The 110,179-nt window shown below is 62.6% G+C and carries 114 protein-coding genes (2 of these 114 only partly in view); 46 read left to right on the forward strand and 68 right to left on the reverse strand.

From position 1 onward, the window contains the following. On the reverse strand, window positions 1-100 hold the beginning of the coding sequence (locus YH62_RS13415) for a MarR family transcriptional regulator (protein WP_046794711.1). 395 nt of this gene lie to the left of the window's left edge; only the first 100 of its 495 coding nucleotides appear in the window; its start codon is at window positions 98-100; its stop codon lies beyond the left edge, outside the window. A gap of 85 nt (window positions 101-185) precedes the next feature. Here YH62_RS13415 and YH62_RS13420 point away from each other — a divergent pair, with 85 nt between their 5' ends. Continuing rightward, window positions 186-977 carry a creatininase family protein gene (locus tag YH62_RS13420; RefSeq protein ID WP_046794712.1) on the forward strand — a complete coding sequence of 264 codons (792 nt, stop codon included), beginning with the start codon at window positions 186-188 and terminating at the stop codon, window positions 975-977. A gap of 23 nt (window positions 978-1,000) precedes the next feature. On the opposite strand, the gene YH62_RS13425 is transcribed toward YH62_RS13420, so the two are convergent. Next, window positions 1,001-1,264, reverse strand: a complete 264-nt coding sequence (locus YH62_RS13425) for a DUF2798 domain-containing protein (protein ID WP_046794713.1) — start codon at window positions 1,262-1,264, stop codon at window positions 1,001-1,003. Then, window positions 1,257-2,159, reverse strand: coding sequence for an NmrA family NAD(P)-binding protein (locus tag YH62_RS13430; RefSeq protein WP_046794714.1), 903 nt, complete (start codon window positions 2,157-2,159; stop codon window positions 1,257-1,259). The genes YH62_RS13425 and YH62_RS13430 overlap by 8 nt, the downstream gene beginning before the upstream one ends. 109 nt (window positions 2,160-2,268) lie before the next feature. On the opposite strand from YH62_RS13430, the gene YH62_RS13435 reads away from it, so the two are divergent. The 3 genes from YH62_RS13435 to YH62_RS13445 all read left to right on the forward strand — a co-directional run bounded on the left by YH62_RS13435 (window position 2,269) and on the right by YH62_RS13445 (window position 5,562). Then, window positions 2,269-3,162 carry a LysR family transcriptional regulator gene (locus YH62_RS13435; protein WP_046794715.1) on the forward strand — a complete coding sequence of 298 codons (894 nt, stop codon included), beginning with the start codon at window positions 2,269-2,271 and terminating at the stop codon, window positions 3,160-3,162. 134 nt (window positions 3,163-3,296) lie between these two features. Continuing rightward, complete coding sequence (locus tag YH62_RS13440; RefSeq protein ID WP_046794716.1) at window positions 3,297-4,397, forward strand: GTP-binding protein; 1,101 nt, start codon at window positions 3,297-3,299, stop codon at window positions 4,395-4,397. Between the two features lie 178 nt (window positions 4,398-4,575). Beyond that, window positions 4,576-5,562 carry a WD40 repeat domain-containing protein gene (locus tag YH62_RS13445; protein ID WP_046794717.1) on the forward strand — a complete coding sequence of 329 codons (987 nt, stop codon included), beginning with the start codon at window positions 4,576-4,578 and terminating at the stop codon, window positions 5,560-5,562. Window positions 5,563-5,946: 384 nt separating this feature from the next. Here YH62_RS13445 and YH62_RS13450 read toward each other — a convergent pair whose 3' ends face one another. Continuing rightward, window positions 5,947-6,963, reverse strand: a complete 1,017-nt coding sequence (locus YH62_RS13450) for a serine hydrolase (protein ID WP_046794718.1) — start codon at window positions 6,961-6,963, stop codon at window positions 5,947-5,949. 97 nt (window positions 6,964-7,060) lie between these two features. After that, window positions 7,061-7,864: a potassium channel family protein gene (locus YH62_RS13455; RefSeq protein WP_046795087.1), complete on the reverse strand. Its 804-nt coding sequence runs from the start codon at window positions 7,862-7,864 to the stop codon at window positions 7,061-7,063. A 145-nt stretch (window positions 7,865-8,009) separates the two neighbouring features. Here YH62_RS13455 and YH62_RS13460 point away from each other — a divergent pair, with 145 nt between their 5' ends. Then, entirely contained in the window at window positions 8,010-8,381 is a 372-nt protein-coding gene (locus YH62_RS13460) for an STAS/SEC14 domain-containing protein (RefSeq protein WP_046794719.1), read from the forward strand. Window positions 8,382-8,452: 71 nt separating this feature from the next. On the opposite strand, the gene YH62_RS13465 is transcribed toward YH62_RS13460, so the two are convergent. Both YH62_RS13465 and YH62_RS13470 read right to left on the reverse strand, forming a co-directional pair. Then, the gene (locus YH62_RS13465; protein WP_046794720.1) at window positions 8,453-9,697 is read right to left on the reverse strand and encodes an MFS transporter; all 1,245 of its coding nucleotides are present in this window, start codon (window positions 9,695-9,697) and stop codon (window positions 8,453-8,455) included. Between the two features lie 225 nt (window positions 9,698-9,922). Beyond that, window positions 9,923-10,816: a LysR family transcriptional regulator gene (locus YH62_RS13470; protein ID WP_046794721.1), complete on the reverse strand. Its 894-nt coding sequence runs from the start codon at window positions 10,814-10,816 to the stop codon at window positions 9,923-9,925. Between the two features lie 100 nt (window positions 10,817-10,916). Between YH62_RS13470 and YH62_RS13475 the strand changes: the two genes are divergently transcribed. From YH62_RS13475 to YH62_RS13505, 7 genes are all read left to right on the forward strand, one after another. Beyond that, entirely contained in the window at window positions 10,917-11,657 is a 741-nt protein-coding gene (locus YH62_RS13475) for an SDR family oxidoreductase (RefSeq protein ID WP_046794722.1), read from the forward strand. A 19-nt stretch (window positions 11,658-11,676) separates the two neighbouring features. Further along, the gene (locus YH62_RS13480; protein WP_046794723.1) at window positions 11,677-11,895 is read left to right on the forward strand and encodes a 4-oxalocrotonate tautomerase family protein; all 219 of its coding nucleotides are present in this window, start codon (window positions 11,677-11,679) and stop codon (window positions 11,893-11,895) included. Window positions 11,896-12,082: 187 nt separating this feature from the next. Continuing rightward, window positions 12,083-12,403: a helix-turn-helix domain-containing protein gene (locus tag YH62_RS13485; RefSeq protein WP_046794724.1), complete on the forward strand. Its 321-nt coding sequence runs from the start codon at window positions 12,083-12,085 to the stop codon at window positions 12,401-12,403. After that, window positions 12,400-12,864, forward strand: coding sequence for an SRPBCC family protein (locus YH62_RS13490; RefSeq protein WP_046794725.1), 465 nt, complete (start codon window positions 12,400-12,402; stop codon window positions 12,862-12,864). The genes YH62_RS13485 and YH62_RS13490 overlap by 4 nt, the downstream gene beginning before the upstream one ends. 27 nt (window positions 12,865-12,891) lie before the next feature. After that, window positions 12,892-13,308 carry a GFA family protein gene (locus YH62_RS13495; RefSeq protein ID WP_046794726.1) on the forward strand — a complete coding sequence of 139 codons (417 nt, stop codon included), beginning with the start codon at window positions 12,892-12,894 and terminating at the stop codon, window positions 13,306-13,308. Between the two features lie 204 nt (window positions 13,309-13,512). After that, window positions 13,513-13,962 carry a GNAT family N-acetyltransferase gene (locus tag YH62_RS29480; RefSeq protein WP_046794727.1) on the forward strand — a complete coding sequence of 150 codons (450 nt, stop codon included), beginning with the start codon at window positions 13,513-13,515 and terminating at the stop codon, window positions 13,960-13,962. Between the two features lie 185 nt (window positions 13,963-14,147). After that, complete coding sequence (locus YH62_RS13505) at window positions 14,148-14,969, forward strand: alpha/beta hydrolase (RefSeq protein ID WP_197082523.1); 822 nt, start codon at window positions 14,148-14,150, stop codon at window positions 14,967-14,969. Window positions 14,970-15,074: 105 nt separating this feature from the next. Here YH62_RS13505 and YH62_RS13510 read toward each other — a convergent pair whose 3' ends face one another. Both YH62_RS13510 and odc2 read right to left on the reverse strand, forming a co-directional pair. Continuing rightward, the gene (locus YH62_RS13510) at window positions 15,075-15,641 is read right to left on the reverse strand and encodes an N-acetyltransferase (protein WP_046794728.1); all 567 of its coding nucleotides are present in this window, start codon (window positions 15,639-15,641) and stop codon (window positions 15,075-15,077) included. 97 nt (window positions 15,642-15,738) lie between these two features. Beyond that, the gene (odc2, locus tag YH62_RS13515) at window positions 15,739-16,872 is read right to left on the reverse strand and encodes an ornithine/lysine decarboxylase (RefSeq protein ID WP_046794729.1); all 1,134 of its coding nucleotides are present in this window, start codon (window positions 16,870-16,872) and stop codon (window positions 15,739-15,741) included. 543 nt (window positions 16,873-17,415) lie between these two features. Here odc2 and YH62_RS13520 point away from each other — a divergent pair. The 3 genes from YH62_RS13520 (at window position 17,416) to YH62_RS13530 (ending at window position 20,188) form a co-directional block, all read left to right on the forward strand. Beyond that, window positions 17,416-18,312, forward strand: a complete 897-nt coding sequence (locus YH62_RS13520) for a LysR family transcriptional regulator (protein ID WP_046794730.1) — start codon at window positions 17,416-17,418, stop codon at window positions 18,310-18,312. Between the two features lie 206 nt (window positions 18,313-18,518). Then, a complete protein-coding gene (locus YH62_RS13525; protein ID WP_046794731.1) occupies window positions 18,519-19,163 on the forward strand; it encodes a DUF1007 family protein in 645 nt (214 codons plus the stop codon). Continuing rightward, window positions 19,157-20,188: a nickel/cobalt transporter gene (locus tag YH62_RS13530; RefSeq protein ID WP_046794732.1), complete on the forward strand. Its 1,032-nt coding sequence runs from the start codon at window positions 19,157-19,159 to the stop codon at window positions 20,186-20,188. The genes YH62_RS13525 and YH62_RS13530 overlap by 7 nt, the downstream gene beginning before the upstream one ends. Here the strand turns inward: YH62_RS13530 and YH62_RS13535 are convergent. Beyond that, window positions 20,185-21,174, reverse strand: coding sequence for a zinc-dependent alcohol dehydrogenase family protein (locus YH62_RS13535; protein WP_046794733.1), 990 nt, complete (start codon window positions 21,172-21,174; stop codon window positions 20,185-20,187). The genes YH62_RS13530 and YH62_RS13535 overlap by 4 nt on opposite strands. Window positions 21,175-21,276: 102 nt before the next feature. On the opposite strand from YH62_RS13535, the gene YH62_RS13540 reads away from it, so the two are divergent. Then, window positions 21,277-22,212, forward strand: a complete 936-nt coding sequence (locus tag YH62_RS13540) for a LysR family transcriptional regulator (protein ID WP_046794734.1) — start codon at window positions 21,277-21,279, stop codon at window positions 22,210-22,212. Here YH62_RS13540 and YH62_RS13545 read toward each other — a convergent pair. From YH62_RS13545 to YH62_RS13560, 4 genes are all read right to left on the reverse strand, one after another. Then, on the reverse strand, window positions 22,184-22,381 hold the full coding sequence (locus YH62_RS13545; RefSeq protein WP_046794735.1) for a hypothetical protein: 198 nt from the start codon (window positions 22,379-22,381) through the stop codon (window positions 22,184-22,186). The genes YH62_RS13540 and YH62_RS13545 overlap by 29 nt on opposite strands. After that, a complete protein-coding gene (locus YH62_RS13550; protein ID WP_046794736.1) occupies window positions 22,378-23,073 on the reverse strand; it encodes a GNAT family protein in 696 nt (231 codons plus the stop codon). Before YH62_RS13550 ends, YH62_RS13545 begins: the two co-directional genes overlap by 4 nt. Before the next feature lie 222 nt (window positions 23,074-23,295). Then, window positions 23,296-24,009, reverse strand: coding sequence for a tellurite resistance TerB family protein (locus YH62_RS13555; protein ID WP_046794737.1), 714 nt, complete (start codon window positions 24,007-24,009; stop codon window positions 23,296-23,298). 86 nt (window positions 24,010-24,095) lie between these two features. After that, window positions 24,096-24,734, reverse strand: a complete 639-nt coding sequence (locus YH62_RS13560; protein ID WP_046795089.1) for a 2-dehydro-3-deoxy-phosphogluconate aldolase — start codon at window positions 24,732-24,734, stop codon at window positions 24,096-24,098. A 178-nt stretch (window positions 24,735-24,912) separates the two neighbouring features. On the opposite strand from YH62_RS13560, the gene YH62_RS13565 reads away from it, so the two are divergent. The 3 genes from YH62_RS13565 to YH62_RS13575 are packed head-to-tail and all read left to right on the forward strand — an operon-like array spanning window position 24,913 to window position 27,333. Further along, window positions 24,913-25,410, forward strand: a complete 498-nt coding sequence (locus YH62_RS13565; RefSeq protein ID WP_046794738.1) for a CYTH domain-containing protein — start codon at window positions 24,913-24,915, stop codon at window positions 25,408-25,410. Beyond that, complete coding sequence (locus YH62_RS13570; RefSeq protein WP_046794739.1) at window positions 25,385-26,368, forward strand: CHAD domain-containing protein; 984 nt, start codon at window positions 25,385-25,387, stop codon at window positions 26,366-26,368. The genes YH62_RS13565 and YH62_RS13570 overlap by 26 nt, the downstream gene beginning before the upstream one ends. A gap of 20 nt (window positions 26,369-26,388) precedes the next feature. Next, window positions 26,389-27,333, forward strand: coding sequence for a rhodanese-related sulfurtransferase (locus YH62_RS13575; RefSeq protein ID WP_046795090.1), 945 nt, complete (start codon window positions 26,389-26,391; stop codon window positions 27,331-27,333). 60 nt (window positions 27,334-27,393) lie between these two features. Here the strand turns inward: YH62_RS13575 and YH62_RS13580 are convergent, their stop codons facing one another. From YH62_RS13580 to YH62_RS13595, 4 genes are all read right to left on the reverse strand, one after another. After that, window positions 27,394-29,586, reverse strand: a complete 2,193-nt coding sequence (locus tag YH62_RS13580; RefSeq protein WP_046794740.1) for an EAL domain-containing protein — start codon at window positions 29,584-29,586, stop codon at window positions 27,394-27,396. Window positions 29,587-29,708: 122 nt separating this feature from the next. Then, entirely contained in the window at window positions 29,709-30,485 is a 777-nt protein-coding gene (locus YH62_RS13585) for a MetQ/NlpA family ABC transporter substrate-binding protein (RefSeq protein ID WP_046794741.1), read from the reverse strand. A 36-nt stretch (window positions 30,486-30,521) separates the two neighbouring features. Beyond that, window positions 30,522-31,190 (reverse strand): methionine ABC transporter permease, encoded by a 669-nt coding sequence (locus tag YH62_RS13590; protein ID WP_046794742.1) that lies wholly within the window; start codon window positions 31,188-31,190, stop codon window positions 30,522-30,524. Beyond that, a complete protein-coding gene (locus YH62_RS13595) occupies window positions 31,180-32,220 on the reverse strand; it encodes an ATP-binding cassette domain-containing protein (protein ID WP_082118363.1) in 1,041 nt (346 codons plus the stop codon). Before YH62_RS13595 ends, YH62_RS13590 begins: the two co-directional genes overlap by 11 nt. A gap of 139 nt (window positions 32,221-32,359) precedes the next feature. On the opposite strand from YH62_RS13595, the gene YH62_RS30100 reads away from it, so the two are divergent. Next, window positions 32,360-32,581: a hypothetical protein gene (locus YH62_RS30100; protein WP_137326807.1), complete on the forward strand. Its 222-nt coding sequence runs from the start codon at window positions 32,360-32,362 to the stop codon at window positions 32,579-32,581. Here the strand turns inward: YH62_RS30100 and YH62_RS13600 are convergent. From YH62_RS13600 to YH62_RS13630, 7 genes are all read right to left on the reverse strand, one after another. After that, window positions 32,578-33,942 (reverse strand): GH1 family beta-glucosidase, encoded by a 1,365-nt coding sequence (locus tag YH62_RS13600; RefSeq protein ID WP_046794744.1) that lies wholly within the window; start codon window positions 33,940-33,942, stop codon window positions 32,578-32,580. The two genes, YH62_RS30100 and YH62_RS13600, sit on opposite strands and share 4 nt — an antisense overlap. Window positions 33,943-34,240: 298 nt before the next feature. Beyond that, window positions 34,241-35,413, reverse strand: coding sequence for a Gfo/Idh/MocA family oxidoreductase (locus tag YH62_RS13605; RefSeq protein ID WP_046794745.1), 1,173 nt, complete (start codon window positions 35,411-35,413; stop codon window positions 34,241-34,243). A gap of 176 nt (window positions 35,414-35,589) precedes the next feature. Next, entirely contained in the window at window positions 35,590-36,642 is a 1,053-nt protein-coding gene (locus YH62_RS13610; RefSeq protein WP_046794746.1) for a sugar phosphate isomerase/epimerase, read from the reverse strand. Between the two features lie 139 nt (window positions 36,643-36,781). Then, window positions 36,782-37,747, reverse strand: a complete 966-nt coding sequence (locus tag YH62_RS13615; RefSeq protein ID WP_046794747.1) for a substrate-binding domain-containing protein — start codon at window positions 37,745-37,747, stop codon at window positions 36,782-36,784. 74 nt (window positions 37,748-37,821) lie between these two features. Then, window positions 37,822-38,826, reverse strand: a complete 1,005-nt coding sequence (locus tag YH62_RS13620) for an ABC transporter permease (RefSeq protein ID WP_046794748.1) — start codon at window positions 38,824-38,826, stop codon at window positions 37,822-37,824. Further along, on the reverse strand, window positions 38,826-40,349 hold the full coding sequence (locus tag YH62_RS13625) for a sugar ABC transporter ATP-binding protein (RefSeq protein ID WP_046794749.1): 1,524 nt from the start codon (window positions 40,347-40,349) through the stop codon (window positions 38,826-38,828). The genes YH62_RS13620 and YH62_RS13625 overlap by 1 nt, the downstream gene beginning before the upstream one ends. 196 nt (window positions 40,350-40,545) lie before the next feature. Next, complete coding sequence (locus YH62_RS13630; protein WP_046794750.1) at window positions 40,546-41,448, reverse strand: LysR family transcriptional regulator; 903 nt, start codon at window positions 41,446-41,448, stop codon at window positions 40,546-40,548. Between the two features lie 93 nt (window positions 41,449-41,541). Between YH62_RS13630 and YH62_RS13635 the strand changes: the two genes are divergently transcribed. Further along, window positions 41,542-42,417 carry an aldo/keto reductase family oxidoreductase gene (locus YH62_RS13635; protein WP_046794751.1) on the forward strand — a complete coding sequence of 292 codons (876 nt, stop codon included), beginning with the start codon at window positions 41,542-41,544 and terminating at the stop codon, window positions 42,415-42,417. A gap of 162 nt (window positions 42,418-42,579) precedes the next feature. On the opposite strand, the gene xylA is transcribed toward YH62_RS13635, so the two are convergent. From xylA to YH62_RS13660, 5 genes are all read right to left on the reverse strand, one after another. Next, complete coding sequence (gene xylA, locus YH62_RS13640; protein ID WP_046794752.1) at window positions 42,580-43,890, reverse strand: xylose isomerase; 1,311 nt, start codon at window positions 43,888-43,890, stop codon at window positions 42,580-42,582. Between the two features lie 191 nt (window positions 43,891-44,081). Next, window positions 44,082-45,536 carry a xylulokinase gene (gene xylB / locus YH62_RS13645; RefSeq protein ID WP_046794753.1) on the reverse strand — a complete coding sequence of 485 codons (1,455 nt, stop codon included), beginning with the start codon at window positions 45,534-45,536 and terminating at the stop codon, window positions 44,082-44,084. A 28-nt stretch (window positions 45,537-45,564) separates the two neighbouring features. Next, the gene (locus YH62_RS13650; RefSeq protein WP_046794754.1) at window positions 45,565-46,584 is read right to left on the reverse strand and encodes a LacI family DNA-binding transcriptional regulator; all 1,020 of its coding nucleotides are present in this window, start codon (window positions 46,582-46,584) and stop codon (window positions 45,565-45,567) included. Between the two features lie 144 nt (window positions 46,585-46,728). Then, the gene (locus YH62_RS13655; protein ID WP_046794755.1) at window positions 46,729-48,321 is read right to left on the reverse strand and encodes a DHA2 family efflux MFS transporter permease subunit; all 1,593 of its coding nucleotides are present in this window, start codon (window positions 48,319-48,321) and stop codon (window positions 46,729-46,731) included. A 27-nt stretch (window positions 48,322-48,348) separates the two neighbouring features. Beyond that, a complete protein-coding gene (locus YH62_RS13660; protein ID WP_046794756.1) occupies window positions 48,349-49,575 on the reverse strand; it encodes an HlyD family secretion protein in 1,227 nt (408 codons plus the stop codon). Between the two features lie 154 nt (window positions 49,576-49,729). Between YH62_RS13660 and YH62_RS13665 the strand changes: the two genes are divergently transcribed. Both YH62_RS13665 and YH62_RS13670 read left to right on the forward strand, forming a co-directional pair. Next, window positions 49,730-50,425, forward strand: a complete 696-nt coding sequence (locus YH62_RS13665; RefSeq protein WP_046794757.1) for a TetR/AcrR family transcriptional regulator — start codon at window positions 49,730-49,732, stop codon at window positions 50,423-50,425. 97 nt (window positions 50,426-50,522) lie between these two features. After that, window positions 50,523-51,281, forward strand: a complete 759-nt coding sequence (locus tag YH62_RS13670) for a TerC family protein (RefSeq protein ID WP_046794758.1) — start codon at window positions 50,523-50,525, stop codon at window positions 51,279-51,281. Between the two features lie 180 nt (window positions 51,282-51,461). Here YH62_RS13670 and YH62_RS13675 read toward each other — a convergent pair whose 3' ends face one another. Next, complete coding sequence (locus YH62_RS13675; protein ID WP_046794759.1) at window positions 51,462-52,007, reverse strand: glutathione peroxidase; 546 nt, start codon at window positions 52,005-52,007, stop codon at window positions 51,462-51,464. Window positions 52,008-52,162: 155 nt separating this feature from the next. Here YH62_RS13675 and YH62_RS13680 point away from each other — a divergent pair, with 155 nt between their 5' ends. From YH62_RS13680 to YH62_RS13695, 4 genes are all read left to right on the forward strand, one after another. Then, window positions 52,163-53,935: an SLC13 family permease gene (locus YH62_RS13680; protein ID WP_046794760.1), complete on the forward strand. Its 1,773-nt coding sequence runs from the start codon at window positions 52,163-52,165 to the stop codon at window positions 53,933-53,935. A gap of 116 nt (window positions 53,936-54,051) precedes the next feature. Then, a complete protein-coding gene (gltX, locus tag YH62_RS13685) occupies window positions 54,052-55,509 on the forward strand; it encodes a glutamate--tRNA ligase (protein ID WP_046794761.1) in 1,458 nt (485 codons plus the stop codon). Between the two features lie 174 nt (window positions 55,510-55,683). Further along, complete coding sequence (lysS, locus tag YH62_RS13690) at window positions 55,684-57,180, forward strand: lysine--tRNA ligase (RefSeq protein WP_046794762.1); 1,497 nt, start codon at window positions 55,684-55,686, stop codon at window positions 57,178-57,180. Between the two features lie 135 nt (window positions 57,181-57,315). After that, entirely contained in the window at window positions 57,316-57,558 is a 243-nt protein-coding gene (locus tag YH62_RS13695; RefSeq protein WP_046794763.1) for a hypothetical protein, read from the forward strand. Between the two features lie 33 nt (window positions 57,559-57,591). On the opposite strand, the gene YH62_RS13700 is transcribed toward YH62_RS13695, so the two are convergent. Continuing rightward, window positions 57,592-58,233, reverse strand: a complete 642-nt coding sequence (locus YH62_RS13700) for a hypothetical protein (RefSeq protein WP_137326630.1) — start codon at window positions 58,231-58,233, stop codon at window positions 57,592-57,594. Window positions 58,234-58,448: 215 nt separating this feature from the next. Between YH62_RS13700 and YH62_RS13705 the strand changes: the two genes are divergently transcribed. The 7 genes from YH62_RS13705 (at window position 58,449) to YH62_RS13735 (ending at window position 64,636) form a co-directional block, all read left to right on the forward strand. Next, window positions 58,449-59,339 (forward strand): metal ABC transporter substrate-binding protein, encoded by an 891-nt coding sequence (locus tag YH62_RS13705; RefSeq protein WP_046794764.1) that lies wholly within the window; start codon window positions 58,449-58,451, stop codon window positions 59,337-59,339. Continuing rightward, window positions 59,336-60,229, forward strand: coding sequence for a manganese/iron ABC transporter ATP-binding protein (locus tag YH62_RS13710; RefSeq protein WP_046794765.1), 894 nt, complete (start codon window positions 59,336-59,338; stop codon window positions 60,227-60,229). Before YH62_RS13705 ends, YH62_RS13710 begins: the two co-directional genes overlap by 4 nt. Beyond that, on the forward strand, window positions 60,210-61,073 hold the full coding sequence (locus YH62_RS13715; protein WP_046794766.1) for a metal ABC transporter permease: 864 nt from the start codon (window positions 60,210-60,212) through the stop codon (window positions 61,071-61,073). Before YH62_RS13710 ends, YH62_RS13715 begins: the two co-directional genes overlap by 20 nt. Beyond that, the gene (locus YH62_RS13720; RefSeq protein ID WP_046794767.1) at window positions 61,070-61,918 is read left to right on the forward strand and encodes a metal ABC transporter permease; all 849 of its coding nucleotides are present in this window, start codon (window positions 61,070-61,072) and stop codon (window positions 61,916-61,918) included. Before YH62_RS13715 ends, YH62_RS13720 begins: the two co-directional genes overlap by 4 nt. A gap of 40 nt (window positions 61,919-61,958) precedes the next feature. Beyond that, on the forward strand, window positions 61,959-62,360 hold the full coding sequence (locus tag YH62_RS13725; protein WP_046794768.1) for a MarR family transcriptional regulator: 402 nt from the start codon (window positions 61,959-61,961) through the stop codon (window positions 62,358-62,360). A 76-nt stretch (window positions 62,361-62,436) separates the two neighbouring features. After that, a complete protein-coding gene (locus tag YH62_RS13730; protein WP_046794769.1) occupies window positions 62,437-63,732 on the forward strand; it encodes an MFS transporter in 1,296 nt (431 codons plus the stop codon). Between the two features lie 109 nt (window positions 63,733-63,841). Beyond that, window positions 63,842-64,636: a class I SAM-dependent methyltransferase gene (locus YH62_RS13735; protein ID WP_046794770.1), complete on the forward strand. Its 795-nt coding sequence runs from the start codon at window positions 63,842-63,844 to the stop codon at window positions 64,634-64,636. A 77-nt stretch (window positions 64,637-64,713) separates the two neighbouring features. On the opposite strand, the gene tal is transcribed toward YH62_RS13735, so the two are convergent. Beyond that, a complete protein-coding gene (gene tal / locus YH62_RS13740; RefSeq protein ID WP_046794771.1) occupies window positions 64,714-65,679 on the reverse strand; it encodes a transaldolase in 966 nt (321 codons plus the stop codon). A gap of 204 nt (window positions 65,680-65,883) precedes the next feature. On the opposite strand from tal, the gene YH62_RS13745 reads away from it, so the two are divergent. Further along, a complete protein-coding gene (locus tag YH62_RS13745; RefSeq protein ID WP_046794772.1) occupies window positions 65,884-66,882 on the forward strand; it encodes a sugar-binding transcriptional regulator in 999 nt (332 codons plus the stop codon). A gap of 140 nt (window positions 66,883-67,022) precedes the next feature. Here YH62_RS13745 and YH62_RS13750 read toward each other — a convergent pair whose 3' ends face one another. Next, window positions 67,023-67,904 carry a bifunctional helix-turn-helix domain-containing protein/methylated-DNA--[protein]-cysteine S-methyltransferase gene (locus tag YH62_RS13750; protein WP_046794773.1) on the reverse strand — a complete coding sequence of 294 codons (882 nt, stop codon included), beginning with the start codon at window positions 67,902-67,904 and terminating at the stop codon, window positions 67,023-67,025. 85 nt (window positions 67,905-67,989) lie between these two features. Beyond that, window positions 67,990-68,487, reverse strand: coding sequence for a DUF2244 domain-containing protein (locus YH62_RS13755; protein WP_046794774.1), 498 nt, complete (start codon window positions 68,485-68,487; stop codon window positions 67,990-67,992). 22 nt (window positions 68,488-68,509) lie between these two features. Between YH62_RS13755 and nth the strand changes: the two genes are divergently transcribed. Beyond that, complete coding sequence (nth, locus tag YH62_RS13760; RefSeq protein ID WP_046794775.1) at window positions 68,510-69,295, forward strand: endonuclease III; 786 nt, start codon at window positions 68,510-68,512, stop codon at window positions 69,293-69,295. Here nth and YH62_RS13765 read toward each other — a convergent pair. Then, complete coding sequence (locus YH62_RS13765) at window positions 69,254-69,820, reverse strand: TetR/AcrR family transcriptional regulator (protein WP_046794776.1); 567 nt, start codon at window positions 69,818-69,820, stop codon at window positions 69,254-69,256. The genes nth and YH62_RS13765 overlap by 42 nt on opposite strands. A 92-nt stretch (window positions 69,821-69,912) precedes the next feature. On the opposite strand from YH62_RS13765, the gene YH62_RS13770 reads away from it, so the two are divergent. Then, window positions 69,913-70,338: a VOC family protein gene (locus tag YH62_RS13770; RefSeq protein ID WP_046794777.1), complete on the forward strand. Its 426-nt coding sequence runs from the start codon at window positions 69,913-69,915 to the stop codon at window positions 70,336-70,338. Here YH62_RS13770 and YH62_RS13775 read toward each other — a convergent pair. From YH62_RS13775 to YH62_RS13840, 14 genes are all read right to left on the reverse strand, one after another. Further along, complete coding sequence (locus YH62_RS13775) at window positions 70,335-71,048, reverse strand: sulfate transporter family protein (RefSeq protein WP_046794778.1); 714 nt, start codon at window positions 71,046-71,048, stop codon at window positions 70,335-70,337. The genes YH62_RS13770 and YH62_RS13775 overlap by 4 nt on opposite strands. Before the next feature lie 98 nt (window positions 71,049-71,146). Then, the gene (locus YH62_RS13780; protein ID WP_046794779.1) at window positions 71,147-71,797 is read right to left on the reverse strand and encodes a glutathione S-transferase family protein; all 651 of its coding nucleotides are present in this window, start codon (window positions 71,795-71,797) and stop codon (window positions 71,147-71,149) included. A gap of 87 nt (window positions 71,798-71,884) precedes the next feature. Next, window positions 71,885-73,477 carry an FGGY-family carbohydrate kinase gene (locus tag YH62_RS13785; protein WP_046794780.1) on the reverse strand — a complete coding sequence of 531 codons (1,593 nt, stop codon included), beginning with the start codon at window positions 73,475-73,477 and terminating at the stop codon, window positions 71,885-71,887. 34 nt (window positions 73,478-73,511) lie between these two features. Then, window positions 73,512-74,222, reverse strand: coding sequence for an HAD family hydrolase (locus YH62_RS13790; protein WP_046794781.1), 711 nt, complete (start codon window positions 74,220-74,222; stop codon window positions 73,512-73,514). Between the two features lie 11 nt (window positions 74,223-74,233). Beyond that, complete coding sequence (locus tag YH62_RS13795) at window positions 74,234-75,715, reverse strand: mannitol dehydrogenase family protein (protein ID WP_046794782.1); 1,482 nt, start codon at window positions 75,713-75,715, stop codon at window positions 74,234-74,236. A gap of 226 nt (window positions 75,716-75,941) precedes the next feature. After that, a complete protein-coding gene (locus YH62_RS13800; protein ID WP_046794783.1) occupies window positions 75,942-76,946 on the reverse strand; it encodes an ABC transporter ATP-binding protein in 1,005 nt (334 codons plus the stop codon). A 30-nt stretch (window positions 76,947-76,976) separates the two neighbouring features. Next, window positions 76,977-77,801 (reverse strand): carbohydrate ABC transporter permease, encoded by an 825-nt coding sequence (locus YH62_RS13805; RefSeq protein WP_046794784.1) that lies wholly within the window; start codon window positions 77,799-77,801, stop codon window positions 76,977-76,979. Window positions 77,802-77,813: 12 nt separating this feature from the next. Then, entirely contained in the window at window positions 77,814-78,686 is an 873-nt protein-coding gene (locus YH62_RS13810) for a sugar ABC transporter permease (RefSeq protein WP_046794785.1), read from the reverse strand. Between the two features lie 136 nt (window positions 78,687-78,822). Further along, window positions 78,823-80,148, reverse strand: a complete 1,326-nt coding sequence (locus YH62_RS13815; RefSeq protein WP_046794786.1) for a sugar ABC transporter substrate-binding protein — start codon at window positions 80,146-80,148, stop codon at window positions 78,823-78,825. Between the two features lie 143 nt (window positions 80,149-80,291). Next, the gene (locus YH62_RS13820; RefSeq protein WP_046794787.1) at window positions 80,292-81,245 is read right to left on the reverse strand and encodes a sugar-binding transcriptional regulator; all 954 of its coding nucleotides are present in this window, start codon (window positions 81,243-81,245) and stop codon (window positions 80,292-80,294) included. Between the two features lie 48 nt (window positions 81,246-81,293). Continuing rightward, window positions 81,294-81,872, reverse strand: coding sequence for a Fic family protein (locus tag YH62_RS13825; RefSeq protein ID WP_046794788.1), 579 nt, complete (start codon window positions 81,870-81,872; stop codon window positions 81,294-81,296). After that, complete coding sequence (locus YH62_RS13830) at window positions 81,869-82,063, reverse strand: hypothetical protein (protein WP_046794789.1); 195 nt, start codon at window positions 82,061-82,063, stop codon at window positions 81,869-81,871. Before YH62_RS13830 ends, YH62_RS13825 begins: the two co-directional genes overlap by 4 nt. Before the next feature lie 87 nt (window positions 82,064-82,150). Next, the gene (locus tag YH62_RS13835) at window positions 82,151-83,998 is read right to left on the reverse strand and encodes an ABC transporter ATP-binding protein (RefSeq protein ID WP_046794790.1); all 1,848 of its coding nucleotides are present in this window, start codon (window positions 83,996-83,998) and stop codon (window positions 82,151-82,153) included. 31 nt (window positions 83,999-84,029) lie between these two features. Further along, entirely contained in the window at window positions 84,030-85,193 is a 1,164-nt protein-coding gene (locus YH62_RS13840; RefSeq protein WP_046794791.1) for a M20 aminoacylase family protein, read from the reverse strand. 325 nt (window positions 85,194-85,518) lie between these two features. Between YH62_RS13840 and YH62_RS13845 the strand changes: the two genes are divergently transcribed. The 4 genes from YH62_RS13845 to YH62_RS13860 all read left to right on the forward strand — a co-directional run bounded on the left by YH62_RS13845 (window position 85,519) and on the right by YH62_RS13860 (window position 89,550). Then, the gene (locus tag YH62_RS13845) at window positions 85,519-87,228 is read left to right on the forward strand and encodes a peptide ABC transporter substrate-binding protein (RefSeq protein WP_046794792.1); all 1,710 of its coding nucleotides are present in this window, start codon (window positions 85,519-85,521) and stop codon (window positions 87,226-87,228) included. Window positions 87,229-87,301: 73 nt separating this feature from the next. Beyond that, window positions 87,302-88,312, forward strand: a complete 1,011-nt coding sequence (locus YH62_RS13850; protein ID WP_046794793.1) for an ABC transporter permease — start codon at window positions 87,302-87,304, stop codon at window positions 88,310-88,312. Continuing rightward, window positions 88,305-89,225 (forward strand): ABC transporter permease, encoded by a 921-nt coding sequence (locus YH62_RS13855; RefSeq protein WP_046794794.1) that lies wholly within the window; start codon window positions 88,305-88,307, stop codon window positions 89,223-89,225. Before YH62_RS13850 ends, YH62_RS13855 begins: the two co-directional genes overlap by 8 nt. 127 nt (window positions 89,226-89,352) lie before the next feature. Continuing rightward, the gene (locus tag YH62_RS13860) at window positions 89,353-89,550 is read left to right on the forward strand and encodes a CsbD family protein (RefSeq protein WP_046794795.1); all 198 of its coding nucleotides are present in this window, start codon (window positions 89,353-89,355) and stop codon (window positions 89,548-89,550) included. Between the two features lie 225 nt (window positions 89,551-89,775). Here the strand turns inward: YH62_RS13860 and YH62_RS13865 are convergent, their stop codons facing one another. The 3 genes from YH62_RS13865 to YH62_RS13875 all read right to left on the reverse strand — a co-directional run bounded on the left by YH62_RS13865 (window position 89,776) and on the right by YH62_RS13875 (window position 91,906). After that, complete coding sequence (locus YH62_RS13865) at window positions 89,776-90,777, reverse strand: sensor histidine kinase (RefSeq protein ID WP_082118365.1); 1,002 nt, start codon at window positions 90,775-90,777, stop codon at window positions 89,776-89,778. A gap of 82 nt (window positions 90,778-90,859) precedes the next feature. After that, the gene (locus YH62_RS29485; RefSeq protein WP_046794797.1) at window positions 90,860-91,024 is read right to left on the reverse strand and encodes a DUF1328 domain-containing protein; all 165 of its coding nucleotides are present in this window, start codon (window positions 91,022-91,024) and stop codon (window positions 90,860-90,862) included. Between the two features lie 87 nt (window positions 91,025-91,111). Continuing rightward, a complete protein-coding gene (locus YH62_RS13875) occupies window positions 91,112-91,906 on the reverse strand; it encodes a response regulator (RefSeq protein WP_046794798.1) in 795 nt (264 codons plus the stop codon). 168 nt (window positions 91,907-92,074) lie between these two features. On the opposite strand from YH62_RS13875, the gene YH62_RS13880 reads away from it, so the two are divergent. Both YH62_RS13880 and YH62_RS13885 read left to right on the forward strand, forming a co-directional pair. Continuing rightward, entirely contained in the window at window positions 92,075-92,257 is a 183-nt protein-coding gene (locus YH62_RS13880) for a NepR family anti-sigma factor (protein ID WP_046794799.1), read from the forward strand. After that, complete coding sequence (locus YH62_RS13885; protein WP_046794800.1) at window positions 92,254-92,820, forward strand: RNA polymerase sigma factor; 567 nt, start codon at window positions 92,254-92,256, stop codon at window positions 92,818-92,820. Before YH62_RS13880 ends, YH62_RS13885 begins: the two co-directional genes overlap by 4 nt. A 15-nt stretch (window positions 92,821-92,835) precedes the next feature. Here YH62_RS13885 and YH62_RS13890 read toward each other — a convergent pair whose 3' ends face one another. After that, a complete protein-coding gene (locus YH62_RS13890) occupies window positions 92,836-93,180 on the reverse strand; it encodes a hypothetical protein (protein ID WP_137326634.1) in 345 nt (114 codons plus the stop codon). Between the two features lie 122 nt (window positions 93,181-93,302). On the opposite strand from YH62_RS13890, the gene YH62_RS13895 reads away from it, so the two are divergent. Beyond that, window positions 93,303-94,061: a Crp/Fnr family transcriptional regulator gene (locus YH62_RS13895; RefSeq protein ID WP_046794802.1), complete on the forward strand. Its 759-nt coding sequence runs from the start codon at window positions 93,303-93,305 to the stop codon at window positions 94,059-94,061. Between the two features lie 5 nt (window positions 94,062-94,066). Here the strand turns inward: YH62_RS13895 and YH62_RS13900 are convergent, their stop codons facing one another. The 14 genes from YH62_RS13900 to YH62_RS13965 form a co-directional block, all read right to left on the reverse strand. Then, on the reverse strand, window positions 94,067-94,543 hold the full coding sequence (locus YH62_RS13900; RefSeq protein WP_052760404.1) for a hypothetical protein: 477 nt from the start codon (window positions 94,541-94,543) through the stop codon (window positions 94,067-94,069). Beyond that, on the reverse strand, window positions 94,543-94,884 hold the full coding sequence (locus tag YH62_RS13905) for a DUF883 family protein (protein WP_046794803.1): 342 nt from the start codon (window positions 94,882-94,884) through the stop codon (window positions 94,543-94,545). Before YH62_RS13905 ends, YH62_RS13900 begins: the two co-directional genes overlap by 1 nt. A 181-nt stretch (window positions 94,885-95,065) precedes the next feature. Then, window positions 95,066-96,463 (reverse strand): amidase, encoded by a 1,398-nt coding sequence (locus tag YH62_RS13910; protein ID WP_046794804.1) that lies wholly within the window; start codon window positions 96,461-96,463, stop codon window positions 95,066-95,068. Between the two features lie 19 nt (window positions 96,464-96,482). Next, window positions 96,483-97,301: an ABC transporter permease gene (locus tag YH62_RS13915; RefSeq protein WP_046794805.1), complete on the reverse strand. Its 819-nt coding sequence runs from the start codon at window positions 97,299-97,301 to the stop codon at window positions 96,483-96,485. Next, window positions 97,298-98,248 (reverse strand): ABC transporter permease, encoded by a 951-nt coding sequence (locus YH62_RS13920; RefSeq protein ID WP_046794806.1) that lies wholly within the window; start codon window positions 98,246-98,248, stop codon window positions 97,298-97,300. The genes YH62_RS13915 and YH62_RS13920 overlap by 4 nt, the downstream gene beginning before the upstream one ends. Before the next feature lie 311 nt (window positions 98,249-98,559). Beyond that, a complete protein-coding gene (locus tag YH62_RS13925; protein ID WP_046794807.1) occupies window positions 98,560-100,086 on the reverse strand; it encodes an ABC transporter substrate-binding protein in 1,527 nt (508 codons plus the stop codon). 119 nt (window positions 100,087-100,205) lie between these two features. Next, on the reverse strand, window positions 100,206-100,955 hold the full coding sequence (locus tag YH62_RS13930; protein WP_046794808.1) for an ABC transporter ATP-binding protein: 750 nt from the start codon (window positions 100,953-100,955) through the stop codon (window positions 100,206-100,208). Continuing rightward, complete coding sequence (locus tag YH62_RS13935; protein WP_046794809.1) at window positions 100,952-101,791, reverse strand: ABC transporter ATP-binding protein; 840 nt, start codon at window positions 101,789-101,791, stop codon at window positions 100,952-100,954. The genes YH62_RS13930 and YH62_RS13935 overlap by 4 nt, the downstream gene beginning before the upstream one ends. Then, entirely contained in the window at window positions 101,788-102,720 is a 933-nt protein-coding gene (locus tag YH62_RS13940) for an ABC transporter permease (protein WP_046794810.1), read from the reverse strand. Before YH62_RS13940 ends, YH62_RS13935 begins: the two co-directional genes overlap by 4 nt. Further along, window positions 102,717-103,784, reverse strand: coding sequence for an ABC transporter permease (locus tag YH62_RS13945; RefSeq protein ID WP_046794811.1), 1,068 nt, complete (start codon window positions 103,782-103,784; stop codon window positions 102,717-102,719). The genes YH62_RS13940 and YH62_RS13945 overlap by 4 nt, the downstream gene beginning before the upstream one ends. Window positions 103,785-103,796: 12 nt before the next feature. Then, entirely contained in the window at window positions 103,797-105,440 is a 1,644-nt protein-coding gene (locus YH62_RS13950) for an ABC transporter substrate-binding protein (RefSeq protein WP_046794812.1), read from the reverse strand. 43 nt (window positions 105,441-105,483) lie between these two features. Next, on the reverse strand, window positions 105,484-106,533 hold the full coding sequence (locus YH62_RS13955) for a dipeptidase (RefSeq protein ID WP_046794813.1): 1,050 nt from the start codon (window positions 106,531-106,533) through the stop codon (window positions 105,484-105,486). Window positions 106,534-106,626: 93 nt separating this feature from the next. Then, window positions 106,627-107,304 carry a phosphoribosyltransferase gene (locus tag YH62_RS13960; protein ID WP_046794814.1) on the reverse strand — a complete coding sequence of 226 codons (678 nt, stop codon included), beginning with the start codon at window positions 107,302-107,304 and terminating at the stop codon, window positions 106,627-106,629. Window positions 107,305-107,364: 60 nt separating this feature from the next. Next, complete coding sequence (locus YH62_RS13965) at window positions 107,365-108,282, reverse strand: LysR family transcriptional regulator (protein ID WP_046794815.1); 918 nt, start codon at window positions 108,280-108,282, stop codon at window positions 107,365-107,367. A gap of 101 nt (window positions 108,283-108,383) precedes the next feature. Between YH62_RS13965 and YH62_RS13970 the strand changes: the two genes are divergently transcribed. Together YH62_RS13970 and YH62_RS13975 are read left to right on the forward strand one after the other, a co-directional pair. Then, window positions 108,384-109,571, forward strand: a complete 1,188-nt coding sequence (locus tag YH62_RS13970; protein ID WP_046794816.1) for an acyl-CoA dehydrogenase — start codon at window positions 108,384-108,386, stop codon at window positions 109,569-109,571. A 141-nt stretch (window positions 109,572-109,712) separates the two neighbouring features. Next, a protein-coding gene (locus YH62_RS13975; protein ID WP_046794817.1) for a cupin domain-containing protein crosses the window boundary here: on the forward strand, window positions 109,713-110,179 show its 5' portion. 115 nt of this gene lie beyond the right edge of the window; the window shows 467 of its 582 coding nt (coding positions 1-467); the start codon lies at window positions 109,713-109,715; its stop codon lies beyond the right edge, outside the window.

Here is a 110,179-nt window from a genome sequence, read left to right on the forward strand (position 1 = left end):
CCGTCTGCGTGACCGCAGACGCCAGATCGGCGGCGCCAAGGCCCGCCAGATCCTTTTTCTTGCCGCCTTTGGCTTTCTTGTCGCCCTTCTTCTTGCTCATCTGCGTCGACCGTCCTTGTCCACTTGGAGCGTGGCTGTATCCTAAGCCGCACCTATCCATAACCAAACCTGGGAATCATCGCCAGATGCCTCAACCACTACCGCGCTATCACGACAATGATCCGAAGCTCGCATCTGTGGACAGGCGGGACTGGATCGCCGTGCTGCCGCTCGGCGCGCATGAGCAGCACGGACCGCACCTGCCCTTCGAAACGGACACGCTGATTGCCGAGGGTCTGGTCGCCCGCGTCATCGAGGTTCTGCCGGCCGGCCTGCCTGCGACCTTCCTGCCGGCCGAACCCGTCGGCTACTCGATCGAGCACATGGACGTGGCCGGCACCAGGACGCTTGCCTACGACGAGGCTGTCGGGCGGTGGCTCGGCATTGCCGAGCGGCTTTCCGGTGAAGGCATCCGCAAATTCGTGATGCTGAACGCCCATGGCGGCAACTCGCCCCTGACGACGATCGTCGCGACCGAAGCGCGGGTGCGCTTCGGCATGCTGGCGGTGGCGACGAGCTGGACCCGCTTCGGCCTGCCGGAAGGGATCATCACACCGGAAGAGAAGGCAATCGACATCCATGGCGGCGACATAGAAACCTCGGTGATGCTGGCGCTGCACCCCGACAAGATGGACATGGCCAAAGCTGCGGACTTCCCTTCGCGGCAATCGGAATTCGCCCGTGAGTTCCGGCATCTGCGCGCCTATGGCCCGCATGCCTTCGGCTGGAGGATGAGCGATCTCAACGCTGAAGGCGTCGCCGGCAACGCCGCCGCCGCGAGCGCTGAAAAGGGTGAGGCGATCCTCGCCCACGTGGTCAGGGGCATCGTGGAACTGCTGGAGGATGTCGCGAAGTTTGATGCGGAGATGCTCGGCTGAGTTCCCCGCATCGCCGCGCTTCGTCACCGAGGCGTTTCAACGATCGTCGAAACGAGGCGGCGCACGAGGGGAAGCACGATCAGCAGGCTGGGAAAGGCGACGAGCCAGGACATGCCCCAGGCGCCGGGCCAATTGGCAAGGAATGGGTTGCCGATCCCCACGCTCATCACTGTCGCCACCGCCGAAACGATGGCCGACATGAAGACCGAAAGCACTAGCGGCATCACGAAGGGAGCGTATGACGCGGGTAGCTTTCTCGACTGCGGGCTTTTCCTGATCTCAGCCATGATTCCGCTCCTCCGCTGAAGTATTGCCCTCGCCCTGCGCCAGTCCTTGGATATATTCAGGAAGAGAGCGAGGCGGCCGCCCGAGAGCCGCAGCAAGCGACAGGCTGTTTCCGCCGAGCCCGTATTTCCCGTAATGCTCAAAAACCCTGGCGAGCAGGCGCATTCCCCGCTCGTCATAAGGAAGCTGCGCCGCCGCAACCCATTCCTCAAAGCTCGGGGCCGCCGCCTTGATCGGCCGACCGAGTTCCTTGGTCATGACGGAGGCGATCTCGTCGCGGCTATACATGCCCGCGCTGAGTTCAAGCGTTGCATAGGCAAGCTTCTCTCCGGTAAGCGCGATCGCCGCCACCTCCGCGACATCGCGGTAATCAACACGTGCGATTTTCGCCTTGCCGGGAAACGGTTCCGCAAAGCACCCGGATTTCAGGATCGCCGGCCATGCAAGCCCGATATTCTGCATGAGGTTTGCCGGATGCAGGATCGTATATTCCAACCTTGAGGAATAAAGTGCCTCCTCCACGGGGATCTTGCTGGCATGGTTCTCCAGCCGGGCATTCGTCGGCTGGATGACGGATGAGAAAACGAATTTCCGCACACCGGCACGCTCCGCCGCTTCGACCGCCGCCACGCCCATGGCGGCCTCATCGACAGCAAAGGCGGGGCCGATATGAAAGACACCATCGACGCCGGTCATAGCCCTTGCAAGGCTGTCGGCATCGCGCAGGTCGCCGATCGCAAACTCTATGGCCCCCATCCGTATGGCGATTTCGCCACGGGAGCCATCCCGTACAAACGCGCGGACAGATGCGCCGCGCCGTGCAAGCGCGGGCACGACAAGGCTTGCGAATTTTCCCGTCGCGCCGATCACTAATATTGTTGGACTGCTCAATTGCATCGCGCTTCTCCCGATTTGGTTTTTCGAACCGCTTCGAGATATGTTGTTGCTAAAATCGATACAATCGCTGTAAATATCCATTCTTACTATCGAAAATCGAGATAATAGGATGAGCAGGCTTGCGGATATCGAGGCATTCGTGGCGGTCATTGAAAGAGGCAGCCTCACCGATGCCGCCCACCATCTTGGCCGGTCGCTCCAGGCTGTCAGCCGCTCGCTTGCCTCTCTCGAATCGGATGTCGGCGTGCAGCTCGTCCACCGCACGACGCGCCAATGCAGCGCAAGCGAGGCAGGACAGGATTTCTACAGGCGGGTGAAGCCTGCGGTGGCCGAAATCAGGGAGGCGGAGCTGGAGGCAAGCAATCGGCGTTCCGAACCGTCCGGCGTTCTTCGCATCGGCGCGCCGGTCCAGTTCGGCCCGAAATTCCTGGTGCCTGTCATCGCGGAATACATGCGCGCCTATCCGGGCGTCGAAGTCGACCTGCAGCTTTCCGACGCGCTCACCGATTTCTCGGCCGAAGGTCTCGATCTGGTGGTGAGGATTTCCGAACTGCCGGATTCGGGATTGCAGGGAAAGCGGCTGGGCACGCTGCGAAGGGTCGTTTTCGCCGCCCCTTCCTATTTCGAGAAGCACGGCCGCCCCGCCCACCCTTCGGACCTGCGGCAGCATTCCTGCATTGTCAGGGCGGTCGAGCCACGATCCGGCCAATGGTCGTTCCTGATCGACGGCAAGCCCCGCATGGTCACCGTCAACGGGCCGTTTCGCGCCAATACCACTGCCGCCGTCTATTCGGCGATCATCCACGGTCTCGGCATCGGATATTCTCCCCTATGGCAGGTCCGGCATCTGCTCGACGCCGGCAAGGTCGAGCTGGTTCTGGAGGAATTCGAGCCGAAGCCGGTTCCAGTCCATGTGCTTTGGCAGGAGAACCGCTTTCCTCCGGCAAAGGTCCGCGCCTTCGTGGATCTGCTGTCGGCGCGCCTCAAGCTGACCGGCCTTTGACCGGTTGCCTTCCCGCCGTCGCTGGATGTCACCTTATAACATATGAAACCCTTTGAACTCGCCCCGGCTTGCTCTTATATGAGGCCGACTAGGCCTTCGCGTCCTAAGACGCCATCACACTCCCGAGGTTTTCCATGACCGACACAGCCACTCAAAAGCCTGTTCCCGTTACCGTGCTCACCGGCTATCTCGGCGCCGGTAAGACGACGCTTCTCAATCGCATCCTTTCCGAAAGCCACGGCAAGAAATACGCGGTCATCGTCAACGAGTTCGGCGAGATCGGCATCGACAACGACCTCATCGTGGAATCCGACGAGGAAATCTACGAGATGAACAACGGCTGCGTCTGCTGTACCGTCCGCGGCGACCTGATCCGCGTGGTGGAAGGCCTGATGCGCCGCCCCGGCCGCTTCGACGGCATCATCGTGGAGACCACCGGCCTTGCAGACCCGGTGCCTGTCGCCCAGACCTTCTTCATGGACGACGACGTTCGCTCCAAGACCGAGCTCGATGCGGTCGTGGCGCTCGTCGATGCCAAGCACCTGCCGCTCCGCCTCAAGGACAGCCGCGAGGCCGAGGACCAGATCGCCTTCGCCGACGTCGTTCTCGTCAACAAGACCGATCTGGTGACCCCGGAAGAACTGGCGGTTGTCGAGGATGTCGTTCGCGCCATCAACCCGACGGCCCGCATCTACAAGACGAGCCGTTCCGGCGTCGATCTCGCCCGCGTGCTCGACCAAGGCGCCTTCAACCTCGAACGCGCGCTGGAAAACGATCCGCATTTCCTCGAGCATGGCCATGAGGACCATGTCTGCGGCCCGGATTGCGACCATGACCACGGGCACGACCATGGTCATCATCACCACGATCACGACCACCATCATCACGATCATGATCACCACCATCACCACGGCGAGATGTCGCCGATCCACGACGTGACGGTGAAGTCGATCTCGCTGCGCGGCGGCGAGATGAACCCCGAGCGCTTCTTCCCCTGGATCCAGAAGATCACCCAGACCGAAGGCCCGAACATCCTGCGCCTCAAGGGCATCATCGCCTTCAAGGGCGACGAGCAGCGCTATGTCGTGCAGGGCGTGCATATGATCGTCGAGGGCGACCACCAGCGCGCCTGGAAGGAAGGCGAAAAGCGTGAAAGCCGGCTCGTCTTCATCGGCCGCGAGCTTGACCGCGAGAAGATCGAGAAGAGCTTCCTGGCCTGCCAGGCAACGGCTTGATAGCGAGCGCCCTTTTGCGGCGTTTGCGGTTACCCATCCCCAACCCCTCCCCACAAGGGGGAGGGGCTTAGCTGCGGCATCGCCCTACATTCTCTCCCCTCTTGTGGGGGAGATGGCCGGCAGGCCAGAGGGGGTGTAATAAGCACAATCTTGTTATCCTGAAGAGACCCACCGCATAATGCCCACAGTTGCACCGCTCGATCTTGAAGGCCACGTCGTCGCGGCCGAATTCCTCGGCGACGTTCCGTTCTTCGCAACCGCGGCCGGCACCATCCACCGGCTGGATGGCGGCGAGAAGGTGACGGAGGCCCATCAGGGCCTGCTCGCCTGCGTGCGCGATCCCCACAGCGCCACTCTGCTGACCGGCGGCGAGGACGGAAAGGTCCTGCGGATTGCCGCGGACGGAAGCGTGGACGAGCTTGCCCATGTCCCCCGCAAGTGGATCAGCGTCCTTGCCGGCGGCCCGCAGGGCGCGGTCGCCTATGCCTACGGCAAGTCGAGCTTCGTGCGCCAGAAGGACGGCACGGTGAAGGAGTTCACCGAGGAGCGCAGCGTGGAAGGCCTTGCCTTCGCGCCCAAGGGACTGAGGATCGCCGCCGCCCGCTATAACGGCGTTTCGCTGCACTGGGTCGGCACCAATGCGCCGGCCGCCGATCTCGACTGGAAGGGCGCCCATACCGGCGTCACCTTCTCGCCGGACGGCCGGTTCCTCGTCACCATGATGCAGGAAAACGCCCTGCACGGCTGGAAGCTCGAGGGCAAGCCGGGCGAGCATCGCCACATGCGCATGACCGGCTATCCCGCCAAGGTGAAATCGCTTTCCTGGTCGCCGAAGGGTAAATGGCTCGCCTCTTCCGGCGCTCCGGCCGCGATCGTCTGGCCCTTCGCCAGCAAGGATGGCCCTATGGGCAAGGCCCCGCTGGAACTCGGCACCCGCGCCGATATCATGGTCACCCAGGTCGCCTTCCACCCGGCCGAGGAAGTGCTTGCGATCGGCTTCGTGGACGGCATGATCCTCGGCGTGCGGATCGCAGATGGCAAGGAAGCCCTGCTGCGCCGCCCCGGCAAGGGCGCCATTACCGGCATGGGCTGGAGCGCCAGCGGCAAGCTTCTGGCCTTCGCCTCGGAAGCCGGCGATTGCGGCGTGATCGACATTTCCGCCTGAACGCGGCAACACGAATGCCCGCGGCGGAGGTTTCCGTCACGGCTCGTTTCATTCGGGATGGGCAGGCAGCGGGTATCGGGTAGTATGGATGTCAGGCGTTTCTGCCTGCCCGATCGTTCGGGGCTTGTCCGGAGAGCGCGGTTCCTGAGGGTCCGAATTCCGAAACCCCGCTCCTCCGGCGGGGAGCGCCCTGACGGCGCCACCCTGCCCTTACAACCATCACCGGCGCCGGATTTGCTTGCCGTTGGGCATCCGGTTCGCGACCCGGCTCCCTTCCGATGACGTGCAAAGCATAACCCCACGGCGGTAGGCGGGGATGAAACGGCGTGATTTTTTCGCTAATTCGTTGATTTCGCTACGGGGACCGACCGGGATCATCCCCGCTCAAACCGTCTTCACCACGCCGATGATCTGCGCCAAGAGGCCGTGCAGATCGTCGCGATAGCCGTTGCGGGCGGAGGGTCCATCTTCATCGGAGGTCATGGCGACGGTCAGCTTGAGCGAGGGCACGATGTAGATCATCTGCCCGCCATAGCCCCAGCCGAACCTCACCTCCTCGCCGCCGATGTTCCTCAGAAACCAGCCATAGCCGTAACCGTCGCCGGAAAACCGGGAATGGGTGCGCACCTGCCAGGATTGATCGATCCAGCCTTGCGAGACCACCTGCCGGCCGGAAGGCGTTCTGCCGCCATTGCGGTAAAGCTCTCCGAAGGCAAGCAGCGAGCGGGCGGTCATCGCCATGTTGTTGCCGCCGAGATAGATGCCCTGAGGATCGCGGTCCCAGGCGCCGATGCGGAAGCCCGGCACCGGCTCCAGCCACTCGCGGGCCAGCGCCAGCGTCGAGCTGCGGCCGACCCGCGTCAGAATGGCGGAGAGAAGATGCGTGGAGGCGGTCGAGTAGAGCATCTCCCCGCCGGGTGCTGCCTCGAACGGCTCGGACAGCGCGAAACGCACCCAGTTGGAACTTGCGACCCAGCGCCCGTAATTCGGCCCCGACATGCGGGCAAGCCCCGCTTGCATGGAGAGCAGATTGCCGATGGTGATCTCGTGGATGCGCGGATCGGGGTTCGCCGGCAGGTAAGCCTCGAGGATCGGCGCGATCTTCTGGTCCGGCCCTTCGAGCAAACCGCGGTCGATCGCAATCCCGACAAAGCAGGAAATGATCGATTTCGAGGCCGATTTGATATTGGTGGACTCGTCCGCCGCATGGCCGTTAAAGGCCCGCTCGGCGGTCATCGTCCCATCCTGCGATACCAGCACGACCTTCAGCGGCTCCAGCTCCTGAGCATCGCTGAGCACCGTATCGAGCGTCACCGGCGGTTGCGGCACGCCCTGCGCAAAGCCGCGCGCAGCTGTCAGGACAAACGGCATGGAGAGGAGAGTGGCGCGGCGTGTGATCATGGCGGCACGTTATGCCGGCAGAACGCGCGGGAATATGGCCAAGCCGCCGGATTCACGCCAAAATGATGGGGCGTGAAGGCTTGCGGCCTCCCCGCCCTCAATCCCCCTCGTCGGGAATCTTGAGAAGATGGCCGCACGCCTTGCAATGCACGGCGTCGGCATCGTGCCGCTGCAGCCCGCATTGCGGACAGGGGAAATGCACCTTGTAGGGCCGCACGATCGTCTGGGCGAGCCGGACGAACAGCGATATGCCGACGATCATCGTGACGACCGAAGTCAGCTTGCCGAGCGTGCCGGGCAGCGTGATATCGCCGAACCCGGTGGTGGTGATCGTCGCGACCGTGAAGTAGAGGGCATCCACGAAACCCTCCCCTCCCTCGCGGGCGTAGAAGAAGGTCGTGTAGACGAAACCGGTGACGAGGAAGAGGAAGACGAGGAAATTGAGGACCGCGCGCACCACTTCGTGAAAATGGAGCCATCCGTAGCGGCGCAGCCCCTCGCGCAGCAACGGGCTCTTGCCGATCGACCAGATCCGCATGACCCTGAGGAATGCGAAGTTGAACAGCGCATCCGGGAAAAGCAGCGTTGCAAGGACCACGCCGTCGATCCACGTCATCGGCTTCCTGAAGAAGGCCCGGAGCGAGGGCGCAGCCAGCGCTCGCGCGGCGAGTTCGGCGCCGACCCAGGCCGCGATCATATAGTCGATGATCAGGTAGGAAGGGCCAGACCGCAGGTATGGCCCCATGATGAAGAAAACGAGAATGCTGAGGTCTATGAAGGCCAGCAACGCCTGCCACCGCAGGGCGTTACGATCGCGGCCCCGCTCGATGCGCTGCACTGCAAGCCGCAATGATCTCAGGTAGGAGGAGGCAGGCTCTCGCGGCGGGGAAGTCGTATCCATGAGCGCAATATAGGCTGCCCGCGAAAGCGGGCAAGCGGGGCTGCCACCGCACGAGCCTGCGACTGCTCGGCCCTTCAAACCTCGGAACATAGCCGAAATCTTTGAGTTGGACGGTAGCCTGAACTCGAAACCGAGGGAGAAGACGATGATCCAGATTCTTTCCGCCCCCGACAACGTGGCTGCTTTCCACGTCGCGGGCACCGTGACCGCAAGCGATTACGACCAAATGATCCCCGCCATAGAAGAGAAGCTGAGCGACCATGAGGACATAGGCATCCTGGCCGATCTCACGGGCTTCGAAGATATGACGGGAGATGCGCTCCGCCGCGATCTCGAATACGGTCTGAGCAAGCTCGGCGAATTCCACCGCTTCAAGCGCGCCGCAGTGATCTCCGACAAGCAGTGGATCAAGGCCGCCACGGAGATGACGGGCAAGCTCTTCCCGCAGGTCGAGGCGCGTGTGTTTCACGAAAACGAGAAGTCCAAGGCCATGGAATGGGTGTCGGCCGTCCACTGATGGCTGCCGTGCGACATCGACAAAGGCGCGGGCATTTCCTGCCCGCGCCTTTTTCGTTGATGCTTTCAGCTTCAAGACGCCCTGACCGCGCCGCCTTCCGGCGCAAGCGCAAAGCTCGCGTCCTTCTTCTCGTAGCCGAAGCCGGCGAGAAGGGCGACGGCCGCCGCGACGATGATGGCGGTAAGCATCAGTGCCAGCGCGTAATCGCCGTTCCAGTGTTCGGCAAGCCCGGCCTGAATGGTGGCGTTACCCGAAGCGAGCAGGTTGCCGAGCTGGTAGGCGAAGCCCGGAAATGTGCCGCGAACCTCATCCGGCGAAAGCTCGTTCAGATGGGCGGGAACGACGCCCCAGGCGCCCTGCACGAAGAATTGCATCAGGAAGGCGCCGGCGGCGAGCAGCACGGGACCATGCGCATAGGTCCAGAGCGGCGCGATCGGGATGGCGACGAGTGCGGCGAGCACGATCGCCTTGCGGCGCCCGATCCGCTGCGAAAGCGCGCCGAAGAACAGGCCGCCGAAGATCGCCCCGATATTGTAGACGATGGCGATCGCCCCGACCGTGTGGGTGGAATAGGCGCGCTGGACTTCCAGGAAGGTCGGATAGAGGTCCTGGGTTCCGTGGCTGAAGAAGTTGAAGGCCGTCATCAGGACGACCGCCCAGATGAACAGCGGTATGTTTTCGCGCAGCACCGTCAGGAACGGCCGGCGTTCCCGGCCGCGGCTTTGTAAGAAAGCCGGCGATTCCTCCACATTTCGGCGGATGTACAGAACGAGCAGCGCCGGCAATACGCCGACCATGAACATGCCGCGCCAGCCGATCACCGGGAAGAGGAAGAAGAAGGCGAGCGAAGCGAGGAGATAGCCGCAGGGATAGCCCGCCTGCAGGATGCCGGAGACGATGCCGCGGCTGCGCTCCGGAACGGTTTCCATGGTGAGCGAGGCGCCCACGCCCCATTCGCCGCCCATGGCGATGCCGTAAAGCAGGCGAAGAACGATGAGCATGGTGAGCCCGGTCGAGAAGCCGGACAGGAATTCGAACAGCGAATAGAGCATCACGTCTGCCATCAACGTGACGCGGCGGCCGTATCGGTCGGCGGCGAAGCCGAAGATCAGCGCGCCGAGCGGGCGCATGGCGAGCGTCAGGAAGATCGCGATCGAGACCGCCGAAACATCGGTCTGGAACTCATCGGCGATCGCCTTGAGGATGAAGACGAGTATGAAGAAATCGAAGGCATCCAGCGTCCAGCCGAGAAAGCTGGCGATGATCGTATTGCGCTGGTTGCGTGTGAGGGAACGAAGGTCATCGAGTGCGGACATGAGCAATCCTCCATTCTGAGACGGCGGCGAGGCGGGAGGTCCGGATGCCGTCGAACCGAGGTTTGGGATGCGCCGGCGGGGAGCCGGCACTGAGATTCCCGCAATGCATGTCTTGGAAAGGAAGGCAGGTATTGGCGAGAGGTTATGAACGCCGACTAAAGACGCAAGGGCGGCGAAATGTTCCCGTCGCTTTGCATGCTCGCGAATTTGTGTAGTGAAAGCCGGTCAGAGTTCCGCTTCCGCAAACACCTTCACGATCCAGTCGACAAAGACGCGCACTCGCGGCGCCAGTTGACGGTTCTGCGGATAAAGAACGGAAAGCGGCGTGGGAGATGGCGGAAAATCGGCGAGAACCTCGACGAGAAGCCCCTGATCGATGTCCGGCTGCAGCCGGTAGCGCGGAGCCTGCATGAGGCCGAAGCCGCGGCGGGCGAGATCGACCATCGTATCGGAATTGTTGACCGTCAGCCGGCATGGCAGGGTGATGTTGCGCACCTCGCCTTCCACCGTGAATTCGAGCGGCATGATATGGCCGGTGCGCGACGAGATGAAGCCGATAGCGGCATGTCCGTCCAAGGCATCGGGCGAGGCCGGCATGCCATGCTTCTCGATATAGGCCGGACTGGCGCAGGTGATCTCGGTGATGAGCCCCAGCTTCCGCATGATCAGCCCGCTGTCGGTGATTTCGCCCGCGCGGATGACACAATCGACGCCTTCCCGCACGAGATCCACCAGCCGGTCGCCCTGGCCGATCTGCAGATCGAGCAGCGGATAGCGGTCGAGGAATTCATCGAGCCGCGGCAGAAGGACGGTGCGGGTCAGATGACCGTGCGCATCGACCCGGAGCAGACCCCGCGGCTGGGTATCGCGAAAGATGTTCTCCGCCTCATCCACTTCCGCGAGGATCGCAAGACAGCGCTGGTAGAAGGCCTGGCCGTCGAGGGTCGGCGTGACGTGGCGGGTCGTCCGCTCCAGGAGGCGCGCGCCGACATCGCTTTCCAGTTGCTTGACCGCCTCGGTGACTGTCGAACGGGCAAGACCGAGATCGGCGGCCGCGGCGGTGAAGCTGCGCCGTTCGACGATCCGGACGAAGAGCTGCATGCGGTCGAGACGATCCATGGCTTTGTTCACCACGGGCGAATTCTAATGTCAAATCACGCATGATTGTTCTCTATCGGTGCCAGCAATATCTCTTGCCCAACAACCAAGGAGAATTGCCATGACCACAGACAGAGAACGCGTCGCGATCGTAACCGGAGCCTCGAAAGGGATCGGCGCGGCCATCGCGCGGCGGCTCGCCAGGGACGGCATCGCCGTCGTCGTGAATTACGCAACCAGCCGCGGGGCCGCAGACGCCATCGTCGCGGAGATCGAGGCGGGCGGCGGCAAGGCGGTCGCGGTCCGGGCCGATATCGGCAGCCCGAGCGGCATCGTCGACCTGTTCGACGCCGCCGAGGAAAGCTTCGGAGGCGCCGACATCCTCGTCAACAATGCCGGCATCATGAAGCTCACGCCGCTGATCGAGACGGATGACGCGACCTTCGAGCAGCACATCGCCATCAACCTGACCGGCACGTTCCGCGGCATCCGCGAAGCAGGCCGCAGGCTGCGCGACGGCGGACGCATCATCAATTTCTCGTCCAGCACCGTCGGTGTCTATGGCCCGGGTTACGGCCCTTATGTCGCCAGCAAGGCCGCCGTCGAGGCGATGACCCATGTCGCTTCCAAGGAGCTCGGCAAGCGCGCAATCACGGTCAACGCGGTCGCTCCCGGTCCGATCGAAACCGAGCTCTTCATGAACGGCAAATCGGACGAACTGGTGCAGAGGATCGTGGGCACCATCCCGCTCGGCCGTCTCGGCCAACCGGAGGAGATCGCCGAGGTCGTCGCTTTCCTGGCAGGCCCGCAGGGCGGCTGGGTGAACGGCCAGGTGCTGCGCGCCAATGGCGGCATGATTTGAACCCAACAAGGAGAAGCCAATGCCTTTCGTCAACATCAAGACGCCGGAAGCGGCGCTGACCCGCGCCCAGAAGGAAGAGATCGTGCACCGCACGACGGACATGCTCGTCGAATACCTGAGCGAGGCGGCGCGGCCGCACACCATGGTCCTGATCGAGGAGGTCAAGGACGGCGGCTATGGCCGCGCCGACGAGATCTTCGTCATGCCTGATGCCTACAGGGCCAAAGAGAGCGATTGAACAGCAGCGACGCGGTTTGCCGCGTCGCCCATCTACCGCCCTGTTGTTTATAGGAACCGGCAGGCGACCCTTCCCCTTCCCCTACAGAACGAATGCCGACTGCGCTGCGCCATATGCAGGTAATTGCCTGCGCTTGACATGCAGGCATTTACCTGCATATTATAGTTTCAGACAAGAAGTGAAACCGATGGACGCAGACAAGTTCTTCAAGGCGCTTGCCGACCCGACCCGCAGAAAGCTGCTCGACCTTCTCTACGAGAAGAACGGGCAGACGCTGAGCGAGCTTTGCGAACAGCTGGACATGGCCCGGCAATCCGCCACGCAGCATCTTGGCATCCTGGAGGAAGCCAATCTGGTGAACACGGTCAGGCGAGGCCGGGAAAAGCTGCATTTCATCAACCCCGTGCCGCTCCATGAAATCTACGAGCGGTGGGTGCGAAAATTCGAACGTCAGCGGCTCGGCCTGCTGCACGATCTCAAGAAAGAACTCGAAGGAGAGAAGAAATGACCAGAGAGACCATCAGCTTCGTCTATGTGACCTATATCGCCGCGACACCGGAGAAAGTGTACGAGGCCATTACCAAACCCGAACTTGCCCGGCGTTACTGGGGCCATGAAAACGTGTCCGACTGGCGGCCCGGATCGAAATGGGAGCATGTCCGCGCCGATGACAATCGCAAGATTGAGCTCGTCGGCGAGGTCGTGGAGGCGGCCCGGCCGAGCCGCTTGGTCATCACCTGGGCGGGCGCTTCGCAGGCTGCCGACCCGGCAAGCTACAGCCGGGTGACCTTCGAGATCGAGGAATACGAAGACATGGTGCGGCTGACCGTAACCCATGACGAGCTCGAAGCCGGCAGCGCCATGGCGAGCGGCATCACCAAAGGCTGGCCAGTCGTTCTCTCCAGCTTGAAATCCTTCCTGGAAACCGGCCGCGGTCTCGATGTCTTCGCCAAGCCGAAGGCGGCCTGATCCGACAACATCCCGAGGAACGCAATCATGGCCAAGTTCTATACAGGCGGATGCGCGTGCGGCGCGCTCCGTTACCAGACGAGCAGCGACCCCATCTTCGAGAACCACTGCCAATGCCGTGATTGCCAGAGGCGAAGCGGCACCGGACACGGGTCTTATCTAAGCTTCCCGCAGCGAGCCGAGGTCAGGATAATCGGCAAGGCCTCGGAGTGGAGCGTGACCGCCGATAGCGGGAGCGAGAAGGCCTATGCCTTCTGCCCCACATGCGGAACACCGGTCTACGTGACATTCGCCGCAATGCCGGAAGCGATAGCAATCCATGCGGCCAGCCTGGACGATCCGGATCAATTCAACCCGCAAGCGCTCACATACAGCATTCGCGGCCACACATGGGACACGACCGATCCCTCGCTGCAGACATTCGAACGGCTGCCGCCGGGCTGAACCTCCCGAAATGCCTGATGGCGCATGTTGAGCCGCCGGCAATGCCAGCCGGAGCTCACATGCGCCGTCAGGAAATATCCCGTTCGCCCGGGTAGGATTGCGCCATCGGCAGACTTCGCGCGCTTTGAATGGCTCAAACTCATTGCCATCAGAGGTTAAGTAGATATCTTGTGGTCGGACGCGATGGAGGCGGTAAGATCACTCATGAAGATTTCCGCCCTCAAGGACCGTCCCGATATGGCGGATGTGATTGCCGATCGTTGTTGGAACGCCTGGTGGACGGAGACACCAGTGTCTCAGGCGGAATATCGCGCTCATCTGGACCCGATGATCGAAGGCAAAGGCATACCGCTCGCTCTTGTGGCACATGAGCAAGGAAAATTTCTCGGCTCGGTCCTGTTAATCGAAAACGACCATGATGATCGGCCGCAGTATTCACCGTGGATAGCCGCTCTGTGGGTCGAGCCGGAGGCGCGGCGAAAAGGAATTGCGGCGAAGCTGATGGAGGCTGCTCGCAGCGAGGCTGTCAAGTTCGGGCACGGTGTATGCTATCTCTGTGCAACTGCCGACAATTCGCCCTACTACATGGCTCGCGGTTTCAGCCAAATCGAAGCCGATGTGTCTGGATTAAACATCTTTACGATCGGACGCTGACCGATTTATCCCGACTACTGTCACGGCATAGAAGCACCAATTGCGGTCATCTCTATGTGTTCAAGAATGTGCGCTCTCGACGCCATCTTTGCCGTTCATGGCAGGGAGTGACGGCTTTAAAGCAGACCTTGCAGGTGGTCGTCGGTCCGATATGGTGATCGCCGAGGGGCGCGATTGAGGTGTAGATGGCGATGCAAGATAAGAAATTCAGCGATGATGACCTTAAGGTTTTCGAGGCGAGCGGCGCGGCACCGCTGCCGGCAAATGGCTATGAAGGCTATGCGGATAACGAGGGCGCCCGGATCTGGTATGCAGCATACGGTTCCGGCGTCCCGGTGATCCTTTTGCATGGTGGCCTTGGCCACAGCGGCAACTGGGGCTTTCAGGTTACGGCGCTGGTCAATGCCGGCTATCGCGTAGTGCTCATCGACAGCCGCGGCCATGGCCGCAGCACGCGCGACGAGCGCCTCTACAAATACGAACTGATGGCTTCTGATGTTCTGGCCGTGATGGACACGCTGCGGCTGAACAAGGCGTCCCTGGTGGGTTGGAGCGACGGAGCATGCACCGCCTTGATCCTCGCCATGCACGCGCCTGATCGCGTTTCAGGCGTGTTCTTCTTCGGCTGCAACATGGACCCCAGCGGCACGAAGGAAATCCAGCCAAGCCCGGTTCTTGATCGCTGCTTCAGCAGGCACTCCAAGGATTACGCCGCCTTGTCGTCCACGCCGGGCCAGTTCGACGCATTCGTCAAAGCCGTCAGCCTCATGATGGAGACTGAACCAAATTATTCGGCGAGCGATCTGGCTCGTATCCAGCTTCCCGTTGCAATCGTGCAAAGCGAGCACGACGAATTCATCAAGCGTGAGCACGCCGAATATCTTGCGCAGAGCATTCGGTCAGCGGAACTGCTCATCCTGCCCGGCGTCAGTCACTTTGCGCCGCTGCAGAGGCCAGAGATATTCAACGAAGCGCTGCTGTCTTTCCTGGGCAAGGTCGCTTCTTGAGGCAACGCGAGGTCAGACCCTTGGCCGGACACACGGCCGCCGTCACCGGACGGCTCGCGCACGTCTCACCACTTGGATCGAAACATATTGCTCTAGCCGGGAACCTCAGGCGAGCTTGCGCCCGCTTGCCACGATCATGCCCGCAGCCCCTTCCAGCCAGCCGGCCTTCAGTTCGAGCGCCAGGAAACGCGAACGCTCGAATGGGCCGGGCATGACGAGGTGCCGGGCCTTGTCGGGAAAGAAGCCGAAACGTTCGTAATAGGCGGCATCGCCAACGAGCAGGATGGCGCCGTGGTCGCGCTTATGGGCCTCGGTGATCGCAGCCCGCATCAGCGCCGAACCGATGCCCTTGCCTTCGTGGTCGGCGTCGACAGCCAGAGGGCCGAGCAGCAGCGCATCGACCGGGTTGCCCTCGGTGGTGATGCCTGCCTCGACGTTCCAGAGCCGCACGCTGCCGATCACATGACCGTCCGAATCGCGGGCGACGAGTGCCAGGCCTTCGGCCGGAACACGGCCGCGGCGGATCTTTTCCGACGACTTCCGGCGCCGATCCGGCCCCATGGCGCGGTCGAGCAGGTTCTCGCGTGCCACGACGTCGGCCGGCGTCTCGGCGGCGATGGTGAAAGTGTTGGGCGCAAAGAGTGCGCGCACAGAATCAAGAACAGTGGCCATCCCGGCCTCCCGTTGCTCAAAACCGTTTCAGACGGTGTCGGACAATCATTGTGGATTTGCCGCCCCGGCTGGTTACGGGGCTGGCGGGGACGAACCCTTAGATGACGTAGGCCTTGAGCGGCTCGAAGCCGTTGAAGGCGACCGCCGAATAGGTCGTCGTATAGGCGCCGGTGCCTTCGATCAGAACCTCGTCGCCGATCGTCAACGAGACGGGCAGCGGATACATGTTCTTCTCGTAGAGCACGTCGGCCGAATCGCAGGTCGGGCCGGCGAGCACGCAGGGCTCCATCTCGTCCTGATCGCGCGCGGTGCGGATCGGGTAGCGGATGGCCTCGTCCATCGTCTCGGCGAGACCGCCGAACTTGCCAATGTCGAGGAAGACCCAGCGATGGTTGTCGTTGTCGGACTTCTTCGAGACGAGAACGACTTCCGCCTTGATGACGCCCGCATTGCCGACCATGCCGCGGCCCGGCTCGATGATCGTCTTCGGCAGGTTGTTTCCGAAGTGCTTGCGAAGCGATGCGAAGATCGCCTGGCCGTAGGCTTCTGCCGAAGGCACATCGCGCAGGTACTTGGTCGGGAAACCGCCGCCCATGTTGACCATCTTGAGCTCGATGCCCTGCTTGGCAAGCTGCGCGAAGACGCGGCGTGCGTCGGCCAGCGCCGAATCCCAAGCATCGACCTTCGTCATCTGCGAGCCGACATGGAAGGACACGCCGTAGGACTCGAGGCCCAGCTGGTGTGCGTAGACGAGCACGTCGACGGCCATCTGCGGCACGCAGCCGAACTTGCGCGAAAGCGGCCATTCGGCACCTTCGCCATCGGTCAGCACGCGGCAGAACACCTTCGCGCCGGGAGCGGCACGGGCGATCTTCTCGACTTCCTCATGGCTGTCGACGGCGAAGAGGCCGACGCCGAGCTCGAAGGCGCGGGCGATATCGCGCTCCTTCTTGATCGTGTTGCCGAAGGAAATGCGCTCGGCGGTAGCACCCGCCTCGAGCGCCATCTGGATTTCGGCGACCGAAGCGCAATCGAAGCTGGAGCCCAGCGAAGCGAGCAGCTTCAGGACTTCCGGAGCGGGATTTGCCTTCACCGCATAGTAGATCGCGCTGTCCGGCAGAGCATGACGGAAGGCGTGGAAATTGTCGCGCACGACATCGAGGTCGACGACGAGGCACGGGCCTTCCGGACGTCGGGTCTTGATGAAGTCGAGGATGCGAGCGGTGGTCATCGGTCAGTCCCCTTCAAAAATCTCAGGCTCCGGCGAGCCGGAGGACAAAGGACGGATGAGAATGCGCTCGGCCCAGCTGGTGGAGACACCGGACCGCAAACACGCTCAAACGCGCGAACTTTGGATCAACGCCCTGCCACGAGCGAAAATCCGGCTTTGTCTGCCATGGATTGGAGGGAATATCCCAACCGCACTTCCGGCAATGATGGTGTGCCTCTTCAGTATTGCAGGCTGATGGAAAGCCTACAGAGACCAGAAAGGCCCGCACCGTCGTTGCTTCAAGATGTCCTCGCATTTCCCGGTTGGCCGGAATAGCGACTGGAGGGGTTAGTTCCAGGTACCTTACCGATGACCTCACCTTAGGGATAAATCCCAATTCGAGGGTCGGCGGACACCCACAGGCACGTGCGACTTTGGGCAGCCGCGGAGATAAGAATATTCGCAGTCATAATCAAGAGATTTTTTCATCTTTCGGCTAAAAATCGCATTGCGCAATCAAGAGCAAAATCCCAACTAGGCTTCAGATTACGAGAGGGATGTGACTTGGATACTTTGACGCGCATGCGCGCCTTCATCGACGTGGTCGAGGCGGAAGGCTTTTCGGCAGCCGCCCGCAAGACGGGGCGCTCCAAGGCGCTGCTTTCGAAATACGTCCGCGAACTGGAAGACGACCTCGGCGCCTTGCTGCTCAACCGCACCACCCGCCAGTTCTCCATGACCGAAGCCGGCCACACCTATTACCGCACGGCAGCCGACATTCTGAAGGAAATCGACAATCTCGCCGACCTGGTGCGCGAGAACAATGCCGATCTCAAGGGCAGGCTACGGGTTTCGGTGCCGCGCACCTTCATCGACGCGGAAGTCGGCCAGTCGCTGATCGATTTCGCCAAGGGGCATCCGGAGGTCTCGCTCGAAATCGTCGCGGAGGACCGCTTCGTCGATCTGATCGAGGAGAATTTCGATCTCGCCATCCGAATCACCAAGCTGGAGGATTCGGGCCTCATCGCCCGCAAGCTCTCCGATTTCCGGGTCTACACCGTGGCGACCGCCGATTTCGTTGCAAAGCATGGACCCTTCGAACATCCGCAGGACCTGAACCGCGTTCCCTTCATCATCGACACCAATTCCCGCTGGCACAACAATGTCCGCTTCACCGGTCCGGAGGGCAACACGATCTCCGTTTCGGTGAGCGGCCCGATCGAGGTCAACAGCCCGCAAACGACGCTGCGGGCGGCGCGCGCCGGGCTCGGCGTCGCGATCATTCCGGATTTCATCGCCGCACCCTCCATCCAGTCGGGCGAACTCGTGACGCTTTTCGACGACTACATCGCCAAGGACCGGGGGATCTATGCGGTCTATCCGCACCGCCGCTACCTGCCGGCCAAGGTCAGGAGCTTCGTGGACTTCCTCTCCACCTGGTTCCGCAGGCATCCGCACTGAGTCGAAATTCCGTCCCATTTGCGCTGCACACAACGCAGCGATATCTATGCCCCCTCATCCGGTCCTTCGGACCACCTTCTTCCCGACGGGAGAAGGAGAGGTGCCGCGCCGCCGCCGCTCCTCCTCTCCCTCTCGGGGAGGGTCGCCAAGCGAAGCGGAGGGGGAATTTTTTGTTAGCCGTCAACCGGCCGGGGAACCTAGGGCGAATGCGATATAGAATCCTCACCATAGCCGCGCTGGCGGCCGCCGCGGCGCCGCTGCCGGCACTCGCCCATCCCCACATCTTTGCCGAGGCGCGGCTGGAGGTGATTGCCGGCGACGACGGCATGATCTCCGAACTGCGCAATGTCTGGCGTTTCGACGAGATGTTCTCCTCGAGCGTGCTCCTCGACTTCGACAAGAACACCGACCTGAAGCTGGACGAGCAAGAACTTGCCGAACTCGGTGAGGTAATGCGCACGTCGCTCGCCGAATTCCATTATTTCACGACAATGACGGCCGATGGCGCCAATGTGGGCGTGCAGAAGCCGGACGCTATCCATGTTTCCTACGACGAGGGGCAGATCCTCGTCTTCTTCGCGGTGAAGCCGGAAAAGCCGATACCGGCGAAAGGCAAGCTCACCTTCGGGGTCTACGATCCCTCCATGTACACGGCGATCGACTTTCCGACCGACAACGACCTCGTGGCCGAGGGCAAGGCGCTTGCTGCCTGCAAGCACCAGGTGGTGAGACCCGATCCCGACGAGATCATCTCGCAGAACAGCGCGACGCTGACCGACGCGTTCTTCAACGACCCGACGGGAAACGATATGACGAAACTCTTTGCGACCCGACTTGAGGTGACATGCTGAGGAAGAGCCGACCCCTCATCTTTGCCGCGCTCGCGGCGCTCCTGCTGGCGGCCGCCGGCGCCCATGCCCAATCTCCCCTCGGGGTCGGCTCCGCCGAACCCTCCTTCAGCGTCAGCGGGCCGCTCGGCGGCTTCTTCGCCTGGATCAACACCCACCAGCAGGCCTTCTACCGGGCGCTGACGGCAGCACTCCGCGCCATGCGCGAGGACCCGTGGGCGCTGACCGGCCTGATCGGCCTTTCCTTCGCCTATGGCGTCTTCCATGCGGCCGGCCCCGGCCACGGCAAGGCGGTGATCTCCTCCTACATGGTCGCCAACGAGACGGCGCTGAAACGCGGCATCCTGATCTCCTTCATCTCGGCTCTGGTGCAGGGCGCCACGGCCGTCCTGCTGGTCGGCGCCGCCTATTTCGCGCTGCGCGGCACCGGCATCACCATGACCCGCGCTACCTGGGCGATGGAGGTGGCGAGCTTCGCCCTCATCGCGCTGTTCGGCGCCTGGCTGCTGCTGCGCAAGCTGCACGCGCTTAAGATGCGCGTCGTCACGGTTTCCGAACCCGTTGCGGCCGGCATCGGCAAGGGCCCGACCGGCCTGCGCTTCGAGGCGGTCGAGATCGACGACCACGAATATCGCGGCTCGGGCGGCGCCTGCGAGACCTGCGGCAACGCCCATATCCCCGATCCGGCCCTCCTGAAGGGACGTGATTTCAGCCTCCATGAGGCCTGGTCGGCAATCATCGCAGTCGGCCTTCGCCCCTGCTCCGGCGCGATCCTGGTGATGAGCTTCTCGCTGCTCAATGGGCTCTATCTCGGCGGGCTGCTTTCGGTGCTCGCCATGTCCATCGGCACGGCGATCACGGTTGCGATCCTCGCCATCCTCGCCGTCACCGCCAAGGACCTCGCCGTGCGTTTTGCTGGCCCCGGTTCGAGGAAGGCCATGTGGGCCGGCACGGCGATCGAGATCGCCGGCGCCCTCTTCGTGCTCCTGATGGGGCTGATCCTGCTCGGAGCTTCGCTGCAGGGCTAGAGCGTCACGACGATCTTGCCGAACTGCTCGTTCGATTCCAGGAAGCGGTGAGCCTCGACGATCCGCTCGAAAGGAAATGTCCTGGCGATGACCGGCTTCAACGCGCCGGCGGCGAGACCCTTCACGATGAACGCCTTGGCGGCTTCCAGGCGATCCGGGTCGGCGCTGATCTCGTGAACGAGATAGCCGCGCAGCGTCAGGGATTTGGCGAGCACAGCAAAGATCGGGAAGGGTGTCGGATCGGGGCTCAGCGCGCCGTATTCGATGAGGATGCCGCCGCGCGACATGGCAGTCGTCAAAGGTTCGAAATTCGGCCCGCCGATCGGATCGAACACCACCCGCACGCCCTCCAGGCCGGCGATCTCGGCAAGCCGTGCCCCGAGATCCTCTTCGGCGGAAGCGATGACATGCGCGGCGCCCGTTTCCAGCAGGGCCTCTCTCTTGGCCGATGTTCGCGTGACCGCGATTGCGGTTGCGCCAACCATGTTGGTGATCTGGATCGCCGCAATCCCGACGCTGCTCGATGCCGCGGTGATGACGACGAAATCGTCGGGGCTGAGCGCCGCGATGTCGATCAACGCCCCATAGGCCGTGAGATATTGCATCCAGACGGCGGCGGCCTCCTCCCAGCTCAGCGACGGCGGATGCCTGACGACATGGTTCGCGGGAAAGGTAGCGAGCTCCCCATAGGCCGGCCAGCGGATCATCGATCGGGGCGGCACGACGCTGACGGCATCGCCGACAGCAAAATCCGTCACCCCCTCGCCCACACTCTCCACAATGCCGGCAGCCTCCAGTCCAAGGCCCGACGGCAGGACGGCGGTCTCGATATAGGTGCCGGACCGCAGCAATGCCTCGGCGCGATTGAGGCCGAGCGCCTTCACCCGGATGCGGACCTCGCCCTCACGTGGCGCGAGCATATCGATATCGTCTATCCGCAGGACTTCCGGACCACCAAGCTCATGAAAGCGAATAACACGCGTCATCGGCAACACTCCAAAACAGTTGAATGGAATGAGCTATGACAGGCGCAAATTCCGCGATAAATAGCGCTTCACGCATGATAGTAGAAACCAAAGATTTTCAATATGGACCGCCTTACCAGCATGGCCGTGTTCGTGAAAGCAGTTGACACGGGCTCCTTCGCCGCGGCGGCGCATGCGCTCGACCTTTCAGGCCCGATGGTCGGCAAGCATATCCGCTTCCTGGAGGACCGGCTCGGCATGCGGCTTCTCAACCGCACGACGCGCCGCCAGAGCCTCACCGATTTCGGACGGGCCTATTACGAGCGGTGCCGGATCGTGCTTGCGGAAACGGAAGCCGCGGAAGCGCTTGCGGCCGACCAGCTCATGGAGCCGCGCGGAAAGCTGAGGGTCACCATGCCGGTGCATTTCGGCCGGCATTGCGCCATGCCGGTCCTCATGGACCTGGCGCGGCAGTATCCGGCTCTTGAGCTGGAGCTTTCCTTCAACGATCGGCTGACCGATCTTGCGGAGGACGGCTTCGACCTCGCCATCCGGACGGGAAGCCTTCAGGACCGGGCGGACGTCATCGCCCGGCGCGTCGCGCGCCAGAGCATGATCGTCTGCGCCGCGCCTTCCTATCTTGAAACGCACGGCCGGCCGGAGAGGTTGGAAGACCTGGCGGAACACCAGGCCGTCGTCTATCGCCGGACAGGCCCGGTTTCTCCCTGGCTTTTCCCCCGCGAGGGATCGCCTCCGTTGGAAATCGCTCCCCAAAGCCAATTCCGGCTCGATGACCTCGATGCGATCGCCGACGCCGCGACCGCAGGCATGGGGCTTGCCTGGCTTCCATGCTGGCTGGTGAGGGAACGTATCCGGACGGGCAAGCTCACCCTGCTCCTGCCCGATGAACCGACCTTTCTTTACGACGTCCAGGCGCTTTGGCTGAAGACGCCGCATCTGCCGCGAAAGGTCCGCCTCGCCGTCGATGCGCTGGCGGCGGCCCTGCCCCGGTTCATGGGCCTGAATACGGCTATTTTCCCCGCTGGTAGCGCGCCCTGAGCCAGAAGACCAGAAAGAAGGCGAGCACCGCAGCAATGCCGAAGGCGGCGGCAAGCCAGGGCGAGAATTCCGCCAGCCACAGCATGATCGGCGGCATGGCGAAGAACAGGATCAGGAAGCCTGCAAGGATGATCGCGGCCGCAATCGCCGGAGAGCGCTTCTCGGTCATGCCGTGGCTTCCTTGGCGAGGTCGGCCCGGATCTCCTCCAGCCGCCGTTTCTGCTGCCCGGCCTCGTCGAAATTCTCCGGCGCGAGCCAGGCCTCGAATGCGGCTCTCAGAAGCGGCCATTCGCCGTCGATCATCGAGAACCAGGCGGTGTCGCGATTGGCTCCCCTGGAGATGACGTGCTGGCGGAAAACTCCCTCGAAAGTGAAGCCGTAGCGTCTGGCCGTCACCTTGCTCGCCTCGTTCTCGTTGTGGCACTTCCATTCGTAGCGGCGGTAGCCGAGGTCGTCGAAAACGTGCCTCGCCATCAGGTAATGAGCCTCGGTCGCAAGCGGCGAGCGCTTCATGTCCGCCCCATGGGCGACGGAGCCCACTTCCACCACGCCGTTCTTCGGGTCGGGGCGCATATAGCTCGCCATGCCGACGACCTTGCCGCTCGCATTGTCGCGGAAGACGAGCGTCACGAAGCCGAGATTGGCGTTCGCATTTTCGAGCCAAGCGTCCAGCTCTTCCGCCCTGGAATAGTCCTGGTTCGGGAAAAATCTGAGCAGCGCGTTGATGTCGGCGGCGCCGCCGAGCGCCTCCCAGAGCGGCTGGAGATGCTTTTCCCTCTCATAGGGTTCGAGAGTGACGAAACGGCCCTTGAGGGTGACCGGAGCGGGTACCGGGACCTTGTAGTTCGTGAGATCGCGCATGATGGCCTCTGCTTTGGAGCCAAGAGGCTTAGGCCAGAGGTGCGGGAAAGGCAACGGGGCGAGTGGCGTACACTCGACAACTCCCCCTCTGGCCTACCGGCCATCTCCCCCACAAGGGGGAGAAGACCCGAGGCACCGTATCGGCCCTATTTCGAAGAGCGCGCGGCAGATCAAGCCCTCCCCATTGTGGGGAGGGGTTGGGGAGCCTGAATGGAGGCTAGATTAAACCTTCACCTTCGCAGCCGAAACGGTCGCATCGATATGGTCGATGAGTGCGTCGGCAAGGCCGAGGCGGCCGGCAAGCATGTCGAGATAGCCGCGTTCGACGCGCGTATCCGGATCGATGGTGAGCCTCGAGGCGGTATAGAGTTCCACCTTCTGCTCCTCGGTGCGGGCAGCCGCAATGAGACCGTCGAGATCAATCGGATTGGCGAGCTCCTTCTCGATGAAGGCTTCCGCCTCCGCGCCAAGATCGACCGCATGAACCTTGTCCATGATGCCCGCACGCTCGGTCTCGTCGATATGGCCGTCAGCCTTGGCGGCGGCGATCATCGCCCGCACCAGGGTCAGCGCGAAATCATTGGTCAGCGCCGGAGACTGGGGATGGAAAGGAGAATCCGCGGGCGGCGGCAAAAGCGGCGTGTCGGCCTGGGGTTGCGGCTGCGGCGCCGTCTGCGGCGACTGGCCGGACTGGTAATTCTTATAGGCGAGATAGCCGAGACCCGCTATCGCCGCGAGCCCACCCAGCCCGGCGGCATTGCCGGCGAGCTTGCGGCCCGTCTTGGTGCCGAGAACGGCGGCGAGGATCGCGCCGGTTGCCAACGGATTGTTGCGGGCAAGATCGGTGGCCTGCCCTGCCCGCTCCCTGACCGTTCCGGAAACTCCCGGTATCTGCGAGCCGAGGAATTGGTCGAGCAGCTTCTTGGCATCAAACATCGCGTCATCTCCCTGTTGAGGTTCCAAGAAGATAGTGCGCCGATGTGAAATTACAAAGATGGGTTGCGGTCAGCCTTTCGGCAGCGTTAAGCCTTGAGAGCCGCCGCTTCGGAAGCGAGCTTGGTGATGCCCGCCCAGTCGCCCGCCGAGACGAGTTCCTTCGGCGCCACCCAGGAACCGCCAACGCAGACGACGTTCGGCAGCGAGAGATAATCCCTGGCGTTCTTGAGCGAAATGCCGCCGGTCGGGCAGAAGAACGTGCCCGTGAGCGGCGAGGAAAGCGCCTTGAGATAGGCCGCGCCGCCGGCCTGCTCCGCGGGGAAGAATTTCAGGACCTCGTAGCCCGCCTCACGCAGCGCCATGGCTTCGCTTGCCGTCGCAGCGCCCGGCAGCAACGGAACCTCGGAACCCCTGGCGGCATCCAGCACGCCGGGCGTGACGCCGGGGCTGACGATGAAGGTGGAACCGGCCTTCACGGCGGCGTCGAAATCGCGCGCGTTGAGGATCGTGCCGGCGCCGACATTGGCCCCCTCGACTTCGCTCGCCACCGCCTTGACGGCATCGAGCGCCGCCGGCGTGCGCATGGTGATTTCGATCGCCTTCAGCCCACCCGCGACGAGCGCTCTCGCAAGCCCGACCGCCGATTTCGCGTCGTCGACGATGAGAACCGGCACCACCGGCTGCAGCTTCAGGATGGAAAGCAGCTTTTCGGTCTTGCCGGCCATGGCGTCGTCTCCGCTAAAAACGTTTGAAAACTCGGCCTGCAGATAGCGCGCGGCTTCGCTCTTGTCGAGAAAAGCTTGCCCCCTTGCCGAGAAAAAATGCCGGTGCGTGGCAAAGCGGGGCTTGTCACAACCCATCTTTGCCATAGGGTAGAAAAATTCCTGACCACGGTGATTGCATATGGCCAAGGAAATCGAACGGAAGTTTCTGGTGAAAGGCGATGGCTGGCGAAGCGAAGCCACCTCGTCGAAGAATTTCGTCCAAGCCTATATCGCTGCCATGGACGACCGCTCGGTGCGCGTGCGGCTGGTCGACGGCAAGCGCGCCACGCTGACTGTCAAGATCGGCAGCACGTCTTTCTCGCGCGACGAGTTCGAGTACGCGATCCCCTTGAGCGATGCCGAGGAACTGCTCTCCAGCGCCATCGGCATCATTCTGGAAAAGCGGCGCTATACCGTGGAGCACGAGGGCTTCACTTGGGAGGTGGACGTCTATGGCGGCGTCTATCGCGGCCTCGTCGTCGCCGAAGTGGAATTGCAGGACGAGGCGGACACACCCGAACTTCCCGACTGGATCGGCCGTGAGGTGACCGGAGACGGACGCTATTCCAACATGGTGATGGCCACCGAGAATGTCAGTGCGGAGCTGCGTCATGCCATTTCGCGTCCGGCCCGCTAAACCCTTCACCGGGGAGTTCCGGGCGATCGCCCGACGCCAGCTTTCCCATGCGATCGCTTTCCTGGAGGAGCAGCCCGGAGGCCCTCACGAGGCGATCCACGACGCCCGCAAGAAGTTCAAGCGGCTGCGTGCCCTCTACCGGCTCGTCCAGCCGGACGCGAAGGAATTCCGGCGGCGCGAAAACGCCCGCATCCGCGACATGGGAAGGACGCTCTCGACGGTGCGTGACGCGACCGCACTCGTGGAGACGCTGAACTATCTGGCGGGGGAAGCCGCATCGCCGGAGGAACTGAAGGCGCTTGCCTTCGCCTCCAAGGTGTTGATCGAGCGCCGCGACCGGATCGCCGCCGAGGAAACGGATCTTCCGGCCAAGATCGCCGCAGCCGTCGCGGAATGCCGGGAGGCGAGCGCCGCGCTCGACGAACTTTCTCTCGACGATTCCCCCAAAAAGACCGCGAAACGTCTCGCCAAGGCCTGGAGCAAGCAGCGGCTGAGGGCGCTCGAGGCGCTCGAAGCCTGCGAAGAGAACGCCGATGCGGAGGCCTTCCACGCTCTGCGCAAGAGCGGACAGACCTATTGGATGCACCTTTCGCTTCTCAACGACGTCTGGCCCTCTGCCATGGCTGCCAAAAAGCGGGAGGCCAAGCACCTGGTCGACATCCTTGGCCACGAGCACGACCTTTCCGTGCTGACGGAGCTTGTCAACGAGAGCCCCGAACTCTTCGGCGACAGCGACACACTGGCGCTGCTGATCGGCGCGATCATCACCCGTCAGCAGGCGCTGCGCCGCGAAGCACTCGACCGGGCCGAGGAGGTATTCGCCGACCACGCCGCGGAAGAAAGCGCTTTGATCGCCGCACTTTGGGAAAGGGCCGCCTCCGGTCCCAAGGCCCGGGAAAAGGCAAAACGGAAAAATTCCGGAAATGGCCAATTGGCGCATCAGTTGCGCGGACAGTGATCTCGCTGTATTTCAGCGCCATGACCGATAACCCGACCCAAACCCGCCCGGATGAAACGGGCTCCTTCCTCGTGGCCGCGCTTTACCACTTCGCGCGCTTTTCTCGCTGCGAGAGCTTTCGCGCGCCCCTGCAGGAGTTCTGCGACCAGAACGGCATCAAGGGAACGCTGCTGATCGCCGCCGAAGGCATCAACGGCACCGTCGCGGGTTCGGACGAGGCGATCGGCGGCCTTATTGCCTTCCTGCACGCTCAGCCGGAATTCGCCGGCCTGGAGCACAAGGAAAGCCGGGCCTCGAAAATGCCCTTCCTGCGCATGAAGGTGCGCGTGAAGAAGGAGATCGTCACCATGGGCGTCGAGGATATCGACCCCAACCGCATCGTCGGCACCTATGTGGAGCCGAAGGACTGGAACGCGCTGATCTCCGATCCGGAGACGATCGTCATCGACACCCGCAACGACTACGAGACGGCGATCGGCATATTCAAGGGCGCGGTCGATCCGCAGACCAAGACATTTCGCGAGTTCCCCGACTGGGTGAAGAACAATACGGGCCTGCACAACAAGCCGAAGATCGCCATGTACTGCACCGGCGGCATCCGTTGCGAGAAGGCCACCGCCTTCATGAAGGAGCAGGGTTTCGACGAGGTCTACCACCTCAAGGGCGGCATCCTGAAATACCTGGAAGAAGTGCCGGAAGAGGAAAGCCTCTGGGAAGGCGCCTGCTTCGTCTTCGACGACCGAGTCTCGGTGGAGCATGGGTTGAAGGAGGGCAATCACCGGCTCTGCCACGCCTGCCGCAACCCGATCACGGCCGAGGAGATAACCTCGCCCTATTACGAGGAAGGCGTCTCCTGCAGCAATTGCTACCACAGCCGCACGGAGGAAGACCGGTTGCGGTACCGCCAGCGCCAGCATCAGATCGCGCTTGCCAGGAAGCGTGGCGAGAAGCACCTGGGAAGCTGACTCCCCTCATCCGGCTCTGGTGAGTAATCAAGCGACACCGAGCGAAGCCGAACCAATAGCCTACCCGGCCACCGCCCCGCCCGGCCCGCTGCCGCGATGGAGGATTTCGATCTCTTCCGCGCTGACCGGCCTGCCGAAGAAATAGCCCTGCAGCTCGTCGCAGCCGCTGATCTTCAAGAGCGTGGCCTGCTCTTCCGTCTCAACGCCTTCCGCCGTGACCGGGATATCGAGCGAACGGGCGAGCGCCACCGTCGCCTGCAGCATGTTGACGGCGTGGCTGCCCTCCTCCAGCGCCACGATCAGCGACCGGTCGATCTTCATCCGGTCGAAGCCGAACTGGCGCAGATAGCCGACGCTCGAGAAACCCGCACCGAAATCGTCGAGCGAGACCTTCAGGCCGAGCCGCTTCAGCTTGGCGATCGTCGAGCGAGCCCGCTTCGGATTCTGGATGAAATAGCCTTCGGTGACCTCCAGCGTCACCCGGCCGGCATCGAAGCCGGTCTTTTGCAGGATCGAGGCGACATGGATGGAGAAGGCGGGATCGCGGAACTGGCCGGGCGAGATGTTGACAGCGAGATTGAGCCCCGGCCATCGGCGCAGCGTCTCGCAGGCGCGGTAGAGAACAAAGAGGCCGAGCTGGTCGATAAGCCCGGTCGACTCGGCGATGGGAATGAAGACCTCCGGCGGAACGGGGCCGTAGCCCTTGCGGTCCCAGCGCACCAGCGCCTCGACGCCGGTGAGCCGCCAATCCTCCGCTGCGACGACCGGCTGGAAGACCACCGAAAGCTCCCGCCGCTCGATGGCGATGCGTAGATCCACCTCTAGCTGGTTGCGCTCGTGCCGCTCGGCATCCATTTCCGGATGGTAGTGCTCGGCGCGTCCCCGGCCGTTTTCCTTGGCCTCGTACATGGCGAGATCGGCGCGCCGCACCAGCTCCTCGCCCTTGACCGAGCCGCGCGGCGAGATGGCGACGCCGATGCAGGTGCCAATGGCCGCGACCCGCTCGCCGATCACGAAAGGCTCGCCGAAGAAGCCTAGGATGCGGTCGCAGAGAATGCCGGCGGTCCTGCCCACTTCCTCGCCCGAAAGCGCGATCGCGAACTCGTCGCCGCCGACGCGGGCAAGGACCACCTCCTCGCCCACCAGGGTCTTCAGACCGGCAGCGACGCCGCGGATCAACTGGTCGCCCGTACCGTGCCCGTAGGAATCGTTGACCTCCTTGAAGCCGTCGAGATCGAGATAGAGGAGTGCTACATCCGAGCCGCCCTGCCGTCCCGCCTCCACGAGATCGTCCAGCGCGGCGAAGAAACCGGTGCGGTTGAGCAGACCGCTCAAGCGGTCGAGCATGGCGAGCCTGCGCGCCGCCGCCTCCTCCGTCTCCAGCCTTTTCAGCGCCTTGGTGCCGCTCACGAAGAGGAGGAGGAAGAACAGGCCCACCATGGTGAGCGCGGAGAGCACCAGCGGCCGGACCTGGGCATAGCTCGCGTCTCCCGGCAGACGGGAACGCCAGGTGAGCTTCGCGAGAATATTGCCGTGGGGGCTTCTCACCTCCACCGCGTTCTGCGGCTCCTCACCGGCTTTCGCGAAACGCAGCCCGTCGATCACATAGGTCTGGGCAAGCCTTTCCACCCTGGCCGGCGTCAGATGGCGGGCGAAGATCAGGTAACGGTGCTGATCCCTCGGCTTGTCGAGCGCGCCCGACTTCTCCCGGATAAGCGCGACACCGACGGCCACGACACCTTTCTTCGTGCTCGAAAAGCCGACGGCCTCGGGCTTCGTCCCGGAGCCGGCCGTGCTTGCCAGATCGAAGAGCGTCCACAGCGACGGACCGAAATATTCCCGTGGCGACCACGTCGCCGGCACCCCGTCCTGATAGGACATCAGCACGTTCTGCCGGATATCCATGACGATCGCGATATCGAAGAGATCGCTGTTGACCGTCATGTCGCCGAAATTGCTGACGATCCATTCCCGGTCGTCTCCATAGACGAACTGCGCGGCATCGTCCCAGGCGGCGTAATCGTTCAGCGTGGCCTGGAGCTGATCGCGGAAAGTGTGGATCGCGCCGGTAGTCGTTTCGCGGGATCGCTCGTCATCGAGCCGGTTGGCGTTGTCCGTTACCCGGTTGAGAGCCGTCAGCACGAAAAGCGTGACCAGCACCACGACGATCGCGAACACAAGCAGCACCGCAGTCACGGCGGAGCGACGTCCGACCGCGACAGTCCGCCGGAAACGTGTCGGTAGAAGCCGCATCAGATACCTCGCACTGCGTGCATCCGTTTTGGGCCTTAATCCTTCAAATCCGGTTAAACCCAAGAAGAAGGCCGGTTCCCCGCGGAAACCGGCCTCCAACCATCACAATAATGCTTGGCGGATTACCAGCTCGGGATGAGCGCGCCCTTGAACTCTTCGTTGATGAAGGTCCTGATCTTGTCGTCGTGGTAGGATTCTACCAGGGTCTTGACCCACGGCTTGTCCTTATCTTCTGCGCGCACGGCGATGACGTTGGCGTAAGGAGACTTCTCGCCTTCGATGGCGATGGCGTCTTCCTTCGGATGAAGGTCGGCTTCCAACGCGTAGTTGGTGTTGATCACGGCCGCATCGACATCGGCGAGCGAGCGCGGAAGCTGGGCCGCGTCAAGCTCGGTGAACTCGATGTTCTTCGGGTTTTCGGTGACGTCGGCCGGAGTAACCGTCAGGCCCTTCGTCTCGTCGACCTTGATCAGGCCCTTCGACGCAAGCACCAGCAGCGCGCGGCCGCCATTGGTCGGATCGTTCGGGATGGCGATCGTCGCGCCGTCTTCCAGCTCGTCGAGGCTCTTCACCTTGCTGGAATAGACGCCCATCGGCGTGGTGATGGTGGTGCCGACGCTGACGAGATCGAACTTGCGATCAGCGATCTGGTTGTCGAGATAGGGCTGGTGCTGGAAGGAATTGGCGTTGAGATCGCCATCGGCGAGCGCCTGGTTCGGAACCACGTAATCGGAAAATTCGAGGATTTCGATGTCGAGACCCTTGGTCTTGGCGATTTCCTTCACCTGTTCCATGATCTGGGCGTGCTCGCCGGGGGTCACGCCGACTTTGATGGTTTCGGCAAGGGCGGTGCCGGCTGCAAGCGCTGCAAAGGCCGCCGCGAGAATGAGTTTCTTCATGGGTGTCTCCTTGGTTTGCGTTGGTTTTCTTGGAATTCAGGTCTTGCGGTTGCGCTTGTCGAACCGGCGGGCGAGCGCGTCACCCGCACTCTGGACGAGCTGCACGAGAAGGATCAGCACCGCCACGACGGCGAGCATCACTTCCGGCATGAAGCGCTGGTAGCCGTAGCGGATGCCGAGATCCCCAAGCCCCCCGCCGCCGACCGCGCCCACCATGGCCGAATAGCCGATCAGGCTGACGATGGTCATGGTGAAGGCGAGCGTGATACCGGGGCGCGCTTCGGCAAGCAGCACCTTGAAGACGATCTGGACGGGCGTGGCGCCCATGGCGCGCGCGGCCTCGATCAGTCCCTTGTCGATCTCGCGGATTGATGCCTCGACCAGCCGCGCGAAGAAGGGAACGGTGGCGATGGTGAGCGGCACGATCGCCGCATTGGTGCCGATCGACGTACCGGTGACGAGACGCGTGAACGGAATGATCGCCACCACCAGGATGATGAACGGCGTAGAGCGGGCGGCATTGATGATGAGGCCCATCACCCGGTTGGTGACGGGTGCGGGAAAGAGTTCGCCCTTGCCGCTGGTGGCCAGGAAGACGCCGATCGGCAGCCCGATCAGCGAGCCGATGAGGCCGGCGATCGCGACCATCTGCAGCGTCTGCCCAAGCGATTTCGTAAGCAGATTGACGAGCATCTCAAGCGACATAGCCGAGCACCTCCGTGGCAAGGCCGGTTTCGGCATAGAAGCGGTTGGCGCGCTCCAGCACATCGGGATCGGAGGGATACGCCACGACGAGCGAACCATAGGGCTCGCCGGCAATCTCTTCGATGCTTCCCGCCAGTATGTTGACGTCGGCGCCAAGTTCGGTGACCAGCCGCCCCGTCAGGGGCTGAAAGGCCGTCGTGCCGAAGAAAATCAGCCGCACCACGATACGGTCGCCGGCAGAAGGCTCCGGCTTCAAATTGGGGCGAAGCCATTCCGGCAGCTTGGTTCCGAGCGCTGCCGAAAGCAGCGCCCGCGTGGTCTCGTGCTTTGCGCCGGTGAAGACATCGAAGGTACGGCCCGCCTCGACGATCTTGCCGCGGTCGATCACCGCGACATCGGAGGCAATAGTCTTCACCACCTCCATTTCATGGGTGATGAGCAGCACGGTCAGGCCGAGCTCGGCATTGATCTGCTTGAGAAGGTCGAGAATGGACTGGGTGGTTTCCGGATCGAGCGCGGAGGTCGCCTCGTCGGAGAGTAGGAGCTTCGGCTCAGTGGCGAGCGCACGGGCGATGCCGATGCGCTGCTTCTGGCCGCCGGATAGCTCCGCCGGATAGCGGCCGGATTTGTCTCCGAGCCCGACGAGTTCGAGGAGCGGACCGACGCGGTCCCTGATCTTCTGCCGATCCATGCCGGCGATCTCGAGCGGCAGCGCCACGTTATCGAAGGCCGTGCGGGAGGACAGCAGGTTGAAGTGCTGGAAGATCATGCCGACCTGGCGGCGCAGGTCCCTGAGGCCGGTTTCGCCGAGTTCGCCCACCTCGACGCCATCCACCACCACGCGGCCGGAGGTCGCCTTTTCAAGGCCATTGACGAGGCGGATGAGCGTGGACTTGCCCGCGCCCGAACGACCGATGATGCCGGTGATGGCGCCCCGCGCGATCGTAAGGTCGATGCCGTCGAGGGCGGTGAACTGGTTTTCGTCGTCGCCGCTTCCGAAGCGCTTGGTCACGGCTTCGAATGCCACCATTGGCCTGGCACCCGCCTCGGCCGGCGCGGATCGAACCGCTGCAAATTGGATCGTCATCTGGTACTCACGGATTGGGTCTGGTCACTCGGCGGCTTTGTAACCGCTCCTGCATGCTTTAGCCAAGCAGGCTGCACATTCGATGACAGACAATGTTCCGGAGCATCAAGTCGGCTTTCACTTCAAGGGGCCGGAGCGGCCTCGTTTCTGCCGCATAGATGCCCGCAGTCCGTTTATTTTGACAGGGATGTTTTTCCCTTTCAACGCGAAATCAGGAAAAATCTTCTCGCAAGCGCGAGTGCGCCCGTTTGCTTACGCAATTTCGGACGGAAAACCGGTTCCCACTTTTCCTGGAATTGCTTAGTGGTTGCCCTTCGGGAACTGCGAGGCAAGCTCGCGATACCACTTGCCGCTTTTCTTGACGGTGCGCTCCTGGGTGCCGTAGTCCACGTGCACGAGGCCGAAGCGCATGCGATAGCCTTCCGCCCATTCGAAATTGTCCATCAGGCTCCAGGCGAAATAGCCGCGCAGCGGATAACCGTCCGCAACGAGATCGGCGGCGACCGAAAGATGCTCGGCGTAGTAGTCCAGCCGCGGCTGGTCGTCCACCTCGCCATCCACCACGCCCATGTTATAGCACGCGCCGTTTTCGGTGATGTAACAATCCGGCAGGTCGTAGCGGCGATAAAGCTCCTCCACCAGCGACTTCAGCGCCGGCGAATAGACCTCCCAGCCGATATCGGTGACCGTTTCGGCGACGAAGGGCGCCGGTGTCGTCGCGGGGAATTCCGCGCCTTCCGCGGGATCGGCAAGGACGCGCATCGGCGTGTAATAGTTGAGGCCCCACCAGTCGAGCTTTTGGCTGATCACGTCGAGATCGCCCTCCTCCACCGGAGGCATTCGGTCACCCAGAGCCTCCACGAGACTTGCCGGATACTCTCCCTTGAAGACCGGATCGAAGAAGGAACCGTTGTGGAAATCGAAGGCGCGTTCGGCCGCCGCCTTGTCTTCCGCGCTCTCGCTGCCCGCGATGACGGAATGGGCATTCAGCACCAGCCCGACCGGCACGTTCGGCGCCACATGGCGGATCGCCTCGACGCCGAGGCCGTGCGCGAGGTTAGTGGTGTGCATGGCCGCAAGCGCCGCTTCCATATTGCGCTCGCCGGGTGCATGCACGCCGTAGAGATGGGAGAGCCAGACCGAACACCAGGGTTCGTTGAAGGTGGCGACCGCATCCAGCCGGTCGCCGAGCCGCGCCATGACCACTTTCGCATAGCGCTGGAAGGCATAGGCCGTGGAGCGGGCCGTCCAGCCACCCTCGCCCATCAATGCCAGCGGCAGGTCCCAATGATAGAGCGTCGCATAGGTCTTGATGCCGCGCGCCTTGCAGCCGTCGAGCAGCCGGTCGTAGAAATCGAGCCCTTTTTCGTTCACCCGGCCGATGCCGTCAGGAATTATGCGCGGCCAGGCAATGGAGAACCGGTAGGCTGCCACGCCCATCTCGCTGATGAGATCGAGATCCTCCTCCCAGCGATTGTAATGGTCGCAGGCGACATCGCCGTTATGACGATTGTAGACGCGCCCCGGCATGTTGGAGAAGGCGTCCCAGATGGAGGGTTTGCGGCCATCCGCCTTGGCGGCCCCTTCGATCTGATAGGAGGCCGTGGCCACGCCGAACAGGAAATCGCCGGGAAAGCGGGAGGCGAGGGTCTTGGGATCGATCATGGTGCCTGCCTCTCTGTTCGTTGCCGGAAAACCGGCGTTCCAGCGGCGATTTAATCAACGAGAGCGCGGTTGTACAGGTTTGCGGCGGAGATTTCTGCAACGTTGCAGGGGTGAGCACGGCCTATTCTCCGTCATCCCTGTGCTTGTCACAGGGATCCAGCCACGGCGCGTCTGCGCCGTGAATGAATTCATTTATCCAATGGGTCTCTCGCGCCCAAAGACTTGGGCGCGCTGGATTCCTGTGACAAGCACAGGAATGACGGTGTCATGCGTAACGCAACGACACCGCATAACGCTCTCAAACCTTCACCCAGGCCCCGTTCTTCTTCGAGGAGGCCACGCAGGCCTCGACGAAGGCGACGCCCTTAACGCCGTCGTCGACGGTCGGGTAGATGACGCCCTTGTCCAGCTTGGCGCCCTTCTTCTTCGCGTTGATGGCGTGGGCGGCTTCCGTATAGATCGTCGCGAAGGCTTCGAGATAGCCTTCCGGATGGCCGGACGGAATGCGGGAGACGCGGGCGGCGGCCGCACCTGCACCCGCGCCGTTGCGGGTGATGAGCCGCTTCGGCTCGCCGAACGGCGTGAACCACAGATAGTTCGGATCGGCCTGCACCCATTCGATGCCGCCCTTGGTGCCATAGACGCGGATCTTCAAGCCGTTCTCATGGCCGGGCGCCACCTGGCTGCACCAGAGCATGCCCTTGGCACCGCCTTCGAAGCGCAGCAGCACATGCGCGTTGTCATCGAGCCTGCGGCCCTCCACGAAGCTGTCGAGATCGGCGGCGAGGCTTTCGAGCGTCAGCCCCGTGATGAAGGAGGCGAGGTTATAGGCATGCGTGCCGATATCGCCGGTCGAACCGCCCACCCCCGACTGCGCCGGATCGGTACGCCACACGGCCTGCTTGGCGCCGGTCTGTTCCACAGCTTCCGTCAGCCAGTCCTGCGGATATTCCACCTGCACGACGCGGATCTTGCCGAGATCGCCGTTGGCGATCATCTCGCGGGCCTGACGCACCATCGGATAACCGGTGTAGTTATGGGTGAGGATGAAGAGCGCATCGCTCTCGTCCGCCACCTTCTTGAGCTTTTTCGCGTCAGTGAGATTGGAGGTGAGCGGCTTGTCGCAGATCACATGGATGCCGCGCCGGAGAAATTCCTTCGCGGCCTCGTAGTGCACATGATTGGGCGTGACGATCGATACGGCCTCGATGCCGTTCTTCAGCCGCGCCTCGCGGATCGCCATTTCCTTGTAGCTGCCATAGGTGCGGGCGGGATCGAGCCCCAGATCGCGGCCGGAAGCGATCGCCTTTTCCGGCGTGGAGGAAAGCGCTCCCGCCACCAGATCGAACTGGTCGTCCAGCCTTGCGGCCATGCGGTGCACCGCGCCGATGAAGGCGCCCGCTCCGCCGCCCACCATGCCGAGCCTAATGCGGGGCTCGCGCGCCTGTTCGTCCTTACCTTCGATTGCCATGAAATATCCTCTCCTGAACCTCTTGTTTGCGAGGAAGATTCCCCCTCTGGCCTGCCGGCCATCTCCCCCACAAGGGGGGAGAAAACTCGCGGCACTGTCTCTGCCCTAGGCAACAACGGTGCGGCAGGTTAAGCCCCTCCCCCTTGTGGGGAAGGGTTGGGGAGGGGAATTCTTCTTTAAAGCCCCAGCATCCGCCGGTTGGCCGCTTCGTCCGTGCCGCCGGAGGCGAAGTCGTCGAAGGCCTTTTCGGTGACGCGGATGATATGCGCCTTGACGAACTCGGCGCCCTCGCGCGCGCCGTCTTCCGGATGCTTCAAAGCGCATTCCCATTCGACCACGGCCCAGCCGTCGAAATCGTTCGCCGCCATCTTGGAGAAGATCGACCCGAAATCCACCTGTCCGTCGCCCGGCGAGCGGAAGCGCCCCGCCCGCTGCACCCAGCCCTGATAACCGCCATAGACGCCCTGCCGGCCGGTCGGATTGAATTCCGCGTCCTTGACGTGGAACATCTTGATCCGGTCCTTGTAGATGTCGATGTTGTCCAGATAATCGAGGCACTGCAGCACGTAGTGCGACGGGTCGTAGAGCATGTTGGCGCGGGAATGATTCTTCACCCGCTCCAGGAACATCTCGAAGGTGACGCCGTCATGCAGGTCTTCGCCCGGATGGATCTCGTAGCAGACGTCGACGCCGCATTCGTCCGCATGATTCAGGATCGGGGTCCAGCGGCGGGCGAGTTCGTCGAAAGCAGTTTCCACGAGACCGGCCGGGCGCTGCGGCCAGGGATAGATGAAGGGCCAGGCGAGCGCGCCGGAAAAGGTCGCATGCGCCTTGATGCCGAGGTTCTTCGAGGCGGTAAGCGCCATCTTCACCTGATCGACGGCCCATTCCTGGCGCGCCTTCGGATTGCCGCGCATCTCCGGTACGGTGAAGCCGTCAAAGGCCTCGTCATAGGCCGGGTGCACGGCCACGAGCTGGCCCTGAAGATGGGTGGAAAGCTCGGTCACCTCGACGCCGTTCTGGCGGGCGATGCCGGCGAATTCGTCGCAATAATCCTTCGAGGTGGCGGCCTTTTTCAGGTCGATGAGCTGGCTCGCCCAGGTCGGCACCTGCACGCCGACATAGCCCTTCTCGGCGGCCCATTTGGTGATGCCGTCCCAGGTATTGAACGGGGCTGCATCGCCCGCGAACTGGCCGAGGAAAATGGCCGGGCCCTTGATCGTCTTCATGATGTTTCTCCTCGTCTGAAACGCGATGATCGGGAGGATCGCGAAAATGCCGTGCGCCGAAACAAGCGGCTGGCGGATGACTGGAAAGGAATGATCGAAAGAGGGCGCGCACGAAGGCCGTGCGCGCCCCGAGATTTCATCAGAACGGAGAATCCGGGAAGTAGAACTGCTCGGCATTGTCCTTGGTCACCAGCGTGGCGTCGAGGATGTATTCGCCGCTGACCGGAACCTGATCGTAGAAATTGGCGGCGGTGAGCTGCATGGCGGTCGCCACCATCGCCGGCGGATAGAGAACATCGACCGGCACCATCTTGTCCCCGTCGATGACCCGCTTCACCATGTCCTTCGAGCCTGCGCCGCCGACGACATACTGAATGTCGCTGCGGTTCGCCTGCTGGATGGCTTCGAGCACGCCGACCAGCATGTCGTCGTCCTGAGCCCAGACCACGTCGATCTTCGGATACTTGGTGAGGTAGTCCTGCATGACGCGGAAGGCGTCGTCGCGGTTCCAGTTGCCGTACTGGCGCTCCAGAACCTTGACGTTCGAGCCCTTGATACCTTCATCGAAGCCGTCCTGGCGCTGCTGGTCGATCGGAATCGGCAGGCCGCGGATGACGACGACCTCAGCCTCCGGCGTGGTCTTGGCGATGTATTGGCCCGCCACGCGGCCGAGAGCCGGGTTGTTGCCGGCCACATAGAGGTCGCGGATCGTGTTGTCGTTGACGCTCGGCGCGCGGTCGACAAGAGCGACATAGGTGCCGGCGTCCTTGACCTGCTGGATGGCGTTGACGAGCTGATCCGGGTCCGTCGGCAGGATGACGAGGGCATTGATGCCCTGGACGGCAAGGTCCTGCACGGCATTCGCCTGGCTCGCCGGATCGGCGGAGGTCTTGACGATGACGTTGAGGCCTGGATGCTCTTCCATCAGAAGCTTGGCGACGCGTTCGGCATGAAAGACGACGCCGGCCGTCCAGCCGTGGTCGGCGGCCGGAATGGAGACGCCGATCGTCACCTTCTTTTCCTCCTGCGCCCAGCCGAGGCTGGGGCCGAGGGCAACCGAAGCGGCAAGCGCGGCGGCGGCCAGCCCGAAAGTTCTTCTACGCATGTTCTCTCTCCCAAGATGTTTTGCGGGGTATTCGATACTTGAGCCAGGCGCCCCCGATCCGCCCGGCCTGTCTCTTATGATCTGCGCATCAGCGACCGCTGCACGAGCATGGCGATGATGATGATCGCCCCCTGAATTGCGCCGATCAGGTATTCGCTGACGAAGTTCGAAAGCAGCATGATGTTGCCGACGATCTCCAGGATGAAGGCGCCGCAGACCGTGCCCCAGATGCGCCCGACCCCGCCGCGCAGCGCCGTGCCGCCTACGACGACCGCCGTGATCGCCTGCAGCTCCCACAGGATGCCGGTGGTGGCGGATGTGGAACCGAGGCGCGGGACGTAGAGCAGCACGGCGACAGCGACGCAGAGGCCCTGGATGACATAGGCGATGGTGCGCACCTTCCTGACCGAGATGCCGGAATAGCGCGCGACGTCCTCGTTGGAGCCCACCGCGATCACGTGCCGTCCATAGCGCGTGCGGTAGAGCACGAAGGCGGCGAGCGCGGCTGTGACGAAGATCGCCACGATCGGCACGGGAACGCCGAAGATGTCTCCGAAATAGACCGGGCGGTAGAGCGCTTGCAGCTCGCGGTCGCGCAGCGTGATGGCGCCGCCCTGGGAAAGCCAGGTGGTGAGCCCGCGATAGATGCCCATCGTGCCGAGCGTGGCGATGAAGGGCTCGATCCTGCCCACGGTGGTGATCAGACCGTTGAAAAGGCCGCAGGCAGCACCCAGCAGAAGGGCCAGCAGCATGCCCGCGATCAGCAGCATCATCGGATCGGCGATCGGCGCTGCGTTCAGGAACAGGATCATCAGGCTCGCAACGAAGGCGACCATGGAGCCGACCGAAAGATCGAGCCCGCCCGACGAGATGACATAGGTCGCCCCGAGCGCGATGATGGCGATGAAGGCGCTGCGGGTGACGACGTTGAGGATATTGGCGACCGAAACGAAGTTCGGATTGGCGAAATAGCCGAGGATGAGGAGCAGCGCGAGCGCGATGAAGGGCGCGATCGCGGCCATGTCCCAATCCCGCGAGGTCTTCGGCGCCTTGGCTGTTTCGGTGGCGGCGGTGGTCATCACGCGGCCTCCCCGGTCTTCACGCCCGTTGCCAGCACCACGATCTCATTCTCGTTCATATGGTCTCCCGTGACTTCGCCGACGATCCGGCTGGACCGCATGACCAGGATGCGGTCGCAGATGCCGATCAGTTCCTGCATTTCGGAGGAGACCACGATGATCGAGCGCCCCTCCTCCGCGAGTTTGGCGATGAATTTATAGATCTGTTCTTTGTTGCCGATGTCGATGCCGCGCGTCGGCTCGTCGATAATGACGATCGAGGGATCGAGCATCATCATCTTGGCGAGCAACAGCTTCTGCTGGTTGCCGCCCGAAAGCTGGCCAGCGAGAATATCCTTCCGGCCGGTGCGGATATCGAATTCGCGGATCGCCTCGTCGAGCGCATCGCTCTCGCGCTTGCGGTCGATCTGGAGGGCGTTGACGAACTTGCCGAGCGAGGCGAGCGTCAGGTTGACGCGCAGGTCCTTCGTCAGCAGCAGGCCCTTGCCCTTCCGATCTTCCGAAAGGTAGGCGATGCCCGCCTTCAGGCTCGCATGCACATCCTGGAAACTGATCGGCTTGCCGTTGAGACGAACCGTGCCGCGGCTCGGCCTCAAGCCCACGAGACCTTCCATCAGCTCCGTGCGCCCGGCGCCGACGAGACCGGCAAAGCCGAGAATTTCACCCTTGCGGAGCTGGAAGGACGCATCCTGCGCATAGCCGGGAACGTCGAGATGCTCGACTTCCAGCACCACTTCGCGCGCAACGCCGGCATGACGATCCGGATAAAGCTTGGCGACGTCGCGCCCGACCATCAGCCGCGCCATGTCGGCGGGCTCCAGTTCGCTCGCATCGTGCGAGGCGACGAGTCGGCCGTCGCGCAGCACCGTCACGCGGTCGGCGATCTCCTTCACCTCCGGCAGGCGGTGAGAAATGTAGAGGACGGCGACGCCCTTGGCGCGGATATCCTTGATGACCTTGAGCAGCGCCTCGGTCTCGTGCGGCGTCAGCGACGCGGTCGGCTCGTCGAAGATCACGACCCGATGCGGCACGAGCAGCACGCGGGCGATCTGCACGAGCTGGCGCTGGGCGATCGACAGCCGCGAGACGATGGCGTTCGGATCGATATCGCCGCCGAGATCGCGGATCGCCTTTGCCGCGCTCTCGTTCATGGCGCGGTCGTCCACCGTCAGGCCCTTTTTGAGTTCCCGGCCGAGATAGATGTTCTGCGCGACCGTGAGGTCGGGCGCGAGGAGGATTTCCTGATGCACCAGCACGATGCCGCGGTTTTCGGCATCCACCGGACCGGAAAAGGTAACCGGCTGACCATCCATCCGCATCTCGCCGCGCGTCGGCGGCTGGTTGCCGGCAAGAATTTTCATCAGCGTCGATTTGCCCGCACCGTTCTCGCCGATGATGGCGTGAACCTCACCTGCCTTGACAGTCAGGCCGATGTCGCGCAGCACTTCCACGATGCCAAAGGTCTTGGAAAGGCCGACCGCCTCCAGAAGCGGAGCGCTGTCGTGCGAGATCGCCGCAGTCATGCCCGGCCACCGCGAAAATAGCGCCCGCACGACTTCGGACACCCGGTCGCGACGTCCACGCCGGCATCAATGTAATCGATTACCTTCACCAATACTCCTCCCATCGGAATTAGACGCTAACCTAGTTTCTGAGGTACGTAAAGCAGGTTTGTGCTTGCGACTACATCCCCAATTCGTCGGAGCGCGAAGGGACTGTCTATGCGTGGTGTGCCTTGATGAAGTCGATGAATGCCCTAAGCGGCGCCGGCACCAGCCGCCGCCCCGGATAGTAGAGGAACGGGCCTGAAAAACGCAGCCACCAGGGTTCCAGAACCGGCTCCAGTGCTCCGCTGTCGAGGTGCGGACGCAGCCATTCCTCGAACAGGGCCACGACGCCGAGCCCCGACACGGCCGCGTCGATGGCGAGATCACTTGCTCCCCCCGCCTGGACGATGAGCGGACCGGTCGGATCGACGACGACGAGCTCGCCATCCTTCTCGAATTCCCAGGGGGGCATCCGGCCGCTGGCGAAGCGGTGACGCAGGCAGGTATGGCGCAAAAGATCACGCGGATGCTCGGGCCGCCCGTGACGGTCAAGATAGGCGGGCGATGCGGCGGCGGCAAAACATTGAACCCTCGGGCCGATCGGCACGGCGATCATGTCCTGCTCCAGCCGCTCTTCATAACGGATACCCGCATCGCAGCCCACCTTCAGGACATCGACGAAGCTCTCGTCCGTCATCACCTCCAGACGCACATCGGGATAGGCCTTGAGAAATTCCGGCACGATGTGCGGCAGCACGAGCCGGGCGGCGCTGGCGGGCACATTGAGGCGAAGCGAACCGACCGGCCGGTCGCGGTAGCCGTTCACCACGTCGAGCGCCGCTTCCATCTCGTCGAACGCCGGGCCGACCCGCTCCAGCAGCCCTCGGCCCGCCTCGGTTGCGATGACGCTTCGCGTGGTTCGGTTCAGCAGCCGCACGCCGAGTTTCGTTTCAAGGCGCCTGACCGCCTCGCTCAGGCTGGAAGCGCTGGCATCCGATGACCGTGCAGCCTCCCGAAAGCCTCCGGCTCGCGCCACCGCAACGAAAGCCTCAAGATCGCTCGTCTCGATTTTCATTGTTCGCTATTCCGCACAACCCGTCCGAATTGTAGCGCCTTATCCCGCCTATCGCCAACCTCTATCTTTTGCTCATCAGCAAAGGAGACGACCATGCCCCTCGACACCGTCGGAACATTCACCCTCGGCAACCGCACCGTGAAACGGCTCGGCTACGGCGCCATGCAGCTCGCCGGCCCCGGCGTTTTCGGCCCGCCGAAGGATCGCGCCGCCGCCATTGCCGTCCTGCGGGAGGCTGTTGCCGCCGGCGTCGACCATATCGACACGAGCGACTTCTATGGGCCGCATGTCACCAACCAGATCATCCGCGAGGCCCTTCACCCCTATCCGGATAATCTCACCATCGTCACCAAGGTATCGGCCAGACGCGGCCCGAATGCCGAATGGCTCCCGGCCACATCCAAGGAGGAACTGACCGCCGCCGTCCACGACAACCTTCGCAATCTCGGCGTAGACGTCATCGACGTCGTCAATTTCCGCTCAATGCTCGATGTGCACGGTCCGGCCGAAGGATCGATCGAGGAACAGGTGACGGTGCTCGCGGACCTGCAGCACCAGGGCCTGATCCGCCATATCGGCCTTTCCAACGTCACCGCGAAACAGGTGGCCGACAGCCGCAAGATCACCGAAATCGTCTGCGTGCAGAACATGTACAATGTTGCTCATCGGCAGGACGATGCTTTGATCGACCAGCTTGCCGGCGAGGGCATTGCCTACGTGCCCTTTTTCCCGCTCGGCGGCTTCTCGCCGCTCCAGTCCTCGACGCTTTCGAACGTCGCGGAACGGCTCGGCGCCACACCCATGCAGGTGGCGCTTGCGTGGCTCCTGCAGCGCGCGCCGAACATCCTTCTCATCCCCGGCACCTCGTCGGTCACGCACTTGAAGGAAAACCTTGCGGCTTCCGAGCTGACCTTGCCGGAAGATGCGGTCCGCGAGCTGGATGGGATTGGGGGCAAACAAGCTGCGTGACGCGAGCAGTCACCTCCCCCTCTGGCCTGCCGGCCATCTCCCCCACAAGGGGGGGGGGGGGAGAAAACAAGCCGCCCCGCCTCCGTCCCCATCGGCACGGAAAACAGCGCGGCAGGTTAAGCCCCTCCTCCTTGTGGGGAGGGGTTGGGGAGGGGAATGCCCTCACACATACCGGTTGACGACGTTCTCCAGATATTCCTGACGGCCGGAGACCGGTTCCGGATTGATGTTTTCGCGCTCCACCATGGCGGCGATCTCATCGAGCTTGTATTCGCCGCGCAGCATCTTCTGGGCTTCCGGGCTTTCCCACTTCTCGTAGCGGGCATCGAGCGGCTTCTTCAGCGCGCCGTCCTCCAGCATCCGGGCGGCTGCCTTCAAGCCCCGCGCGCAGCAATCCATGCCGCCGATATGGCCGATCAGCAGATCCTGCGGATCGAGCGACTGGCGGCGCAGCTTGGCGTCGAAATTGGTGCCTCCGTTCTTGAAACCGCCGCCCGCCAGCACGTGATAATAGGCAAGCGCCATTTCCGGCACGTTGTTGGGGAACTGATCGGTATCCCAGCCGGACTGGTAGTCGTTGCGGTTCATGTCGATCGAGCCGAAAATGCCGAAGGCGTTCGCCATGGCGAGCTCATGCTCGAAGGAATGACCGGCCAGGATCGCATGGCCCTGCTCGATATTGACCTTCACTTCCTTCTCCAGCCCATGCTTCTGCAGGAAGGCATAGACGGTGGAAACGTCGTAATCGTACTGGTGCTTGGTGGGCTCCTGCGGCTTCGGCTCGATGAGGATCGTGCCCTCGAAGCCGATCTTGTACTTGTATTCGACGACGAGGTTGAGGAAGCGGCCCATCTGGTCGAGCTCGCGGGAGAAATCCGTGTTGAGGATGGTTTCATAGCCCTCGCGGCCGCCCCACAGCACATAGTTGGAACCGCCGAGGCGCTTGGTGGCATCGAGGCAGGTCTTCACCGTCGCCGCGGCGAAGGCAAAGACGTCCGGATCCGGATTGGTAGCCGCGCCCGCCATATAGCGGCGGTGCGAAAACATATTCGCCGTGCCCCAGAGGAGTTTCACGCCGGTTTCGGCCTGCTTCTTCTCGAAATAGTCGACGATCTCGTTGAGGTTCTTCGTGTTCTCCGCGAAATTATTGCCTTCCGGGCGAACGTCCGCGTCGTGGAAGCAATAGAAAGGCGCGCCGAGCAGCGAGAAGAATTCGAAGGCGACATCCGCCTTCATCTTCGCCGCTTCCATCGTGTCGGAGAACCAGGGGCGCTGGAAAGTCTGGCCGCCGAACGGATCGCCGCCCGGCCAGGTAAACGAATGCCAGTAAGCGACCGCGAAGCGCAGATGATCCTCCATGCGCTTGCCGGCGACGATCTCGTCCGGATTGTAGAAGCGGAAGGCCAGCGGATTGGTGCTGTCCGGTCCCTCGTATTTGATCTTCGAAATATCGCCGAAAAATCCTGTGCTCATGGTCATATCCTCCTTGGCAACTCGTTAAACTACGAAAAGTCCCCCTCTGCCTGCCGGCATCTCCCCACAAGGGGGAGAGGACCAGAGCATCGCCTGCCCATTCGGGAAAGCGAAGTTCGGGGCACTGGAGCCCCTCCCCCTTGTGGGGAGGGGTTGGGGAGGGGTCTTCACCCTTCCCGATCAGGATCAATTCAATGCGCCAGCGCCTTCAGCGCCGGATAGAGCGCCCGGTAGCGGGCATAAGCCGTCTCGTAGGCTTCCGAGAGCGGCCCGACCGGCTCGATCGTCTCGGCCGTCTCGGGTGCCGAGCACACCGCGAGCGGGTGCGCACCTGTCGCCGCGATGAGGCCGAGGCGTGCCGCGCCGAAGGCCGCGCCGAAATCGCCGTCCGCCGGGATATCCACCGGCACGCCGAGCGAGGTGGCGATCGAGGCAAGCCAGTAGCGGGAGCGCGAACCGCCGCCGATCGCCGTAACGCGGGAGATCGAGGTGCCGGCGGATTTCAGCGCTTCGAGATTATCCCTGATCGCAAAAGTGACGCCTTCCAGCACCGCCTGGGTCAGCACCGCGCGGCTCGATTCGTGCTCGAGCCCGATGAAGGCGCCGCGAATGGCGGCATCGTTGTGCGGCGTGCGCTCGCCGGAAAGATAGGGCAGGAAGGTGACGCCCGTCGGCGCTTTCAGTTTATCGCCGAGCTCGGCGGTAAGATCGGCGGCGGATTTGCCGGTCACATGCGAATGCCAGTTGAGCGCGTCGGTTGCCGACAGGATGACGCCCATCTGATGCCAGGTCTTCGGGAGCGCATGGCAGAAGGCGTGGACGGCGCTTTCCGGCTTCGGCAGATAGGAAGCGTTTGCGGCAAAGAGCACGCCGGAGGTCCCGAGCGAGACGAAGGCATGCCCCTCGCCGACCGTGCCCATGCCGCAGGCCGAGGCCGCGTTGTCCCCTGCCCCGCCGGCCACCACCACGCCTGCGCCCATGCCCCAGTTAAAGGCGAGTTCGCCGCGCAGCCTGCCGGCCTGATCGGTACCCTCGACCAGCGATGGCATCTGCCTTTCGGAAAGGCCGGTCGCAGCGAGCAGTTCGCCGGACCACTTGCGAGCCCCCGTATCGAGCCAGGAGGTGCCGGCCGAGTCCGACATTTCCGAAATGTGCTCGCCGGTCAGCCAGAGGCGCAGATAATCCTTCGGCAGCAGGACCTTGGCCACTTTTGCGAAGATTTCGGGTTCATGCTTCTTCACCCAGACGAGCTTGGGCGCGGTGAAGCCCGGAAACACGATATTGCCGGTGATCTGGCGGAACCGGGAATCGGCGTCGAGAGCCGCCGCCTCTTCATGGGAACGCGTATCGTTCCAGAGGATGCAGGGGCGCAGCACCTTGTCCTCGGCGTCGATGAGCGTCGCGCCATGCATCTGGCCGGAAAGGCCGATGCCCTTCACGGCGGCGAGCTCCTTCGGGAACTTGGCCTTCAGCCCGGCGACAGCTTCTTCGGTCGCGCGGATCCAGTGCGCCGGGTCCTGTTCCGACCAGCCCGAATGCAAGCGCGAGACTTCCAACGAGCCGCTGGCCGAACCGACGATCTTCTGATCGCCGTCGATCAGCATGGCCTTCACGCCGGAGGTTCCGAGGTCGAGCCCTAGATACATGGTGCTTCTCCTAATGGGATGCGCTGCCTCACGGCAGATTGTCTTTCAGGAATATGTCGATACGAATGCGCTCCTGCGCGGCGATCACCGGCAGGCCGTCCGCCTTGGCTTTCAGCACGCGGATCGCGCTTCTCACTTCGTGGCCGGCATCCTGATTGAGCACCGCATCGATCGTCCCATCCATGAGAGCGGCGCGCGTGGAGGCCGTCAGTTCGTGGGCGATCACCACCGGCCGCTCCCGCCTTGTCTGCACAGCCCGGATGAGACCGCGATTGCCCGCTCCGAGGCTGTAGATACCGGCGATATCGGGATGGTTCGCGAATGCTTCGGCAAGCGCCGTTTCGGCAAGCGTCGGGTCGTCCCTGCCCTCAAGCACCGGCAGGATGTCGAGATCGGGAAAAGAGCCCCCGACAACTGCCGAGAAACCTTCCAGCCGCTCGCGATGGTCGCGCACCAGCATGGAACCGGCAAGCACCGCGACCTTTGCCTTTCGGCCGGAGAGGAAACGTCCCATGAGGCCGGCGGCGGTGCGGCCGGCGGCGATATTGTCGATACCGGCATAATGGTCGCGACCCGAATCCGGCAGGTCGGAAACCAGAGTGACGACGGGAATACCGGCCGCCTGCAGCCGCTTGGCCGCCGCGCGCACTTCGGGCGTATCGATCGCCACGAAGGCGGCACCGGCCGGCCTGCTCTCCACCACCGCGTCAAGCGCGCAGACCAGCGCTGCCGGATCGAAGGGCGGCACCTCGATGATGCGGATATCGGTGCGCTCCGCACTGGAGCGGGCGATCGCCCCGCGTACTTCCTCGGCCAAACCGATCATGAAGGAATTGTCGTTGGCGGGAAGGATGAAGGTGAAGGCATAGGTCCGGCCCTTGGCGAGATTGGCGGCGGCGAGATCGCGCACATAGCCAAGCGTCGAGATTGCTTCCTCCACCCGGCCGCGGGTGATCTCGCGCACACCGGGCCGGCCGTTCAGCACGCGGTCCACCGTGGCGAGGCTGACGCCCGCGATCTTCGCGATGTCGTGGACAGTGGGCTTCATGTCTCCTCCGCCGACCTTCGTAGCCGAATTTCTGAGGTACGTAAATCAGAAATCTGAGGTACGCCCTTCAAAAATTGCGGGACGCGCAAAAGCAAAGGGCCGTCGCTTGCGCGGCGGCCCTCCGGCGGTGGATTTCCTTGAAATTCAATGGCCTCCGCCACCGCTTCCGGCCGGCGGCGCCGCGGGTTTGGAGATCAGCATGACGAGCAGGATGAGGCCTGCGAAGAGGCCGGTCAGCGTCAGGAACACGTCGATGAAGGACATCAGCCAGGCCTGCTGGGTAATCATGCCCGAGAGCCTCTGCATGGCCGCGGTGGCGCCGTCGAGGCCGTAGGAATCGAAATTGGCGCCGACGCTGTCGAGCCAGTCGAGAGCAGCCGGATTGCCGTAGTTCACGTGTTCGGAAAGGCGGGCATAGTGCTCGTCGCTCCGCTGGGTCAGCATGGTGTTGATGATCGCAAGACCGACCGCGCCGCCGAGGTTGCGGGTGAGATTAAAGAGGCCCGACGCATTGCGGATGCGGGCCGGCGGCAGCGTACCGAGCGCGATGTTGTTGATCGGCACCATGCACAGCATCATCGAGCAGCCGCGCAGGATCTGCGGGATCAGGAGTTCGTAGAAATCCCAGTCCTGGGTCAGCCCGGTCATCAGATAAGTGCCGAGCGCGAAGCCGCCGAAGCCGATCGCCATCATCAGGCGCGGATCGAGCTTGTTCGACAGAAAGCCCGCGACCGGCGCCGTGAAGAACATGGCCAGCCCCGAGACGAACATGGTCTCGCCGATCATCAGCGAATCGTAGCCGCGGATGCGTCCGAGATAGAGCGGATAGAGATAGGTGAGGCCGTAGAGACCGATGCCCATTACGAAGGAGAAGAGCGAGCCGAAGGCGAAGTTGCGGTTGGCGAAGGCGCGCAGATCCACCACGGGGAACTCCACCTTGAAGGCCCGGAAGAAGAACACCACCGCTCCGATCACCATCACGACGGAGCCGACGACGATATGCTCGTCGCTGAACCAATCCTTGTTGTTGCCCTCTTCCAGCACGTATTCCAGCGAGCCGAGAAAGAGGCCCATGGAGATGAGGCCCCACCAGTCGAACTTCTTCCAGAGGCTCATCTCGGGTTCGTCGAAATCGATCAGCAACCAGGCAAGCGCGGTGACGATGATGCCCGGCACGATGTTGACGAGGAACAGCCAGTGCCAGGAAAAGGCATGGCTGAGATAGCCGCCGACCGTCGGACCGATGGTTGGCGCAAGCGTGGCGACCAGGCCGATGATCGGTGAGACGATGGCGCGCTTGGAGGGCGGGAAGATGGTGAAGGCGGCCGCGAAGACCGAGGGGATCATGCCGCCGCCGATAAAGCCCTGGATCGCCCGATAGACAATCATCTGCTCGATATTGGTCGCGGTGGCGCAGAGCGCCGAGGCAAGGGTGAAGCCCGCCGCGCATATGGAAAAGAGCACGCGCGTGGAAAGGATGCGCGCAAGCGTGCCCGAAAGCGGGATCATGATGACTTCGGCGATCAGATAGGACGTCTGCACCCAGGCGACCTCATCCGAGCCGGCGGAAAGGCCGGCCTGGATTTCGGCGAGCGAGGCCGAGACGATCTGGATGTCCAGGATCGACATGAACATGCCGAGCACCATCGCGAAGAACGCGATGAGCTTGCGTCTGTCCATGGGTTGATCGGCGGAGCCTGCCTGAGAGGGGGCGCCCGCAACGGCCGTCGTTGCCATGGCCGTTCTCCTTGAAGCTTCGTCCGGTTACTTTACCGCCGCCACGGCATTGCCGCCGGCGGGCGCGGTACGGGTATCGACATCGACGACGACGCTCAGGCCCGCGCGCAGATGCTGCTGCTCGAGATCGTCCTTCGGAATGGAGATCCGGACCGGAACGCGCTGCACGACCTTGGTGAAGTTGCCGGTGGCGTTTTCAGGCGGCAGCAGCGAGAAGACCGCGCCCGAGGCAGGCGAAACGGATTCCACCGTGCCGATGATCGGACGATCCTCATAGGCATCCACATGCACGCGGACCTTCGAGCCGACCTCGATATGGCCGAGCTGCGTTTCCTTGAAATTGGCCGAGATGTAGAGTTCGGTCAGCGGAACGAGCGCCGCGAGACGCTTGCCGGCGGATACGAGATCGCCGGTCTGGACCGCCAGATTGCCGACGATACCGTCATAGGGCGCCTTGAGAACCGTGAAGTTCAGGTCGCGCTCGGCCTTGTCGCGGGCGATTTCCTGCACCCGGATGGTGTTGTCGGCCTCGTTGCGCTGGGCATGGAGAAGCTCGATATTGGCGCGAGCGGACGCGACATTCGCCTGGCCGGCGACAAGATTGGCCTTGGCCTCATCCAGCGCGATATTGGCCTTGTCGAGATCGGCCGTGGTGCCGACCGACTTGGAGGCGAGTTCGCTGGCGCGCTTCTGAGTGATCTCGGCGCCGCGGAGAGACGCTTCAAGCGCGCCCTGCTGCGCCTCGGCCTGCTTCAGCGTGGCCTGAGCGCCGACGATCTGGGCATCGATGCGGGAAACGGCGAGCCTGGCGCTCTCGATATTGGCGTTAGCCTGTTCGAGCGCGAGCCGGTAATCGCCGTCGTCCAGGGTAACGAGCGGATCGCCGGCCTTCACGGCCTGGTTCTCGACCACGTCGACCTTCGCGACATAGCCGGAAACCTTCGGCGAGATGATGGCGATATCGCCTTCGACATAGGCGTCGTCGGTGGTCACAAGGAACCGCCCGTCGGTCCACCAGTTGTAACCGTACCAGGCCGCCCCGCCGAGGAGCGCAACGACAAGGACGGGCAGAAGAAAGCCGCGGCGCTTCTTCTTCTGGGGTGGGCTGACGGCCGGCGCCGCGATTGCATCCGCCGGCGGTGCTGCGGTAGGCTGTTCGGCCGCCGGAGCCTGCTTGCGGGCTTCGACTTCAACAGATTCCGCGCTATCATTCGTCACGGCGCGCAGGGCGCCCGTATTATGGGAGGACGTCATTTTGGTTTACCGTCGTCGGAGGTGCTATCGTCTGTCGAACCGCTTGTCTCAATCGAACCGTTCGGTTCAGCGCCGCTTGACATAGGCCCTTCGGTACCACATATCAAGGGCAAATCGAACCGATCGGTTCGAAAAAGTTAAAGGGGCATGAAACATGACCAGAACGAGAAAGGACGAGCTCTGCGGGCAGGGCCCGCCGGGCCGTTTCGCCGCAGGCGAGGACCCGGCCAAACGCGAGCAGATCATTGACGGCGCCAAGCGCATATTCATGAAACTCGGCTTCGATGCCGCCAGCATGAACGACATCACGCGCGAGGCGGGCGTCTCGAAAGGCACCATCTACGTCTACTTCCAGAACAAGGAAGACCTTTTCGCGGCGATGGTGGAGCGTGAGCGGCAACGCATCACCTCTGCGATGCAGGACGTGCTGCAGGGCAGCGAGGAAGTCGAGGACGGCCTCTTCCGCTTCGGCATGGGCTTTGCGGCTCACACCACCTCGCCCGGCGTCATCAGGGCGATGCGGACGATGACCGGAGTGGTCGATCGCATGCCGGGGCTCTGTCAGCAGTTCTTCAGCTCACCGGCGAACATCCGCACAGTGCTGCAAGCCTTTATCGAGCGGCATGTGATGCTGGGCACGCTGAAGGTCGAGGATACGGACCTGGCGGCGCGCCAGTTCATCGAGCTTTCCAGCGGCATGTTCTTCAAGTTCCGCCTGTTCGGCGAACTCAACGACGTGCCGCCGAAGGAAGAACTCGAACGGGTGGTGAGAAGTGCCGTGAAGGTCTTCATGGCCGCCTATGGCACTGTCGAGAAACCCGCAATGGTGAAAATGGCGGAACCAGCCTGAATTCAGGCGGTTCCGCCGCAACTTCCCCTTGTCTTATTCACGCCGATCCTTAAATCGGACGGGGCAATATGCCTTGTGATCGAGAAAGGGACATTGGATGGATATCGCAGCGCTCGTCGCAGACCCCACCGCCTGGGTGGCGCTCGTCACCCTGGTGGTGATGGAAGTGGTACTGGGTATCGACAACCTCATCTTCATATCCATCCTCACCAACAAGCTTCCGCCCGAGCATCGCGACAGGGCACGCAAGATCGGCATCGGGCTTGCTCTCATCATGCGCCTGGCGCTTCTCGGCACCATCGCCTGGATCGTCCAGCTCACGCAGCCGGTCTTCACGCTGTTCGATCACGCCTTCTCCTGGAAGGACATGATCCTGATCGCCGGCGGTCTCTTCCTCGTCTGGAAGGCAACCAAGGAAGTTCATCACACCGTCGATCCCGTCGATCATAAGGAAGACATGGTCGGCGGCACCGCGGCCATGACCTTCGGCTCGGCGATCACACAGATCCTGATCCTCGATCTCGTCTTTTCGATCGACAGCATCATCACCGCCGTCGGCATGACTCCGCATGTGCCGATCATGTTCGTCGCCGTGATCGCGGCGGTCACCGTGATGCTGCTGGCGGCAACCCCGCTCGCCAACTTCATCGAGCGTAACCCCACCATCGTGATGCTGGCGCTCGCCTTCCTGCTGATGATCGGCACGACGCTGATCGCCGAGGGCATGGGCTTCCATGTGCCGAAGGGCTATGTCTACGCCGCTATGGCCTTCTCGGCGCTGGTCGAGGTCCTGAACATGTGGGCGCGCAACGCCCGGGAGAGAAAAAAGAAGGCAGGGCAGACGACGGTGCATTGATGCCTCTCACCTCCCCTTGAGGGGGGAGGTCGCCGCAAAGCGGCGGGTGGGTGACAAAACCCATAGACCGCTACTCGCACATATTACGGGTCACCCCACCCCGGACCTCCGGTTCTCAGGGGCGAGCCGCGTGTCTCGCCCCGTCCTCCGGACCCCACCTCAAGGGGAGGGTAAAAGCCCTTATCTCCGCGCCAGTTCCCGGTCGATCGCCGAGACGAGGCGGCTGTCGTCGGCCGTCACGTCCGGCGCGAAGCGGGCGGCGATCTCGCCGTTGCGGCCGATCAGGAACTTCTCGAAATTCCAGAGGATTTCGTTGTCGTCGGCAACCTCCATGCCGAGGCTGCGCAGACGCTCTTTCATGGGGCCATCCCCGGTCACCGGCGTGCCGGATGCCGTAAGTTGCTTGTACAGCGGATGCTTGTCCTCGCCGTTGACCGAAACCTTGGAAAAGATCGGGAACTTCACGTCATAGGTGGAGGTGCAGAATTCGACGATTTCGGCATCCGTGCCGGGCTCCTGGCCCTTGAAATTGTTGGCCGGAAAAGCAGCGATGACGAAGCCGCGCTCGCGCTTGTCCTCGTAAAGCTTCTCGAGGCCTTCGTATTGCTTGGTCAGCCCGCATTTCGAGGCGACGTTCACGACGAGCAGGACATTGCCCTTGTACTCGTTGAGCGAGGTCTCGCGCCCATCGGCAAGCTTTACCGGCACTTCCAGAATTCCACTCATTCGCAATCTCCATTAAACATGCGGCCGGGCCAAGTTATCCGGCTCCCGCCGAATGTCCAGCAACGTGACTGCACGCACCATGGCATTGATAACCGACGCAAAAGCGGCAAGTATCCCGCCGACAGCCCCATCACTTCCTCACCGCCCGGAGCAGCATGACCACAGACCAGATTTTCGCCTTCGCCGTCATCGCCGCGATGATGGCGGTCTTCATCTGGGATCGTTTCCGCTATGATGTCGTTGCCTGTTGTGCGCTGGTTCTGGCCGTCGTGCTGGGCGTCGTGCCGTTCGACAAGGCGTTTTCCGGATTTTCGGACGATATCGTCATCATCGTCGGCAGCGCGTTGATCGTCAGCGCCGGCGTGGCCCGTTCCGGCGTGGTCGATACCGCCATCAAGAAATTCTTCCCCAATCTGAATTCGGTGCGCACCCAGCTTGCGTTGCTGATGATCGTCGTCGCCGTGCTTTCCGCCTTCATCAAGAATATCGGGGCGCTGGCGATCATGATGCCGGTCGCCTTCCAGTTCTCGCGACGCTCCGGGGTTTCGCCATCGCTCTACCTGATGCCGATGGCCTTTTCCGCCTTGCTCGGCGGGCTGATGACGCAGATCGGTACCTCGCCCAATATCGTGGTCTCGCGGCTTCGCGAGGAGATGACCGGCACCTCCTTCACCATGTTCGACTTCACGCCGATGGGCGCGCTGCTGACGATCGTCGGCGTCACCTTTCTCCTGTTCTTTCACTGGCTGGTGCCGAGCCGCACGAAGCAGAACACGTCCATCGAAGACGTCATGGAGATCGCCAACTATACGTCGGAAGTCACCGTCACCGCCCAGTCCTCCGTAGTGGAAAAGCCTGTCAGCGCGCTCCTGAAGCTCGGCGACGGAGAGGTCATCGCCACAGCCGTGCTGCGCGGCACCACCCGCATGTCGCCTTTCCCGGACCTCACGCTGAAAGAGGGGGACGTGGTGCTGCTGGAGGGCTCGTCGGCAGCACTCGACCGCACGGTTTCGAGCGGCAGGCTGAAACTCTCCGGGAAACCGCTGACGGAGCGGGGCCAGGTACAGGCCGACATCATTTCCGTCGAGGCGATCATTTCGCAGGAATCCTCGCTGAAAGGGCTCTCGGCCAGGGAACTTGCGCTCTCCTACACCCGCGGCGTCAACCTGCTCGCCATCAGCCGGCGCGGCGAAAGGCTCACCGAGCGACTGGGCAGCATAACGCTGATGGCCGGCGACATTCTGGTTCTGCAGGGCAACCGCAGGAACCTGACCGCCGTGCTGCAGGATTTCTCGCTGCTGCCACTCGCCCAGCGCGAAGTGCTGCTCGGCACGCGCCGCCGCGCCTTCATTCCGCTCGTCATCCTGGCGCTCGCCATGGCGGCGACGGCGGTCGGCATCGCTCCGGTCTCGGTGGCATTCTTCGTGGCCGCGCTCGGCATGCTGGTCTTCCGCGCCATCCCGCTTGCCGACATCTACAAGTCCATCGACGGGCCGATCCTGGTCATGCTCGCGGCGCTGATCCCGGTTTCGGATTCGCTGCGCACCACCGGCGGTAGCGAGCTGATCGCCGGCTGGCTCGGCAATGCCGCGGCAAGCCTGCCCGCCTGGGGCGCGCTGGGCTTGATCCTGGTGACGACCATGGCGGTCACCCCCTTTCTCAACAATGCCGCGACGGTGCTGGTGATGGGGCCGATCGCGGCGAGCTTCGCCACCAATCTCGGCTTCAAGCCGGAGGCCTTCCTGATGGCGGTGGCGATCGGCGCGGGCTGCGACTTCCTCACTCCCGTCGGCCACCAGTGCAACACGCTGGTCTTCGGGCCGGGCGGCTACCGGTTCTCCGATTATCCACGCCTTGGACTGCCGCTTTCGTTCATCATCGTGCTCGTCAGCGTGCCGGCGCTGCTCTATGTCTGGCCGGTAGGGTAGCCATGCCGGCCAAAAACCTTGACGCCCGCGGCTGAATATGCGCTAAGGCCTGCCCAAATCGACATTCCCGCAAGCATGCACGCGCCGCTGAGGCGCCTGAAATCGAGCGACAATTCATGATCAATCCGACCCCGCGCGTCCGCATCGCCCCCTCGCCTACCGGCGAACCGCATGTCGGCACCGTCTACATCGCGCTTTTCAACTATCTCTTCGCCAAGAAGATGGGCGGCGAGTTCATCCTGCGCATCGAGGATACCGATGCGACGCGCTCGACGCCGGAATTCGAACAGAAAGTGCTCGACGCGCTGCGCTGGACGGGATTGACCTGGGCGGAAGGTCCCGATGTCGGAGGCCCCTATGGCCCCTACCGCCAGTCCGACCGCAAGGCGATGTACCAGCCCTATGCCCAGGAGCTTCTGGACAAGGGTCATGCCTTCCGCTGTTTCTGCACGCCGGAAAGGCTCGAACAGATGCGCGAGGCGCAGCGCGCTAGCGGCAAGCCGCCTAAATACGACGGTCTCTGCCTCAACCTCAAGGCCGAGGAAGTGACCGCGCGCTTGGGCGCAGGCGAAGCCTCCGTCATCCGCATGAAAATCCCGACCGAGGGCAACTGCGAATTCCATGACGGCGTCTACGGCGATGTCTCGATCCCGTGGGATTCGGTCGACATGCAGGTGCTGATCAAAGCCGACGGGATGCCCACCTATCACATGGCGAACGTCATCGACGACCACTTGATGAAGATCACCCATGTGGCGCGCGGCGAGGAATGGCTGGCGTCCGTGCCGAAGCACATCCTGCTCTACCGCTATTTCGAGTGGGAACAGCCGGTCTTCATGCATCTGTCGCTGATGCGCAATGCCGACAAGTCCAAGCTTTCGAAGCGCAAGAACCCGACCTCGATCTCCTACTATTCGGCGCTCGGCTATCTGCCGGAAGCGCTGATGAACTTCCTCGGCCTCTTCTTCATCCAGATTGCCGAGGGCGAGGAGCTTCTTTCTATGGAGGAGCTGGCGGAGAAGTTCGATCCGGACAACCTCTCCAAGGCCGGCGCGATCTTCGATATCCAGAAGCTCGACTGGCTGAACGGCCGCTGGCTGCGCGAGAAGCTGTCGCCGGAGGAATTCGTGGCGCGCACGCTCGAATGGGCATCGGAAAACAGCCGCCTGACGGAAGGCCTGAAGCTTTCGCAGAGCCGCATTTCCAAGCTCGGTGAACTGCCGCAGCTCGCGGGCTTCCTGCTTTCGAGCGATGTCGGCCTGGCGCCGGCCTCCTTCGCGGGTCTGAAGACCAGCCCGGCCGAGACGCTGGAGATCCTCAACACCGTGCAGGCCGATCTCGAAAAGATCCTGGAATGGAATGTCGAGACGATCGATGCGGAACTGCGCGCCGTTTCCGACAAGCTCGGCAAGAAGCTGCGCGTCGTTACCCCGCCGCTTTTCGTTGCCATGTCCGGGTCCTCGCGCTCGCTGCCGCTGTTCGACTCTATGGCGCTGCTCGGCCGCTCGGTCGTGCGCCAGCGGCTCAAGGTGGCCGCGACGGTAGTGGCGCAGATGGTGGGTGAAGGAAAGTAAAGGCATGCGCGACGGGTTCCCTCCCCCTTGTGGGGAGGGTTAGGGAGGGGTCTTTCTTTCCTAGTCGGAAACCCCTCCCCGTCGCTTCGCTCCGACCCTCCCCACAAGGGGGAGGGTTAAGCCCAGCCAGCCGCACCGGCGAAACAAGACAAACTTGCCTAAAGGCGAAACACGATGACCGAAACAAAGACCGAAACCGCCCTCTCCTCCGACGCGACGGAAGTCCGCGCCCAGAAGCTCAAGCTCCTGCGCGAGAAGATCGGCGACGTCTATCCGGCGCATTTCCACCGCACCATGACCAATGCGGAACTCGCGGAGAAATACCAGAACCTCGAGGCGGACGTGGAAACGCAGGATGTCGTGACGGTCGCCGGCCGCGTCTATTCCTCGCGCAATTCCGGCATGTTCATGGACATCCATGACGCATCCGGCAAGATCCAGATCTTCTCCCACAAGGATGTGACGCCGGAAGAAGCCCGTGACATGCTTCCGATGATCGATATCGGCGACATCATCGGCATCACCGGCACCGTGCGGCGCACCAAGCGCGGCGAGCTGTCGATCAACGCCCAGTCGATCATCATGCTCACCAAGTCGCTGCTGCCCATGCCGGAGAAGTGGCACGGTCTTTCCGATATCGAGCTGCGCTACCGCAAGCGCCATCTCGACATCATGACCAACGAGGAATCGAAGCTCCGCTTCCAGCAGCGTTCGAAGATCGTTTCCGGCATCCGCCGCTTCATGGAAAACGACGGCTTCATGGAAGTCGAGACGCCGATGCTGCAGGCGATCTACGGCGGCGCCACGGCCGAGCCCTTCAAGACGCATCACAACACGCTGAAGCTCGACATGTACCTGCGCATCGCGCCGGAACTGTTCCTGAAGCGCACGCTGGTCTCGGGGCTTACCGACAAGGTGTTCGAGATCAACCGCAATTTCAGGAACGAAGGCGTCTCCACCCGGCACAATCCGGAATTCACCATGATGGAGTGCTACTGGGCCTATGCGGATTACGAGGACATGATGGACCTCGTGGAGCGCATGTTCGCGCAGCTCGCCATGAGCATCCACGGTTCCACCGAGTTCAAGTTCCAGGACAAGGAGCTCTCCTTCAAGGGCCCGTTCAAGCGCGTTCCGATGCCGGACGCGGTGAAGGAAGCGACCGGCATAGACTTCCTCGCGATCAAAACCGACGAGGAAGCCCGCGCCGCTGCCAAGGGCGCCGGCTTCGAGGTGGAGAAGGACTGGACCTGGGGCGAATGCCTCGCCTTCATCTTCGAGGAGAAGGTCGAGGGCACGCTGATCCAGCCTTCCCACGTCACGCATTTTCCGAAGGACATCTCGCCCTTTGCCAAGGAAGTGCCGGGCGAGCCGCGCCTCGTCGAGCGCTTCGAGACCTATTGCAACACCTGGGAACTCGGCAACGCCTTCTCCGAGCTTAACGATCCGGAGGAGCAGCGCCGCCGCATGGTGGAGCAGCTCGAGCAGGCCCATGTCCGCGGCGAAAAGGACAAGCAGCTCGATGACGAATTCCTCGACGCCATGGACCAGGGCATGCCGCCCGCCGGGGGCCTCGGCATCGGCGTCGACCGGCTGGTGATGCTGCTGACGGATTCTCCCTCGATCCGCGACGTGATCCTCTTCCCGGCGCGTCGCGCCAAGGCGGATTGAGCCGGTCTCGGCTGCAAGACGTACAATTCGAATGACTGAAGGCTCGTGCGTCTGAAGGCGCGCGAGCCTTTTCTTTTGCGTTCATCGCCGGTTCAGCGCCGAAGGCCGACCATGTTGCAATGGAAGGAGAAGGTCATGCGAACGCTTGTCCTGCTTGCCGCCGCCGCGATGACCGCAAGCCCGGCTCTGGCCGGAAGCCAGTCGTCGAACTCGAGTTCCAACAGCTCATCCGACAACGGTGTCGTGCGGGAGCGGCTGGTCGAAACCCATTGTGAAGACGGCTACTGCGAACGCTACGTCCGCAAACGCGTGTCCCGCGACGACGGACGACGCTACGAAAGCGAGCGGCTCCGGCGATATCGCGCCTATGACGATTGACGCCGGCAAGCTCTACCCGAGCCCGAATTCCCGTCAGCCGTCGTGCCCCGGCACAGGCTCTCCATGAGCGGTGACCGGCGCGCCATGCTCCGCCGTCACCGCTACCGCGTTCGGATCGATGCAATCCGCATCGTCGGTAAACGCCGCCACCATCGGCTTGACGTCCTCCAGCGGAAGATCGAAGCGGATTCCGTAATATTCTCCGGCCTCGCTCGCCGGACCGTCGAGATAATAGGCGGTATAGACTTGCGAGGCGGCGCCTTCCGGCACCTTCGAGAGATCGGGAATGTAGACGACCTGCGCGCCGATCATCCTTCCGCGCATCAGCGCTCGGTCCTTCGGACCGGCAGGGTCGAGCACCGTGACCTGGACGAGATCCGCCTTTTCATGCGCCTGAACGCTACGAGCCACGCGCAACGCCGTCCTCACCCGCGACATACCGTCGGCCCGCTTGTCCGCCGTCACGTATTTGCGCACCCAATACGTGCCGTCCCGCTTGATCCGGGCGGTCTGGACGGTGGTGCATTTGAGGCCGTTCGTCCCGGAAAAGGATGGACCGAGAAGCCGGTCGGCGCCGATAAATACGGCCGCCGTTCCGCTTGCGCTGCAAAGCACGAGAACGCCGCCGAAGGCGAGGAAGAGCGTCCGCGAGAAATTCAATCTCCGGACATTCACGGGCCGGACTCCGGCATGGTCAACTCCAATCTACGCAACACAAAGGTCATGGAACGGAGCGATCCTGCCGCATTCTAATTGAGGAAGCTTTAATTCATCCGCGGTTCGTATTTTCTGGAACTTCCTTTTTGCGAATGAGTTGCAATAGCATTGACAGCACGAAAAAGGTCGCTAGTTTGGATTGCGAATGAATTGCAAAAGGAGTTCAGCCCGCCATGGGTGCCAGGAAGTTCGTTATTGCCTTTGCCGCCCTGCTTCTTTCCCCGCTTGCCGCCTGGTCGCAGGAAGAAAAGCCGAAAGTGGTCACCACCTTCACCGTCATCGCCGACATGGCGAAGAATGTCGCCGGCGATGCGGCCGATGTGGAAAGCATCACCAAGCCTGGCGCTGAAATCCATAACTACCAGCCGACCCCGCGCGACCTTTTGCGCGCCCGCGATGCGGACCTCGTGCTGCGCAACGGGCTGAACCTCGAACTCTGGTTCGAAAAATTCCTCACCAATCTCGGCGACGTGCCGAGCATCACCGTGAGCGACGGCGTGGAGCCCATGTCGATCGCCGGCGGCGCCTATCAGGGCAAGCCCAACCCGCATGCCTGGATGTCACCGGAAAATGCGGTCATCTACGTGGAGAACATCCGCAAGGGGCTGACGGAGATCGATCCCGCCCATGCGGAAGTCTATGCCGCCAACGCCAAGGCCTATACGGACAAGATCCGCGCCGCGATCCAGCCGATCCGCGACGAGCTCGCCGCCCTTCCCGAGGATCACCGATGGCTGGTGACGAGCGAAGGCGCCTTCTCCTATCTTGCCCGTGATTTCGGCCTGAAGGAGCTTTACCTCTGGCCGGTCAATGCCGACGCTCAGGGCACGCCTCAACAGGTGAAGGCCGTGATCGACGCCATGCGCGAGCACAAGATCAACGTGATCTTCAGCGAAAGCACGGTTTCCGCCGAGCCCGCCGAGCAGGTCGCCCGCGAGACCGGAGCGAAATATGGCGGCGTTCTCTATGTCGACTCGCTGAGCGAGGAAGGCGGGCCGGTGCCCACCTATCTCGACCTTCTGCGCGTCACTTCGGAGACCATTGCAAAGGGACTTGCCCAATGATGATGGGAAAGACGAGGCCGGCCAGCGCCGGCCTCAGGATCGACAACATCACGGTCGCCTACCGCACGGGCCTCACGGCCCTGCGGCAGGCGAGCTTCACTGTTCCGCGCGGCACGATCACCGCGCTCGTCGGCGTTAACGGGGCTGGCAAATCGACGCTCTTCAAGGCGATCATGGGCTTCGTGCCGCTGGCCGAGGGCTCGGTGGAAATTCTCGGAATGCCCGCCCGCGAGGCGCTGAAGAAGAACCTCGTCGCCTATGTGCCGCAGGCCGAGGAGGTGGACTGGGACTTTCCGGTTCTCGTCGAGGACGTGGTGATGATGGGCCGTTACGGCCACATGAATTTCCTGCGCATTCCTTCCCGCCGCGACCACGAGATGGTGACCCAGGCGCTGCGGCGCGTGAACATGGAAGAATATCGTAAGCGCCAGATCGGCGAGCTTTCCGGCGGCCAGAGGAAACGTGTCTTTCTCGCCCGCGCGCTCGCCCAGGAGGGGCAGATCATCCTGCTCGACGAGCCCTTCACCGGCGTCGATGTGACGACCGAGGAGCAGATCGTCACGCTCCTGAAATCGCTGCGCGACGAGGGCCGGGTGATGCTGGTCTCCACCCATAACCTCGGCAGCGTGCCGGATTTCTGCGACCGCACCGTCTTCGTGAAGGGCACCGTGCTCGCCTACGGCAAGACGGAGGACACGTTCAACGAGGCCAATCTGGAAAAGGCCTTCGGCGGCGTGCTGCGCCACTTCATCCTCGGCGGCTCCGACCTGCACGAGGATGCCGACGAGCGGCGCGTGAAGGTCATCACCGACGACGAGCGCCCCTTCGTGACCTATGGCAGCAACGGCAACAAGCCGAAGGAGAAGGCGGATGCTCCAGACGCTTCTTGAACCCTTCACCTACGGCTACATGACCAACGCCATCTGGGTAAGCGCGCTGGTCGGCGGCGTCTGCGGCTTTCTCTCCGCCTACCTGATGCTGAAGGGCTGGTCGCTGATCGGCGATGCGCTCTCCCACTCCATCGTGCCGGGCGTTGCCGGCGCCTATATGCTAGGCCTCCCCTTTTCGCTCGGCGCCTTCATTTCCGGCGGGCTCGCGGCCGGCGCCATGCTCTTCCTCAACCAGCGAACAAGGCTCAAGGAAGACGCCATTATCGGCCTCATCTTCACCTCCTTCTTCGGCCTTGGCCTCTTCATGGTGTCGCTCTCGCCGACCTCGGTGAACATCCAGACCATCGTTCTCGGCAATATCCTCGCCATCACGCCGGCCGATACGCTGCAGCTCGTCATCATCGGCGGCGTCAGCCTCGCCGTCCTCGCGCTGAAATGGAAGGATCTGATGGTGGCCTTCTTCGATGAGAACCATGCCCGCACCATCGGCCTCAATCCGGATTTCCTGAAAGTGCTGTTCTTTACGCTGCTTTCGGCCTCCACCGTCGCGGCGCTGCAGACGGTCGGCGCTTTCCTTGTCATCGCCATGGTGGTGACGCCGGGCGCGACCGCCTACCTGCTCACCGACCGGTTCGAGCGGCTGATCCTGCTGGGGCTGGTGATCGGCGCGGCCACGAGCTTCATCGGCGCTTATCTCAGCTATTTCCTGAACGGCGCGACGGGCGGCATCATCGTCGTGCTGCAGACCGCGCTCTTCCTGATCGCCTTCCTGTTTGCGCCCAAGCACGGCATGCTGGCCGCCCGCCGACGGCTGCGCAGGACGCTCAAGGAGACGACATCATGAGCGGCTTTCTCGATTTCATCGATCTCGCGACCTTCCCCTTCCAGATCGATTTCATGCAGCGCGCCTTCATCGTGACGCTGATGATCGCCATACCCATGGCGATGCTCTCCTGCTTCCTGGTGCTGAAAGGCTGGTCGCTGATGGGCGACGCGGTCTCGCACGCCGTGCTGCCAGGTGTGGTGATCGCCTATATGCTGTCGATCCCGTTTGCGATCGGCGCCTTTGTGGCCGGCATGATCTGCGCGCTGGCGACGGGGTTCCTCAAGGAGAACAGCCGCATCAAGGAAGATACGGTGCTCGGCATCGTTTTTTCCGGCATGTTCGGGCTGGGTCTGGTGCTGTTCGTGAAGGTGCAGTCTGACGTGCACCTCGACCATATCCTCTTCGGCGATATGCTCGGCATCCTGCCTTCCGATCTCGTGGAGACGGGGCTGATCGCGCTTGTTGCAACACTCTTCCTCGTCATCCTGCGCAAGGACCTGCTGGTGCATTCCTTCGACGAACAGCATGCGAGGGCGATAGGTCTGCCCGTCCGGCTTCTGCATTACGGGTTGCTCGCGGTGCTCTCGCTCGCCGTCGTCGGCGCGCTGAAGGCGGTCGGCATCATCCTGTCTGTGGCCATGCTAGTAGCGCCCGGCGCCATCGCCTTCCTCCTGACACGCCGCTTCACCGCCATGCTGCTGACGGCCGTGGCGATTGCCGCCGGCTCTTCCGTTCTCGGCATCTATGTGAGCTTCTTCCTCGACAGCGCCCCTGCCCCGACCATCGTTCTTCTGATGACCGCGCTCTTCATCTTCGCTTTCGTGAAGACCACCATGACGGCCCGCACGGCAAGTTCGCGCTGACCCTCTTGCGCAGCTCAAGTCGCGGGTATATACCCGCGTCATGCCAAGCGAAACCTGCCACTGCATCGTGCTGCGCCAAGCCTCCCGGAAGGTCTCGTCCTACTATGACGAGGCGCTGGCTCCGCTCGGCGTGAACATCGGCCAGTTCAGCCTGCTACGCAATATCAACCGGCTGGCGCCCGTCTCGCTCACCGAGCTTGCCGGCAAGGTGGATCTCGATCGGTCGACAGTCGGCCGCAATGCGAAAGTGCTGGAGCGCATGGGTCTGGTCGCGATCGGTCACGGAGAAGACCAGCGGGAAGCCATGCTGACCTTGACCGAAAAGGGCCGCCATCTGCTCGAGAAAGGCGCGCCCCTCTGGGACGGCGTTCAGGAAGATATCGAGGTTCGGCTCGGGCCGGACAAGACGAGGCAACTGCTGGAGCTGCTCAAGGAGCTCTGATTCTTTTATTCAAAAGCGGGCATATACCCGCAAATCCCGCTGCAGCCGCGGCAACGATCAGGAAAGGGACGACAAGATGATCTCCACCAGCGCCGCCCGATGGATGGCCGGCAGAAACCTGCACTACGGGTGGGTGGTCGCCGCCACCACCTTCCTCACCATGCTGGCGACGGCGGGCGCCATGGGCTCGGCAGGCGTGATGATCCAGCCGCTGCACCAGGAATTCGGCTGGGATATCGCCGATATTTCCTCGGCCATGGCGGTCCGTCTCGTGCTCTTCGGCCTGCTCGGGCCTTTCGCCGCCGCCTTCATGAACCATTTCGGCATCCGCCAGGTGGTTTCGACGGCACTCGGCATGATCATGTTCGGCATCGTCGCGTCCTTCTTCATGACCGAGGTCTGGCAACTGCTGTTGCTCTGGGGCGTCGTCATCGGCATCGGCACCGGCATGACGGCGCTGGTTCTGGGCGCAACCGTCGCCGCCCGTTGGTTTTCGAAGCGCCGCGGTCTCGTCGTCGGTTTGATGACGGCGAGCAACGCTACCGGCCAGCTCGTCTTTCTCCCTATTCTGGCGGCCCTCACCGAAGCCTATGGCTGGCGCACCGCGCTGACGCTTGCGGTCGCCATCATCGCCACCGCCATGGTCCTCGTGCTTCTGCTGATGCGCGACTACCCGGCGGATGTCGGCCTGCCGGCCTATGGCGAAACGACGGTTTCGAAGCCCCCGAAGCAGGACCACAAGCTGCTGACGACGCTCGCTTCCCCGATCGTCACCCTGTACAGCGTCTCCGGCAACCCCGTTTTCTGGGTTCTGTTCGGCACGTTCTTCGTCTGCGGACTTTCGACCAACGGCCTGATCCAAACTCACTGGATCTCGATCTGCGGCGATTTCGGCATGGCAGCGGTAACGGCCGCCGGCACGCTTGCCGTCATCGGCATCTTCGATTTCTTCGGCACGATCTTCGCCGGATGGCTATCCGACCGGTTCGACAACCGTTTCCTGCTCTTCTGGTTCTACGGCCTGCGCGGTCTGTCGCTGATCTATCTCTCCTTCTCGGGCTTCAGCTTCGTGGAACTGTCGATCTTCGCGGTCTTCTACGGGCTCGACTGGGTGGCGACCGTTCCGCCGACCGTAAAGCTCGCGGCGGAGAACTTCGGCCGCGAAAAGGCGGGCCTCGTCTTCGGCTGGGTGTTTGCGGGCCATCAGCTTGGCGCGGCGACCGCTGCCTTCGGCGCGGGCTTCTTCAAGAGCGACTTCAATACCTACATGCCCGCACTGCAGATCGCCGGCGTCGCCTGCATGATCGCGGCGATTTCGGTCCTGCTGCTCAGAAAGCCCGGCTCCACGACGGCAGTGCCGCAGGCGGCTTGACCCATCCAAGCTCCTGGCGGCCAAATCGCGGCCGCCGGGAGGCCTGTTGCCAAAGACAGAATTCGCCGCCAGATTCGACGCAAGAACTACCGCTCGGACTGGAGGAACCATGTCGTCGATCGTCTCAGGCACCGCCGCACAATATGCCGACAGCCGCAGGCTCGCGGCCCGCGGGCGCCTCAACAGGGAATATACGATCGCGGAGATCGGCTGGTTTTCCTGGGTCGCACGGCAACTCCCGCTTGATCCCGGTGATCGCGTTCTCGATATCGGCTGCGGACCCGGCTGGTTCTGGGCTTCCGTCATCGGCGATGTGCCCGGAAATCTCGACCTGACATTGGCCGACCAGTCTGCCGGCATGGTCGAGGAAGCGGTGAACCGCTGCCGGACCTTGCCCTTCGGTTCAGTGGCAGGCCGGCAGGCCGAGGTCACCGCCCTCCCTTTCGATGACGGTTCTTTCGATGCCGTCATCGCCATGCACATGCTTTACCATGTGCCCGATCCAGTTACCGGAATGGCGGAAATGTTTCGCGTCCTGAAACCCGGCGGCGTGCTTGCGGTAACGACAAACGGTATCGGCAACATGCGCGAAATCTACGAACTGACGACCGTTTTCGGTAGCTCGCCGGTTGATCCCGGCGGCGCAGCTTTCGGGTACCAGAAGGCCGAGGAACTGATGGCCGCTCAGTTCGGCAACGTTACTTTCTCCGAGCATCCGGCACGCATGCGGATCACCGAGCCGGAGGACGTGTTCCTGGCGCTGACATCCTACCCGCCGGGAGACGGCGCAAGCGAAACGCAGCTCGCCGCCTTCCGCGAGGCGATTGCCGAAGCCTTCGAACGTGGCGGCGGCGTGCTCGAGGCTAGGAAGGAGACCGGCCTGTTCCTCAGCAGAAAAGCTTAGGCCATAGGCGCCATCCCGCCAAAAAGAAAAGGCCCGGAGCGATCCGGGCCTTTTGCCTTTCAGTACCTTCTGCTCGCTCAAGCCGCAGCGAGCGTCAGTTCCTTCTTGACCATGCTGCGCAGCGCCACAAGATCCTTGGCGAAGAGGCGGATGCCTTCGGAAAGCTTTTCCGTCGCCATCTGGTCCTCGTTGAGCGCCCAGCGGAACTGCTTCTCGTCGAGCGACTGGAGCGGCTCGGCCTTGAAGGTTTCCGGCGAAAGCTTGCGGTCGAGCGTGCCGTCGGCCTTATCCAGTTCTTCCAGAAGCGCGGGGCTGATCGTCAGACGATCGCAGCCGGCCAGAGCCTCGATCTCGCCAATGTTTCGGAACGATGCGCCCATGACGATCGTGGAGATGCCGTTCGCCTTGTAATAGTTGTAGATCTGACGGACGGAAACGACGCCCGGATCGGTCTCGGCGGTGTAATCCTGGCCGGTCGACTTCTTGTACCAGTCGAGAATGCGGCCGACGAAAGGCGAAATCAGGAAGACCTTCGCTTCCGCGCAGGCGATTGCCTGTGCCATGGAGAAGAGAAGCGTCAGGTTGCAGTCGATGCCTTCTCGCTGCAGCACTTCCGCCGCGCGAATGCCTTCCCAGGTGGAGGCGAGCTTGATGAGAATGCGCTCGCGCTCGATGCCGCGCTCCTTGTAGGCGGCGATGATCGAACGCGCCTTAGCGATCGACGCTTCGGTGTCGAAGGAGAGGTCGGCATCGACTTCCGTCGATACGCGGCCGGGCACGATTTCCGCAAGCGCCGCACCCACATCGATGGCGAGCCTGTCGGCAACCGCCGCGACGACCGCATCGTCCTGGCTGCCCTGCTTGCGGCCCCAGGCGATCGCGTCCTTCACCTTGTCGGCAAAGGCCGGCGTGCCAAGCGCTTTCAACACGATCGTGGGGTTCGTGGTGCAATCCACCGGTTTCAGGCGTGCGACCGCTTCGATGTCGCCGGTATCGGCGACGACCGTGGTCATGGAACGAAGTTGCTCAAGTTTCGACGTCATCCGAATAGTCCTCGATATGGAGATAAAACGCCTGTCGCGCGATTTTGCTCCCCCGGCGCCCTGCACAAACTATCGTCTGCGAGCCGCAGGGAAGTCAAGACATTTGTACATCGGAATTGACATATGTTTCACCTGTGGTGATATCATGGCCTTTATCGGGAAAGATAGAGGCTTCCGCCAGGGCGGAAAGATATCGGAGGTGTTTTGGCAAGGCTTAGACGGGAAACCCACACCGCATATTCCGACGCCGCCTCGCTGAGGCTGCGGGCCGCCTGGCTCTATTACAACCAGGGCCTGACGCAGAAGGACGTGGCCGAAAGGCTCGGCATCAGCCGTTCGACGGTGATCCGCATGCTCGACGAGGCGCTGAAGCGCTCCGAGGTGCAGATCTGGATCAGCGAGGGCATCGACGGCTGCGTGGAACTTTCGACCCGGCTGGAACAGGCCTATGGCCTGGATGAGGCAATCGTCGTGCCCGCGCCGCGCGATGACAGCCCGGCGGCGATGGCAAGCGCGGTAGGGTTGGCTCTCGGGCAGTTCCTGTCGGAAGTCGTGCAGGACGGTATGACGCTCGGGGTGGGCTGGGGCCGAACCATGACGGCCTCGCTCGCAAGCTTCCGTCCGCCGCGGCGCCAGGATTGCAAGGTGGTTTCCCTGCTCGGCGGGATCGTCGCCGTGCACCAGACCAACCCGATCGATTACACCTGGCGGCTCGCAAGCCAGCTCGATGCGGAATGCTACATGTTCCTCGCGCCGCTCCTGGTGGATTCGGTCGCCACCAAGCGGGCGCTGATCGAGGAATGCGGGCTGAAGACCCTCTACAATCTGGCAGAAAACCTCGACCTTGCGGTGGTGAGCTGCGGGGATATCGGCCCGCATTCGACCTCGCTTTCGGAAGGCTTCATTTCGAAGCGGGAACTTCAGGATTTGATCGCCGCCGGCTGCGTCTGCGACACCATGTTCAACTTCCTCGATGCCGAAGGCCGGTCGATCGCCCACCCGATCAATGAGCGGGTGATGTCCATCGATCTCGACACGCTGAAGAAGGCCCGGCACATCGTGCTCTCCTCCGGTGGGGCGCACCGGGCGGTCGCCATCCGCGCCACCATCCGGCGGATCGGCTGCAATACGCTGATTACCGACGAGAGCGCGGCACGGGAGCTGTTGAGGCTGGCGGAAGCTGAAACAAGGGCCGTAGTGTGACCCCCTCTGGCCTGCCGGCCATCTCCCCCACAAGGGGGGGAGAAAACCCGCGGCACGACCTCACCTCAACAGCGACCGGAGAACGGGGCAGTCAAGCCCCTCCCCTTGTGGGGAGGGGCTGGGGAGGGGATTTCAGAAACTCAAGCATTCCCCGCTTCCCAGCCGAGGATCGCCCGCTTGCGGGTGAGACCCCAGTGATAGCCGGTGAGCGCGCCGCTTTTGCCGAGCGCCCGGTGACAGGGCACCACGAAGGAAAGCGGGTTGCGGCCGATGGCGGCGCCCACCGCGCGGCTGGCGCTCGGCTGGCCGATATCGCGCGCGACGTCGGAATAGGTGACCGCCTTGCCGAAGGGGATCTTCAACAGGCTCTGCCAGACGCGTATCTGGAAGTCCGAGCCGATCAGCACGACGTTCAGCGGCTGCTCGGCCGACCATTTCGAACGGTCGAAGATGCGGCGAATGTAATGTGCGGTATCTTCGCGGTCCTCCACGAAATTCGCATTCGGCCAGCGGCGGGCCATATCCTCGAAACAGGGCTTCTCGCCGCCCTGATCGGCAAAGGCGAGGCCGGCCAGGCCGCGATCGGTCGCCATGACCAGCGCTATCCCGAAGGGCGAGGGATGGAAGCCGTAGCGGATGGTGAGCCCCTCGCCGCGCGCCTTCCACTCGCCGGGCGACATGGCCTCATGGGTGACGAAGAGATCGTGCAGCCGGCCGGGGCCGGAAAGGCCAAGTTCGTAGGAGGTCTCCAGCAGCGGCAGGCCCTCCTTGCCGAGCAGCCGCTTGGCATGGTCGAGCGTGACCGCCTGCAGGAAGGCCTTGGGTGACAGGCCCGCCCAGCGGGTGAAGACCTTCTGGAGCTGGGTCGGCGACTGGTCGAGTTCGGCGGCGATCGCCTCCAGCGACGGCTGATCGCGATAATCGAGCGTGATCATCTCGATCACGCGGCGCACGGTCTCGTAATCGGAGCCATCCGGCGTCACGTCGATGGCGGGTGCGTCGATCTGGGCAAGAGCATTCATGGTCTTTCTCCTTTGCCCCTAAAATGATCGCTAAGGACCGTCAAAACCACCCGTTTCTTGCCGATTTCCCTCATTTTGCACGTTTCTACAGCTTCTGTTTCACCGTCGCGAGCGCCCCGCCGAAGGCTTTGGCGAAGCTCTCGCGGTCATCCGGGTTGAGGAAGGAGCCGACATCCGTTCCGCGTCCCTCGCCCGTCACCTGCATGGAGGTGATGCCGAATTCCTCGTGCCGGTTGACGCGGAAGCGCGCCCAGAACGGGTTGAAACGGTGCTCCACCATGCGCCCACGTGGCGAGAACTTGCGGATCGACAGATTGGTGCGCGAAACGCTGACTTCCTCGCGCGCCTTGCCCGACCAGTAGCTCAGCTTGAAAGCTCCATAGAGCAGCAGGAAATCCAGCCCGAAGAAGAAGCCGATCGGCCAGGCGCCGGTCGCCATGAAGAAGACGCCGTAGAGGAAGCAGATGCCGCCGGAAAGAACGAGCAGCACGCGAAAACCCTTCCGGCCGAGCGAACGGTGAGGCGTGAGCTCGGCGGCGAAAACAGGCCTGTCTTCCGAAACGTCCACGTTGCTTTCCCTCATGCAAGCTGGGTATTAGACGGATATGGCGACTCCGAAATCCAAATCCAGCATCAGCATGTCACAAAAGTCAAACGGTGCTACGGCCCGCAAGCCGAAGCGGTATAAGTCCGCCTATTCGAAAGCCGAGCTGGAGGAGATCTTCCGCCGCTTTTCCGTGCAGCGGCCGGAGCCGAAGGGCGAGCTCGAGCATGTGAACCCCTTCACGCTGGTGGTGGCGGTAGCGCTTTCGGCGCAGGCGACCGATGCCGGCGTCAACAAGGCGACGCGCGGGCTCTTCAAAGTGGCCGACACGCCGGAAAAGATGCTGGCGCTCGGCGAGGAAGGCGTGACCCGGTACATCAAGACAATCGGCCTCTACCGCAACAAGGCGAAAAACGTGATCGCGCTCTCGCGCATGCTGATAGACGAATTCGGCTCGGAAGTGCCGAAGACCCGCGAAGAGCTGATGCGGCTGCCGGGCGTCGGCCGCAAGACGGCGAATGTGGTGATGTCCATGGCCTTCGGCATCCCGACGCTCGCCGTCGATACGCATGTCTTCCGCATCGCCAACCGGCTTCTGATCGCCCCCGGCAGGACGCCGGACGAGGTGGAGGAACATTTCCTCAAGGTCATTCCCCACCAGTATCTTTATCACGCGCATCATTGGCTGATCCTGCATGGTCGCTACACCTGCAAGGCGCGCAAGCCGGAATGCGAGCGCTGCGTCATCGCCGATCTCTGTCGATCGCCGGAAAAGACCTGCGATGTGCCGGCCCCTCTGGTGGAACTACCGCCCCAGCAGATCGGCGTGGCCGAGGCCGTCGAGTAGGGCCGCGATCGCCGCCTCGTAATCCTTCCGGCTTTCCCCGGCATCGATGGCGATCGCCGCGCGGTCGAAGGCAGCCGAGATCAGCGCCGTCAGCGGATCGAGAAGCCTTTGGCTTTCGGTGCCCGCAAGCAGCTCGGAAAGCCCGATCTTGAGGCTGGCCTCGGCCGGTTCGTCGGCAAGCAGCGCCGGCGCTTCGAGCAGCAGAAGCTTCGTGCGGCCGGGCACCGCCATGGCATCGAAATAGGCCGAGGCGCCCTGCAGCAGCGCATCCCGTGCCGACGTCGCATCGGCGGACCTTTCCTCGATCGCCTTGCCCACTTCCGCCGCCTCGCGCTCCACCACAGCGGCAAAAAGCGCCTTCTTGTCTTCGAAATGGTGATAGAGGGCGCCGCGTGTGACGTTCGCCGCCGCGACGATATCCGGCGTGGCGGTCTCGGCGTAACCCTTTTCCACGAAAAGTGCCCGTGCGGCATCAAGGAGGGCCGCGCGGGTGGCATCGGTGCGTTCGCGGTTGCTGCGCGGCATTTTCTTTCCTTCCCCATTTACATACAAACAGAATGTATTTATAAGAAAACATACAGACCGAATGTATCTTAAGGAACGAGGGAGTGAAAGCCATGAAATGCACGAGCTACTATCCCGTCATCATGACAGACGACGTGGCCGCCACGGCAGCCTTCTATCAGGAGCATTTCGCTTTCGAGGCGCTGTTCACTGCTGATTGGTACGTGCACCTGCAATCGAAGGAGAGCGAGCATGTGACGCTGGCGATCCTCGACGGCAGCCATGAAACGATCCCGGAAGACGGCCGCGGCAAGGTCTCCGGCCTCATCCTCAATTTCGAGGTGGAGGATGTGGATGCGATTTACGAGCGCCTGAAGAAGGCCGGATTGCCGATCCGGCTGGATATCCGCGACGAGGATTTCGGCCAGCGGCATTTCATCATCGCCGATCCGAACGGCGTGCTGATCGACATCGTCAAGCCGATCCCGCCGAGCGCCGAATTCGCGGCCATGTATGAGGCTTCGGCGCTGCCGGGTTAGGCTTTAAAGGAAGGATCGCGGCGGGAGATCGCCTTGTGGAGATGTACCATGAGGCCCGCCGCGAAGAGCGGCGTCAAAAGGTTGACGATCGGGATCGCCAGGAAACAGGCGATCAGGAGCCCCGCCATGAAGACGGTGGAGGAATGTTTCGACCGGAAGGCACGAGCCTCGACCGGCGGGCGGAATCGCATGGCCGCGAACTCGAAGAATTCGCGCCCGAGCAGATAGCCGTTCACCAGGAAGAAGGCGACGAGATTAACGCCCGGAATGAAGAGCAGCAGGAGCGCGACGATATTGCCGACGATCACCACGCCCAAGAACTTGATGGAACTGGCGATCGCCTCACCGAGCGGCATGGCCTTGCCGGGTGGATCGTTCGGATAGTCGCGCTTTTCCACCACTTCCGCCACGTCGTCGAGAAAAAGGCCGGCGATCAGCGCGGTGATCGGCGCGATCAGCAGCGCCAACGCGAGCGCCAGGCCGATGCTGGCGAGGATCGCCGCGAAGAAGGTGAACCAGCCCGTCCAATCCGGCGTGGCCGGAAAGAAGCCCGCGAGCCATGGCCAGGCATAAAAGGCGAAAAGCTCGCGCAGGCCGAACCATACGCCGATGAGAACGAGGATGGTGAGCCCCAGCGTCTTCCAGAAGACGGCGCGCGTCTCCGGCGCGAAGAGGTTGGCAAGCGAAAGTCTCGCAGCGTCGAGGATCATCGGCGTCTCCGTGTGTGGCCGCAGAGATGTAGGTGGGAGAAGCCGGAGCGGCAAGGCGATCCGCGAATTAGCTCGCTCCGGGTCCAAAGCGCCCCTCGTCAGTCCGTCGATGCGCCGGTGAAAACCGCCAACTGAGCGTCGAAAGCACGCTTATATGCGGGCCGCGCTTCGCCGCGGGCGACATAGGCGGAGAGGTTCGGATATTCGTCCAGTATATCCGAGCTCTGCAACCGGCGCAGCACCGTCACCATCAGCAGGTCACCGGCGCTGAACGCACCATCGAGCCAATCGGCATCGCCGAGGTGACCGGAAAGGCCGTCCAGCCGCTTCCGTATGTCCTTCTCCAGGGCATGCATGCGCTGCTCGTACCAGGGCTCGTCACGCTCGAGTATCCTGGCAAGGGCGCGCTCGAAGACTGGCGGCTCCACCGTGTTGAGCGCGGCAAACATCCACATGATCGCCCGCGCCCGGGCATTCGCATCGTCCGGCAAGAGGCTCCCATGGCGCTCGGCGATATGGAGCACGATCGCGCCCGACTCGAAGAGGGCGAGATCGCCTTCCTCATAGGTCGGGATCTGCCCGAATGGATGAAGCGCGAGATGCGCGGGTTCCTTCATGGTTTTGAACGAAACAAGGCGAACGTCGTAGGGCTGCCCTGCTTCTTCGAGCGCCCAGCGAACGCGCATGTCGCGCGCCAGGCCGTTGCCACGATCGGGGGAGCGTTCAAAGGCGGTAATGGTGATGGTCATCGTTGTTCTCCATGGCTTGCCTGCCTTGAAGACGGCCGGCTAAGCGAGATTCCGACACCCGATGCTCGCAATAATCCTCGCGATCACCTACCCCAGCTCCTTCAGCTCCTCCCGATGTCTCAGCATCGCGAGAAACCGCCGGTAATCGCGCTCGTATTTCTGCGCCCGCGCCGGGTCGCGCCGCCGCTCCGTGCCGCCGCCATCCATGGCGTGGCCGGCGGCAAAGAGATTTTCGTGGACGCCGCCGGCAACCGCCGCGGCCATGGCGGTGCCGAGCAGCACCGCATCGCGCGTCTCGGGCACGACCACATTGCGGCCCGTCGTATCGGCATAAAGCTCCACGAGGAGCGGATTGTTCACGTGCCCGCCGGTGACGTGCAGCGTCTCGAACCGGTAGCCGTAGCCTTCGAGCGTCTCCAGGATGTGGCGGATGCCGAGTGCGATGCCGACGCAGGAGCGCCAATAGAGCCGGCAGAGCCCGTCGAAGGATGTATCGAGCGTCAGGCCGCTGACGACTCCGGTGGCATGCGGATCGGCAAGCGGCGAGCGGTTGCCGTGGAAATCCGGCAGCACATGGAGGTCGGGCGCGATCTCGCCGCCTTTCTCGGCGCGCAGTTCCGCGATCCGGGTGATGATGCGCCCATGCAGATCGACGGAAGGCTCGCCGCCGGCGGCGTGCATCCGGACGACATGGTCGAGCAGGGCGCCGGTCGCCGATTGCCCGCCTTCCACCAGCCAGTGCTCGGGCAGGACCGCGCCGTGATAGGGGCCCCAGAGGCTGCGGCCGGGCTTCGGTTCATGCGTGAAGGCGACGATGCAGCTCGACGTGCCGCCGATCAGCGCCACGTGACTTTCGAGGCCTCGCCCATCCGCTACCCCGCCGAGCACGCCGCCAAGAACACCAAAAGCGCCGGCATAGGCGTCGATCAGGCCGGGCGCTACATGCACGCCGGTGTCGAGGCCGAGTTCCGCCGCCGCCTTTTCGCCAAGCGTGCCGATGCTCTCCCCTGCCCTTACGGTTTCTTCCGGCAGGCCGGCCTTTTCCCTCAGGTCTTCGAGGCCCGCAAGCCGCAGGAAGTCGGCGTTCCAGCCGGGATTTTCATGGGCGAGATAGTTCCACTTGGCGGTCAGCGTGCAGCGGGAACGCGCCGCCGAGCCGGTCGCCTTCCAGGTGAGGAAATCCGCAAGATCGAAGAAAGAGCCTGCCCTTGCCCAGGTCTCCGGCAGGCGCCTCTTCACCCACATGAGCTTCGGCATCTCCATCTCGGGCGAGAGCGAGCCGCCGGAGAATTCGAGAACCGGATGACCGGTGGCGGAAAGCTCGTCCGCTTCCTCTATCGCCCGGTGATCGAGCCAGACGATGGTATCGCGGCGATCCTCCCCTGTCGTGGAAACGGTGAGCTGATGACCGTCGCGATCCCGCGCCACAAGAGAACAGGTGGCGTCGAAGCCGATCGCGGCAACGCCGGAGGCCGGAATGCCGGCCTCCCTCACGGCCTCTCGGACGGCGCCGCATGTGGCCGCCCAGATATCCTCGGAATCGTGCTCGGCGTGGTTTTCCCTCGGCCGGAACATCAGGATCGGGCGTTTCGCCTTGGCGAGCAGGCGTCCATCGCGATCGAAGACGCCGGCGCGGGCGCTGCCCGTGCCGATATCGACCGCAACGAGATGATCACGCATCCGGATTTGTTTCCTGTCCCATTGTTCGCTGCGGCTAGCGCGACCCTTTTAGGCCCGCTTCGCGGCGATCCTCCAAATGTTTTTGGACAAGGTGGATCAAATCCGGCATCGCGTCAAACACCACCTCGGGCGCCAGCGCTTCTATGCGCTCGCGATAGCCGGGAACGCCGGCATGCGAACCGCCGGTGAAAGCGAAGGTGGCCATGCCGGCGCGATGCGCCGCCTCGATACCGGCCGGGCTGTCCTCGATGACGATGCAGTTTGCGGGGTCCGCATTCATTTCGCTCGCGGCATGCAGGAAAAGATCGGGCGCCGGCTTGCCCCGCGCCACCATGGCCGCGCTGAAAATGTCCGGCTCCAGCCGGTCGATGAGCCCGGTGATCGTCAGCGACAGACGGATGCGCTCGGGCTGGCTGGACGAGGCGACGCAACGCCGCCACGTCATGCGGTCGAGCGTCTCCCCGATGCCGGGGATCGGCCGCAGTTCCTTTCGGAAGCGCGCGTAGAGATCGTGACGCATGTCATCGAGGAAACTCTCGTCGGCTTCGATGCCGAATTCGTCCCGCATGATCCGGGTGACGGTCGCAAGGCTGCGGCCCAGAAAGCGGCGATAGACCTCCTCCTCTTCGATCATCAGGCCCTTGCGGCGGAGCGCATCCATGAGCACACGCACGGAAACGGGTTCGCTGTCGACGAGGACCCCGTCGCAATCGAAGATCACCAATGGTCCCGCCGTATCGAGCACTTTTTCCACCGTTACTTGACGAGCTCGTCCGCCAGATAGAGTTCGAGCGTTTTAGCAGTCCCCTCTTTCCAAAGCGTTTGAAGCGCATGGGCGAAACGCTTGCGGAACAGTTCGGATTTAGAGACCGCCCCGAATATCTCGTCGAAGGCAAGGAAGGCGTCCGGATCGTCCTTGGCCTTCAAGGCAGCCGCATGCAGGCGGTCGGCGCTCGCATCGTTGAAGACGATCGTCTTGCCGCTGTCGGAAGTGCCCGCGAAATAGCGGCACCAGAGCGCCGAGACGAGCGACAAGCCGACGATGTCGGGGCCGTTCGCTGGCCGGGGGGCGGTGGACGGCAGGATGATTTTCGGCTGCGGGTGGGAGCCGTCTGGCGCGGGCCGCGGGATCGTGTCGCCGATCTCCGGGTTCAGGAACCGCCGCTCGATCAGCGCGAAGTATTCCTCAAGGCTGGTATCCGGCACCGGCGGGATGATCGGGATGATCTCCTCCTTCTCCAGCTTGGCGAGGAAAGCGCGGATCAGCGGATGTTCCATGGCCTCATGAACGAAATGCACGTCGAGAAGCGCTGCCGGATAGGCGATCGCCGCATGACCGCCGTTCAGGATGCGGATCTTCATATGCTCATAGGGCGCGACATCCGGCACGAACTGCACGCCCACCTCTTCGAGAGCGGGGCGCCCGGCGGGGAACTTGTCCTCCATCACCCACTGCTTGAACTCCTCGCAGAAGACCGGCCAGTTGTCCTCGATGCCGAAATCATTGCGCAGGATATCGATCTCGCGGGTTCCCGTGGCCGGAGTGATGCGATCCACCATGGAATTCGGAAAGGCGACGTTGCCGTGAATCCAGTGAGCGAAATCCGGATCGGAGAGCTTGGCCAGTCCCACGACCGCGTTTTCCGTCACCTCGCCGTTTCCGGGGATGTTGTCGCAGGACATGATGGTGAATGGCCGGATGCCGCGGCTCTTTCGCAGCTTCAAACCCGCCAGGATCAGCCCGAATACGGTCTTCGGGTTCTCCGGGTTCCTGCCGTCCTCGGCGATTGCCGGATGGGCCGGGTTGAACTGGCCGGACGCGTCGATGAAATAGCCGCCCTCGGTGATCGTCATGGAGACGATGCGGATCGCCGGATCGGCGAGCCTCTCGATCAATGCTTTCTTCTGATCCGGCGCGATGATGTCGATCATCGGCCCGGTGACGCGCGCGGCCGTCTTGTTATTGTCCTGCTCGACGACGGTGGTGAGATAATCCTGAGCCTTCAGCTTGTCGCGCATGGCGGCATCGGAGGGCAGCACGCCGGCGCCCACGATCGCCCAGTCATGATCCCCGCCGAGATTGAAGAGGTCGTCGAGATAGACGGCCTGATGGGCGCGATGGAAGTTGCCTACGCCGAAATGCACGATCCCGGCGGAAAGTGTTTCCCTGTCATAAGCCGGCACGGCGGCGGTTGCCGCGGCATCCTTCAGGCTCGCCAGCGAAAGCTTCACAGTCATTTATCAGTACTCCAGTGTGGACCGAGAAATCTCAGGCCAATAAAACAGGCCAACACCACCCCAACCTCCGTCGCAACGCCCCGGTTTGATGGCACGTTGCATTCCTCTCGCCGTCATCCTCGGGCTTGTCCCGAGGATCTGTCCACGTCGAGACAATCGAGCCGTTTGCAGATGCTCGGGACAAGCCCGAGCATGACGACAGAGCATTCGCAGCCTCGCCACAATCTCAGGCCCTGATGGCCATGCCCTTGTCGTCGAAGCGATGTATCCGGTCCTCATTGGGCGTGAGATAGATCCGGTCGCCGTGATGCACGCCGAACTCGCCGTCGCAGCGGGCGGTGATCGACCCGATGCCCTCCACATCCACATGCAGGAAGGTATCGGCGCCGAGATGCTCGGCGACCGTCACCTTGCCCGTCCACTCGCCGCTGTCCTTCGAAAGACCGATATGCTCCGGCCGCACGCCGGCCGTGCTCGCGCCCTTCGACTGCGCGAATGCGCCCTCGATCAAGTTCATGCGCGGCGAGCCGATGAAGCCGGCGACGAAGAGATTGCGCGGATTGCGGTAGAGCTCCAGCGGCGAGCCGACCTGCTCGATATTGCCGCGGTTCAGGACAACGATCTTGTCGGCCATGGTCATGGCTTCCACCTGGTCGTGAGTGACGTAGACCATCGTCGTCTTGAGCTGGTGATGCAGCTGGCTGATCTCGAGGCGCATGGTGCCGCGCAGCGCCGCGTCGAGGTTCGAAAGCGGCTCGTCGAACAGGAAGGCGGAAGGTTCGCGCACGATGGCGCGGCCGATCGCGACGCGCTGGCGCTGCCCGCCCGAAAGCTGCGAGGGACGCCGCTCCAGATAATCCGTGAGGTTGAGCACGCGCGCGGCATCCTCCACCTTCCTGTCGATGGCCGCCTTGTCGAGCTTGGCCATCTTCAGCGGGAAGGCGATGTTGTTGCGCACGCTCATATGCGGATAGAGCGCATAGGACTGGAAGACCATGGCGAGCCCGCGCTCGGCCGGCGCATTCTCGGTCACGTCCTTGCCGTCGATCATGATCGAACCGCCGGTAACGTCCTCCAGGCCCGCGATCAGGCGCAGGAGCGTGGACTTGCCGCAGCCGGACGGGCCGACGAAGACGACGAACTCGCCGTCATGGATTTCGAGGTCGATCGAGGGGATGACCTTGGCTTCGCCGAAGGTCTTCGACACCTTGTTGAGGGTTATGCTTCCCATGTCGTTCTTGTCCTTGCTTGACCGCGCCGCCTACTTGACCGCACCGAAGGTGAGGCCGCGAACGAGTTGCTTCTGGCTGAACCAGCCGAGGATGAGGATCGGCGCGATCGCCATGGTGGAGGCCGCCGAAAGTTTCGCCCAGAACAGTCCCTGAGGACTGGAGAAGGAGGCGATGAAAGCCGTCAGCGGCGCCGCATTGGTAGTCGTCAGCCGGATGGTCCAGAAGGACTCGTTCCAGGCGAGGATGACGTTGAGGAGCAGCGTCGAGGCGATGCCGGGAACCGCCATCGGCGTCAGCACGTAGACGATCTCCTGCCAGAGCCCTGCCCCATCCATCCGCGCCGCTTCCAGGATCTCGCCGGGGATTTCGCGGAAATAGGTGTAGAGCATCCACACCACGATCGGCAGGTTAATGAGGGTGAGCATGACCGTGAGCCCGATGCGGCTGTCCAGCAGGCCGAAATCGCGGAACATCAGGTAGATCGGCACGAGCACTGCGACCGCCGGCATCATCTTGGTGGAGAGCATCCACATCAGGATGTCCTTGGTGCGCTTGGTCGGCGAAAACGCCATCGCCCAGGCGGCCGGGATCGCGATGATGAGCGCCAGGATCGTGGAGCCCACCGACAGCACGACCGAGTTCATGAACGGCTTCAAGTAATCGCGCTGCGTCTGCACCGTGACGTAGTTCTCGAAGGTGCCGGAGGGGATGAGGCTGAAGCCCGCGATCGCTTCCGGCTCGGTCTTGATGCTGGTGATGAGCGTGTAGAGGATCGGGAAGAAGATCACCAGCGCGACGATCCAGGCGGCGATCGTGGCGGTGACCTTGTGGCGTGTCGTGACTGAGCGAGCCATGAAGTGACCTCCTTACCGGTCCAGGTTGCGGCCGACGGCGCGCATCAGGAAAAAGGCGACGATATTGGCGAGGATGACCGCGATGATGCCGCCCGCTGATGCCCCGCCCACGTCATAGCCGAGAAGCGCGGTGCGGTAGATTAGGAAGGCAAGATTGGTTGACGCGTAGCCCGGGCCGCCATTGGTGGTGACGAGAATTTCCGCATAGACGCCGAGCAGGAAGATCGTCTGGATCAGGATCACGACCGTGATGGCGCGGGCAAGATGCGGCAGCGTCAGATAGATGAAGCGGTTGAGGAAATTGGCGCCGTCCATCTCGGCCGCTTCCTTCTGCTCGCTGTCGAGCGATTGCAGCGCGGTGAGCAGGATGAGGGTCGCGAAGGGCAGCCATTGCCAGGCGACGATGATGATGATCGCCAGCAGCGGATATTGCGCAAACCAGTCGACCGGCTGGAACCCCAATGCCTTGTTGATATCGGCCAGCACCCCATAGCCCGGATGCATGATCATGTTCTTCCAGATCAGCGCCGCGACCGGCGGCATGACGAAGAACGGCGAGATGACGAGGATGCGCACGATCCCCTGCCCGAAGATCGGCTGATCGAGAAGGAGCGCGATCGCGATGCCGCCGATGACGGTGATCAAGAGCACGCCGCCGACGATCATGAGAGTGTTCCAGATCGACTGGAAGAATGCCGGATCGGTGTAGAAGAAGCGGTAGTTGAACAGGCCCGTGAAGCTCACATTGGCGGGATTCAAGAGATTGTAGTTCTGAAACGAGAACCACAACGTCATCGCCAGAGGAACGATCATCCAGACCAGGAGAAGCAAAACGGAGGGCGCCATCATGAGCCGCGCCAGAGTCCTGGTGTTCTGCGTTGCCATTCTGCACCCTCCCTGAATTGGCCGCGCATCTCATTTGGGCGGGAGACGTGGCGCGGCCGGGCTTTTCTTGTTGTTTCGGCAGAGTTTGAAAAGGGGTCGCCCGACCCGAAGGCAGGCGACCCAGGCTCGGGAGGAACTACTTGATGTAGCCGGCGCGAGTCATTTCACGCACCGTGGCGGTTTGCGCCTGCGTGAGCGCATCATCGACCGAGGATTGACCCGCCACAACCGCCGAGAAGAGCTGGCCGACATTCGTGCCGATCGCCTGGAATTCCGGGATCGCCACGAACTGGCCGCCTGTATAGGGCACCGGCTTCACGGTCGGCTTGGTGATGTCGGCTGCCTGCATGGCGGCGAGCGTCGGCTCGGCGAAGGAGGCGGCCTTCTTGTATTCCTCGTTCTCATAGAGCGAGGTGCGGGTGCCCGGCGGCACGTTCGCCCAGCCCTCCTTCGAAGCGACGAGCTCGGTATATTCCTTGCTGGTCGCCCAGGCGATGAACTTCTGCGCGGCCTCGCCCTTCGTGGAGCTTGCCGGGATTGCGAGGTTCCACGACCACAGCCAGTTGCCGTGGTTGTTCACGCCCTCCTTGGTCGGGAAGATCGCATAGCCGACCTTGTCGGCGACCGTCGAATCCTTCGGGTCGGAGACGAAGGAGGCCGCGACCGTCGCGTCGATCCACATGCCGCACTTGCCCTGCTGGAAGAGGGTGAGGTTCTCGTTGAAGCCGTTGGAGGAAGCACCGGCCGGGCCTGCATCCTTCATGAGATCCACATAGAACTGCAGCGCGTCCTTCCATTCGGGCTGATCGAACTGCGGCTGCCAGTTTTCGTCGAACCACCGGCCGCCGTAGGAATTGGCGAGAGCCGTGACGAAGGCCATGTTCTCGCCCCAGCCGGCCTTGCCGCGCAAGCAGATGCCGTTGATGTCGGCGGAACGGTCGGTGATCTTGCGGGCGGCCTCGCCGATGAAGTCCCAGGTCGGGTTTTCCGGCATCTTCAGCCCGGCCTTCTCGAAGAGGTCCGTGCGGTACATGATCATCGCGGATTCACCGTAGAACGGCGAGGCATAGAGCTTGCCGTCCACGGTGAGGCCGCCGCGGATCGACGGCAACAGGTCATCCACGTCGTAGGCATCGCCCAGATTGTTGAGTTCCAGAAGCCAGCCCTGCTTGGCCCAGATCGGAACCTCGTAGTTGCCGATCGTCAGGATGTCGTACTGTCCGCCCTTGGTGGCGATGTCGGTCGTGACGCGCTCGCGCAGGACATTTTCCTCAAGCGTCACCCATTCGACCTGAATATCCGGGTTCTTCGCGGTAAACTCGGACGTCAGACCCTGCATACGGATCATGTCGCCGTTGTTGACCGTCGCGATCGTGAGAGTTTCGGCCGAAGCCCCGGTGGAAAAAACTCCGGCAAAAACCAGCGCCGAGCAGGCGCCCAGCAAAACCGTCTTCAATGTCATATCTTCCTCCCAGAAGATGAGTAACGAGCATTCGCTTTGCTCATGAGCAATTACCCACTAGCGGGCAGTCAAAGTCAATCTCCATTCGTCGCTGCAGCGCAACGGCAAACATAATCTCTTGATTTTAAACCGGTAATTTTTGCTCACATGGAGAGCAATTGCTCCGCGGTCGCCTCATCGGTGATGACGCCGTTGATGAGCCTCCCGTCGAGGGCGGCGCCAAGCGCGACCACCTTCTTGCGCCCCTGCGCGATGCCGATGACGGACGAGGTCTCCCGCGAAGGAATCGGCACGCTCGCAACCCGGTCGTTTATGGAGCTTTCCACCAACCTGCCCTTATGGTCGAAGATCCAGCCGCAGATCTCGCCGGCGGCCCCCTCCTCCACCAGCTTCATCATCTCGTCGCGGCCCAGGAAGCCGTCGACGCAGAGCGGACCGTCCACCCCGAGTTCGCCGATGCCTACGAAGGTGACATCCGCCTTGGCGCCGAGCGCGATGGTGGAGCGCACCAGCGCCTGGTCATGCAGCGTCTCGCGCTCTTCCGCCGAAGAGCACAGAACCGGCAGCGGCATGGGAAAATGCCGCGCCTTGATGGCATCGGCCATGGAAAAGATGACGTTGTAGAAGGCCGCCGACCCGTCCGGCCCGATATTGCCGGTGAGCGACACGATACGGTGCTGCGGGCATTCCATCGGCGGCAACTGGTCGACCGCGGCTTTCAGCGTGCGGCCCGTGCCGATCGCGACGATGATCGGGTCCGGACGTTTCAGCCAGCGCTCGATCTCGGCCGCCGCCGCTTCCGCGATGCCGACCGTGGTGGAGACGCCGGCCGGATCGCTCGGCACCACCTCTGCATGCTTGAGATCGTATCTTTGCCTGAGAGCCTCGGCCAGCTCCAGACAGGCCGAGATCGGATGGTCGAGCCGCACCTTGATCAGCCGTTCGGCAACCGCAAGCGACACCAGCCGCTGCGCCGACTGCCGGGAAATGCTCATGGCCGCGGCGATTTCGTCCTGGGTGCGGCCCGCCACATAATAGAGCCAGCCGGCCCGCGCCGCATCATCGAGCCGCCCTTGCGTATCAGACCGTTTTGCCATGGCAGAAATTCTCCTCCGCCCGTTGCTGCCATGTTTTCGGAGTTTCTGTCAAACGGTTGGCGGCGTCCGACGCAAGGCATCGCCTATCACCTGCCCCATGAGATCGTAACGAGCGCGATGCGCTTCTTTCGATGCAGCCAGCCAGCCCGCAGCTTCGATCTTGGTAAGGTCGAGAGGATGCCCGGCCTGTTCCGCAAGCTGTTTGAGATACAGCAGCTGCGTGCGGCCGTTCCCCTCCCGGAATGGGTGGACATAATTGACATCGCCGATGATTTTACCGGCTTCGGCCGCGAAGACCGATTGCTCGAGACCTCGCAGAAAATCCGATTTCATGAGGCGGCGGTGAACATCCGCCATGCCTGTTTCGATATACTGCTGGAACTGGAACTGGCTGCCGCCCTTGGATATCTCGACGGTGCGAATTTGCCCCGCCCATTCGAAAATGTCCTGGAAAAGATGGCGATGGATCGCCTTGAGATGCTGAAGGTCGAAGTTGCCTGACGGGATGCCCTCACCCACCCGCATTGTGACTATTTCGCGCTCGTAATAGTCAAGCTTCTCGGCATCCTGAATGCCGAGTTTGTTTCTGAGAACACCGGTTCCGGGATAGACGTATGGGTCGCTCATTCCGCCGCGTGAGGTGTGGCGGCAGCACGCGCCCGCTCAAGGATATACGCACGGCGCTTTTCCTGGGACCACCCCTCGCGAGCAAACATTTCAAACATGGCGATCTGCTCCGCATCGAGGGGATTTCCCTCGATCGCCTGGAGATGAGCGGCTTCGCGGGTGCGTAGCCGGATCGTGTTCTTGTCGTTCATGTCGGAGCTTTTCCTCCTGGCCAAACCGCCGGGTCATCCGGATATCAACTGATTGAAGGATATCAGAAATCCGGATGCCCGGCAAACTCACGCCACCTGCACCAGATGCCCCTCCGAAACCTCCCGGTACTCCCGCTTCGGCGGCACGTAGTCGACGGACCGGATCGGGCTCTTGATCTCGTCGGTGGACATGTTGCGCTTGATCTTGCGGCGCGAGGGATCAGGCACCGGAACCGCCGACATCAGCTTCCTCGTATAGGAATGCTGCGGGTTGTCGAACACCGCCGCACGCGGACCGATCTCGACGATCTCGCCGAGATACATCACCGCAACACGATGGCTCACCCGCTCCACCACCGCCATATCGTGGCTGATGAAGAGGAAGGCAAGGTTGAGGCTCTGCTGCAGGTCGAGGAGCAGATTGCAGACCTGCGCCTTGATGGAGACGTCGAGCGCCGAGACCGCCTCGTCTGCGACAATCACCTTCGGGTCAAGCATCAGGGCGCGGGCGATCGCGATGCGTTGGCGCTGACCGCCGGAGAACTCATGCGGGAAGCGCTTCATCATGTCGGCCGACAGGCCGACCTTTTCGAGCAGATTGGCCGTCTTTTCGCGGGCCTGGGCTTTCGTACCGAGATTGTGCTCGATGAAGGGCTCCATCACCGCCGCGCCGATGCTCATGCGCGGATTGAGGCTGGCGAAAGGGTCCTGGAACACCATCTGGATCGACCGCCGCATGCTGCGCAAGCTCGACTGATCGAGCTTCATGACGTCATAGCCGTCGAGAGTGACGTCGCCGCTCGTCGGCGTGATGAGCCGCGTGACGGAACGCCCGGTGGTGGATTTTCCGCAACCCGATTCGCCGACCAGCGAAAGCGTCTCACCCTCGAACAGGTTGAAGGAGACTTTCTCCACCGCATGCACGGCGCCTGTCTTGCGGCCGAACAGGCCGGAGCGGATGTCGAACCGGGTCGTCAGTTCCTTGACGTCGAGGATCGGCGTCCTGCCCTTGCCGACCGTATCATCGACATCCTTGAGGGGTTGCTGCTCGCCGGTCTTCACATCGATGATCGGAAGCCGCTGCGGCAGCACCCGCCCGCTCATGGAGCCGAGCTTCGGCACCGCCGAAAGAAGCGCCCGCGTATAGGGGTGCTTGCCGCGATGGAAGATGTCGTCCGTGGAGCCGGTTTCCACCGCTTCGCCGCGATACATGACGATAGTTCGATCGGCGACCTCCGCCACCACGCCCATGTCGTGGGTGATGAAGAGAACCGACATGCCTTCCTCTTCCTGCAGCACTTTGATGAGATCGAGGATCTGGCCCTGGATCGTCACGTCGAGTGCGGTCGTCGGCTCGTCGGCGATCAGGAGTTTCGGTTTCGAGGCGAGCGCCATGGCGATCATCACGCGCTGGCGCATGCCGCCGGAGAACTGATGCGGATATTCGTCGAAACGATTTTTCGCGTTCGGAATTCTCACCTTTTCGAGGAGCCGGACCACCTCCGCCTTGGCCTCGGCCTTGGTAATGTCCTTGTGGACGGTCAAGGCTTCCGCGATCTGCTTGCCGATCGGGAAGATCGGGTTGAGGCTCGTCATCGGCTCCTGAAAGATCATCGAGATCTCGTTGCCGCGTACATGCCGCATCTGCTCCTCCGGCAGCGCCAGGAGCTCCCGTCCGCTTAAGAAAACCTTGCCTTCGATCCGGCTCGAATTCTTCGGCAGGAGCCGCATGATCGAGAGCGAGGTCACGCTCTTGCCGGAACCGCTCTCGCCCACGATCGCAACCGTCTCGCGCGGCGCCACATCGAAGGAAATGTTGCGCACGACGGACTTCCATTCGTCGCCGACGCGGAAGGAGGTCGTGAGGTTCTGGACCGAAAGCACAGGCGCGACCGAGCCGCCGGTCTGCTCCATTGCCGTTGCACCAAGCAGCATGGGATTCTCCTTGTTCGAACGGTTGGAAGGATCAGGCTGCGAGCGCCGTTTCGGCAAGCGTCACCCAATAGCTGACGCCATAGGGGATGGCCTCGTCGTTGAAATCGTAGGCCGGGTTATGGAGAGTGGCCGTATCGCCGTTGCCGATGAAGATGAAGGCGCCGGGCCGCTTCTCGAGCATGTAGGAGAAATCCTCCGCTCCCATATGCGGCGGCGCATCCGTCGTCACCGCCTTGCCGCCCGCGATCCTGCTGGCGATCTCGATCGCGAAATCGGTCTCGTCGGCATGGTTGAAGGTGACGGGATAGCCGCGGCGATAGACGACCTCTGCCGTCGCGCCATGGGCGATCGCCGTCGACTGCGCCACTTCGGTCAGGCGCTTTTCGGCGAAATCGCGGGTTTCTGGAAGCAGCGTACGCACCGTGCCCGTCAGCTTTACGAAGCCGGGGATGACATTGTTCGCCTCCCCGCCATGGGTCGTCGCCACGGTGACGACCAGCGATTTCAGCGGATCGGTCTCGCGCGACACGATGGATTGCAGCGCGATGATGATATGGGCCGAGGCAAGCACCGGATCGACGGAAAGATGGGGCTGCGCGGCATGGCTGCCGCGGCCGTGAATGGTGATCTCGAAAGAATCGGCTGCGGCCATGACCGAGCCCTTGCGGATCGAGAAATGGCCGACCGGCAGGCGCGGCTCGTTGTGCATGCCATAGACCTGTTTGATGCCGAATTTCTCCATGAGCCCGTCGTCGATCATGGCAAGCGCGCCAGCGCCGCCCTCTTCGGCAGGCTGGAAGATTACCGCGACGGAGCCGGAGAAGTTGCGGGTCTCGGCAAGGTACTGCGCCGCGCCGAGCAGCATGGCGGTGTGCCCGTCATGGCCGCAGGAATGCGCCTTGCCGGGCGTCTTCGAAGCCCAGGGCTTGCCGCTCGTCTCCAGGATGGGCAGCGCATCCATGTCGGCACGGAAGCCGATCACCGGGCCGTCGCCCCGCCTGCCCTTGATGATCCCGACGACGCCGGTCTTGCCGATGCCCGTTTCCACCACGTCGCAGCCGAAGGATTTCAGCTTCTCGGCCACGAATTTCGCCGTCTCGTGAACCTCGTAGAGGATCTCGGGATTCTGGTGGATGTGGCGCCTCCATTCAGCGACTTCGTCCTGCATTTCGGCGACGCGATTGAGTACCGGCATAGGTGCAAACTCCGCAATTTTTGCTGTTTCCCATTCTTGTTTGGCGGGATATTGCGATGCGAAGTTGGGTTTTTGCAAGCTTCAATTTTCCGGCTTGAACGGAAAATAGGCCTATGCTTAGATAGCTCAAAATTTGGTCACGCCTGACTGGGAAGGCGCGATCCTCGCTGTGCCAAAACCTGCTTGAACGGAGGGAGGACAGTTAATTCCACTGTAAAATCAAAAGCTTGATAAAGCTGCCTTGCAGTGCGAACAGCTATAGCACCGGCTTGCGCCGGACTGGCAAACCATGCAACCCAACGAGAAAATAAAGGGGAATACTCGCATGAACAAGCTCAATATCCTTCTGGCAGGCTCCGTGGCGGCGCTTGCGTTCGGCGCAACCGCCGCCCAGGCCGAGAGGGGCACCGACGGGGATCTCAAGATCCTCTTCTGGCAGGCGGTTTCGACCATGAATCCGTATCTCTCCGGCGGCACGAAGGAAGTCTACGCCTCCTCCATGGTGATCGAGCCGCTGGCCCGCTACGACGAAAAGGGCGAGCTCGTCCCGACGCTGGTCACCGAGATCCCGACGATCGAGAACGGCGGCGTGGCGCAGGACCTGCTCAGCATGACCTGGAAGCTGAAGCCGGACGTGAAGTGGTCCGACGGCACCCCGCTCACCGCCAACGATCTCATCTTCACCTGGAAATACTGCACCGCGCCGGATGGCGGCTGCGCGCAGGCTGCCCAGTATGAAGGGGTCAAGAACGTCGAGGCGGTCGACCCGCACACCGTCAAGATCACCTTCGAAGAGCCAAAGCCCTACCCCTACAGCGCCTTCGTCGGCGCCCAGTCGCCCGTCATCCAGGCGGCTCAATTCAAGGATTGCGTAGGCGCAAGGGCCCCGGAATGCACCTCGGCCAACTTCATGCCGATCGGCACCGGCCCCTTCGTCGTGAAGGATTTCAAACCGAACGACGTCATTTCCTTCGAAGCCAATCCGAATTACCGCGATCCGGCCAAGCCCGCTTTCGCGACCGCGACGCTGAAGGGCGGCGGCGACGCCGCGTCAGCGGCCCGGGCGGTGCTCGAAACCGGCGAGTTCGACTATGCCTGGAACATGCAGGTGGAGCCGGAAGTGCTGGCGACCATGCTCGCCGCCGGCAAGGGCCAGTTGGTGACCGCCTTCGGCACGCAGGTCGAGCGTATCAACCTCAACCACTACAATGCCGATCCGGCGCTCGGCTCCAAGCGTTCAACCAAGGAAGCAGGGCCGCATCCCGCGCTCTCCGATCCGGCCGTGCGCAGGGCTCTTTCGATGGCGATCGACCGCGACATCATCGATGAGGCGGGTTACGGCGAAGCTGGCAGGCCGACCTGCAACATCGTCCCCGCCCCGGAAGCCTACGCGTCCACAGGAAACGATGACTGGTGCCTGAAGCAGGACGTCGAAGGCGCCAACAAGCTGCTGGACGAGGCAGGCTGGGTTCCCGGCTCTGACGGCATCCGCGCCAAGGACGGCGTTCGCCTCTCCTTCCTCTACTCCACCTCCACCAACTCCGTTCGCCAGGCGACCCAGGAACTGGTGAAGGATATGTGGTCGCAGATCGGCGTGGATGCGGAACTGCGCAATGTCAGCGCCTCGGTCTTCTTCGGCGGCGATCCGGCAAGCCCGGATACCTTCCAGAAGTTCTATGCCGATGTGGAAATGTACACCAACAACTTCGATGGCACCGATCCGGAAAAATACCTGGCCGAATGGTTGTGCGACAAGGTCCCGGCACCGGAAAACGGCTGGCAGGGCCAGAACATTCCGCGTTACTGCAACCCGGAATATGACAAGCTGGTTGGTGAACTCGCCAAGACTGCCGACCTTGAAATGCGAGCCGAACTCGCCAAGAAGCTCAACGACATGCTGACCGAGGAGGGTGCGCATATCCCGCTCATCCATCGCGGCCAGCTCTCCTCGCATTCCGTCACGCTCGAAGGCGTGAAGATGAACGCGTGGGATTCCGAACTCTGGAACGTCGCCGACTGGTCTCGCAAGAAGTGACCCCGTTCGCCGGGCCTGCCGAATAGCACCGGCCCGGCGTCCGCATTTCTCCGCGAAGCCAGGAGACTTTTGAATGTTCACATATACCCTACGGCGATTGCTCTTCGCGATCCCGACCCTGCTGGTCATCAGTTTCGTGATTTTCGCGCTGCTCGACCTGGCGCCCAACGACCCGACCGGCGATTTGCCGCTCACCATTCCGCCGGAAGTTCGCGAACAGATACGCGCCTCGCTCGGCCTCGATCAGCCCTTCCTGATCCGCTACCTCAAATGGCTGCAGCAATTCTTCGTCAATGAACCGCTGAATATCCTCGAAAGCCTGACGGGCTGGCAGTTCGGCGACGGAGAGCGGATGCGCGTGCTCTCCTGGGCGACGCGAAGCCCGGTCGTCGATCTCATCGTGCAGCGCCTGCCGCAGACGCTCTGGGTCGTGGGTCTCGCCTATCTCTTCGGCATCATGATCGCGATCCCGATCGGCGTGATCTCCGCCTACAAGCAGTATTCGATCTTCGACCAGATCGGCACCTTCGTCTCGATGGTCGGCTATTCGGTGCCGACCTTCTTCACCGGCGTGCTGCTGATCGTCATCTTCTCCTCCTACCTGCAATGGTTTCCCTCCGTCTACGACACCAATCTCCGGGTCACGGATTTTGCGAGCTTCATGGCCCAGATAAAGCAGATGGCGCTGCCGGTGGCGGTGCTGGCGCTCTACAATGCCTCGCAGATCGCCCGCTTCGTGCGCGCCTCCATGCTCGACAACCTGAACCAGGATTATGTGAGGACCGCGCGGGCAAAGGGGGTCAAGGAAAAGACCGTGCTGCTCGTGCACGTGCTGCGCAACAGCCTGATCCCGGTGGTGACGGTCATCGCGCTCGGGGTGCCGACGATCTTCTCGGGCGCCATCATCACCGAGCAGATCTTCCGCGTGAACGGCCTCGGCCAACTGCTCATCACCGCGATCCAGGGCGCCGACATACCGCTCGTGCAGACGCTGACCTTCATCTTCGCGGTCCTGATCGTGCTCTTCAATCTCATTGCCGATGTTCTCTACGGCATTCTTGACCCGAGGATCCGGTATGACTGACGCAGCCATCGCGGTGCCGACCGCCGCCTCCACCCCGACACGCTCCGTCCTCGCCGACATCTGGCGGCAGTTCCGCGCCCACAAGGGGGGCGTGGCTGGTCTGATCGTGTTCGTATTCATCCTGCTTGCGGTCTATGTCGGGCCCTATATCCACACCGTCGCGCCCAACACGATCAATGTACGCGCCAGGAACCAGTGGCCCTCGCTCGCCCACCCCTTCGGCACCGACAATCTCGGCAAGGACATGCTGGCCCAGGTGCTTGCCGGCGGGCGCATCTCGCTTGCGGTCGGAATCACCGCCATGCTGATCGCCGTATCGCTTGGAACGTTGGTGGGCGTCCTTTCCGGCTATCTGCGGCGGCTGGACGGGCCGCTGATGCGCGTGACGGACCTCTTCCTCGCCCTCCCTCTCCTGCCGCTGCTTCTCGTCATCATCATGCTTTTCCGCGATACGCTGAGGGCCGCCTTCGGGCCGGAGACCGGTATCTTCATCCTCATCGTCTCGGTGATCGGCATCACGAGCTGGATGCACACCGCCCGCATCGTGCGCGGCGACGTGCTTGCCGTCAAAAGCCAGGAATTCATCCTGGCTGCGAAGTCGAGCGGCATGCGCGAACATCGCATCATTCTGCGCCATATCCTGCCCAACGTGCTGAGCTCGATCATGGTTTCGGCGACGCTCGGCATCGCCTCCGCGATCATCACGGAATCGGCGCTGAGCTTCCTGGGCTTGGGCTTCCCCTCGGATTTCCCGACTTGGGGGCGGCTTCTGTTCGACGGCGCCAACTTCCTGCAGCTCACTCCATCGCGGGTACTCTGGCCGGGTCTGGCGATTTCGCTCACGGTCCTGAGCGTCAATTATATCGGCGATGCAATCCGCGACGCGCTCGATCCTCGCACGCTGAAAAGGTGAGCCCCACCTTCCCGGAAGGGCGAGTTTCGCCTTTCCGGGTAGCCATTCCGAGGAACAAGACAGCTTCTTCTTAGTTCGAACCAAGACGGAATCGTCCGTTTTTAATCGAACCAGGGAGAGAGAAGCCATGAATTGGGATCAGGTCGAAGGCAACTGGAAGCAGTTCAAGGGCAAGGTTCAGTCTCAGTGGGGCAAACTCACCGATGACGATCTCGATGTCATCGCCGGCGATCGCAAGCAGTTGGCAGGCAAAATCCAGGAACGCTACGGCAAGGTCCAGGAAGAGGCTGACCGCGAGGTGGACGACTGGCTTTCGCGGCACTGAGGCGTTTGAGAAAAAATAAGCGCCGTTAACTTTTTTTCGGAACCGAGGGAACCAAAGGAAAGCAAGCTCGTTATGCGAGTGCCTGGGAGCTACCCCCCGTCCCCCGCCCTACAAAGCTTCCAGGCGAACTCTTCAATCCCCCTCGAAGAGAAAATGAGATGGCTCGGTTTCGCAACGGAACCGGGCCAACTCATTTTTGGGCTGGTTGCCATTACCGGAGAGCCGTCAATCACCCACCTCTATGGGAAAGACCAGGCGATAGGTGATCTTCTCCTCGGAAATGGAATAGTTCGCCTTGCCGTTGACCGAGGCCGGTACTACGCGCTCCAGCACGGTGCTGCCGAAATGCGCCTTGAGGCTCTCGGTATTCGCCTCGCCCTGAGTTTCGGCCTCGAGCGGCTCGTCCCACATCATCTCCAGCGAATCGTGCCCATCCACCTGAAGCCGGGTGCACGTGACCCTGATCGGCCTGCCACCGCGCAGAAGAGAGCCGTGGCTGACCGCGTTGACGATCAGTTCGTGCACCGCGAGGCCGACATGCAGGGAAGCGTTCGGCGTCAGCAGGACATTGTCGCCCGTTACCCGCACCAGATGCCGATTTTCGGGAAGGTATTTCTCGGTCTGGTGCTGGACCAGTTCGTAGAAATAGGCGCCCCGCCAGCTTGAATCGGTAATCAGGTCCTGGGACTGGGAGAGTGAATACAGCCTGCCGCGGAATTTATGCAGGAAGAGATCCAGTGAGCCCGAATAGCGGGCAGTCTGCAGCGCGATGCTCTGGATGATCGCAAGCAGGTTCTTCGAACGGTGGCTGACCTCGCGAAGCAGCGCCCGGAGCAGGCGCTCGCGATGCCTTTCTTCCGACCGGTCGACGATGGTGGTGATAAGGTGGACGCCGCTTTTAGGCAGTTCCACCGCCTGCACGCGGAATTCGTAGACCTGTTCAGAACCGACGGTGACCTCGACATGCCCCTTGTGTCCGGCTGCCCTCATGTCCGCCTTGAGGGCGGAGAGCCTTCCGGCGACCTCCTCGCCAAAAAGGGAGAGGTCGTTCAGCTTGGCCGCGGAACGGTCGATCGGCCAAGTCTCCGGCAGATTGGTCACGAAGAGATAGTTGTGATCGGCATCCTGGATGATGATGCTCGCGCCGAGATCTACCAGAGCGGGCAGCAGAAATTCGCGCAATCCGTCATCGCTCTGACCCGCTTGCTGCCATGTCAGCGGATGCACCAATTTCCTCACTCCGTCTGCGGGATATCTGGAAGGGACCCGTGGATGCCGCGGCATCCGGCGGGGCCCTTCTTATAGGGCGTCAGACGCGCCGGAACAATCCGACGACGAGCGATATGACCAGCAGCGCCAGGAAGATGAAGAACAGGATCTGGGCGATACTGGTGGCCGCTCCTGCTATCCCGCCAAAGCCGAGCACGCCGGCGATGAGCGCGATGATCAGGAACACGAGGGCGTAATACAACATGGCGGTCTCCTAGCGGATGATGCGCGAGGGAAAACACCGTGCCTGCCATATTTGTTCCCGATCTCGACTGCCCCTGCCTCAAGCAAGTCAAGCGGCGGCCTTGACCGCCTCGTTGAAGAACAGGGCCTGGCTGATCAAGGCCTTGACCATGTCCGGGTTGAACGGCTTGGTGACGAGGAAGGCCGGTTCCGGGCGCTCGCCCGTCAGCAGGCGTTCCGGGAAGGCGGTGATGAAAATCACCGGGACGGAGGAGGCCTTCAGGATTTCGTTGACCGCATCGATGCCCGAGCTGCCATCGGCAAGCTGGATATCGGCGAGCACCATTTTCGGATGAGACGTCTGGAAAAGTGAAACCGCCTCCTTGTGCGTGCGGGCGATGCCGGTGACGCGATGGCCGAGTTCCTGCACCATCTGCTCGATGTCGAGCGCGATCAGCGGCTCGTCTTCGATGATCATGATGTCGGTCGCGACCTGACGGGAAATCTCCTTGGAGGCGTCGTCGAGCAAGCGGTTGACATCATCGACCGTGACATCGAGCACTTCTGCGGTCTCCTCGATGGTGAAACCCTCGACCGAGACGAGAAGGAAGGCGTGGCGGGCCTTGGAAGGAAGGGTTGCGAGATTGGCGGCTGCACGTTGTTCCCAGGCGAACGGGGATTCTATCGGCCTGATCTCCACGTCAGTGGAACCAAAAATCGCAACGAAGAGTTTATAGAGCGAAACACGGTCCTTGGACGTTTCCGGGAAAATGGAAACATCTGCGATCAAAGCTTCCAGGACCGCCGCGACATAGGCATCACCCGAAGTCTGCGATCCGGTGACAGCCCTGGCGTAACGACGCAGATATGGAAGGTGAGACGCAACGCGTGTGGTAAGTGACATTCAAAATCTCCCCTGTGCCCTGAGGGCAATTGACGCGATATCAACGCGGGCATGTAAAAAAAGTTCCGCCGATGGGGGAACTTTTTTTGCCCGAAAGCATTTCTTGACCCGACGATATCGCAACAGGCTGCCCGCGTGATGAGTGAAGAAAATAGAAAAAAAAATGAGATGAACACAGCACACCCTCAGGAAATCAAACCAGGATCGATGCCCCCCAATGCTTCGATCTCGCGGAAATTGCGCGAATTCTACAACGCGGTGCAGGAAGAAGGCATTCCGGATCGTTTTCTCGACCTTCTCGAAAGACTGGAGCAGGCCGAGAAGAATGCGAAATCGGTGAATGTAAAATGAAGAAGCAGGACGAGAACGATGATCGCGTTTTCAAACGCGACCTCCTTGCTTCGCTGCCGAATCTGCGCGCATTCGCGGTATCGCTGACCGGCCGCCACGACAAGGCGGACGATCTCGTGCAGGATACGATCATGAAGGCCTGGGCCAACCAGGCGAGCTTCACCGCCGGCACGAACATGCGCGCCTGGCTCTTCACCATCCTGCGTAACGAATTCTACAGCCAGATGCGCAAGCGCGGCCGCGAGGTGCAGGACAGCGACGGGCTCTTCAGCGAGCGCTTCTCGGTCCACCCCGAGCAATATGGCCGCCTTGACCTGCAGGACTTCCGCAAGGCGCTCGAAAAGCTCCCTGACGACCAGCGCGAGGCGATCGTGCTCGTGGGCGCGGCGGGCTTCGCCTATGAGGAAGCCGCCGCCATCTGCGGCTGCGCGGTCGGCACCATCAAGAGCCGCGTCAGCCGCGCGCGCTCGCGGCTGCAGGAGCTTCTCGGCGTTTCCGGCGAGGGCGATTTCGGTCCCGATCCCGGGGATGCCGCCATCACCCAGCGCGCTTTCGGAAGTTGAGCCCTCGACAGGGGCTCAATTCGAAGCAATCGCCTTTCCGACCGCTCGGACGAGCTGCCCTTCCCGGAACGGCTTTTGGACGATTGCAAGCCCTTCGAAGCCGGGCACCCCTTCGAGTTCGGCATCAAGCGTCGTGAACACGATCGCGGCAGCGGCGTTTTCTATTCGCCGTGCCGCCTCTCCCTGCCCGTCGGCCAACAGGCTCGCATCGATGACGATCACCGCAAAGCCGCCCTTTTCCAGCGCGAGCGGATAATTGTACGGCGTTGCGATCTCGACCTCGCAGCCAAAGGCTTCCTCGAGAATGCGCTCCACCTCCATGGCCACCAGATATTCCGGGTCTATTACGAGTACGCGCACGCTTACATCCCTCACTGATCATGAAGGCTAGATCATCGAAAGAAGATGCCGTCATTTAAAAAAGACACAGACGGGCGGGTTTTCACCGGCTATGTTGATCATTCCTCATCCGGGCCGAGATCATGGCAAACTCAATAACGATCGCTTCTCCGCGCATTACCTGCGAGCAATGCCCTATACGCGGCCTTTCGACGTTCCGCGACTTTTCCCCCGAGGAGCTTTCCTTTGTCATGAGCTTCCGGCAGGGGGAGCATTCCGCCGATCCGGGCATGGCGATCATCGTGGAGGGAGAGCGCAATCCACGGCTCTATACCGTGCTGACCGGCTGGGGTTTCCGCTACAAGATCCTGGAGGATGGCCGGCGCCAGATCCTCAACTATGTCCTGCCGGGCGATATGGTGGGGCTTCAGGGAAACCTGATGACGGAAATGCAGCATTCCGTCGAAGCGCTCACGCCCATGACGCTCTGCCTGTTCGAAAGGGAACGGCTTGCTTCGCTCTATCGCGGGCATCCTTCGCTCGCCTACGACATCACCTGGATCGCCGCGCGGGAGGAAAGCATTCTCGATGAGCATCTGCTGAGCATCGGCAGGCGCAGCGCGCGAGAGCGCGCCGCCTATCTCCTCGCCTTTCTCGATGCGCGCGCCAAGGCGAGCGGCATCGCCAAACGCGGCCGGCCGGTGACCCTGCCGCTGACGCAGAGCCATGTGGCGGATACGCTCGGCCTTTCGCTGGTCCACACCAACAAGACGCTGCGCAAGCTTTACCAGCTCGGCCTCATCCGCTGGCTGGACCGGGGCTGCGAGGTGCTGGATACGGAGGGTCTATATCAGATGGCGGGCTGGCGGCCGCCCGCGGAAGGCAGGCGGCCTTTCATCTGATCAAATCATTCTCCAGGCTGGGGAGAGTCGCGGTCGTGCCTCGACATGGTCGAGCCGGTGCCGTCCTTGTTCCTGAGCGCCAGGAAGCCGAGTCCGCCGAGAATGGAAGCCACGAGCAGCGGACGCGATTTGAGCAGGAGCGGCAGCGCCGTTATCGCGGCCGTCGCCATGAGCGCCCGGCTGCCGCTCGCGGCGGCGGCCTCCCGCTTGCGCCTCTGCTCCGAGCTGTTCAGGATGAGGACGATCGTGAACATGACGATCGCCAGCAGGAAGGCGCCGGAAGCGATTGCCACGAGGGCCATGGCCGGCCCCCAGACGCTGGCGAGGAAGACCGCCATGGCAGCGACCGCCGCCACATAGCCGGTCAGCAGGAATACCAGAGCAAAGGCGTAGAATACCGCGTTCCGCTTCAGACGCTGGGTGAAGGCTGCCAGATCGACAGCCGCCAGCGAGGCAAGAAGAGGGCCCAATCCGGCCATCATCAGCGCCGCGTCATCAGCGCGAGAAGAAAGCCGACGCCTGCGGCGATCGCTACGGCCTGTATAGGGTTTGTCCGTATCTGGCGCTCGAGATCCTTCTCCATCGAGAGCGCCTGCTCGCGCGCCGCCTCCACCATGTGCAAGGAGGCATCCGCCGCGTCACTGGTGGCCCGGCGAACCTTGCCGCGATATTGGCTCGCCTTGTCGCTGCCGGCGGAAGCCACGCTGCGGGCAAGCACCGCGATATCATCCCGGAGTTGTTGAAGCTGTGCTTCGATATCTCGCGACGAGGCGGAACCGCTGCCGTTGCGGCCAACTTCATTCTGTGCGTTCGCAGGTGCCATCTTCCATCTCCTATGGTTTTGAGCCTAGGGCATGGCCGGTTGTCCGGCTTTTCGTCGCCGGTATCCGAACGGCAGCCGACGCCCATCGCTTTTTCTTGCTGCGGGCGGTGAACGCAGAGCAGGCGCGATTGTTCCCGCCGGAGCAGTCGATGCGGAGACGGAATGCCGGCTGCGCGGAAGGTCAGGCTGCGGCTGGAGGTTCCGGCCATGCGGCGATCCCGCCGATCCAGCTTTCGAAGGCGCGGGAGAGCTTCAGGACACGCAAGTCATCGAAGCGTGGCCCGACGATCTGCAGACCGATCGGCATGCCGGAGCGGGAAAAGCCGCAATTGATGGAAGCGGCCGGCTGTTCCGACATGTTCCACGGAACCGTGAAGGCAATATGCTCGAAAGGATGCGCCGGGTCGTTGGTGGGAGAGGCCCATTCCGCCGGATAGGAAACGACCGGATTGGTGGGCGAAAGCAGGGCATCGATGCCACTGAAGAGCTTGGCGCAGGCCCTGCGCATCTCGAATGTCTGGTTGAAGCCGCGCACCGCCTCGACGCCGGATATTGCCGCGCCTCCCTCCGCCCACTGATAGATATAGGGCAGGATCGACGCCCGCCGCTCCGCACCCAGGGTCTCGATATCAGCCCAGAAACGGGCGCGCCAGAACTTGTCGAGACCGTCCAGCATCTGCCGGGTCAGCACCGGCCCCACCGGCACGATTTCCGCTCCCGCCTTTTCGAAATGCTCCGCCGCCGTGGCCACCGCCTGCCTGACCTCGTCTTCCGCCGGCAGGCCGGTGCCCGCATCGAGCATGAGCCCGATCTTCATACCCCTGATATCGATATCGAAATCCAGCCAGTCGAATGTGTTCGGCGGAAGGCTGGTCGCGTCGCGCCAGTCCGGACGGCTGAGCGTCGCCATGGAATAGGCGGCGTCTTCCACCGTGCGCGTCATCGGCCCGGCACAACGGCCGACGTAATAGGGATCGATCGGGATGCGGCCATTACTCGGCTTGAAGCAAAAGACCCCCGCCCAGCCGGCTGGCAAACGCACCGACCCGCCGATATCCGTGCCGATATGCAAAGGACCGTAGCTCGCCGCCCCGGCCGAAGACGCGCCGGCGCTTGATCCGCCGGGGTTTTTCGAAAGATCCCAGGGATTGCGGCTCAGCGGATGGAAGCTCGACAGGCCGGAAGAAAGCATGCCGTAATCCGGGCAGGTGGTCTTGGCGAAGATCACCGCGCCGTCTTCCCGCATCCGCGCCGCGATCGGTGCATCCTCGGCGGCTGGCACGAGTTCCACTGCGCTGGTGCCGAGCGGCACCGGCTGCCCCTTGGTCGCGATCAGCTCCTTGAGCGTGACGGGAACGCCGTCGAGGAGCCCGCGCGGTTCGCCCTTCATCCACCGCTCGGTGGAAGCGGCTGCCTGCGCCCGCGCGCTATCCGGATCGTAGAGGTAGAGCGCCTGCACATGCGGCTCGAAGGCGGCCACGCGCTCCTCCACCGCCAGCCAGTATTCAAAGGGCGAAAGCTTCTTCGCGCCGTAGAGGCCGGTCAATTCACGGATCGTCAGTTTCAAAAGATCGTTCATGGCAAATCACTTCGTCAGATCATGAATTATCGCGCGGGTCGAAAATGTCGCGCAGCCCATCACCCAGCATGTTGAGGCCCATGACGGAAAGCGCGATCGCAAGCCCCGGCATCAGAGCCAACCATGGCGCCTGGCCTAGATAAGTCTGGGATTCCGCGAGCATCCGCCCCCAGGTAGGGGCCGGTGGCGCCATACCGAGACCGAGAAAGCTCAGGCCCGCTTCGGTCAGGATCGCAAGCCCCAGCTGGATCGTCACCTGCACGATGATCTGGTTGGAGATATTCGGCAGGACGTGCACGAGCGTGATCTTCTCCGCAGGCCGGCCCATGCCGATCGCCGCCGTGACATAGTCCCGCGTCCAGATCTGCAGCGCCGCCCCGAGCGTCAGCCGTGCGAAGACCGGCACCATGAAGGTCGCGATCGCGATGATGGCGGTGAACCGGCCGGAGCCGATGAAGGCGCCGAGCATCATGGCCGAAAGGATCGGCGGCACGGCGAAAATGATATCGCAGCCGCGCATGACGATGATTTCCAGCCATCCGCGCCGCATCGCCACGATGACTCCGATCGCCGTGCCGATGGTCGCGCCGATGGCGACCGCCAGGATGGAGGTGGAGAGTGAGTTCCAGGCCCCCACCATCAGCCTGGAAGCGACATCGCGGCCGAGCTGATCCGTGCCGAAGAAACCGGAGGCGAGCGGCGGCTTCAGCTTGTCGGCGATGGCAAGCCGCGTCGGCGAAACCGGCGTCCAGACCAGCGAGATGAGCGCGACCGCAAAGAGAGCGAGCGTGATGACGATGCCTGCAAGGAGCACGGGACGGCGGGAGAGCTTTCTCATTGCGCTCCGGCCCTCAAACGGGGATCGACCACCAGATATGCAAGATCGACCAGGAAGTTCACGAGGATCACGAGGGCGGAGAAGAATAGCACCACATCCTGCATGACGATCACGTCGCGCTGTGAGAGTGCCTGATAGGCCAGACGGCCGAGCCCCGGCAGGTTGAAGACGTTCTCGACCAGCACCGCGCCGGCGATCAGGAAGGTGAATTGCAGGCCGAGAATGGTAATCACCGGTATCAGCGCGTTCGGCATCGCATGGCGCCAAAGAGCAGCGCTCTCGCTGATGCCCTTGCCGCGCGCGGTGCGCACGAAGTCCTCGTTCATCACTTCCAGCACCGCCGAGCGGGTGACGCGCGTCAGCACGCCCGCCTGCGGGAGGGCAAGGGCGATCGCCGGCAGCAGCAGCGCTTTCAGTGCCGGAACGAACCCAGCGCTCCAGCCGGGGAAACCGCCAGCCGGCATCCAGCCGAGCGTGGTGGAGAAGAGAATGATAAGGAGCAGACCGACGAAGAAGGCCGGCACGGCGATACCGACATGCGAGAAGAGACCGGCGAGAAGATCGACCGCGCCGTTGCGATGCCGGGCGGCCTGTACGCCGAGCGGAATGGCTATCGCTATGGAAATGAGGATCGCCATCAACGCGAGCGGCAGCGTGACCGCAAGCCGCTCCGCGATCAGTCCCGCGACCGGCACGCCATAGGTATAGGACTGGCCGAGATCGCCCTGGAACACGCCCGCAAGCCAGGCGAGGTAACGGACGGGCAGCGGTTGATCGAGGCCGAGCTCTTTCTGGAGCGCGGCAAGCGTTTCCGGGCTCGCAGAGGTGCCGAGCATGATCGCAGCCGGATCGCCGGGCAGCAGGTCCATGACCAGGAAGATCAGCAGCGAAACGACCAGCAGGGTAACGGCGAGGCTTAAAATTCGGCGGAGGAGGACGGAGATCATGCTTTGCCATACCCCCTCTGCCCTGCCGGCTTGCCGGGGCCGAGCCACGTGTCTCGTCCCGCTCTTCGAGCCCCCCATAAGGGGGGAGAAAACTCGCGGCGCCGTCTCAGCCCGATTGAGACTCCAACGGTGCGGCAGGTGCCCACCTCCCCCTTGAGGGGGGAGGTCGCCGCGTAGCGGCGGGTGGGGGTGAACTCAAAACCTCGTGACCGCTGAGGATTGTCACCCCACCCCGGAGCTTCGCTCCGACCCTCCCCCTCAAGGGGAGGGCGAGCCGCCGCAATCACCCCGCTTCGCTCCATCACACAGGCTCACTCTTCCCAATAAACCTCGGTGAGCACGTTGGAGGGAATGGGCTCGTTTTCCCAAAGCCCCTTCACCTTCCCATCCCAGATGCCGAGCTTGGGCATGACGAAGAGGAAGAGCGCCGGCACGTCGTTCGCGAGAATCGTCTGCGCCTCGCCGTAGAGCTTTTCCTGTTCCGTGGGATCGGCGGTCAGCTCCACCTTCTTCAGGACGTCGCCGAAAGCCGGGTTCTTGTAGTTGAAGTAATAAGGATCGCGGGCATAGATATCGATATCCATCGGCTCGGCATGGGCCACGATGGTCATGTCGTAATCGGCCGCCTTCAGCACGTCCGCCACCCATTTGGCCGGGAACTCGGTGGTCTCGATGTTCATCGTCACGCCGATTTCCGCCAGCATCGCCTGCAGCACCTGCGAGGTGCGCTGCGCATAGGCCATCTGCGGCGTCTTGATGGTGAAGGTGAAGCCGTCCGGATAACCGGCCTCCTCCAGCAGGGCCTTCGCCTTTTCCGGATCGTAAGGGTAGGTCCCGGTGAGATCGATATAGCCGCGATCGTTCGGCGTGTAATGGCTGCCGATCGGCGTGCCGTAGCCGGACCATGCGCCTTCCACGACGCCGGCGCGATCGACCGCCATCATCAACGCCTGGCGCACGCGCTTGTCGTCGAAGGGCTTGCGGGCATTGTTCATGCCGGCGACGACCTTGAGCTCCGTATTGCCGATCACCGTGACGAGGCGGCTGTCGCCCTCGAAGGAGCTGACGAGTTCTGGTGCGGCAAATTCCGGAAAGGCGTCGACATCCCCTGCCTTCAAGGCCGCGGCCTGGGCCTGCGGATCGCCGATGAAGCGGAAGGTGGCCGCTTCCAGTTTCACCGCCACATCCTTGTTCCAGTAATCTGGATTTTTCGCGAGTTCGACCTTGTCGCCCTTGGCCCAATTGACGAACCTGAACGGACCGGTGCCGACGGGTGCCGTCTTGTTGTTCTCGGCCGATTTCGGCGCAACCATGCTGGAGGACGGCCAGCCCAGCCAATAGAGCAGGCTGCCGGCCGGTTCCTTGAGTTTCAGAACCAGCGTTGCCGGATCGGGCATTTCCACCGCGTCGATCGACGCGAAATAACGCTTCTGAGGATTGACGGAATCCGCTCCTCGGGCGCGATCGATCGAGAACTTAGCGACGGAGGAATCGAAAGCCTCGCCATCGTGGAATTTCACGCCCTGACGCAGCTTGAAGGTATAGGTCTTGCCGTCCGGAGAAATCTCCCAGCTTTCGGCAAGCTGTGGCTGTACCTTGCCGTCGCGGTCGATGGTCGTCAGCCCTTCGAAAATGTTCTGCCAGGTCACCTGCCCGATCGCCACCGGCGCGGCTATGGTCGGATCGAGGCCCGCAGGCTCGATCGTCATGCCGAGCGTCAGCGTGGTCTTCGGCGCCGCTTCGGCCATGCCGTGGCCGGAGAAGATCAATCCCGCCGCAAGCGCCGCTCCCAAGAGCACGCGCCGCGAACATGAAATGCTGCCGATAACCCCTGCCATGCCCGTCAGTCTCCCCTGGTGAAGATGTCGCCCGTCTTGTGCCATCGGCATCCGATCACACGGATTATGGTCATTTCGCAGGTGCACACAACGTGAAAATTGTACGCGCCCATCGCCGGTCAACCGCGGCGGAAACCCTCGCTGGCGACAAGCAGACGATGCGTATAATCGGCTGAAAAGGCCCGTTTTTCCAAGGCCTCCACCGGCATCGTCTCGACGACTTCTCCGCCCTTCATCACCGCCAGCCGCTCGCACATATGGCTCACGACACCGAGATCGTGGCTGACCATCACGAAGGTCAGGTTCCGGTCGCGCCGCGCCTGTTCCAGAAGGTTGAGAATTTCCGCCTGGATCGACGCGTCGAGCGCCGAAGTTGGCTCGTCGAGAAGCAGGATTTTCGGCTCCAGAATGAGCGCTCGAGCGATTGCGATGCGCTGTCGTTGACCGCCGGAAAGCTGATGCGAATAGCGGAAACGGAAGCCGTTGCCGAGGCCAACCTCGTCGAGCGCGCGGGCGATACGTACATCGATATCGGAAAAGCCGTGGATGAGAAGCGGCTCCAGAAGCAGCCGGTCCACCGTCTGCCGCGGATGGAGCGAGCCATAGGGATCCTGAAAGACCATCTGGACGGTTCGGTAGAACTCTTTGTCTCGCTTGCGGCCGGAGTAATTCCTGCCGCTCACAGTGAGCGAGCCTTCGTCAAAGCCGACGAGACCGGCAATGGCACGCAGGAGAGTCGACTTGCCGGAACCGGATTCCCCGACGATGCCGAAGGACTCGCCTTGGCCGACATCGACGCTCACGCGTTTCAGCGCGGTGAAATCCTCAAAAGTCACGACCATGTTTCGGACGGAAAGCGCCTGGCTCATGCGGCCCACTCCGGCTTGCGTTCGAGGACCGGCAGCGGGTGGCGGTCGGAGCCGATCTGCGGCAGGCAGTTCAGGAGACCCTGCGTATAGGGATGCTTCGCGCTGGCGAGATCGGCCGAGGGCAGTTCTTCGACAACTTTACCCGCATACATGACGATCACCCGGTCGCAGAAGGAGGAGACGAGGCGCAGGTCGTGCGAGATGAAGATCAGCCCCATGCCGCGCTCGGCCACCAGCTTGTCGAGGATCGAGAGCACTTCGAGCTGCACGGTGACGTCGAGCGCCGAGGTCGGCTCGTCGGCGATCAGCAGTTCCGGCCCGCAGATCAGCATCATCGCGATCATCGCGCGCTGGCCCATGCCGCCGGAAACCTCGTGCGGATAGAGATCGAAGACGCGCTCCGGATCGCGGATCTGCACCGCCTCCAGCATGGAAAGGGTTCGGGCTCTCGCTTCCGCGTGAGTGATCTTTTCGTGCTGGCGAAGCGCCTCGATGATCTGCCGGCCGATGGTCATCACCGGGTTCAGCGAATATTTCGGGTCCTGGAGGATCATCGCGATCCGCCTACCCCGCAGCGCCCGCCTTTGCCTGACGCCGGCCGAAAGCAGGTCGATGCCGTCGAAGGCGAGCCTGTTCGCCGTGATCTTCGCGTGGCCGGGCGTGAGCCCCATGATGGCCCGACCCGTCTGCGATTTGCCGGAGCCGCTCTCGCCGACGATGCCGAGCCGTTCCTTGCCGAGCGTGAACGAGACGCCGCGCACGGCCTGCACCTCTCCGGTGCGGGTCGGAAAAGTGACGCGCAAGTCATCGACCGTCAGAAGCGGGGTTACGGTCATTGGCCTGCCTCCTTCGGGTCGAGCGCATCGCGCAGCCCGTCGCCGAGAAGGTTGAAGCCGAGGCTGACGATCAGGATCGCCGCACCCGGCATGGCAGCCACCCACCATTGGTCGAGGATGAAGCGGCGGCCGGAAGCGATCATCGCGCCCCATTCGGGAAGCGGCGGCTGCGCGCCGAGGCCGAGGAAGCCGAGGCCCGCCGCCGTCAGAATGATGCCCGCCATGTCGAGCGTCACGCGCACGATCAGCGACGACAGGCAGAGCGGCATGACATGGCGCAGGACAATGCGGAAGGGCGAGGCGCCCATCAGTTGAACAGCCGCGATGAATTCCGAATTGCGAAAGGTCATGGTTTCCGCCCGCGCGATACGGGCATAAGGCGGCCAGGAGGTGACGGCGATCGCCAGGACCGCGTTCTCGATGCCGGGTCCCAGCGCGGCGACCAGAGCCAGCGCCAGCACGAGCTTCGGGAAGGCGAGGAAGATATCGGTGATGCGCATCAGGATCGCATCGACCCAGCCGCCGGCATAGCCGGAAACCGTACCGACGATGAGGCCGACGGGAGCAGCGATGATCGCCACCAGCACGACAACGAACAGGGTGAGCCGCGAACCGTGAATGAGGCGCGAGAGGATATCGCGGCCCTGATCGTCGGTGCCGAGCAGATAGCCCGCAGTACCGGGCGGCAGCAGACGAGCATTGCGCAGGTCGCCCTGCACCGGATCGTGCGGCGCGAGCACATTCGCGAAAGCCGCAACGAAGAGCAGGCCGATGATGATCGCAAGCCCGAGAAGCGCCAGCCGGTTTTCCGAAAAGCGCCGCCAGATGACATAGGCTCTTCCGAGGCGCGCCTGCTTGCGCGAGGCGGGGCGATCGGAAAGCAGCCACTCGCGGCTATACGGTTTGGGTGAGGTTTCAGCAATGCTCATCGGCTGCGCGTCCTGGGATCGAGCGTCCGGTAGAGAAGATCGGACAGGAGATTGATGCCGACGAAGACCGCACCGATGACGATCGTTCCACCAAGCACCGCGTTCATGTCGGCGTTCTGCAGCGAATTGGTGATGTAGAGGCCGAGCCCCGGCCAGGAGAAGATCGTCTCCGTCAGCACCGAGCCTTCGAGCAACCCGGCATAGGAAAGCGCGATCACCGTCACCAGCGGCACGGCGGCATTGCGCAGCGCGTGGAACCAGATGATGCGCGTCTCCGAAAGCCCCTTGGCGCGGGCAGCCACCACATATTCCTGGGAAAGCTCGTTCAGCATGAAGCTGCGCGTCATGCGGCTGATATAGGCGAGCGAGAAATAGCCGAGCAGCGAACCGGGCAGGATGATGTGCCGGAAGAGGTCCCACAGCACGTCCCACTGACGCTGCCAGGCGGCGTCGATGAGGAAGAAGCCGGTGATCGGCGTGAACGTGTATTCGTAGACGATATCGATGCGACCGGGATAGGCCACCCAGCGAAGCTTGGCATAGAACAGCACCAGCGTCAGCAGGCCGAGCCAGAAGATCGGCACGGAATAGCCGATGAGGCCGATCACTCGGACAATCTGATCGGCGATGCTGCCGCGCTTGACTGCGGCGAGTACGCCGAGCGGCACGCCGAACACCGCGCCGATGATGGTGCCGATCGTGGCAAGCTCGATCGTCGCCGGAAAGACGCGCGCGATATCCGTCATCACCGGATTGGTGGTGAGCACGGACGTGCCGAAATCGCCGGAGAGTGCCTGTTTCACATAGATGTAGAACTGCTGGTAGAGCGGCAGATTAAGGCCGAGCTCTTCCCTCACCCGCTCCACCACGTGGTTGGGCGCCCGGTCGCCCACGATGGCGAGCGCCGGGTCGATGGGCACGACGCGGCCGATGAAGAAGGTGACGGCAAGCAGACCGAGAAAGGTCGTGACGACCGTCACCGCAAAACGCAGGACGGACTTCGCGAAGGACGAGGCACGGCGCCGGTTGCGCCGTGTCGTCACCGATGTTTCAGGCAAGGTCAAGGAAGCTGCCCGCTATTCCTTGGAGACCTGATAGACGAAGTTGGTGTCGAAGCTCGGGCCGAGTTTGAAATCCTTGAGCTTCGAGGAATGGCCGGCCACTTCCGTCTGCTGGAAGACGATTACGAAGGGGCTGGTGGCGAGCACCTTGCGCTGCAGATCCTCATAGGTCGCCGCGCGCTTGGCGCTGTCCTTTTCCAGAAGCGCGCCCTTTGCCGCATCGCTGAGTTCGGCCGGAACGTCCCAGGCATTGCGCCATGCGAGCGTCTTGTTGGTGCCCTCGTCGGAATTGTCCGGGTTGATGGTGAAGGTCTCGGCATTCGAGTTCGGGTCGAAATAGTCAGAGCCCCACTGGCCGATATAGATATCGTGCTGGCGGGCGCGGAACTTGGTCAGCGTCTGCTTTCCGTCGCCGGGGATGATCTCCAGCTTGATGCCGGCCTGGGCGAGCGTCTGTTGTACGCTTTCGGCAATGCCGGTGACCGGCTGCGTGTTGCGCACGTCCATGGTGACGGTGAAGCCGTCGGGAAGGCCCGCCTTCGCGAGCAGTTCCTTGGCCTTGGCGACGTCGAGCTTGTACGGCTTGTCTTCAAGCGCGCCGAGCTGCCCCTTCGGCAGGAAGGTCTGGTGGATTTCGCCGATGCCCTTGATGAGGGTCGCGCCGATCGCGTCATAGTCGACCAGATACTTGATGGCTTCGATGACTTCCGGTTTGGCGAGCGTCTCGTTCTTCTGGTTGAGGCTGAAATAGTAGATAGTGCCCTTGGGCGCCGAGGTGAGCGTGAAGCCCTCCTTCTTCGACACGGCGTCCATGTCGCCCGGCTCGAGGTTGCGGGCCACATCGATATCGCCGTTCTCCAGCGCCAGGCGCTGGCCGGCGCTTTCCTTCATGTGGCGGTAGATGACCCGCTTCAGCTTCGGCGCTTCGCCGAAATAGTTCGGGTTGGCTTCCAGCACGACCGCTTCGTTGGCGCGCCATGTCACCGTCTTGAAGGGACCGGAGCCGGCAAAACCGGTCTTGAGGAACGCGTTGCCGAAATCCGTGTCATACTTGTAGTCGTCGCTCGGCGTGACCGGCTTGGCGTTCTCCATGACCAATTTCTTGTCGACGACGGAAGCAACCGTCGAGGTCAGCACGTTGAGAACGAAGCTCGGCGCGTATGCCTTGTCGACCGTAAGGGCAAAGGTGGTTTCATCGACGGCTTTCGCCTTCTCGGTCACGTTGTCGCCGGTAAGGCCGAACTGTGTGAGAAGGAAGGCGGGCGACTTGTCGAGCTTGATGGCGCGCTCGAAGGAAAATGCCACGTCCTCGGCGGTCAGCGGATTGCCGGAGGCGAATTTGAGGCCCGGCTTCAGCTTGAACGTATAGGTGAGACCATCGTCGGACACCGTCCAGCTATCGGCAAGCTCGCCGACTACTTCGGACGTCTTGTTGGGATCGAGGCGGACCAGAAGGTTATAGGTATTGGCGGTAACTTCCGCCGTGGAAAGCTCGAAGGCTTCGCCGGGGTCGAGCGAGATGATGTCATCGATGGCGAAACCCTCGACCAGCGTGTCGGCCGGCGTTTCGGCGAATGCCTGCGGCGAAGCCGCCAGCATCAGCGCAAGTGCTGCGCCGGTGGAAAGCACACGGAGCCGTTTGTTCAGCGAATTCATCATGATCGTTCCCTTGTTTTTTTGAACTCTCGAATTTCCGGAGCGCCTATTCGTGCCAGGCCTTCCCCAAAACCCTCAGCCAGTTTTCCCGGCATAATTTCATCAGTTCCACGTCAGCGTATCCCGCACCCTTGAGAGCCGCAACCAGATTCTGATTGCCCGCCGCGTCCTGAATATCCTGCGGAATCGAGGCCCCGTCGAAGTCCGAACCAAGCGCTACATGGTCGATCCCCATGCGCTCGACCATGTAGTTCACATGGCGAACCATGTCGGAAAGCGGGGTCCCGACATCGTCTCGGCCGTCGGCCCTCAGCATGGTGACGGCGTAGTTGAGTCCGACAAGGCCACCGCTTTCACGGATCGCATCGAGCTGGCGGTCGGTAAGGTTGCGGGCGACCGGCGTCAGCGCGTGGGCATTGGAATGGCTGGCGATCAGCGGCTGGTCGGAGGTCTTGGCAACATCCCAGAACCCCCTCTCGGTGATGTGGGCGAGGTCGATCAGGATGCCGAGCCGGTTGCAGGCCTTCACGAGTTCGAAGCCGAGTTCGGTAAGTCCTGGCGCGGTATCCGGCGACATGGGATAGGCGAAAGGCACTCCGTGGCCGAAGATATTGTGACGGCTCCAGACGGGGCCGAGCGACCGGAGGCCGGCGGCATGGAAAACTTCCAGCGCGGCGAGATCGGGATCGATCGCCTCGCAGCCTTCCATGTGCATGACCGCGGCGAAGATGCCTTCTGCCATGGCCTTGCGGATATCGCGTGTCGAGCGGCAGAGCCGCCAGGCATTCGCCCGGTCGAGACGCAGCGCGATCGCCGCCATTTCGAGCGCGGTCGAGAGCGAAGGCCCATGCTCCAGCGGTGCGGCAAGCGGCGTCTCGTAATGACCGTTCTCGTCGGGCTCCTTGAGAATGAGATCGCCCGAAGGCACATAGATGGCGCAGAGCCCGCCGGCGAGCCCGCCCGCCTTGGCGCGCGGCGCATCGATATGGCCTGCGGGCGTACCGTTCATGAATTCCGCAACCGGATCGCCGCCAGCCTTCATGTTCCGCCAGAGCCGCAGAAGCACGTCGTTATGGCCGTCGAACACCAGTTCCATGAAAAGAGTCCCGATTATTGTGAAAGAAATCCGAGGTGAGCCGAAGCAGCGATCCTAACCGAGCTTCGCCTCTCTACAAGACAGAATCTCGGATCACGCCACCCATTTCCCCTGCCCGTCCGTCTTCAGGAGCAGCGTCCTGAAGACCCCAGCCACCCGCTCCCGCCACTGAGGACCGGCCGCATCCAGCTTGCTGTGCCAGCGTTCCGATTGCAGCATGGCCGCGCCGATCACCACCGGCTCGATGCCGAGGGAGCTCATTAGCGAGAGACCTGAAATGATGGAGGTTCCGCTTGAGATCACGTCGTCGATGAGCGCTACCCGCTTGCCCGTAATCAGCGGCAGCATGCGCGGATCGACATAGAGCCGCTTGACCTGCTCCGGCGTGGTAATCGAGGAAAGTGGCACCGAAAGCGTCTCGTCGTACCAGAATTTCCGCGAGGTCCCGAGCGGCACGTAGCGAGAATGGCCAAGCACGCGGGCGACCGCTGCCGCGAGAGTGAGGCCGAGCGTCGGCAGGCCGACGATCACCTCCGGACGGAAGGCAGAAATCTTGTAGGCGAGATCGGCGGCAAGCACATCCTGCACCTCGAAACTCGCCTGGTTGATGATGAGGGAGGCGAGCGCATGTTCGCCATCCGCGAGCGGCCGGATCGGCAACCGGATCTGGCGGCCATCGTCGAGCGTCGCCGGATAAAACCCCGTATGCGGGCCGGCAGGATCGAAGCTCAGGGCAGGATGGATCTCCTGCCAGAATTCATGCGGCTGCATGGGGCTCCCGTATCAATCGAGAAAGACGAGTCGTAAAGCGGAGTCCTAGCGCCGTGAGCTTCACCAGCCAACCACTTCCTCGCGATAGCGGCTCACTTCATCGAGAAGCCAGGCGCGGAAGGCAGCAACCGGCCGGAGGTCCACCTTGGCAAAGGGCGCCACCGCATAATAGGAACTCGGGCTCTTCACCTGATGCGGAAATGCCTGGACGAGCTGACCGCTCGCCAGTTCGGAATCGATGAGAAAGAGCGGCATCAGCGCCACCCCGAGCCCGGCGATGCAGGCCTGCGCGACATTGGAAAACTGCTCGAAGCGCATGCCCTGCGAGGAGGCGCCCGAAATGCCGAGGCTCTGGAACCAGTGATCCCAGGCGCCCGGCCGCGAGGCCATGTGCAGGAGCGGCAGGCGCTGGATATCCTCCGGCCGGCGGATCGGATGCTCGGCAAGAAATGCCGGGGACGAGACCGGCGCAACCATCTCCTCCATGAGATAAGTGCATTCCGCGCCCGGCCAGTCCGGCTGGCCGACATGGATCGCCATGTCGATCCCCTCGCGCTCGAAATCGAATATCCCGATGCGGGTTGCGAAGTTCAGCGTAATCTCCGGGTGGCTGGCGACGAAATGCGGAATTCGCGGCATCAGCCAGCGCGTGCCGAAGGTCGGCAGTATGGCGAGATTCAATTGGTCGCTATGCCGTTTCGTCATGACCTGCAAGGAAGCCGACCGTATCTGCGACAGCGCGCCGGCGATGGATTTTGCATAATCCGCGCCCGTTGCGGTCAAGCCGACACCACGGCTGCTGCGCTCGAAAAGCAGAATGCCCAATTGCTCTTCCAGGCCAGAAACCTGCCGGCTGATGGCCCCTTGCGTCAGCGACAGCTCTTCCGCCGCTGCCGAGAAACTGCCCAGCCGCGCAACGGAATCGAAGGCGGCAAGCGCTGCGGTGGAAGGAAGGAGCTTCCTGCTGAGATTGACCATGCTTTATTACTATACGTCATAGCCGATTGAGTAAACTCCGCTTGCCCGCGCAGGCAGCCGCGCCGATAATCCCGGCCAGTCCATAACGGGAGATTTTGACTGTGAGCGCACGTGCGGCCTTTTCCTGGAGCGATCCGTTCCTTCTTGAAGACCAGCTGACCGACGAGGAGCGGATGATCCGCGATGCGGCCGCCGCCTTCGCGAAATCCGAACTCCTGCCGCGCGTCCAGGAGGCCTATCTTTCCGAAACCTCCGAACCGGAGCTCTTCCGCCTCATGGGCCAGGCGGGCCTGCTCGGCGTGACGCTGCCGGAAGAGTACGGCGCGGCGAATGCCAATTACGTCTCCTACGGCCTTGTCGCCCGCGAGATCGAGCGCGTCGACAGCGGCTACCGTTCGATGATGAGCGTGCAGTCCTCGCTGGTGATCTACCCGATCTTCGCCTACGGCTCGGACGAGCAGCGAAAGAAATACCTGCCGGGTCTCGTTTCCGGCGAACTCATCGGCTGTTTCGGGTTGACCGAGCCGGACGCGGGTTCTGATCCCGGCGGCATGAAGACCCGCGCCGAAAAGATCGAAGGCGGCTATCGCCTGCGCGGCTCCAAGATGTGGATTTCCAATGCGCCGATCGCCGACGTCTTCGTCGTCTGGGCGAAGCCGGAAGCCCACAACAACGAAATCCGCGGCTTCGTTCTGGAAAAGGGCATGAAGGGTCTTTCGGCGCCCAAGATCGGCGGCAAGCTTTCGCTGCGCGCCTCGATCACCGGCGAGATCGTGCTGGACGGCGTCGAGGTCTCCGAAGATGCGATGCTGCCGAACGTTTCGGGCCTGAAAGGTCCGTTCGGCTGCCTCAACCGCGCCCGCTACGGCATTTCCTGGGGCGTCCTGGGAGCTGCCGAAGACTGCTGGTTCCGCGCCCGCCAGTACGGCCTCGACCGCAAGCAGTTCGGCAAGCCGCTCGCCGGCATGCAGCTCTACCAGAAGAAGCTTGCCGACATGCAGACGGAGATCGCGCTTGGCCTCCAGGCATCCTTACGCGTCGGCCGGTTGATGGACGAGCACCGCATGGCGCCGGAAATGATTTCGATCGTCAAACGCAACAATTGCGGCAAGGCGCTGGACATCGCGCGTCAGGCTCGCGACATGCACGGCGGCAACGGCATCCAGATCGAGTATCACGTCATGCGCCATGCGCAGAACCTGGAAACGGTCAACACCTACGAGGGCACGCATGACGTCCATGCGCTGATCCTCGGTCGCGCCCAGACCGGCATTCAGGCGTTTTTCTGATCTTTCTACCCAAAGCGGCGTGGGTGGACACACTCCACGCCGCTTTTCGTCATTGGCTAAATCTGCCCCATCGTTGTATCAATAACGAGGCCCGCATCGTGCAGCGAGCAGAAAATCGAGGCAGAAGGACCGTCAAGTATAATGCACGCCACGAAAGAGGCCTCGGAAACCCCCGCCGGTGAATTCGATGTCGGCGAAAGGCTTCGCAGCGTCCGCCGTCAGCACGGACTCTCGCAGCGGGCGCTCGCCGTGAAGGCGGGAGTAACGCATTCCCTCGTGTCGCTGATCGAGAAGAACAAGGTCAGCCCTTCCGTCTCTTCGCTGAAGAAAATCCTGGAGGCGATCTCCTATCCGCTGACCGATTTCTTCGCGCTCACCCTGCCGCCGGTCGACCAGATATTCTACCGCGCCGACGAACTCATTCCTCTTGCCAGGGGACCTCTGACCCTTTTGCAAGTCGGGGATGTAAAATCCCATAATGTGCAGATTTTCCACGAGTTCTACCAGCCGGGCGCGGATACGGGCGAGACCATGCTGCAGCACGAGGCCGAGGAAGGCGGGGTCGTCGTGGCCGGCGAACTGGAACTGACCGTCGGCAACCAGACGCG

Origin of the sequence: Rhizobium sp. LC145 (genome assembly GCF_001005825.1) — a bacterium.
GTDB lineage: Bacteria > Pseudomonadota > Alphaproteobacteria > Rhizobiales > Rhizobiaceae > Neorhizobium.

Excerpts from the sequence above, each read along its gene's own strand:
- YH62_RS13420 (WP_046794712.1), top strand. The coding sequence starts at position 186 with ATGCCTCAACCACTACCGCGCTATCACGACAATGATCCGAAGCTCGCA.
- YH62_RS13425 (WP_046794713.1), bottom strand. The coding sequence starts at position 1,264 with ATGGCTGAGATCAGGAAAAGCCCGCAGTCGAGAAAGCTACCCGCGTCA.
- YH62_RS13430 (WP_046794714.1), bottom strand. The coding sequence starts at position 2,159 with ATGCAATTGAGCAGTCCAACAATATTAGTGATCGGCGCGACGGGAAAA.
- YH62_RS13435 (WP_046794715.1), top strand. The coding sequence starts at position 2,269 with ATGAGCAGGCTTGCGGATATCGAGGCATTCGTGGCGGTCATTGAAAGA.
- YH62_RS13440 (WP_046794716.1), top strand. The coding sequence starts at position 3,297 with ATGACCGACACAGCCACTCAAAAGCCTGTTCCCGTTACCGTGCTCACC.
- YH62_RS13445 (WP_046794717.1), top strand. The coding sequence starts at position 4,576 with ATGCCCACAGTTGCACCGCTCGATCTTGAAGGCCACGTCGTCGCGGCC.
- YH62_RS13450 (WP_046794718.1), bottom strand. The coding sequence starts at position 6,963 with ATGATCACACGCCGCGCCACTCTCCTCTCCATGCCGTTTGTCCTGACA.
- YH62_RS13455 (WP_046795087.1), bottom strand. The coding sequence starts at position 7,864 with ATGGATACGACTTCCCCGCCGCGAGAGCCTGCCTCCTCCTACCTGAGA.
- YH62_RS13460 (WP_046794719.1), top strand. The coding sequence starts at position 8,010 with ATGATCCAGATTCTTTCCGCCCCCGACAACGTGGCTGCTTTCCACGTC.
- YH62_RS13465 (WP_046794720.1), bottom strand. The coding sequence starts at position 9,697 with ATGTCCGCACTCGATGACCTTCGTTCCCTCACACGCAACCAGCGCAAT.
- YH62_RS13470 (WP_046794721.1), bottom strand. The coding sequence starts at position 10,816 with ATGGATCGTCTCGACCGCATGCAGCTCTTCGTCCGGATCGTCGAACGG.
- YH62_RS13475 (WP_046794722.1), top strand. The coding sequence starts at position 10,917 with ATGACCACAGACAGAGAACGCGTCGCGATCGTAACCGGAGCCTCGAAA.
- YH62_RS13480 (WP_046794723.1), top strand. The coding sequence starts at position 11,677 with ATGCCTTTCGTCAACATCAAGACGCCGGAAGCGGCGCTGACCCGCGCC.
- YH62_RS13485 (WP_046794724.1), top strand. The coding sequence starts at position 12,083 with ATGGACGCAGACAAGTTCTTCAAGGCGCTTGCCGACCCGACCCGCAGA.
- YH62_RS13490 (WP_046794725.1), top strand. The coding sequence starts at position 12,400 with ATGACCAGAGAGACCATCAGCTTCGTCTATGTGACCTATATCGCCGCG.
- YH62_RS13495 (WP_046794726.1), top strand. The coding sequence starts at position 12,892 with ATGGCCAAGTTCTATACAGGCGGATGCGCGTGCGGCGCGCTCCGTTAC.
- YH62_RS29480 (WP_046794727.1), top strand. The coding sequence starts at position 13,513 with ATGAAGATTTCCGCCCTCAAGGACCGTCCCGATATGGCGGATGTGATT.
- YH62_RS13505 (WP_197082523.1), top strand. The coding sequence starts at position 14,148 with ATGGCGATGCAAGATAAGAAATTCAGCGATGATGACCTTAAGGTTTTC.
- YH62_RS13510 (WP_046794728.1), bottom strand. The coding sequence starts at position 15,641 with ATGGCCACTGTTCTTGATTCTGTGCGCGCACTCTTTGCGCCCAACACT.
- odc2 (WP_046794729.1), bottom strand. The coding sequence starts at position 16,872 with ATGACCACCGCTCGCATCCTCGACTTCATCAAGACCCGACGTCCGGAA.
- YH62_RS13525 (WP_046794731.1), top strand. The coding sequence starts at position 18,519 with ATGCGATATAGAATCCTCACCATAGCCGCGCTGGCGGCCGCCGCGGCG.
- YH62_RS13530 (WP_046794732.1), top strand. The coding sequence starts at position 19,157 with ATGCTGAGGAAGAGCCGACCCCTCATCTTTGCCGCGCTCGCGGCGCTC.
- YH62_RS13535 (WP_046794733.1), bottom strand. The coding sequence starts at position 21,174 with ATGACGCGTGTTATTCGCTTTCATGAGCTTGGTGGTCCGGAAGTCCTG.
- YH62_RS13540 (WP_046794734.1), top strand. The coding sequence starts at position 21,277 with ATGGACCGCCTTACCAGCATGGCCGTGTTCGTGAAAGCAGTTGACACG.
- YH62_RS13545 (WP_046794735.1), bottom strand. The coding sequence starts at position 22,381 with ATGACCGAGAAGCGCTCTCCGGCGATTGCGGCCGCGATCATCCTTGCA.
- YH62_RS13550 (WP_046794736.1), bottom strand. The coding sequence starts at position 23,073 with ATGCGCGATCTCACGAACTACAAGGTCCCGGTACCCGCTCCGGTCACC.
- YH62_RS13555 (WP_046794737.1), bottom strand. The coding sequence starts at position 24,009 with ATGTTTGATGCCAAGAAGCTGCTCGACCAATTCCTCGGCTCGCAGATA.
- YH62_RS13560 (WP_046795089.1), bottom strand. The coding sequence starts at position 24,734 with ATGGCCGGCAAGACCGAAAAGCTGCTTTCCATCCTGAAGCTGCAGCCG.
- YH62_RS13565 (WP_046794738.1), top strand. The coding sequence starts at position 24,913 with ATGGCCAAGGAAATCGAACGGAAGTTTCTGGTGAAAGGCGATGGCTGG.
- YH62_RS13570 (WP_046794739.1), top strand. The coding sequence starts at position 25,385 with ATGCCATTTCGCGTCCGGCCCGCTAAACCCTTCACCGGGGAGTTCCGG.
- YH62_RS13575 (WP_046795090.1), top strand. The coding sequence starts at position 26,389 with ATGACCGATAACCCGACCCAAACCCGCCCGGATGAAACGGGCTCCTTC.
- YH62_RS13580 (WP_046794740.1), bottom strand. The coding sequence starts at position 29,586 with ATGCGGCTTCTACCGACACGTTTCCGGCGGACTGTCGCGGTCGGACGT.
- YH62_RS13585 (WP_046794741.1), bottom strand. The coding sequence starts at position 30,485 with ATGAAGAAACTCATTCTCGCGGCGGCCTTTGCAGCGCTTGCAGCCGGC.
- YH62_RS13590 (WP_046794742.1), bottom strand. The coding sequence starts at position 31,190 with ATGTCGCTTGAGATGCTCGTCAATCTGCTTACGAAATCGCTTGGGCAG.
- YH62_RS13595 (WP_082118363.1), bottom strand. The coding sequence starts at position 32,220 with ATGGTGGCATTCGAAGCCGTGACCAAGCGCTTCGGAAGCGGCGACGAC.
- YH62_RS30100 (WP_137326807.1), top strand. The coding sequence starts at position 32,360 with ATGACAGACAATGTTCCGGAGCATCAAGTCGGCTTTCACTTCAAGGGG.
- YH62_RS13600 (WP_046794744.1), bottom strand. The coding sequence starts at position 33,942 with ATGATCGATCCCAAGACCCTCGCCTCCCGCTTTCCCGGCGATTTCCTG.
- YH62_RS13605 (WP_046794745.1), bottom strand. The coding sequence starts at position 35,413 with ATGGCAATCGAAGGTAAGGACGAACAGGCGCGCGAGCCCCGCATTAGG.
- YH62_RS13610 (WP_046794746.1), bottom strand. The coding sequence starts at position 36,642 with ATGAAGACGATCAAGGGCCCGGCCATTTTCCTCGGCCAGTTCGCGGGC.
- YH62_RS13615 (WP_046794747.1), bottom strand. The coding sequence starts at position 37,747 with ATGCGTAGAAGAACTTTCGGGCTGGCCGCCGCCGCGCTTGCCGCTTCG.
- YH62_RS13620 (WP_046794748.1), bottom strand. The coding sequence starts at position 38,826 with ATGACCACCGCCGCCACCGAAACAGCCAAGGCGCCGAAGACCTCGCGG.
- YH62_RS13625 (WP_046794749.1), bottom strand. The coding sequence starts at position 40,349 with ATGACTGCGGCGATCTCGCACGACAGCGCTCCGCTTCTGGAGGCGGTC.
- YH62_RS13630 (WP_046794750.1), bottom strand. The coding sequence starts at position 41,448 with ATGAAAATCGAGACGAGCGATCTTGAGGCTTTCGTTGCGGTGGCGCGA.
- YH62_RS13635 (WP_046794751.1), top strand. The coding sequence starts at position 41,542 with ATGCCCCTCGACACCGTCGGAACATTCACCCTCGGCAACCGCACCGTG.
- xylA (WP_046794752.1), bottom strand. The coding sequence starts at position 43,890 with ATGAGCACAGGATTTTTCGGCGATATTTCGAAGATCAAATACGAGGGA.
- xylB (WP_046794753.1), bottom strand. The coding sequence starts at position 45,536 with ATGTATCTAGGGCTCGACCTCGGAACCTCCGGCGTGAAGGCCATGCTG.
- YH62_RS13650 (WP_046794754.1), bottom strand. The coding sequence starts at position 46,584 with ATGAAGCCCACTGTCCACGACATCGCGAAGATCGCGGGCGTCAGCCTC.
- YH62_RS13655 (WP_046794755.1), bottom strand. The coding sequence starts at position 48,321 with ATGGCAACGACGGCCGTTGCGGGCGCCCCCTCTCAGGCAGGCTCCGCC.
- YH62_RS13660 (WP_046794756.1), bottom strand. The coding sequence starts at position 49,575 with ATGACGTCCTCCCATAATACGGGCGCCCTGCGCGCCGTGACGAATGAT.
- YH62_RS13665 (WP_046794757.1), top strand. The coding sequence starts at position 49,730 with ATGACCAGAACGAGAAAGGACGAGCTCTGCGGGCAGGGCCCGCCGGGC.
- YH62_RS13670 (WP_046794758.1), top strand. The coding sequence starts at position 50,523 with ATGGATATCGCAGCGCTCGTCGCAGACCCCACCGCCTGGGTGGCGCTC.
- YH62_RS13675 (WP_046794759.1), bottom strand. The coding sequence starts at position 52,007 with ATGAGTGGAATTCTGGAAGTGCCGGTAAAGCTTGCCGATGGGCGCGAG.
- YH62_RS13680 (WP_046794760.1), top strand. The coding sequence starts at position 52,163 with ATGACCACAGACCAGATTTTCGCCTTCGCCGTCATCGCCGCGATGATG.
- gltX (WP_046794761.1), top strand. The coding sequence starts at position 54,052 with ATGATCAATCCGACCCCGCGCGTCCGCATCGCCCCCTCGCCTACCGGC.
- lysS (WP_046794762.1), top strand. The coding sequence starts at position 55,684 with ATGACCGAAACAAAGACCGAAACCGCCCTCTCCTCCGACGCGACGGAA.
- YH62_RS13695 (WP_046794763.1), top strand. The coding sequence starts at position 57,316 with ATGCGAACGCTTGTCCTGCTTGCCGCCGCCGCGATGACCGCAAGCCCG.
- YH62_RS13705 (WP_046794764.1), top strand. The coding sequence starts at position 58,449 with ATGGGTGCCAGGAAGTTCGTTATTGCCTTTGCCGCCCTGCTTCTTTCC.
- YH62_RS13710 (WP_046794765.1), top strand. The coding sequence starts at position 59,336 with ATGATGATGGGAAAGACGAGGCCGGCCAGCGCCGGCCTCAGGATCGAC.
- YH62_RS13715 (WP_046794766.1), top strand. The coding sequence starts at position 60,210 with ATGCTCCAGACGCTTCTTGAACCCTTCACCTACGGCTACATGACCAAC.
- YH62_RS13720 (WP_046794767.1), top strand. The coding sequence starts at position 61,070 with ATGAGCGGCTTTCTCGATTTCATCGATCTCGCGACCTTCCCCTTCCAG.
- YH62_RS13725 (WP_046794768.1), top strand. The coding sequence starts at position 61,959 with ATGCCAAGCGAAACCTGCCACTGCATCGTGCTGCGCCAAGCCTCCCGG.
- YH62_RS13730 (WP_046794769.1), top strand. The coding sequence starts at position 62,437 with ATGATCTCCACCAGCGCCGCCCGATGGATGGCCGGCAGAAACCTGCAC.
- YH62_RS13735 (WP_046794770.1), top strand. The coding sequence starts at position 63,842 with ATGTCGTCGATCGTCTCAGGCACCGCCGCACAATATGCCGACAGCCGC.
- tal (WP_046794771.1), bottom strand. The coding sequence starts at position 65,679 with ATGACGTCGAAACTTGAGCAACTTCGTTCCATGACCACGGTCGTCGCC.
- YH62_RS13750 (WP_046794773.1), bottom strand. The coding sequence starts at position 67,904 with ATGAATGCTCTTGCCCAGATCGACGCACCCGCCATCGACGTGACGCCG.
- YH62_RS13755 (WP_046794774.1), bottom strand. The coding sequence starts at position 68,487 with ATGAGGGAAAGCAACGTGGACGTTTCGGAAGACAGGCCTGTTTTCGCC.
- nth (WP_046794775.1), top strand. The coding sequence starts at position 68,510 with ATGGCGACTCCGAAATCCAAATCCAGCATCAGCATGTCACAAAAGTCA.
- YH62_RS13765 (WP_046794776.1), bottom strand. The coding sequence starts at position 69,820 with ATGCCGCGCAGCAACCGCGAACGCACCGATGCCACCCGCGCGGCCCTC.
- YH62_RS13770 (WP_046794777.1), top strand. The coding sequence starts at position 69,913 with ATGAAATGCACGAGCTACTATCCCGTCATCATGACAGACGACGTGGCC.
- YH62_RS13775 (WP_046794778.1), bottom strand. The coding sequence starts at position 71,048 with ATGATCCTCGACGCTGCGAGACTTTCGCTTGCCAACCTCTTCGCGCCG.
- YH62_RS13780 (WP_046794779.1), bottom strand. The coding sequence starts at position 71,797 with ATGACCATCACCATTACCGCCTTTGAACGCTCCCCCGATCGTGGCAAC.
- YH62_RS13785 (WP_046794780.1), bottom strand. The coding sequence starts at position 73,477 with ATGCGTGATCATCTCGTTGCGGTCGATATCGGCACGGGCAGCGCCCGC.
- YH62_RS13795 (WP_046794782.1), bottom strand. The coding sequence starts at position 75,715 with ATGACTGTGAAGCTTTCGCTGGCGAGCCTGAAGGATGCCGCGGCAACC.
- YH62_RS13800 (WP_046794783.1), bottom strand. The coding sequence starts at position 76,946 with ATGGGAAGCATAACCCTCAACAAGGTGTCGAAGACCTTCGGCGAAGCC.
- YH62_RS13805 (WP_046794784.1), bottom strand. The coding sequence starts at position 77,801 with ATGGCTCGCTCAGTCACGACACGCCACAAGGTCACCGCCACGATCGCC.
- YH62_RS13810 (WP_046794785.1), bottom strand. The coding sequence starts at position 78,686 with ATGGCAACGCAGAACACCAGGACTCTGGCGCGGCTCATGATGGCGCCC.
- YH62_RS13815 (WP_046794786.1), bottom strand. The coding sequence starts at position 80,148 with ATGACATTGAAGACGGTTTTGCTGGGCGCCTGCTCGGCGCTGGTTTTT.
- YH62_RS13820 (WP_046794787.1), bottom strand. The coding sequence starts at position 81,245 with ATGGCAAAACGGTCTGATACGCAAGGGCGGCTCGATGATGCGGCGCGG.
- YH62_RS13825 (WP_046794788.1), bottom strand. The coding sequence starts at position 81,872 with ATGAGCGACCCATACGTCTATCCCGGAACCGGTGTTCTCAGAAACAAA.
- YH62_RS13830 (WP_046794789.1), bottom strand. The coding sequence starts at position 82,063 with ATGAACGACAAGAACACGATCCGGCTACGCACCCGCGAAGCCGCTCAT.
- YH62_RS13835 (WP_046794790.1), bottom strand. The coding sequence starts at position 83,998 with ATGCTGCTTGGTGCAACGGCAATGGAGCAGACCGGCGGCTCGGTCGCG.
- YH62_RS13840 (WP_046794791.1), bottom strand. The coding sequence starts at position 85,193 with ATGCCGGTACTCAATCGCGTCGCCGAAATGCAGGACGAAGTCGCTGAA.
- YH62_RS13845 (WP_046794792.1), top strand. The coding sequence starts at position 85,519 with ATGAACAAGCTCAATATCCTTCTGGCAGGCTCCGTGGCGGCGCTTGCG.
- YH62_RS13850 (WP_046794793.1), top strand. The coding sequence starts at position 87,302 with ATGTTCACATATACCCTACGGCGATTGCTCTTCGCGATCCCGACCCTG.
- YH62_RS13855 (WP_046794794.1), top strand. The coding sequence starts at position 88,305 with ATGACTGACGCAGCCATCGCGGTGCCGACCGCCGCCTCCACCCCGACA.
- YH62_RS13860 (WP_046794795.1), top strand. The coding sequence starts at position 89,353 with ATGAATTGGGATCAGGTCGAAGGCAACTGGAAGCAGTTCAAGGGCAAG.
- YH62_RS29485 (WP_046794797.1), bottom strand. The coding sequence starts at position 91,024 with ATGTTGTATTACGCCCTCGTGTTCCTGATCATCGCGCTCATCGCCGGC.
- YH62_RS13875 (WP_046794798.1), bottom strand. The coding sequence starts at position 91,906 with ATGTCACTTACCACACGCGTTGCGTCTCACCTTCCATATCTGCGTCGT.
- YH62_RS13880 (WP_046794799.1), top strand. The coding sequence starts at position 92,075 with ATGAACACAGCACACCCTCAGGAAATCAAACCAGGATCGATGCCCCCC.
- YH62_RS13885 (WP_046794800.1), top strand. The coding sequence starts at position 92,254 with ATGAAGAAGCAGGACGAGAACGATGATCGCGTTTTCAAACGCGACCTC.
- YH62_RS13895 (WP_046794802.1), top strand. The coding sequence starts at position 93,303 with ATGGCAAACTCAATAACGATCGCTTCTCCGCGCATTACCTGCGAGCAA.
- YH62_RS13900 (WP_052760404.1), bottom strand. The coding sequence starts at position 94,543 with ATGATGGCCGGATTGGGCCCTCTTCTTGCCTCGCTGGCGGCTGTCGAT.
- YH62_RS13905 (WP_046794803.1), bottom strand. The coding sequence starts at position 94,884 with ATGGCACCTGCGAACGCACAGAATGAAGTTGGCCGCAACGGCAGCGGT.
- YH62_RS13910 (WP_046794804.1), bottom strand. The coding sequence starts at position 96,463 with ATGAACGATCTTTTGAAACTGACGATCCGTGAATTGACCGGCCTCTAC.
- YH62_RS13915 (WP_046794805.1), bottom strand. The coding sequence starts at position 97,301 with ATGAGAAAGCTCTCCCGCCGTCCCGTGCTCCTTGCAGGCATCGTCATC.
- YH62_RS13920 (WP_046794806.1), bottom strand. The coding sequence starts at position 98,248 with ATGATCTCCGTCCTCCTCCGCCGAATTTTAAGCCTCGCCGTTACCCTG.
- YH62_RS13925 (WP_046794807.1), bottom strand. The coding sequence starts at position 100,086 with ATGGCAGGGGTTATCGGCAGCATTTCATGTTCGCGGCGCGTGCTCTTG.
- YH62_RS13930 (WP_046794808.1), bottom strand. The coding sequence starts at position 100,955 with ATGAGCCAGGCGCTTTCCGTCCGAAACATGGTCGTGACTTTTGAGGAT.
- YH62_RS13935 (WP_046794809.1), bottom strand. The coding sequence starts at position 101,791 with ATGACCGTAACCCCGCTTCTGACGGTCGATGACTTGCGCGTCACTTTT.
- YH62_RS13940 (WP_046794810.1), bottom strand. The coding sequence starts at position 102,720 with ATGAGCATTGCTGAAACCTCACCCAAACCGTATAGCCGCGAGTGGCTG.
- YH62_RS13950 (WP_046794812.1), bottom strand. The coding sequence starts at position 105,440 with ATGATGAATTCGCTGAACAAACGGCTCCGTGTGCTTTCCACCGGCGCA.
- YH62_RS13955 (WP_046794813.1), bottom strand. The coding sequence starts at position 106,533 with ATGGAACTGGTGTTCGACGGCCATAACGACGTGCTTCTGCGGCTCTGG.
- YH62_RS13960 (WP_046794814.1), bottom strand. The coding sequence starts at position 107,304 with ATGCAGCCGCATGAATTCTGGCAGGAGATCCATCCTGCCCTGAGCTTC.
- YH62_RS13965 (WP_046794815.1), bottom strand. The coding sequence starts at position 108,282 with ATGGTCAATCTCAGCAGGAAGCTCCTTCCTTCCACCGCAGCGCTTGCC.